The organism is Flavobacterium azooxidireducens (genome assembly GCF_023195775.1).
GTDB lineage: Bacteria > Bacteroidota > Bacteroidia > Flavobacteriales > Flavobacteriaceae > Flavobacterium > Flavobacterium azooxidireducens.
The window spans coordinates 2,133,848-2,249,190 of sequence record NZ_CP096205.1 but is presented as its reverse complement, the minus strand read 5'-3'; the positions used below and the strand labels follow the sequence as shown (position 1 = coordinate 2,249,190).

The following is a 115,343-nucleotide window of genomic DNA, read 5'->3' as shown; positions in this document are numbered from 1 at the left end:
CAATTGTTTGATTTTTACCGCATCTGGCGAATAAAAAACAACGGCAAGATCGGCAGCATCTAAAGCTCCTTCATATTCTTTTAGAAATTCAGCATTCAAACTACTATAGGTGTGCAATTCTAAACAAGCTACTAATTTTCTATCGGGATATTGATTTTTAACGGCTTTGGTAGTCGCAGAAACTTTACTGGGTGAATGAGCGAAATCTTTGTAGGCTACTTTTCCTTTCCCCTCTGCAATCTTTTCTAATCGTTTAGAGGCTCCTTTAAAACTGGCAATGGCTTCATAAAAATCGGCTTCATCGACACCCATATTTTGGCAAATCCATTTGGCTCCGGCAAGATTATTCAAATTGTGAGCTCCGAATACTTCAATTGGCATTGGTCCTTCAGGAGTATCGAGATAAGTTGTTCCATTTTCAACGGAATAATTGGGTGTTTGATAAGGCAATCTTCGGATGGTGTTGGTCGTTTCTTCGGCTACTTTTTTCACCGTTTCATCTTCTTCATTATACACCAAAATGCCACCTTTTGTAATTTGATTGACAAAAATTTCAAATTGTTCTACATAATTTTCAAAGGTTGGAAACACATTAATATGATCCCAAGCAATCCCGGAAAGTAATGCAATATTGGGTTGATACAAATGAAATTTAGGTCTTCTGTCAATTGGAGATGATAAATATTCATCACCTTCCAAAACGATAAAATCATTTTTTTCGGTTAGATGAACCATCGTGTCAAAACCTTCCAACTGTGCTCCTACCATATAATCGACTTCAATGTTATGATAATGCATCACGTGCAAAATCATTGAAGTAATTGTTGTTTTTCCGTGCGAACCACCAATTACAACACGAGTTTTATTTTTTGATTGTTCGTATAAAAATTCAGGATAGGAATAAATTTTTAAACCCAATTCTTTCGCCTTCAACAATTCTGGATTGTCTGCTTTGGCGTGCATTCCCAAGATAATTGCTTCAATATCTAATGTTATTTTTTCAGGAAACCATCCCATTTCGTCAGGCAAAAGTCCGAACTTTTCTAAACGTGATTTGGAAGGTTCAAAAATAGCATCGTCACTTCCTGTAACGTGATATCCTTTGTGGTGTAAAGCAAGTGCTAAATTGTGCATGGCGGCTCCGCCGATGGCGATAAAGTGGGTTCTCATTTTCTGTTTTCGGTTGTCGGTTTTCAGTTGTCGGTTGTCGGTTGTCGGTTTTTTGTTTAACTGATCACGGACAACGGACAACAGTCAATTATTTTTCAAATTTCTTTTTTAATTCTTCTGCTTTTTTGGGTTGTTTTAATTTGTTTTGATACAAATCGTATAATTTTTGAAATGTTTTTTGGGAATTTCCGATTTCATGGGCTTTTTTTAAATTTGCTTCAGCTTTAGCATATCTTTTGAAATATACATCAATGTAGCCTTTTGCTAAAAATCCATCAACTTTTGACAAACTCATTAATTCATCGGAATATTTCTGTGCTTTTGTCTCGCTTCCGCCTACAATTGCAGGCAATTCAACATATAAAATAACCAAAGCCCATCTCGACTCAATATGTTTTGAATCTAAACTTGCAGCAGTTAAAAAGCATTGTTCAACTTCATCAATCATTCCTAAAGCGATGAATTTGTTTGAATCTTTGGCTTTCATTCCCATTGCACCACCATATTTATAGTGGTAATCTGCATTTTTTGGAAATTGAATTTTTATTTTTTTATAATAAGCAATTGCTTCATCCCAATTTTTTTCTTTACCGGCTATGTCGCCTAAATATTCTAAAGTTTTGGTATGATTTGGATTTGATTTTAAGTGACTTTCAAACAAAACTTTAGCTTCGGCAAATTTTTCCTTTTGGAACAATTGCTCAGCTTTTTCAAAATCTGAATTGGCCATCAGTTGAAATGAAACTAGAAAGAATACCAGTTTTAGAATTGACATAGTTTTTATTTGTATTCAAAAGTAAGGAAATGAAATTAGTTAATTAATAATTTTAGAAATGTTTACCATAAAAAAATCTGCTCCATTACTGAAGCAGATTTTTTAATTGAATTAATAATAAACCTTATTTAACGATAGTTAACTCGTCAATAATGTGTTTAGCACCGGCATATTTTTCGATAATGAATAATACGAATCGGATATCTACATTAATTGTTCTTTGTAATTTGTCATCAAAAATAACGTCTCCAGCCATCGCTTCAATGTTTCCGTCAAACGCTAATCCGATTAATTCTCCTTTTCCATTCAATACCGGAGAACCTGAGTTACCTCCTGTAATATCATTGTCCGAAAGGAAATTTACCGGCATATATCCAGCTTTATCAGCATATTGACCGAAATCTTTTTTGTTATACAAATCAATCAAAGGTTGTGATAAATCAAACTCAGGATCACCTGCTTTATGCTTTTTCACCATTCCTTCTAACGTTGTATAATTGTTGATTTTTGCATCATTTCTTTTGTCAGCAGGTAATGAACGAACTTTTCCGTAAGACAAACGCAATGTTGAATTAGCATCCGGATATAAAATCGGACTTAATTTTGACTCTTGTAAACCAGCCACTAATTTTCTAAAACCTGATTGGTATTTTTCTTCAGCAGCTTTTAACTCGTCCGATTTTTTGTTGTAATGGTCTAATAAATCTGAAGACAATTTGTACAATGGATCGTTATTGATTAATTCTACATTCGGAATTTCTAAAAAGGCTAATAAACGTTCTTTTGAAGTAAATAAACTTAAATCAATTGCGTTTGAAGCATAGCTTGCTAAATCAGTTTTGTTTGCTACTAATTCAGCAACGCTTGGAGCCAATTTATATCCTTTTCCTTTATCAGCATAAAGTGCTAATTGACCAGCCATTACGTCTTTTTCAACAGGCAAATAAACGGTTTCAAATGTTCCTTCAATCATTTCTACTAAACGAGGTTTCATTTGTGTTCTTTGAGCAGCATCTGCTTTAGCATAATTGGTAAGTTGCGTTCCTAAACGACCAGGTAAAACTCCAAAAGCCGAACCACGTAAAAAAGTCATCAAATAATTATCATGTTTAGCTTTTTCATTCGTTAGAGCGTAATAAGCGTTGATGTCTTTTATAACTGTTCCGTATTTTTCTTTATTTGCTTTGCTATTTGCCCATTTATCAAATTTCTTTTCAACTTTTCTTTTAGAATCAGCTGTTTTAAATTGAGAAAGAGCATCAATCATTCCTTGTCGATTCTTCCAATAATTAGCAATTTGAGCATATTTTGAAGCATATTGTAAACGAACTGCATCGTCTTTATCCATGTGCGTTTTCATTTTGTCCATCGACATTTTTGACCCTTCAACCCAAGCAGGATAAGCATATTTTACGTTTTGCTCAATTCCTTCAGCCGGCATCCAACGGTTTGTTCGACCAGGATAACCTAAAATCATTGCAAAATCATTTTCTTGCACACCTTTTAAACTGATTGGTAAATGGTGTTTTGGTTTTAATGGAACATTGTTTTCAGAAAAAGTAGCAGGATTTCCGTTTGTATCTGCATATACTCTGAACAAAGCGAAATCTCCTGTGTGACGAGGCCACTCCCAGTTGTCTGTATCACCCCCAAATTTTCCGATACTTTCAGTTGGAGTACCAACTAAACGAACATCGGTAAAATCTTCATACACAAAATAATAATATTCATTTCCTTGGAAAAACGGACGAACAGAAACAGTATATTTTCCGCCACCGTCATTTTCTTTTTGAATTTTTGCTGTTTCTTGATTGATAGCAGCTTCACGTTCTGCTTCGGTCATTTTATCATTTACAACACCTAAAATTCTTTTCGTTACATCGTCCATACGAACAAAGAAACGCACGAATAAACTTTTTGGCTTTAATTCGGCTTTGCGATTTTGAGCCCAAAATCCGTCACGTAAATAGTTACTTTCAGGCGAAGATAATTCAGCAATTGCATCATATCCACAGTGGTGATTAGTTAAAACCAAACCGTCTTTGGAAATCATTTCTGCCGTACATCCGCCATTAAATTGAACGATTGCATCTTTTAAACTGGAATTGTTTACGCTGTAAATTTCTTCTGCGGTTAATTGCAATCCCATTTTTTGCATATCACGTTGGTTTAGACGTTGAATATGCATTAAAAACCACATTCCTTCGTTAGCAAAAACGGTTGCCGGAGCAAAAGCAATTAATGCCACAAAACTTAAAATAATTTTTTTCATTTTTTGATTCATTTTTAATATTTGCGAATATACTTTAATTTGTATTCAGTAGTTCTTTTTTGTTTCAAAATTCAATTACGTTTTTCTATTTTTTAACTTATTTTTTAGAATTCCATAAAAAAAGCACCTCATTTAGGATGCTTTTGTAAGAAATATATAATTTTTTAATCATTCTTCGTTCAACATTTTCCACAACATATCTTTTAATTCTTGTAAACCTTGTTGTGCAACAGAAGATATAAAATGGTATTTCACTCCCTTGAACTCTTTTTTCATTTGTTTTTCAAGTTCTGCTTTGAGTTCATCATCCAACATATCACATTTGGAAACAACTAAAATTCGATCTTTATCCAACATTTCCGGGTTGTATCGTCGGAGTTCATCTAATAAAATTTCGTACTCTTTTTTGATGTCTGCAGCATCGGCAGGAACTAAAAACAGCAAAATTGAATTTCGTTCGATATGTCGTAAAAAGTAATGCCCGAGTCCTTTTCCTTCGGCAGCACCTTCGATGATACCGGGAATGTCAGCCATTACGAAAGACTGAAAATCTCTGTATGACACAATTCCTAAATTTGGTTTTAACGTTGTAAAAGCATAATCAGCAATTTTTGGTTTAGCTGAAGTCATCACCGAAAGTAACGTTGATTTTCCTGCATTTGGGAAACCTACCAAACCAACATCGGCCAATACTTTCAATTCTAAAGTTACATCGACTTCTTCCACAGGCATTCCGGGTTGAGCATAACGCGGTGTTTGATTGGTTGACGAACGGAAATTCCAGTTTCCTAATCCGCCTTTTCCACCTTTTGCGATGATTTTTACTTCATCGTGCTCAGTAATTTCAAATAAAATTTCGCCTGTTTCCTGATCGCGAACTACTGTTCCCAGCGGGACTTCAACAAATTTATCCTCGCCATCGTGTCCAGTACTTCTTGAGCTTCCACCATCACCACCGTGTCCGGCACGAATGTGTTTAACAAATTTCAAATGAAATAATGTCCAAAGACTTTTGTTTCCTTTTAAATAAACGTGACCACCTCGACCACCGTCTCCACCATCGGGACCACCTTTTTCAATGAATTTTTCACGGTGAAGATGCGAAGAACCCTTCCCTCCTTTTCCCGATGAAACATATATTTTTACGTAGTCTACAAAATTTCCTTCAGTCATTTTTTTTGTTTTCTGTGGTCGGTTGTCTTTTATCTGTTGTCTGAAACAAACTGATTACTAAAACTGCTTACTGACCACTAATTCATTATTCTTTTAAGTTGTTGATAAGAATTTTATCAATTTTAACGCCATCCATATCAATTACTTCAAATTCTAGTTTGTTCCAAATTAATTTTTGTCCTTGTTTTGGAATATTTCCTAATTCGGTGATGATAAATCCGCTTACAGTCGTTACATCATAATCGTTAATGTGCTCATCCATATCAAAATAAGTCAAAAAGTCGTGCAGAGAATAATGTCCGTCAACTAACCAACTTCCATCTTCACGAGAGACCAATTTAAATTCCTCTTCATAAAAATCGGATGCATCTCCAACCAACGCTTCTAAAATATCATTCAACGTGATTATTCCTTGAAAAACTCCGTGTTCATCAACAATTAACGCATAGTGAACTCTGGATTTTTTAAAAATTTCAAGAGCTTTGTAAGCTGAAGTATGTTCAATTAAATAAACAGGTTCTTTTATTATTGCTTTTAAATCAAATTCACCCTTTTCAAAAATTGTAAATAAATCTTTCAATAAAACGATACCTTCTAAATCGTCCAAATTCTCTTTACAAACAGGATAAAATGAATGTAAATCTTCTAACACTTTTGCTTTTAATTCACTCATCGAATCATTCAACGAAAGATAATCAACCGAAGAACGATGGGTCATCAGCGAGTTAACTTTTCGATCACCAATATGAAAAACACGTTCCACAATGTCTTGCTCAATCTCTTGAACTTCACCCACTTCTGTACCTTCTTTTATAATGGCTTTGATTTCTTCTTCCGTCACTTTTCCATCAGCAGTTGGTTTAATTCTGAATAAATCTAAAATGAATTCTGTTGAAATAGTCAAAAGCCAAATGAACGGAGCTGTAATTTTTGAAACAATTTTCATCGGAACAGCCACTGCCTTTGCAATTGCTTCCGGATAATTTAAACCGATTCTTTTTGGAACCAATTCACCCAAAACGAGTGAAAAGAAGGTCAAAACAACAACAACAATTCCAACCGCCAGCGAATCTGCATAAGGTTTTAAAATTTCAAAACCGGCTACAAACGTTTTTACATCGGTCGTAATTTTATCTCCCGAATAAATACCGGTTAAAATCCCGATTAACGTGATTCCGATTTGAACGGTTGACAAAAATTTGTTGGGAGAATTCGCCAAATCCAATGCTACTTTCGCAGCAGGATTTCCTTTTTTAGCAGCAGTTTCTAAACGACTTTTTCGAGCTGAAATTAGTGCGATTTCGGACATCGAAAAAACACCATTCAATAAAATTAAAAATAAAATTATTAAAATTTCCATATGTATTTTTTAGCAAAAAAAGAGCAACATTTCCGATGAACCGGATGAAGCTCCTTTTAATTTTGCAAATATCTAAAAAAAACAGCACTAATTTGCCAATTTTTAGATAAATAAGTATTTATTTTAAGTTATCGAATACAAAATTCAACCGTTCGTTTACTTCTGTAATTGAACCTATTCCGTCTACCGAATGAAATTTACCTTGTTGGTTGTAATATTCCATTAACGGAGCTGTTTTTTCATTGTATTCTTGGTAACGATTTCTAATTTTTTCTTCGTCTTGATCGTCTGCTCTTCCCGAAGTTATTCCTCTTTTCAATAAGCGTTGAACTAAAATTTCATCATCCGCTTCTAAAGCAACTGTAGCTGTAATTTCTTGATTTTTAGAATCTAAAAAAGCATCCAACGCTTCGGCTTGAGCAATTGTTCTCGGGAAACCATCAAATAAAAATCCGGCAGAATTAGGATTATTATCTACTTCGCTTTGCAACATTTGAATGGTCACTTCATCCGGAACTAAATCGCCTTTGTCCATAAATGTTTTGGCTAATTTTCCTAAATCGGTGTCATTTTTTATATTGAATCGAAAAATATCTCCGGTAGACAAGTGAGTTAAATTGTATTTTTCTTTTAAAAATTCAGCTTGTGTACCTTTTCCCGCACCCGGTTTTCCGAAAAGAACGATGTTAATCATTTTAAAATGGATTGTTGGATTGTTAGATTATTAGATTTTTGGATAGTTATATTTATTCTGCAAGTTGATAAACGTCTGGTAAATTTCTACCCAAACCATCATAATCAAGACCGTAGCCTACGATGAATTTGTTTGGAATTCGAATTCCGACATAATCAATTTTGATGTTTTTTTTGTATGCATCGGGTTTCAAAAACAAAGTGGCAATTTTAAGATGTTTTACATTTTGATCTTTAAAAATTGCTTTTAATTCTTCAATTGTATTTCCGGTATCGATGATATCTTCAACAATGACTACCGTTCTTCCTTCTAAATTTTGGTTTAAACCGATTAATTGTTTTACGTCATTGGTGGTTTGGGTTCCTTCATAAGAAGTCATTTTTACAAAACTCACTTCACACATTCCGCGATATTCTTTCATTAAATCCGACAAAACCATAAAAGCTCCATTTAAAACACCAACAAAAACGGGCACTTCATCAAAAAAATCGTCGTCCATTTGTTTGGCTAAATTTTTAATTGCAAAATTCAATTCTTCCGAAGAAATAAACGGTACAAATGTTTTGTCGTGAAGGTGTATCATATTTGTGGTTTTTAATAAAGTGCAAATTTAAGGAAGTCTTCAGTATTACGAAGTAAGAATTTCGACTTTTTTGTAAAATTGGTATATTTACCGAATGAACTCGATAATGTATCAAAAAGTTGAAGGAAGCACCCCTCACGTAAAAAGTAGAGTTATGGTAAGTAATTTTGCTATGAAGAGTGAAGAAAATTTGAAAGAATTGATTTCGATTGCTTTTGATATTACACACGAATTGCACGTCAAAGCCTTTTGGAGTTTGGATTTAGTAGGTGAAAAAAAGTTAAAATTACTTGTCCCTTATATTGATGAATTTTGCGAAGTTTTACCAAAAATTAAAAATGATTCTTCGTTGCGACCTGCGACTCGAATTGCGATGTTTTTAGCGAAAAGCAATCATCGAAAAAACGGAATTAATTTATCAAAAGAGCAAGAACATATTCTTATTGAAGCGTTGATTGACCGATTAATTCAAGACGAAAAAGTAGCTTCTAAAGCCTACGCAATGAAAGCTTTATTTGTCTTAGGAAAAAATACGATTGGATATATGAGGAGTTAAAACCAATATTAAGTCAGGATTATTCGAATCATTCTGCGGGTTATAAAGCGGCGGCGAGGAATATTTTGAAACGATTGAAATAAGTTTTATATTTGATGTAGAAATAATTTTGAAATGAACATTCAAGAAAAAAAGCGAGCCATTATTGATAAAATCAATCAATCTAATTCTGATGATTTTATTTCAAGAATTTATTATGATATTATTCGTGATAAAACGTGGGATGAAACTGAGGAAGGCAAAGATTTAATCCTAAAATTATTAGACAAATCGTCAAAAGAAATAAGAGAGGATAAAAAGGAATCTTTTTTTGATGTTGTAAATGAAGCTAAAGAAAAGTACGGTTTGAAATGATTAAAGTTGAAATTTCAAGCTTAGGAAAATCTTCATTTGCAGATGTTTCTGAATTTATTTTATTTTTATGGGATAGCAAAACGCTTAATCAATTTATTAATTTAACTGAGAAAAGTGTCGTTCAACTTCAAAAAAATCCCGAATCAGGAAAACCTTTTACAAAAAATATTCGAAAAATTGTGCTTCATAAAAACGCTTCAATGTTTTATGAATATGATGAAACTGAACAAATAATCAGCATCTTGCTATTCATTGACAACCGTCAAAACCCAAAAGATTATTTAAAATTGTTGTGATTTTGAAAGTGTAAAAATTGTTCGAAATAATAATTTTACGTACATTTGTAAAAATTACACGTATGAATACCAAGCTCACATTATCACTAAACAAAGAAATCATTGAGAAAGCTAAAATCTATGCCAAAGGCACAGGAAGAAGCTTATCTGAAATGGTGGAGAATTATTTTAAAAATTTGGTTTCAAAAGCAGAAAAAAATACTGATGACAGTAATGATATTGACGAACGATTAAAAAGAATTACTGGAATTGTTACTTTGCCAGATGATTTTGACATTGAAAAAGCCAAAGAAGAATACCATAAAGAAAAATATGGTTTATGAAAAATATTTTTCTCGACACCAATGTTTTGATGGATATTTTAGCTAATCGACAACCTTTTTACAAATCATCCTCTGAAATTTACAAACTTGGATTAAGAAAAAAAGTTGTTCTTTTTACTTCATCAAACACTATTTCTACGTTGCATTATTTATTAAAAAAATTTACAACTGAAGAAAACATTAGAAAATCGTTGGATGAAGTTACTACTGTTCTTTCGATAATTTCTGTAGATATAAATATCATCAAAAAAAGCCTAAAATCCAATCACAAAGATTTTGAAGATGCCATTCAAATTGTTTCCGCACAATCAATAAATAATATGGATTGTATTGTCACTAGAGATTTAAAAGATTATAAATTTGCAGAAATAAGCGTTTTAACGCCTGATGATTTTTTGAGCACCATTGAATAAAAATTATGTATGGACAAGTCGCGACTTGTCCCTACAAGAAATAACAAACAACAACACAATGAATTATTTTTCATCCGATTTTAAATTAGGAATTTTGGGAGGAGGTCAATTAGGCAAAATGCTTTTGGCTGAAACCCGAAAATTTGACATACAAACTTTTGTTTTAGATCCAAGCCCGGAAGCTCCTGCACAATTTGGTTGCAACCAATTCTTTGAAGGAAGTTTGATGCATTTTGAAACCGTTTATCGTTTCGGTAAAATGGTTGATTTACTAACTATCGAAATCGAAAATGTAAATTTGGAAGCTCTTCTTAAATTAGAAGAAGAAGGCTTGCCGATTTTTCCTTCTCCAAAAACATTACATCAAATTCAAAATAAAGGAAGACAAAAGGATCATTATGCGGATAATGACATTCCAACTTCAAATTTCAAACGATTTGTGAGTTTAAAATCATTATTGGAATCCATTAAAAAAGATGAACTGGAATTTCCTTTTGTATGGAAATGTGCTCAATTTGGTTACGACGGAACCGGTGTTAAAATTTGTCGTTCTGCTTTAGATTTAGTCAAACTTCCTGATGTAGAATGCATTGCAGAAGATATGGTTCCGTTTAAAAATGAATTAGCGGTCATTGTGGCTCGTTCTGTTTCCGGTGAAGTAAAAACCTATCCTGTGGTGGAAATGGAGTTTCACCCTGAAGCCAATCAAGTAGAATATGTGATTTGTCCGGCTAGAATTGACGAAAAAGTGGCTCTAAAAGCTCAAGAAATTGCATTAAAAGTTTCAGAATCATTTAATCACGTTGGTTTATTGGCGGTTGAACTATTTCAAACCGAAAACGATAAAATTTTGGTTAACGAAGTAGCTCCACGACCACACAATTCAGGACATTACAGCATTGAAGCCAGTTATACTTCTCAATTTGAAAATCATCTACGTGCCATTTTAGATTTACCTTTGGGAAATACCGCTAGTAAAGTTGCCGGAATAATGGTAAATTTGGTGGGTGAAGAAGGCTTCTCCGGTCAAGTGATTTATGAAAACATCGAAAAAATCATGGCTATTGATGGAGTAACTCCTCATATTTATGGAAAAAGAGAAACTCGACCTTTCCGAAAAATGGGTCACGTAACGATTGTGAATGAAGATATGGTGGTAGCGAGAAGAATTGCAGAGGAAGTGAAGAATAGTATTAGAGTAATCAGTGGTCAGTCGCAGTAATCAGTCGCAGTTCGCAGCATAAAACTAATTAACTTGAAACATAAAACTTGAAACATTAAACTTGAAACATTAAACTTGAAACAAAAAATAATGAGCAAAGTAGCCATAATAATGGGAAGTATATCCGATATGCCGGTTATGCAGGAAGCCATCGACATCTTAAAAGGATTTGATATCGAAACTGAAGTAGATATTGTTTCGGCACACCGAACACCGGAAAAATTGTTTGATTTTAGTAAAAATGCTCACACGCGTGGCATTTCGGTAATTATTGCCGGAGCCGGTGGTGCAGCACATTTGCCGGGAATGGTTGCTTCGATGTCGCCATTGCCAGTGATTGGCGTTCCCGTGAAATCAAGTAATTCTATTGATGGTTGGGATTCGGTTTTGTCGATTTTACAAATGCCGAGCGGTGTTCCGGTAGCGACAGTTGCGTTGAACGGAGCCAAAAATGCCGGAATTTTAGCCGCACAAATTATCGGAAGTTACGATAAATGTGTGTTGGATAAAATTATTTTTTATAAAGAAAGTTTGAAAGAAGCGGTTCTGAAAGCTTCGGAAGGATTGAAAAAGTAGGGACAAGTCGCGACTTGTCCGTACAGATTTCAATAAATTATTTATTCTTCATCCATTTCTTCTTCAAAAACGATATCCGCCTGGTATTCTCCTTTATCAAAGTCAGATTTAGAAAGCCAATATTCTGAAGTGATTAATTTGTATTGGTTTGAACCTAAAGATTCCAATTCCCACACAATATCATTTGCTTCCGGAAATGGTTTGCTTCCTGAAAGTTGTTCGGGAAATAACCGTTTCAATAAAGCACTTTCACCTAAGCCTTGAGCTAGAATTTTCAGGATTTGTTCTTTTCCTAATTCGCTTTTATCATCTTCATTATCAGCGATAATCTCACAGTTTAAAATTGTAGCGGTTGCATTCGGAAATTTTCCGTTGTAAGCTAGATACAATAATTGGTTGATGTGAAATAAAGGTTCGTGCAAATCAATTTCAGGATATTCTTCGCAAACTTTATCCAAAAGCATATCGTTTGAAATTTGTGAAATCTGACCTTCGTTTAATTCCTCGCTTAATTTATAAGTCAATAGAATAACAGCAGCATCGGTTGGTTCTTCATCGGTGATGGCCATTTTCAGATATTCCAAAAGGTTTTCTTTTGCAATCGTTTCAGGGTCTGGAAAATTAAATAATTCCAATAATTTTAAATAATCTTGTTCGTTCCAGTATTCCGGAATTTCATTTACATTCAAAATGCTATTAATCGTGACGTTGTATTTCATTTTTTAAATTCAATTAATTGAAAAGGTAGTGAAATTTAATGAGGAAAGATAATTATTCTAAAATAAACCCTAATTCTTCGATTGATAAAACGTATCGAAATCCGTACTTTTGAAAAATAAAAAATTGAATTTATGTTAACCGAAGTATTTCAAACCAAACACAACACAGCACCTTTTTCGCAAATAAAATTAGAAAATTATAAACCGGCTTTTGAAGAAACGATTGCAAAAGCAAAGGCAGAAGTTGATGAAATCGTCAATAATACTGAAGCTCCTACTTTTGAAAATACGATTGAAAGATTAGATTTTTCAGGTGAAGCGTTGGATCGATTATCGTCACTATTTTTTAATTTAAATTCGGCTGAAACGTGTGATGAAATGCAGAAAATCGCTCAAGAGGTTTCGCCTTTGTTGACCGCTTTCAGCAATGATATTTCGTTGAATGAAAAGTTATTTAAACGTGTGAAAGCCGTTTATGACCAAAAAGATAAATTGACTTTAACGACCGAACAAGCAACTTTATTAGATAAAAAATTCAAAGGTTTTTCTCGAAATGGAGCGTTACTTTCGGAAGAAGATAAATTGAAATTACGAGAAATTGACACTGAATTAGCCAAATTAAAATTGACGTATGGCGAAAATGTTTTAGCCGAAACTAACAATTATCAATTACACATTACCAACGAAGCTGATTTAAAAGGTTTGCCTGATGGAACCAAAGAAATGGCGGCAAGTTTAGCCAAATCGAAAGGATTGGATGGTTGGGTTTTTACGCTGGATTTCCCAAGTTATTTGCCATTTGTGACTTATGTTGAAAACCGTGAATTACGAAAAGAAATCGCTATAGCAGCCGGAAAAAAAGCTTTTCAAAATAATGAATTTGACAATAAAGAGAATGTCAAACGCATTGTAGAATTGCGTCATAAAAGAGCGAATTTATTGGGTTATGAATCGCATTCGCATTTTGTTTTGGAAGAACGAATGGCTCAAAATCCGGAAAAAGTGAAATCGTTTCTGAACGATTTGTTGGAAAAAGCAAAACCCGCTGCTCAAAAAGAATTTGCTGAATTGACAGCTTTTGCGAAGGAAATTGATGGAATCGATCAGTTAGAAAAATGGGACGGCCCTTTTTATTCGGAAAAACTGAAGCAAAAATTATTTAGTTTGGATGATGAATTGTTGAAACCCTATTTCAAATTGGAAAATGTGTTGAATGGAGCTTTTACGATTGCTGAGAAATTGTTCGGAATTACATTTAAAGAAGTTTTTGACATTGATAAATACCATAATGATGTGCAGACTTTTGAAGTTTTAGACTTCGAAGGAGAATTAGTTGCGATTTTTTACGCTGATTTTTTTCCAAGAAAAGGAAAACGAAATGGTGCTTGGATGACATCTTTTAAACCGCAATATAGTAGAAATGGTGTGAACGAAAGACCACACGTTTCGATTGTGTGCAATTTTACGCCACCGTCAGAAACGAAACCTTCCCTCCTAACGTTTAACGAAGTGACGACTTTGTTTCACGAATTCGGTCACGCGTTGCACGGTATGTTGGCAAATACTACGTATCCGAGTTTGTCAGGAACATCAGTCTATTGGGATTTTGTGGAATTGCCAAGTCAAGTGATGGAAAACTGGTGCTACGAACCCGAAGCGTTGGCTTTGTTTGCAAAGCATTATTTAACCGGCGAAGTGATTCCGCAACAGTATGTGGAAAAAATCAAGGAAAGTGCGAGTTTCTTGGAAGGAATGGCGACGATGCGTCAGTTGAGTTTTGGGTTGTTGGACATTGCCTATCACGCCAAAGTACAAACGATTGATGATGTAAAAGCATTTGAAAAAGCTGCTTTTGAAGGGACTTCTTTGTATCCTGATGTGGAAGAAAATTGTATGAGTACGTCTTTTTCGCATATTTTTCAAGGTGGCTATTCGTCGGGTTATTACAGTTATAAATGGGCGGAAGTTTTGGATGCCGATGCGTTTGCTTATTTTCAGGAAAAAGGAATTTTTAATCCAGAAGTGGCGACCAAATTTAAAGATAACGTTCTCTCAAAAGGTGGAACGGAATTACCTATGGAATTGTATAAAAAATTTAGAGGTCAGGAACCGAAAGTTGAGGCGTTGTTGAAGAGAGCGGGGTTGGTCTAGATTTTCAGATTGTTAGATTATTAGATTGTTAGATTGTTAGATTGTTAGATTTTAGAAACCGAAGTTAGTGCTTCGGTTTTTTTAATAATGTTTTGATTAAACAATTTGAATAGCAATTTGAGGATAACTAACATACTTCTCAAAACTATTCCCCTCTTAGCACTTCTTCGCGTTAAGGATTGAAGTGGAAAGCCCGGAGCAAAAAAATGCCAATTTTCTTAAGCCAAAAAAGCGACCAGAGGAAGCTCTTTTTGGGTTAAAGAAAATGGCATTTTTTGCGAGGACTTGTAACGAAAAGCCTGACCCGTAGCTTGCGGAGGGTAACGCCCAAATTAAAATTAGTTTCGGTTTATTGTATAAAAAAAGCCACCTCGCGGTGGCTTTTGTATGCATTGAAATGTGGAATTAGTTTTTCACAATTTTGATTGTTTTTACAGCTCCTTCAACGGTTACTTTTACGAAGTAATTTCCGGTTGGAAGCGATGTCATATCAATTTGGGTTGTGTTTGCATTCACATTTTTTGTCATAAGCGTTTGACCTAACATATTGATTAAGGCAACATTTGTGATGTCGTTGTTGTATGAAACAGTTACGAAATCGCTTGTTGGGTTTGGATATGCTTTTAAGGAAACTAGGTTGAAATCGCCTGTGCTTAACGTTACTTCTACAGTAATTGCAAGAGCTTCGCTAGTACATTCGCCCACGGTTTGCGTTACAAAATACGTTGTATTATCTTCTGCAACTGTGGTTGATGGGATTTGTTCTTGTAGATTATCGTCTGAATACCAGATTAAGTTTTCACCATTTACAACTAAATCAGCAAGGGTTTGACCTTCTGAAAGTGTTTGAAATGCATTTCCGGTTGGAGCTGCTACTGTGTTAACTGTAACTTCAACTATTTCTTCTGTAAAACATCCGGTTGTTGTATTGGTTGCTCTAACGGTATAAGTTGTTGTTTGAGTTGGTGTAACATCGATTGAACTTGTTGCTAAGTTACCCGGTGTCCATAACCATTCTATGGCAGAAGCATCTCCTGTAACATCAAAAACAACGTTTAATCTTTGTAATGAAGTGGATGGTGTTACAGATGCAGTAGCTACTAAATCTTGCAATGTTGTTACTGCAGAATCTGTAGATGTTATTGCCGAAATTGTCATTGGTTGTGCTGTAGCGGTGTAATAGGTAATTGCGTTATTTGTTGAGTCAGCTCCATCTTGTCTAACATCGATAATTATGTTTGAAACTCCGTCCCAAACATAAGGTGTATCAAACGTGATGGTGTTTAAGCCAATCGCATGTTCATACGTTGCAGGACCATAAACAGTTGTAAAACCTGAAGTTGCAAAAGATGACACAGTTGTTTCGGTTGTGGTTCCAATTCTTATTGAAAAGTTTGTAACATTTGTTCCTGAACCAATTGTTGTAATTTCATAGGTTATTGCATTAATTGATCCGGCTGAAAACCCAGCTGCTTGAAGCTCTGCAGCAGTGTAAATGGTTTGATTCCAATATTGATCCCAACGATTACAAAATGCTGTTGGTTGAGTTGTTGCAGAAGTTAATGTTGTATCTGTTCCCAAAACAACCGTTTCTAATAAAGTTGCAGATAATGTTGATGATTCTCCTGCACAAATACTGGTATCATCACTAACAGTAATAACCGGTTCCGGATTAACAGTTACTGTTAATTCTGTAGTTGTTTCACACAATGCTCCTGCAGATTGAGAAGCAGTTAATGTATAGATTGTTGTTTCAGAAGGATTAAATACCCATCCGTTTTCAGCATCACCAGTTACATTTGTAGATGGGGACCAAACATATGTATCATAGTCTTCATCTCCTATTTCGATGATTAAAGCTTCAGAAGTTTCTCCCGGACAAATTGCTAAATTGTCTGAACTTAATGAAAAATCAGGAGCGGCTGTAACTGTTGCAATAACTTCTGTTCTTTCAGAAGCACAACCTGTAGAATATTTTACATCATAAAAGTAGTAATACGTTCCGGTAGTAGTTCCGCCCCATTCTGAAGAGGTAACACTAACAACACCATCAGATCCTACATAAGGGAATGCTAAGGTTGATGAATCTCTAATTAAATTAACACCAGAGAATGCTTTAACTAAAATTCTATACCCTGTTCCAGCAGGTACTGTAAAACTAAGAGGTACTATATTTGGAGTTGTTGTACCTCCAGCAGCAATATTAATATTTCCTGTTGAGTATAATTCTACTAAATTTGAATCCGTTACTTTAATGTCGATTGTACCGGTTGTAGTTGAATAAACTGAAACTGACTGTAAGTCAACTGAATCTGTTGCATTGAAAACAATTCCCCAATTTGCTATAGAAGATCCTGTAGCTGATGCCGGTGGAGCCGGTTTTCCAGCAGATTCAGTTGAACCTGTTGCACTTTCTACCCAAAAAGAAGTAGTTTCAGTTAAAACTGGTGTTGTGAATGTTTCACCGGTTGCTAATAATTCGCCTCCTGTTTCTGCAATATACCATTTAATTGTGCCTGCACTTGCCGTTGCAGACAAATCTACTGTTCCTTGACCACAAACTGAACCTGGAGTAGTTTCAGTAATTACAGGTGGATTACATTCTGTTTTAAAACTTACAGAATCGGATGTCCAATCGCTAAAGGTATCAGAACCACAGTTCGATCTAACCCAAACAAAATAAGTTGTACTAGACTCTAACTCATCAATTTCAGCAGTTAAGATTCCGGCACCAACTTCTCCGGAAGGAGTTGTTCCAGCTAAAGGAGCTGTGTTTTCTGTTGAATAATAGTATTGGTAACCTTCACTTGGTTCTGTGATGGAAGCTGCCCAATTTATAGTTGCAGTAAATGGCGAATTTGCCTCTGCTGTAACATTAGACGGTGGTAAACAACTTGGTGTTTCAATTACGGTTAGTTTATAATCTTCTGCTTCAGTTCTTGTATTTGCGTTCGCACATGCATCTGGAGCGATTGCATTAAAATCAATTCTAACTCGCATTCTGTAATCGCCTAATTGCGTTCCTGCAGGAATTTCAAAGCTTCCTGATTGATTTCCACCAAAAGCTGTTGTTACAAAAACTCGTTCTGTTGCGTTATCAAAAACTAAATCATTGTTCCAATCTACCCAAATACTAGTTCCTACTGTTCCACCAACAATTGCTGTAGAAAAGTTAACTATTCCGGTTTCATATTGACTAACAGTTGCTGTGTCATAATTATCTTGATAACCTCCGGTTGTATATCCAGAACCTAGATTAGAGATATTTGTTGATCCTCCTGTTGTTGAAAAATTATCAATATAGGATAAAGGAGATGTAGATGAAGGAACACAATATCCTGTTAAGAATGAAATTGAAATCCAATTACTGAATTCGCCATCACAATTTGATCTTAAATAAAAAGTATAGTTTGTATTTGGTGTCAATGTTTGAAAATCAGTAAAAAGAGTACCGTCGGGTAAATTTCCATTTGATTCAAGTCCGGCCGCACCGCTTTCTGGCTCTCCGCTAGTTCTCAATTCATATTCAAATCCAATTGATTCTGAAACAGGTTCATTCCACTCTAAATTTACTGAATTAAATGTAAGAGAATTAAATGACAGATTCAAAGGCACTGTACAAGTTGGCACTACTGCCGAAAGAGATATATTATCTACCGCTGCTGGTGGATTTGCACCTCCTGAACCATCGTTTTTCCAAACAAAAACTAAGCGTTTAGTTGAACCAGCAACATAAGCAATTTGTGCAGCACTAAAAGTATAATTTACATTTGTTGTTTCAGTTGGCTCAGATGTACCATTGCGTTGTAATAAAAAATAACCTGTTGTTCCATTTGTATAACCTGGCCATCCTGTAGTGGCTGTATTGGTTGTTGTTGGCCCTACATTAGAAGGAACAATTTCTGTGTCCATTACATAAACTAACATATTATCCCAGTTACCATCATTTCCATTGGCTCTCCAATCGAAATTTAATGTAATTGTTTCAGCACCCGCAGGAAAAGCAACATCTCTGTAAAATGAAGCACGACTGATGGCGTTATTTGTATAAGCCCATGAAGTCCCTGTATCATTGGAAACATAAGCTCCCGCAGATCCGGTAAACCAACCAGGAGCTGAACCAACAGTCCACGTATTTGTAACATCTCCAACTGGAGTCCATCCATTGGCTTCAAAAGTTGAACCATTTTCAAATCCTCCTTCTGCAGAAGGATTAATCAAAACAGTTTGACCAATTGCATTTTGTCCAAATAAAAAGACAAATAGGCATAGAACATAAAAAATGTTGTTCATCGTTACTGTTTTAACAGCTCGAAAACAACTTAAAATTGTAATAATTTTCATTAATAAATATTTTGGTTAATAAATATAAAACTATATGTTTTAAACACAACTTGAACTACATTTTCAATGTTTAACCTTTTCAAAACACTATTTTTTGTGTAAAAGTTAAATTATATTCATTATTAATTCATAAAAGATTAATAGAATGAATATTTTACATTTTTTTTAGATTTATAAAAATGCAAAAAAAATAAACTTTCATTTTTTTTTGAAAGTTTAAAAACTTTTATATATATTTGCTTCATGGAATTCAAAGAAGCAAAAAATAAATTCGTTCAAACCTGGGGAGCTTTAGGTTCGCAATGGGGAATTAACAAAACCATGGCTCAGATTCATGCGTTGTTGATGGTTTCGCACGAACCGATTTCGATGGAAGACATTATGGATGAATTGCAAATTTCTCGTGGAAATGCTTCAATGAATTTAAGAGCTTTGATGGATTGGGGAATTGTTTATAAAGAATACAAAGCCGGTGAACGAAAAGAATTTTTTACTGCCGAAAAAGATTTAGACGAATTGGCCGTAAAAATTTCGAGAGAACGCAGCAAACGTGAAATTAAACCCGCTTTGAAAGTGTTGAAAGAAGTTTCCGCATTAAAATCTGATGGAACAGCTGCCGAAAAACATTTTGTTGATCAAACCACTAAATTGTATGATTTTGTGTTGAAAGCTGATAATGTTTTGGATAAAATCACTGAATACAAAGACAATTGGTTGGCGAAATTGGTTGTGAAAATAATGAAGTAAATTTTTTTAATAATAACTTTCATTTTTTTCTGAAAGTTTAAAACAATAAATAAGATGAGAAAATTAGTCATAGCAGCAGGAACAGGATTTTTAGGAAATGTTTTGATAAATCATTTCAAAAACAAATTTGAAGAAATTGTAATTCTGACCCGAGGAGAATCTAAAAATTTCAACACAATCAAATATGTGACTTGGAATGCTAAAACATTTTCAGGTTGGGAAAAAGAGTTAGAAAACACTGATGTTTTAATCAATCTTACAGGAAAATCTGTTGATTGTCGATATACTGAATCTAATAAAAATGAAATTTTAAACTCTAGAATCGATAGTACAAAAATTCTAAATCAAGCGGTTTTGGAATGTAAAAACCCTCCTTTACATTGGTTAAATTCGTCAACTTCTACAATTTACAGACATTCAACTGACAAAGAAATGGATGAATTTGAAGGAGAAATTGGAAATGATTTTTCGATGAATGTAGCCAAATCATGGGAAGAGTCATTCTTCGAAATTGAAACACCTAAAACCATAAAAACAGCACTCAGAACATCAATAGTTTTAGGAAAAAAAGGCGGAGCATTTCTTCCTTTAAAAAATTTGACAAAATTTGGTTTTGGTGGTAAACAAGGTAATGGAAATCAATTCGTAAGCTGGATTCATGAAAAAGATTTTGCAAGAGCAATCGAATTTATTATTAATAAAAAAATTATTGGAGTCATAAATATTGTTTCTCCAAAACCTATCAAGAATAACGATTTTATGAAAACACTCCGAAAAAGTCTAAATGTTGCAATCGGCATTCCTGTTGATGAGATACTTTTAAAAATAGGAGCAAAATTAATTGGCACAGAATCCGAATTGGTTTTGAAAAGCAGAAATGTTATTCCAAAAAGACTGAAGGAAAACGGCTTTAATTTTGAATATGACAATTTAAAAAAAGCATTTGACAATTTAATAAAACAACCATGAACCTCAACATTCTCTCCTACTCCATTTACCTTTCCATAACAGCCATTATAATTTTTGTGGTAGGACAAATTTTGTACAGAAACGGAAATATTTTTGTGTCACAATTGGTTCCCAATCACGAAGAATTATGTAAAAAAGTGAATAAAAATTTATTGCTGGGTTATTATTTACTGAATCTTGGTTATTGTGCGATTACGATTTTGAGTTGGGAGAAAATCGAAACAGTAAATCAATTGGTTGGAATTATCGCTTACAAAACATCAATTATCCTTTTTATCATCGGAATTCTGCATTACCTCAACATTTTTATGATTACAAATTACATTAAAAAATTAATCAATTAATCTTTATATTATGGAAACCACAAAAACACTTCTCGCCTACGCAATCTATCTTCCGGTTGCAATTGCATTAACTATTTATGTTTCAAAAACGTTGTTTAAAAACAGTTTGATTTATATGACCGACATATTTAAAGGTCGCGAAGAAATCGCCAAAGCCACCAACAAATTATTTGAAACCGGTTTTTATTTACTCAACATCGGATTTGCTTTAAAAATTATGGAAATGAATTTATACAACAATTCATATCAAGTTATGATTGAAGAATTGACCAGCAAAATTGGTGGTTTTTCTATTTATTTAGGAATTATGCTTTTCATCAATTTGTATTTATTTTTCAGAGGAAAAAGAAAAGCGAGTCAGCCACAAGTAGAAGAACGAATTGTATTTAGAGGATAATCTAAGGCACCTGACAGGTTTCAAAAACCTGTCAGGTCTAAAAAGATCAAAAAAATGACAACAACAATTGTTACCACCAAAATAAAAGCACCAATTGAAACTGTTTTTGATATAGCTAGAAACATTGATATTCATCAACTTTCTGCGGCAAAATCAAATGAAAAAGCGATTGATGGAAAAACGACTGGCTTAATTGAATTTGATGAAACCGTTACCTGGAGTGGCAAACATTTTGGCTTGCAACTTTTGCATAAAAGCAGAATTACAAAATTCCATTTTCCAACTTATTTTGTAGATGAAATGGAAGAAGGTCATTTTAAATCATTCAAACACGAACATTTTTTCCAAACGGAAAGTGATTACACTATTATGATTGATCGATTAGAATATGAAACTCCTTTTAGAATCTTGGGAGTCATTTTTGATAGAATTGTTTTGAAAAAGTATTTGACAAATTTCATCAAAACAAGAAATAAAATTTTAAAAAACATAGCTGAAAATCCACAATAAGTATAACTATCCCATTACACCTGACAGGTTTTTGAAACTTGTCAGGTCTAAAACAACAAAACCAACCAAATTATCGGCACACTTTCCACCCAAAATGAAGTGTAATACTTATCTCTTTTAAAAGTAGTAAATCCAATAAAAAGTGCAGTTATAATGGCAACTGCAAAATTTGAAATTTCAATCTTATCTTTAAAAAATTCTAAAAAAACAAAAGAAACTAACAAACTAATTCCGAACAGCTTGGCTTTAAAAACTCCAAATCGTTGCGGTATTGTTTTGAGGGTTTTATCATCTGTTTCACTGTCTAAAATTTCAAAAGGAATCATTAAAGAAATGACAATCAAAAATCGTTGAAACAAAATAATTTTTTCATCATCAGAGAATGCGTTGTGCTGAATAATTGGTGCATAAACCGTAATTGCTGTCACACAAAAACTGACCAAAAACAATTTCCAAAAACCAAATTTTCGCAAAAATGGGTAAAGTACAACCAATAATCCTATTTTGATGAAATAAATTTGAAGAGAATTATTCAATTGTAAAAAATAAAAAAGTGTGGCAATTGCAGAAAGAAATGTCAATCCAACTAAATAGCGATTTTTATTTAAATCGAAATTTCCTTTTTGAAAAGCTTCAAAATATTTTAAAAAATTATAACCTACAATTGTTCCGAAAAAGATGGTCAATTCTAAAGTTGTATCGTTTGAAAGCTGAAGCGAAATTTCAGTTATTCGAACCAAAGAAAAAATCGCAACCGCAATATGCAACGAAGATTGAATGTAAAAATCGAGTATGTTTTTGAAAATTTTCAAATTAGGAAGATCAATTTTTCTGCAAGAAACAGCTTTTTACTGAAAATGCCATAAAAAAAAGGAGCTTGAATGAACAAACTCCTTTTGAATTTATATTTTTAAAAATCTATTTTTTAATAATTTTGAAATTTTGAATTTTACCTTCCGTTTCTAATTGTAATAAGTAAGTTCCGTTTGGCAATTCAGGCATCACTAATTCAGATGAATCTAAAATTCCATTTCGTATTAATTTTCCATCTAAAGAATATAAAGTATAATTTACTCTTCCAAAAGAGTGAATTACATTGATACTACTCTCAAACGGGTTTGGATAGAGTACAAAACCTGATTTTAAAGCATCATCGATTGATAAGGGCTCAATCACTTCAATCGACAACATAAAATTCGTGCTTCCACCAGAATTGGTTGCGGTTACGGTGTAATTTGTTGCTGAAGAAAGTTCAGTCGGAGTTCCTGAAATTATTCCGGTTGATTCATCAAAACTTAATCCGTTTGGTAAACTTGGTTCGATGGAATAATTTAAAACTGCTCCGCCTGAAATCGTTGGAACTAAATTTGAAATCGCTTCATTAATTGTATAAACATTTGGTGTAGAATAGGTTAATGAAGAAGGAGCCACATCAATCACTTCAATTGACAAAATAAAACTTGTGCTTCCGCCAGAATTTGTCGCGGTAACTGTATAATCAGTTGCTGAAGAAAGTTCAGTCGGTGTTCCGGAAATAATTCCAGTTGTTTCATCAAAACTTAATCCGTTTGGTAAAGTTGGTTCGATGGAATAGTCCAAAACTGCTCCACCGGAAATTGTTGGAACTAAATTCGTAATTGTTTCATTTATCGTATAAACATTTGGTGTGGAATACGTTAATGAAGAAGGTGCAACATCAATCACTTCAATCGATAAAACAAAACTTGTGCTTCCGCCAGAATTTGTTGCGGTAACTGTATAATCTGTTGCGGATGAAAGTTCGGTCGGTGTTCCGGAAATAATTCCAGTTGTTTCATCAAAACTTAATCCGTTTGGTAAAGTTGGTTCGATGGAATAGTCCAAAACTGCTCCACCGGAAATTGTTGGAACTAAATTCGTAATTGTTTCATTTATCGTATAAACATTTGGTGTGGAATACGCTAATGAAGAAGGTGCTACATCAATCACTTCAATCGATAAAACAAAACTTGTGCTTCCGCCAGAATTGATTGCAGTTACGGTGTAATTGGTTGCGGATGAAAGTTCAGTTGGTGTTCCTGAAATTATTCCGGTTGATTCATCAAAACTTAATCCGTTTGGTAAAGTTGGTTCGATGGAATAGTCCAAAACTGCTCCACCGGAAATTGTTGGAACTAAATTCGTAATTGTTTCATTTATCGTATAAACATTTGGTGTGGAATACGCTAATGAAGAAGGTGCTACATCAATCACTTCAATCGATAAAACAAAACTTGTGCTTCCGCCAGAATTGATTGCAGTTACGGTGTAATTGGTTGCGGATGAAAGTTCAGTTGGTGTTCCTGAAATTATTCCGGTTGATTCATCAAAACTTAATCCGTTTGGTAAACTTGGTTCGATGGAATAATTTAAAACTGCTCCGCCTGAAATCGTTGGAACTAAATTTGAAATCGCTTCATTAATTGTATAAACATTTGGTGTAGAATAGGTTAATGAAGATGGTGCGACATCAATCACTTCAATCGACAAAACAAAACTCGTACTTCCGCCAGAATTGGTTGCGGTTACTGTATAATCAGTCACTGCTGAAAGTTCGGTCGGAGTTCCAGAAATAATTCCGATTGATTCATCAAAACTTAATCCGTTTTGTAAACTTGGTTCAATGGAATAATTCAAAACCGCTCCACCTGAAATCGTTGGAACTAAATTTGAAATCGCTTCATTAATTATATAAACATTTGGTGTAGAATAGGTTAATGAAGATGGTGCAACATCAATCACTTCAATCGACAATACAAAACTTGTGCTTCCGCCTGAATTGGTTGCGGTAACTGTATAATTGATTGCAGATGAAAGTTCGATCGGAGTCCCAGAAATAATTCCGGTTGTTTCATCAAAACTTAATCCGTTTGGTAAAGTTGGTTCGATGGAATAACTATCAGCTACTGCTGTAACCGTCGGAATCAATGGCGAAATTTCTACACCAACCGTAAAAACATTTGGTGTAGGATATTGCAACGGCAACTGGACTCCTTTCACAGAAAAATTATTAAAAGTAACTCGGTCACCATTGTCAATTGTCATATTTTGACCGGTAAATCGCAATCTGACTTTAAAATTAGGATTGTTTACCGAGCCTGAAACAGCTGAAAAATCAACTTCAAATAATTCAAAATCGGATGAAAGAGGCAAAGAGGTTTCGGTTAAATCGGTGGTTATCCAAACAGGATCGCCTTCTGAAATTGAATAATCAACAACAATTGCATCTGCTGCATTTTCATCTTTGGCAGCAAAACTAAAAATAATATCTTTATATCCTTCTGTAGAAAAATTAAACAGCATTGCATTTTCTAAACCTTCAAATTGAAAAGGTTGCTTGATTTGTAACCCACGCATATTTGAAGCTCCAAAAGCTAAATTATTATTGGCTTCCGGAATATAATTTATCGCTGTCGGACTATTTCGTCGTTCCATCGATGCTTTTCTCCAATTGGGATGAGCATTGGTAAACGGATAGCCTTCCAAACACGATTGAAAATCTAAAACACCTTCAGTTAAAACTTCAAAAGTTGAATTAATCGAAACAATTGGAGCATCATTTGGCAAGGCTGAATTCATCATCCAAAAATAAATTGGCTCACTTTCTTCAATCGAGAATCCTTCCGGAATAAATACGGCAGTTACTGAAAAACTGTCGGCTGAATCAATTATAATTTCCTCTTCTGTACTGGTTGAAGCTCCTTCCCAATGACTAAAAACATACCCCGTTTTAGCAATTGCTTTTAATTTTACGGGAATATTAGAATAATAAATTCCTGTCCAAGGATATGGATTAGCAGTAATTCCGGGAATTGTTGGCACAATTTCAATCGTATTCACCTTAATAAAACCATGCTCATCATTGGAAACATCAACAGTAACATCAATATCATTTGCGATTTCAAATTTATCGCGAATGTGTCCACGTTGAATTTCTGGTCTTTCGTTTGAAAAAAGAATTAATTTATTCAAAAAATAATTCCAACTGTAATCACTTGATGGTGCTTTCCATCGAACATATTGTCGTGGCATTTCCGGTGCGATAACCGTTTTCATTTCTTCAATTCTGGTGAGAATTCTATCAGTATGAAAATAGGTGTTCATTACATCGGCAAAACGAGTGATAAACTCATATTTAAACTCATCATTTTCTAATAGTTTTCTGAGTAACAACGTTGACCAATCTGGATTTGGCCAGCTTGTACCACCTACTGCAGTTGCGTTTGCAAGCGAATTGATAGCAATACTTCCACCACTTAATCCGAAAGTTGAATCCATATCGTGAATAGCCCAACGCCATCTTCCATCGGAACCATACGGTGCAGTTGGTTCAAATTGTGCTGTTCTTTTTCGCCAATAAACAATGTTATTTCCCGGCCAATCTACATTTTGAAAGAAAATATTGGATATAAAATAATCTTGAAAATTATCGGTGTCCATTTGTGTTTGGATGTAATCATAATTTTCTTCGTTTGCTAATGAATTGTTTTGAACATAATTAATCATTTGAAGATAATGTACGTTATCACCTTCTTCTTCAATGGCATTATTTTCTAAAACATCAATTTCGTCTTCATCAATATTATACACTCGTTTAAAAAACTTGTCATCATATTTTTCACGGAAACTTAAAATACCATAAAACTCTCCGTTTATAAATGTAATAGTCGGTTGATAAGCTTCTGTTTGAACTCGTAAACCTTTAATTAATTCGTGATTTAACGGGTCTCTAAAATTGGTATGATAAAAATCGCCACTTGAATTTTTTAAAGAAAGTCTTGTATAACTTTCATCCGTTCTGTCTGAAAAAAAGGCATAATCCATATCATTATCCCCATATTCCGATTTGGCATAAAAGTTAAACGATTTGCTTGGGTAAACTCTCGAATAATTTCCGCGAATTCGAATGCCAATATTCTGATTAATTACTTCATTACCATCAACAAAATAGCTAAAATTTGCTTCTCTTTCTGATGTAACTCCTTTTCTGGCAAAATTTCCAATTTCCCAATCGGGAACTTGATTTGGATTATTGGTTCGCCACGTATCAAAATCTTTTCCGGCTACATAAATTCCATCGTTGTATTCAAACAATTTATCTTCATCAATACTCAACGAAACAACAGGCAACGAAAATTGATTGTTACCTTGAGGCGTAATAAAATAATTTCTGGTTACAACATCACTTGCCATTGCTCCGGGCTTAATCACCTTTGCACGCACAACGGTGCTTTTAAAAATTGGCACATCCGGAAGATAAGGAGCCACAAAATCATACGTGGAAGAAATCATTGAAATCTTATTTGGTAAAGGAGAACGATCTATGATACTGATTGGTTCTGTATAAGTTAAGGTTTCAAACGTATTACTTAAAAATGGACCAAATTCTTGACCAGGTAATCGTGGGTACTGATTTTTATAGCTGTAAGTTGTACCTGCCAAATTATTTTCATCCGGTTCAGAACCATCAATGGTATATAAAATAGTTACATCTTCATCTTCAGACGAAATGGTTAAATCGAATCCGGTTGTAAAAAAACCTGAATTTTGAGAAAATTGAGGAGGATTTAGTGTTCCTGTATAGCCAGCTCCTATATTTTCTGCTGCTGGAGTTGGAGTTTGAAAAAACACAAAACTTCCAGTTCCATTTGGAGAACGACCAAAAGAAATATTAGCTAACATGGGAGTTGGAGGAGCAAAATCAATTACAATTCCGTCTGGATTGGTTAATGAAATTGTTTCGCCATCTGCACTTATAGCAAAATTAGTATGCAAAGGTTGTCCGGGAATGGTTCTGTTTTTATTAGAACACCAGATTATCAAATAACTACCCGGATTTATAGTTACAGAAGGAAAAACCCATTTAAACAATATATTTGGGTTATCGCTCAAGCCATAACCGGCTAAATTAATCGGGTTTGGTGTGTTATTAAACAATTCTACCCAATCTTGATAACTATCGTCTTCATCTATGTTTACAGCAGAATTACTAGCTAAGACTTCATTAACTACTAAACTTTGAGCAGCTGTTGGTTGATAAAAAGCAATAAGAATTGAGGCAACAAAAAGTCGCATAAAATTTTTCATGTGCATAAAATTAATGGGTGGAAATATTTTCAAATTTAACTTTAATTTAATGTTTAACAATTGTTTTATCGACCATTTACACAATTAATCGATAAAAAGAAAAAGGAGGGATAAACTCCCTCCTTTCAATTAATTATGTAAATAAAAGTTTATTTTTTTACAATCTTTTTGGTTTCCGATTTTCCATCAGAACTTAATTGTAACAAATAAATTCCGCTTTGTAAATCGCTAATGTTGATTTGTTGATTTTCTAAGTTTCCGGCTTTAATTATTTTTCCATCGATGGTAAATAAATTAAATGTAACATCGCTGTAAGAATGATTGATATTCAAAACTTCAGACGCAGGGTTTGGATAAACTTTGAAAATTAAACTTGTATTTTCAGGAATACTCAAAGGCATTTCAACACCTTTGGCACTGAAGTTATTAAAGGTTACTCTATCGCCATTATCGGCAGTTAAATTATCTCCCGAAAAACGAACTCTTACTTTAAAGTTAGCGTTATTGTTCGCTGTAGCGATAGCCGAAAAATCAGTTTCAAATAATTGATAAGTTGCTGTTAATGGCATGTTTGAATTGGCTAATCCGGCATTGGTGAAAGTTGAACCATCTACTGAATAATCCATCACAATTCCATCGGCAGCATTTTCATCTTTGGCAGCAAAACCAAACACAATATCTTCATAACCTAAAGTTGAAAAACTGAAAATCATTGCATTTTCAAAACCTTCATTTTGGAAAGGTTGTTTGATTTGTAAACCTCTCATATTAGAAGTAGCAAACGGTAAATTATTATTAGCTTCCGGCATATAATTAATGTCGGTTGGGCTATTTCTTCTTTCCATCGAAGCTTTTCTCCAATTTGGATGTGTATTATCAAATGGATAACCTACCAAACAAGATTGATAGTTTAAAACACCTTCTGTTCCTACTTCAAAAGATGAATTTAAAGCGGTTAGTGGTGTGTCGTTTGTTACACTTCCATCCATCATCCAAAAATAAATTGGTTCTTCGGTTGCAGGAACTTCAGCAGGAATAAAATTCGCAGTAACTGAGAAATTTCCGGTTGGAGTATAGGTAATTTCAGCATCAGTACTATCCACATCGCCACTCCAATGACTGAAAGTAAAACCTTCTAACGGAATGGCAGTTAACGTTACAGGAATGTTGTGAAAGTAAATTCCTGTCCAAGGATAAGGATTTGCTGAAACGCCCGGAGTATCTGATGTAATATTAATAGTATTGATTTTCACATACCCATTTGTATCATCATTTACATCTAAAGTTGCATTAATATCGTTTGAAATTCCAAACTTCGCACGAATGTGTTCTCTTTGGTAATCCGGTCTTTCTATGGCAAATGTTTCCACCACATTTTGACTTTCTAACCACCAAGCAAAACTGTATGGAGCAGCCCAACGATTGTACTGTTCCGCAATTTCAGGTTCAATTACCGCTGCAAATTGATTGGATAAATCAACCACTCTTTCCGGTAAAAAGAACGTGTTCATCATATCAGCAAAACGATTGATAAAACTTAATTCAAACGCTTCGTTTTCTAATAATCGTCGTAAAATTAACGTTGACCATTCCGGATTTGGCCAAATTGGACCTCCTAACGCAGTTGCAAATTCTAAAGTGTTGTGGTCGTTTATATCCAACATCAGACTAAAACCTGCATCAGTATCTTTGATGGCTGTTCTCCATCTACCATCGTTTCCATAAGGAGCATCAGGTTCAAAAGCGGCTGTTTTCTTTCTCCAAAACAACGTATTCCAACCCGGCCAATCGGTGTTTTGAATAAAGATATTAGTAATAAAATAATCTCTAAAATTATCAACATCCATTTGGGTATTGATATAAGATAAATTAGCATCATCAACTAAAGAATTATTTTGAAAATACGAATACATAGCTTGAAAATGAGCATCGCTACCCTCATCAATTACATAACCATCGGCTAAAATTTCAATATCAGCTTCAACAATTCCATATTTTCTCTCAAAATAATGTCTGTCTAAACGTTCTCTGATATTTAGCATTCCCCAATATTCTCCGTTTAAAAAAACAACAGAAGGTTGATACGCTTGATTATCCAAACCTGTTTTTTCAATTAATTCGTGTGTAAATGCATCTTTATAATAAGTGTTAAAAAAGTCATTTCCTGAATTTCTCAAAACCAATCTTTTGTAACTATCAAAATCCTCATTTGGAAAAATTGGATAATCAAAAGTGCTTGCTCCTAACTCTGATCGTGCATATAATCGTAACGATTTGTTTTGATAAGTTCTGGTTCCTCCTCCGTTAATACGAATTCCAACCCGTTGACTTAACACTTCTCCTCCATTAACAAAATAATTGAAATGACCAATTTGTTCGGTTGTATCACCGGAACGATCATAATTTCCTTCTCCATTAAATAAAGTTGGTGTATTAGGATTTTCTAAACGCCAATTATCAAAATCTTCACCAGCAACGTAAATTCCATCATTATAATCAAAAAATTTATTTTCATCCACACTTAATGAGATAACCGGAATCGAGAAACGGTCTGTTCCTTCAGGAGAAACAAAATAACTTTCGGTAACAATATCACTCGTTAATGCTCCCGCTTTATAAGCTCTGGCACGAACAACTGTTCCTTTGAAAATATTAAAATCAGGAATATAATAAGATGGATCAGCATCATAGGTAGATGAAATCGTTGAAATATCATTCGGTTCGCTTGTTCTATCCACAATGGTTAGCGGAGCAGAATATTGCATCGATTGAAAACTTTTCGTCAAAAATGTTTCCGATGGCAATTGCCCCACTTCATAAGGATATTCATTTTTGTATTGATAAGTGGTTCCTGCCAAATTATCAATGTTGGGATCAGAACCATCTGTGGTATAAACAATCGTTACTTCAGGATCAGGATGACTAATTGTTAATCCAAAACTTGTTGTATAAAAACCTCCATTTGCAGAAAAACTTGGCGGATCTAAAACATCTGTATAACCAGTTGATGTATTGTTGGTTTCACCGGGAGTTGGCACAGGAAAATATACAAAAATAGCAGAACCATCTGTTTGCCTTCCGTAAGTGAAATTTTGTGGCACCAAAACAGCCGGATAACTATCTTCAACATCACCGTTTGGTTTTGTTAGCGTAATTACCTCGCCACCCGAACTAATTTTAAAATTAGTATGTAATGGAAAATTAATATCAGTTCTATTTTTATCTGAACACCAAACAAGTAAATGTTCGCCCGGTTCGATCCAATACGCTGGAAAAACCCATTGATATGGATTTGTAGATAAATCTGTTAACCCGTAGCCTTCTAAATTAATGGCTTCTGTTCCGGTGTTGTATAATTCCACCCAATCTTCATAACTCCCGTCATCATCAGTTATTACTGTTGAGTTTGATGTAATAATTTCGTTAATCACAACATTTTGAGCACTTAACTGAAAAAAAGTTAAAAGTAAAAATGTTAGAAAAGTAATTTTTTTCATAATTTGATATCATTAAATTTTATCGAAATTAAACAAGAAATTAACATTATGGCAACATACTCGTTGTAATACATTCAATTCTCGTTAAACTACCAAAATTCAATTTTTAGCAAACCCAAATCTTCCAAATCATAAAAATTTGTTGATAAACTGCTTTTTTGGTTGAAAAATTCTAAAAATATTAGCCGTTGTTTAACTAATAATTAGAAGACTAATAATTACTTTTGTGTGCTTAAAACTGAACCCGTTTCGGTTTCATTAACAACACACATTTACCCTTAAGAAAATACATGAAAACAGATGCATTTGCTTTACGCCATTTAGGTCCACGTGAGAGCGACTTAAATCACATGTTTAAAACAATTGGAGTTGAAAGTTTTGATCAACTTATCTACGAAACTATTCCAGACGACATTCGTCTTAAAAAAGATTTAGAATTAGATCCTGCCATGACCGAATATGAATATTTGAATCATATTCAAGAACTTGGCAAAAAGAATAAAGTTTTCAAATCATACATTGGTTTGGGCTACCATCCTACCATTATTCCGGCAGTAATTCAACGGAATATTTTTGAAAATCCGGGTTGGTACACTGCCTACACGCCTTATCAAGCAGAAATTGCTCAAGGCCGTTTAGAAGCGATTCTGAATTTTCAAACCACCGTTATCGAATTAAGCGGAATGGAAATTGCCAACGCTTCCTTGTTAGACGAAGGAACCTCAGCCGCAGAAGCCATGGCTCTTTTGTTTGACGTTCGTTCTCGCGACCAAAAGAAAAACAACGTAAATAAATTCTTTGTTTCCGAAGAAATTTTACCTCAAACATTATCGGTTCTTCAAACGCGTTCTACACCAATTGGCGTAGAATTAGTAGTTGGAAATCATGAAAATTTTGACTTTTCTTCAGACTATTTTGGAGCGATTTTACAATATCCCGGGAAATTTGGTCAAGTTAACGACTATGCCGGTTTTATTGCAAAAGCAAAAGCAAATGAAATAAAAGTAGCTGTGGCTGCCGATATTTTATCGTTAGTAAAATTAACTCCTCCGGGAGAAATGGGTGCCGATGTAGTGGTGGGAACAACACAACGTTTCGGAATACCGATGGGATACGGCGGACCTCATGCCGCTTTTTTTGCCACCAAAGAAGAATATAAACGCTCCATGCCCGGAAGAATTATTGGTGTAACGATTGACACCAACGGAAATCGTGCGTTACGAATGGCTCTTCAAACCCGCGAACAACACATTAAACGTGAAAAGGCAACTTCCAACATTTGTACTGCTCAAGTTTTATTGGCAGTGATGGCCGGAATGTATGCTGTTTTTCATGGCCCAAAAGGTTTACAATATATTGCTGATAAAGTACACGCTTCGGCAGTTACATTAGCAGAAGCTCTTAACAAATTAGGTGTTTATCAAACCAACACCGCTTTCTTTGACACCATTTCAGTAAAAGCCGATGCTTCTAAAGTAAAAGCAATTGCCGAAAAACACGAAGTGAATTTCTTTTATGTGGATGTCGAAACTATTTCCATTTCAATAAACGAGACCACTTCTATCAAAGATATTAATCAAATTATTTCCATTTTTGCTGAAGCAGTTGGCAAAGATAATGAGGCAATTAATCAATTAGCTAATGAGTCAATGGTTCCTGAAAACTTAGTAAGAAAGTCTGCTTTCTTACAACACGAAGTTTTCAACAACCATCATTCTGAATCGCAATTAATGCGATATATCAAAAAATTAGAACGCAAAGATTTATCGTTAAATCATTCGATGATTTCGTTAGGATCTTGTACGATGAAATTAAACGCTGCTGCCGAAATGTTGCCTTTATCAATGGCAAACTGGAACAGCATTCACCCTTTTGCCCCAATTGAACAAGCAGGAGGTTATCAAATCATGCTTAAAAAATTAGAGCATCAATTAAACGTAGTAACCGGTTTTCAAGGAACAACCTTGCAACCTAACTCCGGTGCTCAAGGCGAATATGCCGGCTTGATGGCTATTAGAGCTTATCATTTATCAAGAGGCGACAACCACAGAAATGTGTGTTTAATACCGGCTTCGGCACACGGAACAAATCCGGCTTCGGCTGCAATGGCAGGAATGGAAATCATCGTAACCAAAACCATGGAAAACGGAAATATCGACGTAGAAGATGTTCGTGCAAAAGCTATTGAACACGCTGCCAATCTTTCCTGTTTAATGGTTACTTATCCATCTACGCACGGCGTTTTTGAAAGTGCAATCTGCGAAATCACAAAAATAATTCATGAAAATGGTGGTTTGGTTTATATGGATGGTGCTAACATGAATGCACAAGTAGGTTTAACCAATCCGGCTACCATTGGTGCAGATGTTTGTCACTTAAACCTACACAAAACATTCGCTATTCCGCATGGAGGTGGTGGTCCGGGTGTTGGTCCAATTTGTGTGAACGAAAAATTAGTACCGTTTTTGCCGACTAACCCAATCATTCCAACAGGAGGAAGTCAGGCCATCACAGCTATTTCTGCTGCTCCTTATGGTTCTGCGTTGGTGTGTTTAATTTCGTATGGCTACATCACGATGTTGGGTGCAGAAGGTTTAAAAAGTGCAACTCAATTTGCTATTTTAAATGCAAACTATATGAAAACCCGTTTAGAAGCACATTATCCAATTTTATATTCCGGAGAAATGGGCAGAGCGGCACACGAAATGATTTTAGATTGCAGAGGTTTTGAAGAAAAAGGCATCAAAGTTACCGACATAGCCAAACGTTTAATGGATTATGGCTTCCATGCTCCAACCGTTTCGTTTCCGGTAGCAGGAACGTTGATGATTGAACCAACAGAATCAGAAGATTTAGCTGAATTAGACCGTTTTTCTGACGCCATGATTTCCATTCGAAAAGAAATTGAAACAGCAACCAAAGAAGAGGCAAATAATGTGTTACGAAATGCTCCGCACACGTTGGCAATGGTTACAAATGACAGTTGGGTTTTTCCGTACACAAGAGAACAAGCCGCTTTTCCATTGGATTATATTGCAGAAAACAAATTCTGGCCAACCGTTCGTCGTGTAGATGAAGCGTATGGCGATAGAAATTTGGTTTGTAGCTGTGCTCCGATTGAAGCATATATGTAATAAATTTGTTTCAAGTTTCAGGTTTCAAGTTTTCGCAACTTGAAACTTGAAACCTGAAACTAAACTACCTTATGAACGACATCCAAACCCAACAAGACCTCTACCATTTGGTAGACGAATTCTACAAAAAACTCTTAGCCGATGAACGAATCAGCTATATTTTTACTGATGTTGTGAAAATAAAAATAGAAGAGCATCTTCCTATTTTGGTCACATTTTGGTCGCAAGGCATTTTAGGCACGGGTGGTTATACAAAAAACCTGACGCAAATACATTTAGACATTAACGAAAAAGAATATTTATCGCCTGAGTTATTTAAAATTTGGCTCACTCATTTTAATAACTCCGTAGATGAAAATTTCAAAGGTGAAAACGCAGAGAAAATCAAAACCCAAGCACTCAGTATCGCTACCGTTATGCAGATAAAGATATCGCAAAATAAAAGCTAAAAATTAAGAGTTGTATAATTTTTAATCTATAAATCTGTATAATTCACAATAATCATCACAAGAATAGTTTTATCCTATATTTTTACGTTTATTATTGATAATTTCGCTCTCTATACCACAATAAAGTATGAATATCAAAATAACTGGGTCAGGAAGCTATATTCCAACAGAAACGGTAACTAATTTAGACTTTGCTCAACACCAATTTCTTAACAGCGACGGTACACCGTTTTCGCAACCCAACGAAGTTGTCGCAGAAAAATTCTTAGAAATCACCGGAATACAAGAAAGACGATATGTTACCGATGATTTATTAACGTCAGACATCGCATTCATAGCCGCTAAAAAAGCAATTGAAGATGCTAAAATTGACCCGGAAACCTTAGATTACATCATTTTTGCCCATAACTTTGGTGATGTAAAAAAAGGAGCTATTCAAGCCGATTTGTTACCTAGTTTAGCTTCACGCGTAAAGCACAGTTTGCGAATTAAAAACCCAAAATGCGTGGCCTACGACGTGCTTTTTGGTTGCCCGGGTTGGATAGAAGGAATCATTCAAGCACAAGCATTCATCAAAGCCGGAATGGCAAAAAAATGCCTTGTGATTGGTGCCGAAACCCTTTCGCGTGTTGTCGACAGACACGACCGCGACAGCATGATCTATTCCGATGGTGCAGGAGCAACCATCTTGGAAACCACCAATGAAGAAGGTGGAATTCTAACTCACACTACCGCAACGTTCACCTACGACGAAGCCTATTACCTCTTTTTTGGTGATTCGTTCAACAAAACCCACGATCCGGATGTCCGATACATCAAAATGCACGGTCGAAAAATATATGAATTTGCATTAAGTCAAGTACCAAAAGCCATGAAAGAATGCTTAGACGAAAGTGGAATTTCGATACACGACGTTAAAAAAATCCTCATTCATCAAGCCAACGAAAAAATGGACGAAGCCATTATCGAACGCTTTTTTAAACTCTATAACTTGCCCACTCCGGAAAACATAATGCCGATGAGCATCCATCATTTGGGCAATTCCAGTGTGGCAACCATCCCAACTTTGTATGATTTACTCATGAAAGGTCAACTCGAAAACCAATCGGTAAACAAAGGCGACATCGTCATTTTTGCCTCGGTAGGTTCCGGAATGAACATCAATGCATTTGTTTATAGAATGTAATTTCTCAGGAGCTAATCCTGCTTTCCGTTACAAGCTTGTTTGCAAAAACTGTTTTTTCTAAGCCGCCCCAAGAGCTCCCAAGGTCGCTTTGGGTCAGCAAGAAAAAATCAGTTTTTGCTTCACAAGGCTTTTCACTTCAATCAGGGCTACATCGTGCCAACATCAAATTATTTAGTACATTTGTGTCACGAAAAACAAACCATGTACGAAAAAACATTTCCCAACAAACGATTCAAAATTACCCTTGAATTTCTGGAAAAACACCTTTCTAAATCAGAAACCATTCTCGATTTAGGAGTAGAAAATCCGTTTTCAACCATCATGAAAGAAAATGGTTTTTCTGTTAAAAACACCATCGGCGAAGATTTAGACAACGACCAATCTACCTTGCAAAACGAGAATTATTCTACCGTAACCGCTTTTGAAATTTTCGAACATTTACTCAATCCATACACCGTTTTACAAAATGTAAAATGCGACAAACTATTCATCTCCATTCCGCTACGACTATGGTTTTCATCGGCCTACCGCAGCAAAACAGATCAATGGGATCGCCATTACCACGAATTTGAAGACTGGCAACTCGATTGGCTTTTAGAAAAAAACGGGTTTAAAATTGTGGATAGTGTGAGGTTTACGCATCCCACTAATAAAATTGGGTTTCGTCCTATATTAAGGTATTTTACGAATCGGTATTATTTGGTTTACGCAGTTCGTCAATAACAATATCAATTTCAAAATTCAATTTCAAAAATTGTAGTTTTCAAAATGAAATATTATATCATCATACCAACTTTTAACGAAGAAAAATTTATTTCACTCACTTTACAGTCGCTAGTGGAACAAACGGTTTTGCCTTCCAAAGTGGTGGTGGTGAATGATGGTTCAACAGATAAAACCGAAGAAATCATAAAATCCTTTGTTGAAAAACATGCTTTTATTTCTTTGGTAAACAAAAATTCCGAAGCCATTCATCTTCCGGGAAGTAAAGTCATTCATGCCTTCAATAAAGGATTAGAAACAGTAGATGACAACTATGATTTTATCGTAAAAGCCGATGCCGATTTAATTTTTCCTCCCAATTATTTCGAAACAATTATCAACCATTTTCAATCCGATTCATCAATTGGAATGGTCGGTGGATTTGCTTACATCGAAAAAAATGGCGAATGGATTTTAGAAAATCTAACCGACAAAGACCACATACGCGGAGCATTCAAAGCCTACCGAAAAGCCTGTTTTGAAGAAATTGGCGGATTAAAACCGGCAATGGGTTGGGATACCGTAGACGAATTGCTTTGTAAATTCTACAATTGGAAATTCGTAACCGATTCATCCTTACAAGTCAAACACCTCAAACCTACCGGAGCCAATTACAACCAAGCCGCACGATTTAAACAAGGTGAAGCGTTTTATAGTTTGGGATATGGTTTTTGGATCACGGCTATTGCTTCTTTAAAATTGGCTCTGCTCAAGAAAAAACCTTTCTTATTTTTCGATTACCTTCAAGGTTTTTGGAAAGCAAAATCAGCAAAAAAGCCGCTTTTAGTCACATCTGAACAAGCAAAATTTATAAAAAAATATCGCATACATAAGATTAAAGAAAAAATTCGAATATTTTAATAAAAAAAATCTTATTTATTTGAAAAAAAATTATATTTGCCAACAATAAAAGACAAAACATGAAAAAATTAATTTTATTATTAGTTGCTTGCGTTTCATTAACGTCAATTACATCTTGTTCTAACGACGATGACAACTCATCTGCATCATTAGAAGGAAAATGGGAATTTTCAAAATATGGATATTCATTTGCTGGACAAGAATTCCTTTTTGATTACGAACACACCTCTGGTTGCACAAAAGATTACATTGTATTTACAAGTAACACAACCACAAACCACACGTTCTCAAGTAATGGTTCTGGTGGCTGTATTGAAGAAATTGATAATGCTACTTACACGAGAAATGGAAATGTATTGACATCAAATAGTGATGAAACAATTGAAATCGTTTCAATTTCCGATACTACTTTGAAATTCAGGCTCTTATATGAAGGAGAAAATGAGGAGATTCCAGATGGAGCTGCTGCTCTTATCGTTTTAAAAAGAATTAACTAATTTCATTTTTAAGAAAGATCAACCCGCTTTTTAACTAAGGCGGTTTTTTTTGTTTTAAAAAGCACCGTTCAAATCCCAAAACCGAAACTTTTTCCTATTTTTGCTTTATGCTAAAAATGCTTACACACATAGGGAAATATTTCCTGATGCTGAAAGAAGTCTTCAACAAACCACTCAAATGGAGTGCGATGAGGACGTTAATCTTTAAAGAAATCGATGATTTAATTATTGGTTCTTTAGGAATTGTTGCTTTCATCTCCTTCTTTGTTGGCGGAGTTGTAGCCATTCAAACGGCATTGAACCTTACCAATCCATTAATACCAAAATACCTCATTGGTTTTGCCACAAGACAATCGGTTATTCTGGAATTTGCTCCAACGTTTATTTCCATCATCATGGCCGGAAAAATGGGTTCGTTTATCACTTCAAGTATTGGAACGATGCGAGTTACCGAGCAAATCGACGCATTGGAAGTAATGGGAGTCAATTCATTAAACTATTTGGTTTTCCCAAAAATAATTGCCCTTCTACTCTATCCTTTTGTGATTGGTATTAGTATGTTCTTAGGGATTTTAGGCGGCTGGATGGCCGGAGTTTACGGTGGTTTCACTTCCAGTGACGAATTTATTATGGGATTACAAACAGAATTTATTCCGTTTCATATTGCGTATGCATTTATTAAAACGATGATTTTTGCCATTATTTTGGCGACCATTCCATCTTATCACGGCTATTATATGAAAGGTGGAGCTTTAGAAGTTGGTAAAGCGAGTACCGTATCCTTTGTTTGGTCTTCGGTGGCAATTATATTGGCCAATTATATTTTAACCCAATTATTGTTGAGCAAATGATAGAAATTAAAAACATAGAAAAGTCATTTGGCGAACATAAAGTTTTAAAAGGAATTTCCTCTGTTTTTGAAACGGGGAAAACCAACTTAATTATTGGTCAAAGTGGTTCAGGAAAAACTGTTTTACTTAAAACATTATTAGGAATTCATTCGCCAGACTCAGGAACAATTTCGTTTGACGGAAGAATTTATTCTGAATTATCTGCCGATGAAAAAAGAGCTTTACGCACAGAAATTGGAATGGTTTTTCAAGGAAGTGCTTTGTTTGACAGCATGACCGTGGAAGAAAATGTTGGTTTTCCGTTGAAAATGTTTACCAAACAAACGCCAAAAGAAATTCAAGAACGCGTTGATTTTGTTTTAAAAAGAGTAAATTTAGTGGATGCTCATAAAAAGAAACCTTCTGAAATTTCGGGTGGTATGCAAAAAAGGGTTGCGATTGCCAGAGCAATTGTGAACAAGCCTAAATATCTTTTTTGTGACGAACCCAACTCCGGATTAGACCCTAAAACAGCGATAGTAATTGATAATTTGATTAAAGAAATTACAGAAGAATACGACATTACAACCGTTATCAATACCCACGACATGAACTCTGTGATGGAAATTGGCGAAAAAATCATCTTCCTTAAAGAAGGAATTCTTGCTTGGGAAGGCACGAAAAAAGACATCTTCAAAACAGACAACGAAGCCATTGTTGATTTTGTCTATTCCTCTAATTTATTCAAAAAAATCAGAAAAGCTCAGAACAAAGGAGAATAAACTATTCGGTTGTTGTTAAATAAACCCAGCCCGTTCTTCCTTCTCCATTATCAAATTCAACATAATAATAGTAGGTTGCACTTGGCAATAGATTTCCTCTTTTGTCTTGTCCTCGCCATTGATTTACATAACCATCAAGTTCATAAACCACCATACCATATCGATTATAAATTTTCACTTTTAGGTTTTCGCCTAAATCAGTTAAATCAAATGTATCGTTAAGACCATCACCATTTGGTGATAATCCTTTAGGAATAGTACAAATTGTTTTCGTGATATCAATAAACTCTTCTGCAGAGCAACCAAATTCATTGGTTATAGTTAATGTATAAATTCCTTTTGTAAGCCCAGTTATATCTATCGGATTTTGAGAACTTGTAAATCCGTTTGGTCCAGTCCATGAAAAAATTAGATTTGGATTATCAAGTGTTTGGCCTGAATGTGAAGCCGTAACCATCATTCTGTCGTTAATACAGAGATTTTCCAAACTAAATTCAGGCACTTCACTAACAAGAACCTCAACTGATGATGGAGTGGATGGGCAGCCATTTGTTTCAATTGAAACCGTATATGTTCCATTATTTACTGAAGAAATTGAATCAATGATTGGATTTTGTTCATTGGATGAAAATCCGTTTGGCCCAACCCATTGATAAACTGCATCTGGAATTGTTGTAGCATAAAGTTGAACAGAATTACTTTCACAAATTAGCGAATCAACTGAAGCAATTGGGCTTTCAGGCGTTTCTAAAATGGTAATATTCACAAATGATTCGTCAAAAGAATCACAATTTCCTTCTACTCTATATGTAAATTGATATTCTCCAGGACTTAAATTACTGGTATCCCAATTGTTTTGATTAAGAGTGCCGCTTGTTGTAATTTCTGTCCAAACTCCTGCGGTTGAATATGTTCCGGATAAAAATGTAAACAAATCTAAAGTAGCCTGCGGTCCACAAAAAGTTTCATTAGATCCTTCTCCTGCTTCGGGCAATATGTCGGTTGAATTAATTTCAAATTCTAATTCTAAGTTAATACAACTACTTGGATTGTTTGGATTGGTTATAAGTACATGATATACTCCATTATGAAGTGCGGGTGAATAATTTGGGATTACCAACGAATTTGAAGTACTAATAATAACCGAAGAATTATCATTCAGCCACCACTGATAAGTTAAAAAAGAGAAATTGGGTGTTAATAAAGTTACTGTTTCACCTATACAAATGGATGAGGGCACTATTTCAAACAAAACAGATTCAGAAATTTCAAATTCACTATTTCTTAAATTTCCACAACTATCTTCGATTTGAAAAGTATAAATTCCGATTTCTAATGAAAGAAAAGTGGTTGAATTTGCGTTTTCAATTAAAAAAGGATTACCGTTTTTTTCAATAATTCTATATAACAAAGGTGGAACTCCCGATGCATCTACAATAACATCTCGTAAATTGTTGCCACAAGAGAAGCTGTAAATATTGTTTATTCTTGGTAAACCTGTGAATTCAAATTCATAAAGAAACTCATTACAATATTGAGCAATATTTCCGTTACTAACAACTTGATATCGTTTCATAATTCTAAATTGCCCAAAATAGGGTAAATTATAATTAATGGTATTGTTCATCAAATTTATAGAGTTTGTTGCCGTTAGTTGAGTTCCATCTACATAAACAACTCCAGTAAGTGGATGTCCCCAATTTCCTGATACCGGATCATATTTTTGCAACCAAAATGATGGAGCTGCAAAATTATTACTGGTATGATACAACCCTAAATCAAAGGAACCACAATTTTCAAAAACTTCTACATTGGTGGAGAAAGAATACCCTTGAATTGTAACATTACTGGAGGATTGAGCACCACAAACATCAATCCATTCGAAAACATAATCCCCAGCCGGTAATCCTGTGAGAATTAAATCACCATTTATATTAATATTGGAACTAACATTGTACGGAAGAGGAAAGGGAAAACTTTGCGGAGCAGTAATTAAAACAACCGATTGAAATGTATTGATTCCATTTAAATTTAACGAACCAAAGCCTACTTCGCAACCCTCAATTACAAAAACTATTGGGGCTACAGCATTTGGATTGCTAACAATAATTGCAATTTCAAATTCATTATCGCAACTATCTAAGACTAAAAGAGTATAAGTTCCGGGTGATAAATATCCTGTTATTGGAAAACCATTTTCGCCAATTGGCAAAATATACGGGATAGTATTTGTTGTGTATGTATCTGGGGCACTTATTATAGTAGCACTTACTGCTTTATCTATAAAGTAAGATTTTCCTTGACAAGCAGAATCAATTTCAATGGCAGTTGGTGGTTCTGGTTCAGGAATTTGAACTTGAATAGACAACTGAAAATCATTTCCGCATATATCTACACCAGTTATAACATAGTTGCCCTCAACTAAAAAACCGGTTACCGGAAACCCATTGCCTCCAATTGGCATAGTGTATGGGATTGCATTTGTCAGATAGGTAGCTGGAGCACTAATTATGGTTGCACTTTGTGCATGATTAATATAATATGAAATTTCTTCACAATTTTTTTCAAGTTCTAAAGCTGCAGGGGATGGATTAGAATGTGTTAATGAACCATCTCCTGTAACTTCATTTCCGCAAGCGTCAGTGATAGTGTATGAGTAACTATATGTTTCGCCGTCAAAAATTTGATAGCCTTGAACAATAATATATTCTTCTCCTAATGAATTAATTGTTTGATTTATAATAATCTGATTAGCATTTGGAGGATTAATAGTGAACTGAATCGTAAGTGGATAAACAATCATTCCATTACCAGGCAAAACAGAAAGTGCCACTGTTGAAGTAGTACAGTTCAACCATTCTGCTCCAGATTCTACTTCTACAGTTAAGCTTGTTTGTGAAGAAAACAAGATGAATGTTTGCACAGAGGCATCTCCACAAACATCAAAAACTCGAACTACGTATGTTCCTCCTGTTAATCCTGTAAAGACATTAGTTGTTTGCAATGGAACAGTTACAGGTCCAGAAATAATTTCATACGATTGTGCTGTTCCGGTGAGCACATTAACACTAATCACTCCATCAGACCCACATAATTCATTTTGTCCTATCAATTGATAGGTTAACACAACTGTTAAATCCTGAATATCAACTGTTTGCACCTGCGAATTACTTAACGCCCCGAATGTCTGAGTTGCTATTACTGTATAAGTTCCTGAGGTTAAGCCATTTAACGTAGATGTATTTAAAACAGCTACAGGCGTTATTAAATCAGGTAATTTATAGACAGAATAAGTAACACTTGCCCCGGCAGTAATTCCTGAAACAGTAAAAGTTAGCGTTCCATTTGCAGTACACGTTTCATTTGTTGATGCGACTTGTAGAGTAAAGTCACTGAGTTGAGCAAACGAAAAATTAAAGAAAAAAAGATGAAAAAAAAGTAAAAACAAAAATTTTCGGTTTATTAATGCCAATTTGCTCATCTTAAAATATTTAATTAGGAATGAAAAGTAAGAAAAAGAATTGTAAAAATAACTAAACAATTCATCTTTTAACACTTCTATTTCTTCTTAAACAATTTTCCTATCATTTTTGCAACGTCATCAAGTCTTTCTAAATTCTCTGTAAATGTATCTAATGCTCCGGGATTTTTTAAATCTATTTTGGAGTTTCCATCTATCCCTAATTGTAGCGGATAAATCAAAACCACATTATTTTTATCAAAATATTTGTTCATGTAAGTCGGAATATGACTCATAATGGCATTGTAAGACAAATTTGGTTTTCGACTCATCACAACGACCAATGCATCATCTTTGATAATGCTTCTTGACAGAATTAAAAAGTCATCCCAATCAGAAAACACATTAAATGCGGCATCTACTGGGTGTTTTGAATGAATGTCTTTAATGAAATTGATGGTGGTTTCACTTCCATAAAAAACAATTTTTGAACCGGTATTTTTTCCTAAATTCCATATTTTTAATAACCAAAATGGGAAACCGATTTCACGCTCAGCACGTTCCGGAATCACTACCACATATCTTTTTATGGTTGAAATGGGTTGAACCGATTTATAAATAAAAGTTGTTGCATTACATTTGTTTAAAACACCATCAGTTAGCGGACCATACATACTGTCACTAGAACCTAAACTTTCGGTTTGACCTAAAATGATATCGGATATTTTTTGTTCTCTAACCACACTTGTAATGCCGTTTAAAATATTCAAATCATATCGCATCAACATATTTAGCCTATTGTCTGTCGCCGAAGCAACGACAGCCGCTTTATCAACGATTTTTTTAGCTTTCGATTCTTTAGATAAGGACGAAGAATTATTATTAATAACGTTTAAAGCGAAAAGTCCGGTTTTGTTTTTCTTTGATTTTATGGTAACGGCAAATTGAATAAGTTCTTCAACCGTGTCGATATTTTTCATCGGAATAAGGATCCTTTCGTCACCATCGGTCGGTTTTCCTTCCTCTTGTTCATCAGAATCATCTTCCATCAAAGCGATATTGTAAGCTCCTTTTTGAGCCACAAACGAAGCAATAGTGCACGTGATTAAAATCATCAAAATGGTTCCGTTAAGCACACTTTCATTCAGTAATCGGTTTGGCATTTTTATATCTGCTAAGCGACCTTGTGTAAAAACCATTTCTGTTTTATCTATCAATTTATATACACCATTTGCAGGAACACCGCCAATTATAGCCATATTTCCCAATTTAGGAAATTCACCATTTTCTAATCCAAAAATTAATTCAGAATGATTTTCGGTTGTTAGCTTATTATTTTTAAGATGAATCTCATTATATTCTGTCACACTTTTATAATCGACAATTATATTAAATCCGACCAAAACAGCGGCTAAGGTTGCAGCGGCCTGAGCATTACTTAATCCGAAAATTAATCTTCGTTCATCGACAGAAAAACCATAAATTTTTTGAGTAATTAAGGCTGGAAGGTATTTTCCAACAATCGCACAAACCGTCATAATTCCGGCAACTTCTAATGTATTCCAATCTTTAATAAAAGCTTTGTAATCAATCAACATTCCAACTCCGATAAGAAAGAACGGAATGAAAAGTGCGTTACCAACAAATTCAATTCGATTCATTAACGGAGAAGTGTGTGGAATCAATCGATTTAGGGATAATCCGGCTAAGAAAGCTCCGATAATGGCTTCAATTCCTGCTAATTCCGCCAAAGTACATCCCAAAAAAACCATTGCTAAAACAAAAATATATTGGGAAATATTATCATCAAATCGTTTGAAAAACCATCTTCCAATTATGGGAAAAACCAACATTACAACCAAACCGAAAGCAATCACAGAAATAATCAAACGAATCCAGAACTCCTGATTAATCTCACCTGCTTGCATACCTGCGATGACAGCTAAAACCAAAAGAGCCAATGTATCAGTAATCATTGTTCCGCCAACGGTTATATTGACTGCTTTATTTTTTGCAACTCCTAATTTACTAACGATGGGATAAGCGATTAACGTATGGGAAGCAAACATACTAGCCAATAAAACTGAAGTTGGCATAGAAAATTCTAAAACATAAAAACCTACCAAAGTTCCAATTGTCATTGGAATTGAAAATGTGAGAAGTCCAAATACTAAACTTTTTGAACTGTTTTTCTTGAATTCAGCTAAATCAATTTCTAAACCTGCCAAGAACATAATGTATTGTAAACCAACCGTTCCAAACAAAATAATACTCATATCACGAGCAATTAAATTGAAACCATTTGGTCCGATGATGGCTCCGGCAATAATTAATCCGATAAGGTGTGGGATTCGTAATTTATTTAATATAATTGGGGCAAATAGAATGATGAACAGTATTAATGAGAACAATAATACCGGATTCTTGAGTGGTAAAGAAAAATCAATTCCTATTAAAAAAATCATATTCGCTAATTTAGTCGCTCAACTTGTAATTTTTCAGTTTGAAGCTTTAACCTTAACCATTTCTCAATTTTTGCTTCATCTACTTTTCTATTTCTTTCACTTGCAGACTTGCTCCATTTTAAATAAATGATTGGTAGTGTATCCATCTTTTTAAAATTCGTCTTAATCAATTTAGAAAAAGCAATCTCTTCCACATTAGTGTAATTTATTTTAATTTCATTCGCAATTTGATCGAAAGGAACTTTACTTTTTTCACTCAAATATAATTGCTTTTGCAAAAGTAAAAGTTCTTTTTCTTGCCGAACAATTATTTCTTCTTTATTATTTAGATTTTGTTGCGAAGTATAATAAGTGGATTCCAACTTTTCCAACATCGTTTGCGTTTCCAAATTTTCTACACTTTGAGCGATTTCAAATTCAACTCCGCCATACCCTTGTTTATCTAATTTATCTTTCCATTTGTTTACTAATGAAATGGTGACAGATTTTCCAACTGTAGCAAAAGCAACTGTTTTATCGTTGTAACTAATTTGTTGATTCAAGAGAATTACGTCATTATTTTCTTTAAATTCATTTAAAATCAAATTCACTTTTCGTTCAAAATCTGACTTTTTATACAGTCCATAGAACATATAAATACTTGGTGCTAAAATCAAAAAAGCTATAAAATAAAGAACTTGAGAAATTCGTTTCCGTTTAGACGAATTCAAATATTCTTTCATTGGGAATTTCAACGACTTTACAATTATAAAAGTCGCTAATGCAATGAAAATTGTGTTAATCGTAAATAGAAATAAAGCTCCTAAAAAAAACGGCCATTTTCCCGTTGCCAAACCATAACCTGCTGTACAAAGTGGAGGCATTAAGGCAGTTGCAATTGCTACACCTGCAATGGTATTGATCTGCTTATTTCTTCTACTTAATGCAACGATTAGTGCAAATCCACCCGCAAAAGCAATGATTACATCACGAACATCGGGATATGTTCTGGCAATTAATTCGGGAGTTTCATCTTGGAAAATGGGAATACTAAAAAACAAAAAGGAAGTGAATAATGCTAAAACAACCATTATTCCGAAGTTTTTGATGGCTTTTCGCATTAAATCAACATCATTAATTCCTAAAGACAAACCAATTCCAACAATTGGACCCATCAATGGCGAAATTAACATCGCACCAATTACAACTGCTGGTGAACTTGTGTTTAGTCCCGCAGATGCAATTAAAATAGAGAAAATTAATACCCAAGCACCTTGACCTTTGATAGAAATTCCGGCTTTTACTTCTTCAATCGTTGAATCGTGATTGGTATCTTCCCGAATATCTAAGGTAGACTTTAATAAAAGCTTTAAATTTAACCATAAACTTTTAATCGGTCTGTTTGGCGTACTATTTTCCATAATCTAGGTTTTTATTTTGGTAACGAACTCACTATTTTCTTGATATCTTGCTCTTTCTCTTTTGGATAAATCAATAAAACATCACCTTGTTCTACAATAATATAGTCATTTAAACCATCGATGATAACTAGTTTTTTATTTTCAGTTCGAATAATATTATTGGTTGCATTTTCTGAAATCAAAGTTGAATTGACAACCGCATTATTTTGAAGATCTTTCTCTAATTTTTCGTGTAAAGAACCCCAAGTGCCTAAATCATTCCAATCGAAAGTGGCGGGTAGAACATATACATTTTTGGCTTTTTCTAAGATGGCATAATCAATTGAAATATCTTCCGCTAAAGCATACTTTTGATTGATAAACTCCTTTTCATTTGATGTATTGTATGTTTCAATACCTTCCAAAAACAATTGATTCATCTGAGGTTGAAAAGCAGAAAATGCTTCCGTTATTGATTTGACAGACCAGATGAAAATTCCGCCATTCCAAAGGAAATTACCACTTTCAAGAAAAGATTTTGCTGTTTCGTAATTTGGCTTTTCCCGAAATTGATTTACTTTTTTGATGAGATTTGCATCTGTTTTATCAAATTCGATATAACCAAAACCAGTATTTGGAAAAGTAGGTTGAATTCCTAACGTCATCAAAGCATTGTTGTGTTGACAATAATCAAAACATTGTTGCAAATTAGTGATAAAAGCGGTTTCATCTTCAATCCAATGATCGCTAGGAGCTACAACCATCACTGCATCTGGATTCATTTTTTGAATTTTTAGCGAAGCATACAAAATACAAGGAGCTGTGTTTCGCATTGCCGGTTCCAACAAAACTTGCTCTTGTTTTACCATTGGCAATTGAGTAAGAACCAAATCATTGTATTTTTCATTGGTTAAAATCAATATATTTTCGGTTGGAATTAATTTTGATAAACGGCTGAACGTTTTTTGAATCAACGTCTCCCCCGACCCCAACATATCATGAAATTGTTTAGGAAATTCGGTTGTAGAAACCGGCCAAAAACGTGAGCCGACTCCACCGGCCATTAGTATTGCGTAGTAATTTTTGTTCATAGTCATTGCGAGGCACGAAGCAATCTCATTTTTATAATTACAAATATAGTAAAGTTGAAGCGTTACTGAGTTGTTGTGTATAGGAGTTTTTTTAGGATTGAAATAAAGACATTTAGAAAAAAAATCAATTGAAAGAAAGCAAAAAACAATAATGAAACTATAATTCTAAAATTATAATCAATTGAATCAAAAAGCTGAAAATCTTCTACCGAATTAACCAAATGCAAATAGTAAAAAAATAATCCTATGAAAATCAACGAACCAAAAATATGACATAACGAAAGAATTGAAATTAATTGAATTTTAAAAAAACTAAAAATTAAATAAATCAATCTCGTACTAAAAAATATCAAACACAATAAAATATAAGCATGTTGAAATGTAATTACATAATAAGTATCATGAACATTTATATCTAACGTTTCATTTTTATCACCTATATAAGACAATACCAAAAACAAGATTGAAGCTAAAAGCAAAAAGAAATAAGATTTGTTTTTGAGTAATTCTAAAATCATAAATCGTTATTAATTAATTATCCCGGAATAATCTCCACCTCAGCATTCGCATTAAACAAATATAACTTTCCGGTTTTTACTTCTAAACATTCATAGCGTTTGACCCGAAGTCCTTTTTTTTGGAAAACTTTCCCGTTTTTAATTCTGAAAAAACTTCCGGAAGGCACTTCGTGGATAAAATGAATATCCGGTTTTCGTTCGTCAAATTGCTTTAAAGCAAAAGCCAATCGTGCATCGGTGTCGCTGCTGGCGGTTGGATTTCGAAAATGATTAGCAATCAAAGGCAAAACCGAATTTGGAAAAATCTCCGGTCGAATAAACGGAATCATCAACCGTTGAAAGGTAATTTTCCACTCACTTCCGTGTGGTTTGATGTTTCTTCCATATTTTTCAAAAGCAGCTAAATGAGCAATTTCGTGAACCAATGTAATCAAAAAACGGTATTTATTCAAATTGGCATTTACTGTGATTTGATGCTTCCCGGAAGGATGTCTTCTATAATCGCCGTGACGAGTTACCCGTTCGTTTACAATTTTTAAATGAACTGAATTGGTTTTGATTAACTCAAAAACCGATTCAACTGCGTGTTCGGGAAGATATTTTAAGAGGACTTCGCTCATTTAGTTGTTGTCAATTTCTTTTTTTTGATTGAGTAACGTTTTTGCATTTAATTCGGTTACTACTTTTTTACCCGTTTTGGCTTCTAGTTCTTTTCTGGCAACATTGGCAACATTTCCGCCTTGTTTGGCAACTTCTTTACTGTCTTCAAACGTTTCAGGATTTACTGCTTTGGAAATATCTTTTGTAGAAGCTTCTGCCAACATATTCAAAATCAATTCTGTATTGGTCATATTGTCACGAAGATTCTCCTTTTTTAATCCTTTCAATAATTTATATTCTTTGGTTGTTTTACCCGACCAAGATTTTGAAATTATATCGGTTAATGTGGCAAATTGCTGACCTTCTTTAATTCCTCTGCTTTTCCATTCATCTGTTAATTCTTTTCTGATTTCAATGCTTTTTAAGCGTTGATTAATCCAGTTTTCAGAATATCCCAATTGTAAATATTGCTCTAATGCTCTGTCAATTGTTATTTCCGGATCTTGCATTTCATCCAATCGTTCCGATGCAATTTGGGCTAACCACAACTTAAACGGCTCTGCTTTTGGAGATGGAATGGATTGAATTAAACGAAAAATTTGTTCAGTATCAGCAACATCAGTTTTATAAAATTTACCATCTGAAGATTGCATTTTCAGTTGACTACAATTTGTAGCCAACTCACTTCCTTCTTTTTTGAGCCTAACTTTTAAAACACTCCAATACTTTCGAGCGTTTGGACTTTCTGTTAAAATTCCTATAACATCAATAATAGAAAAGAACCACTTCTCCTTTTGTGCATCCCAAAGTGTTCTTACTTTTTTGTTTTCAAATAGCTGGATGGCGTTTTCTTGTTTCATATCTATATAATTTTAAAAAATTTGAATTACGGTGTTGATGAACTTACTTGCAGAACTTTCCCATTATAATACTTATTTCCGTTTAACGAAAAATCATAAATATAATCGGCCATTTCTTTGGCAGAAAGTGGTGCTATATATCCCGGAAAAGCTTCGTGCAACATTTCGGTTTGAACTGCTCCTAAAGCCAAAACATTAAACGAAATTCCTTCTTCTTTATATTCTTCTGCCAACAATTCCGACAAAGTAATGACTGCTCCTTTGCTGGAAGAATAAGCGGCTAAACCGGCAAATTTTGAACTTCCTTGTATGCCACCCATCGAACTAATCGACACGACGTGACTTCCTCTTTTCAAAAACGGTAAACAAATGCGAGTTAAATTGGCAACGCCAAAAACATTTACTTTGTAAACCATTTCAAAATCGGCTTGTGTTAATTGTAAAAATGGTTTTAGCACCAAACAACCAGCATTATGAATTAAAACATCAACATTTTTCCACGTTTGAGCGATGAATTCAGTTACTAAATTCAATCCGCTTTCTTCCGATAAATCAACTACCAGACAAGTTATGTTACGATGTTCGATTAATTCTTTTACTGTTTTTCGGGAAATAGCCAAAACTTGGTGACCTTCATTGGCAAATTGCAAAGCAAGTTCATAACCAATTCCGCGAGATGTTCCGGTGATGATGATATTTTTCAATTTCTTTATTTTTTTAAAACAATTTCTTTTTCTGAAGCATTGACCATTTTAGTCACAATCGGCAACATTTCCTGAATATAATCGGTCATAAATTCAGTATTCATTTGGCTAAAATCATCTGAAACATGATGATAATATTCATAATTTTCAAAGTCAAAAGTACTAACCGTTTGAGCCGGAACATTAAACTCTAAGAAAAACGGAAAATTATCGGAAGCCATAAATAATCTGTAATGTAATTCCGCTTGTAAAAATCCAACTGTCTTTTTTCCGGCATATTCATTCAATTTTTCTACCATATTTGATTTATTATAACCAGTGATGTAGGTTAAAAAATCACGTTTCATTGGCACTCCAATCATTTCAAAATTCAGCATACTATACAAATTAAAATTTTCACTTTTTAACTTTGCTGCCAAATGTCTTGAACCTAACAATCCTTTTTCTTCACCCGAAAAAAAGACAAATAGAATACTTCGTTTATTGTTTTTTTGGGATGAAAAATAGCGAGCAATTTCTGCCACTGCCAAACATCCTGTAGCATTATCATTAGCTCCGTTTGCAATGGAATCCTTTTCAACTTTTTTATCAATTATACCGATATGATCATAATGAGCACTAAAAATGATGAATTCGTCTTTTAATTTTGGATCTGTTCCTTCCAAAAACCCAACAATGTTGTAAGCTGATTTTTCAAAATTAGAAAGTTTGTCACGATACGATTCAAAATAGGGTGAAATCGACAAACTCTTAAAATAATTTTCTAAATGAACAGCCGCTAATTCTCCTCCTTTGGTTCCGGTATCTCTTCCTTCCAACAAATCGGAGGTAAGGTATTCTAATCGTGTTGAAACAGAATCTTTACTCACACTATAAACCATTTTTTCTGAAACCGCCACAGAAGCAGATTGCGAAAAAATGGGAAAAACAAAAAGCATTGAAAATAATCCCGAAATTGAAATGTATTTAATATAATTCATAGAATTGGTTTTGCGATAAAAATACAAAAAACCCTTTAAGAAAGCACTTAAAGGGTTTTAAATATATTGATTTGTGATTTATTTTTAAACCAATCCTCTCGAAATCACAATACGTTGAATCTCTGAAGTTCCCTCGTAAATTTGTGTAATTTTAGAATCACGCATCATTCTTTCTACGTGATATTCGGCTACATAGCCGTTTCCTCCGTGAATTTGAACCGCTTCATTGGCTACTTCCAACGCAATTTCGGAAGCGTATAATTTTGCCATTGCACCCGAATGAGCAATGTCTTTTCCTTCGTCTTTTTCGCAAGCTGCTTTCATTACTAATAATTTTGCTGCTGTCACTTTCACATACATATCAGCTAATTTAAAAGCGATGGCTTGGTGTTTAAAGATTTCTTTTCCGAATGCTTTTCGTTCGTGCGAATATTTCAAAGCCAATTCATAAGCTCCGGTTGCAATTCCTAATGCTTGCGATGCAATTCCGATTCTTCCTCCGTTTAACACGTTCATTGCAAAACTAAATCCGAAACCATCGGCACCAATTCTATTTTCTTTTGGCACTTTCACATCATTAAACATTAACGAATGTGTATCGCTTCCGCGGATGCCCATTTTCTTTTCTTTTGGACCAATTTCAAATCCGGCCCAACCTTTTTCAACTATAAAAGCATTGATTCCTTTGTGACCTTTTTCAACATCGGTTTGAGCAATTACTAAATAAGTTGAAGCTGTTGCTCCATTGGTTATCCAGTTTTTTGTTCCGTTTAACAAATAATAATCACCTTTGTCAATAGCCGTTGTTTTTTGAGAAGTGGCATCACTTCCTGCTTCCGGTTCTGATAAACAAAAGGCTCCAATCACTTCGCCTTGAGCTAACGGAACCAAGTATTTCATTTTTTGTTCTTCACTACAATATTTTTCCATTCCGGCACAAACTAATGAGTTGTTTACCGACATAATAACCGCTGCCGAAGCATCAACTTTTGCAATTTCTGTCATTGCCAACACGTAGGAAACGCTGTCTAAACCGGCACCGCCGTATTTTGGATCAACCATCATTCCCATAAAGCCTAATTCAGCCATCATTTTCACTTGCTCGGTCGGAAATCTTGAATGTTCATCTCTTTCAATAACTCCCGGTAATAATTCTTGTTGAGCAAAATCACGAGCCGCTTGCTGAATCATTAAATGCTCTTCGGTTAGATTAAAATCCATAACTATAAAAAAATTGATTGATTGTTTCTTAAATTTGAACGCAAAAATAGAACAATAAAGTCAAAATCTCAAACGATTTCGTAATTTTAGCCTATGTTTAAAGAATCCTATCAAGTTGTTGGTGTGATGAGCGGAACTTCGCTCGACGGAATCGATTTGGCTAATCTTCATTTTTCTGAAAAAGACGGAAAATGGTCGTATGAAATTCTAGAATCTGTAACCATTTCATATCCAAATCATTGGCTAAACAAATTGAAAGTTGCCGTACATTTTTCTGAAAATGAATTGATTCAATTAAATGAAGAATACACTGATTTTTTGGGAAATTCTATTAAAAATTTTCTAAACGATTATAAAATTGAATCCATCGATGCGGTTTGTAGTCACGGTCATACGATTTTGCATCAACCACAAAACGGGTTTACTTTACAAATTGGAAACTTACCTCAACTTGCCAAAATTATTGGTAAAAAAGTGGTTTGTGATTTTCGCGTTCAAGATGTTGAATTGGGCGGACAAGGTGCTCCGCTAGTTCCGATTGGCGATCGATTATTATTTTCTGAATATGATTTTTGTCTGAATTTAGGCGGATTTTCGAATATTTCATTTGAAGAAAATGAAGAGCGAATTGCGTTTGACATATCTCCCGTAAACACCGTTTTGAATTTTTATGCCAATCAATTAGGTTTTGATTATGATGATAAAGGCGAAATTGCTCGTTCAGGAAAAGTAAATCCTGATTTATTAACTGAATTAAACAACCTTGATTTTTATCAAAAAAAATACCCAAAATCACTCGGAATGGAGTTTGTGAATGCTACAATTCTGCCGTTAATTGAAAATTATTCCATTTCAATTGAAGATAAATTGCATACTTTTGTGGAACATATTGCTATGCAAATTGCTTTGGCCTTACCTAAAAAAGAAGGCAAAATATTGATTACTGGCGGTGGTGCTTATCATCTTTTTTTGTTAGAAAGAATGCAAAATTATTTATCAAAAATGAATCTTATTGTTCCGAATACCAAAACATTAGAATTCAAAGAAGCCTTAATTTTTGGCTTACTTGGCGTGTTGAAATTACGTAATGAAATCAATGTGCTTTGCAGTGTAACCGGAGCGAAAAATGATCATTCGTCGGGGAAAATTTTCAATTAAAAAATCCTTATTTTTTCTCCAATTTATTTTTTGTAAATTGAACCCTTGAATTTTTCCGTTCAAAAAAATAGCAATGAAGAAGATTTTATTAGTAGAAGACGAAGTTCACGTTGTATCGTTTATCAATAAAGGATTAACCGAAGAAGGTTATGAAGTTTCTGTGGCATTGGACGGAAAAACCGGACTTTCTTTACAACAAAACAATCAATTTGATTTTATCATTTTAGACATTATGTTGCCTGAAATGAATGGATTGGAAGTTTGTCGGGAAATCAGAAAAACCAATACACAAATTCTCATTTTGTTTTTAACGGCATTGGGAACTTCTGAAAATATTGTTTTAGGTTTAGAATCCGGTGCCGATGATTATTTGGTTAAACCTTTTAAATTTATTGAACTCTTAGCTAGAATTAAAACCTTACTTCGTAGAACCGAAAGTTTTAGTCCATCAATTCCTGAAATTCAAGAAGATTACATTTACAAAATTGACGATTTAATTTTAAATGATTTTAGCAAAACCGTTACCAGAAATGGTGAAACGATTTCGCTCACAACAACTGAATTTAAACTATTGCTCAACTTTTTGCAAAATATAAACAAAGTCCTTTCAAGAGGAGAAATTTTAGATACCGTTTGGGGTGTCAATTTCGATATGGGAACCAATGTGGTCGATGTTTATGTGAATTATCTCAGAAAAAAAATCGATTCTAATTCATCCAACAAACTGATTCATACCGTCATCGGAATGGGTTATGTAATGAAAGAAAATTAATGAAGACGCAAACCAAAATAACGTTACTTTTCTTAATTCCTTTTCTAATCGTATTATCACTTTTTAGCGGATTTGTGTATTATTCGTTTTTGAATTATTCGCACAACGACTTCTTTCGCTTACTTGAAATTCGTGCGATTACAGCCGGAAAAATTGAATTAGACAACAATCCAACAGCAAACATCAAAGAAATTAAAGAACTGCGTGATCAATTTTTTGAAAAATTACCTCAAGAAAAAGATTATTTTTTTCCGTTAGATAAAATAGAAACTTATCAAGACGAAAGTGAATTGTTGAATTTACCCATGATTTTTTTTGATGATGTCATTAAAAACGGAAAATCACAATATCAAAAAAACAACACCTTTTATAAAGGTATACTTTATAATAGTAAAAAAGGTAGATATATTGTTGTTGCTTCGGCAGAAAATTATTACGAATTACATCATTCAGCCTATTTAAAAAGAACATTGTTTTTATCTATTTTGGCTGCTTTTGTAATTTCTGCAATTACGTCACTTTATTTTTCAAAATATATTTTTAAACCTTTACGGAAAATTACTGAAAAAGTAAATCAGATTAGTTCTGAAAACTTGCATTTGCGTTTAGACGAAACCAATAAAAATGATGAATTGAACGAGTTAGCAAAAACGTTCAACACGATGCTTGATCGAATTGAAACTTCTTTTGAAACGCAAAACAACTTTATTAGCAATGCTTCGCACGAACTTAGAACTCCGCTTACTGCCATTATTGGTGAAGCCGATGTAATTTTATCGAAAGAAAGAACGCAAGAAGATTACCAAGAAGCCATCAAAATTATGTTGGTGGAGGCTGAAAAACTAGAAGGCAAAACTAGAGCTTTACTGTTTTTGGCTCAAACTGGATTTAACGGGAAAACGCAAAAATTTGATAAAATAAGAATTGATCAGTTGTTGATGGACGTTAAAGAAACATTAGAACGAATCAATCAAAAAAACAAAATTCATCTTGATATGAGTTTACTTCCTGAAAATTCAGATATGATAAAAGTAAACGGAAACGAGCAATTATTACATTTGGCTTTTAGCAACATCATCAATAATGGCTGTAAATATTCTGACAATCAAACCGTTAATGTTGCACTTGGAGCATCAAACAACAGTGTTTTTGTGGTTATCAAAGATGTTGGTATCGGAATTCCCGAATCGGAGCTAAAATTTATTTATGATCCATTCTTTAGAGCATCCAACACAAAAAATTACGAAGGTTACGGAATTGGTTTGCCGCTAACGCGAAATATCATCAGAATGCACCGTGGTGAAATTGATGTAAAATCGATTCAGAACCAAGGAACGACCGTTCAAATTAACATTCCGATGTACAAAATTTAACGTTTTTAAAACTTCTTTAAGATTCTCTAATCTTATTTTAATTTCGTCATTCAATTTTAATCAAATTCTAATTTTAGATTAATTTCTTTCTAATTTGATGCCCATAAATTTGTCACTATAAATCTAAAAAATAATAGTGTCATGAAAAAAACCATTCTTATCCCAACTGATTTCTCAATCGAATCATTAGCTGTTTTAAAAAATGTTTTGAGCCAATCTTCATCAAATGAAAAATTTGATGTCATTCTTTTGCACGGAGTTCATTTAACAGATTCAATCACTGATTTGCTTTTCTTATCAAAGAAAAAAATTGTAAATCAATTTATTACAAATGAATTTACTGAAGCGTGTTCGGTTTTACAAAACAAATATGCTTCAAAAATAAATTCTATTCGTAAAGATATTTTTACCGGTTTTACACAAGCTGCTTTTAACAATTATGTTGAAGGAAACAAAATTGATCAAGCATTTCTTCCAACAGAACATCAGTGGAAATTGGATAAAAGAAAAAGCTTTGATTTAGTTCCATTTATTCAAAAAAGTAAACTTTCTGTAGAACAAGTTGGGTGGAATGCTAATCAAAATATTCCTGAAAAGGGAAAAGTTGCCGAAATCTTCTTCAACGGAGTTCCTTCGCATTCTTAATTAGTAAATCAAAAAAACTATGAAAATTATAACCACCTACACCGTTGTATTTCTGGTTATTGTTGCAACGATCTTCACATTAATGTCCTTTTCTCAAAGTCCTGAAAAAAAAATTGTTGGACAATGGAATGAAAAATCTTGGGAATATGAACGTGTAAATAAAGTTGGCGACACTAACAGCAAAGAAATTACAGACGATGTAAAAAAAATAATCGGTCAACACCTACTCATTCATGAAGCCGAAACTTGGCAATTTTTGCCAAACGGAAAACTGCTCTTAAAAGCAGGTTCAACAGAACGATTAGTAGATTGGAAAATTAAAGGAAGAGGTCATATTCTTCAATTAAAATATGACGATAATGTTGTAGAAAACTACAACCTTACCGAACTTGACAACAACACAATGATTTTGAATTTTGATTCGGAAATTCAAGCTCGTGGAATTGCAAAATTAACATTTGAAAAATCATAAACTATGCTTAGAAAATTTAGTAATAGCAGAACATTAGAAGACAATATAAAATTAGGAGCACTTACTGCCTTTTCCGGCGGAATGGTGAATGTTGCCTCGTTACTGATTTTCTTTTCATTTTCATCAAATGTAACTGGTCATTATGCCATTTTGGCTTCAGAAATTGTAAAAGGAAATTTATATCAAACCGGAATTGTTTTTGCTTGGATATTTCTATTCTTTTTTGGTAGTTTTTTGTCCAATTTAATTGTTATTCATCTTAGTAAAATAAATACGTATTTGGCTCATTCGCTACCGCTGATTTTAGAAATTATTTGTTTAATGTCGGTGGGAATATATGGACAGTTTTTCTACATGGAAACACTATTTGAAACCGAAATCATGCTCGGAATCATGCTTTTTGCCATGGGTTTACAAAACGGATTAACTGCAAGTATTTCAAATTTTGCAGTAAAAACAACTCACTTAACAGGAACTACAACCGATTTAGGAATTCTATTTTCAATGTTTACTAAAAAAGAATACCGAGAAAATAAAGAGTTGAGAGGCAAGGCAAAACTATTAAGTACCATTGCAATTGCCTACTTAGGGGGAGCAATAATTTCCGGATTTCTTTATTTCTACACCGGATTTCAAGTGTTCTATATTGTGAGTGTATTTTTAACGATAGTAATTTCGTATGATTTATACAAAATTCGATTAGAAAGGTTCATGTCAATCAGAAACAGAAAAAATGCAATAAAGGTTTACAAAGAAACTAAAACTGTGCATCCGGCTTTCAATTTAAACTCATTTACAGAAAGAAAAGAACGAATGAAAGAAGAAACAGCATAAACATAAAATCCCCACTTTGGGGATTTTTTTTGCTCAACATTAATTTCAAAACAAAAACACTACATTTTTAATACACTTTTTCAAAATTTGGGTTTGAAATGTTTTACAGTAGCTTTCAAAAAAAATAATTTAGCAGACACTATTTCAACAAATCATGAAAAAAATTCTTCTTTCTGCTCTAATTGTTTTTAATACTTTTTTAGTTTTTAGTCAAACTAAAAATAAATTTTCAGACAAAACTCCTGTTTTAAAAACTAATGGAAAACAAATTCTTGAACCTTCAGGAAATCCAATTATTCTAAAAGGAACAAACCTCGGAAATTGGTTAGTTCCCGAAGGATATATGTTCAAATTTGAACAAGTAAATTCTCCTCGAAGAATTGATGATTTTCTGTATGAAATGATTGGTCCGGATAGTTTAGAAGTTTTTTGGGATAAATACCTTGACAATTACATCACCCATGACGACATTAAATATTTAAAACAAATTGGTTGCAATCATTTGCGTGTTCCATTTCATTATAAAATGTTTACGCAGGATTTATATATGGGAAAACGAAACTCAGGCTTTACCTATCTTGATCGAGTAATTGAATGGTGCAGACAAGAAAAACTGTATGTTTTATTGGATATGCATTGTGCTCCCGGCGGTCAAACCGGAGACAATATTGATGACAGTCATGGTTTTCCCTATTTGTTTTTTAGTCAAAAATCGCAAGATTTATTGAGCGAAATTTGGATTGATATTGCTAAAAAATATAAAAACGATCCCATTGTTATTGGGTATGATTTAATTAACGAACCGTTAGCTCATTATTTTAAAGATGAAATTAAAGATTATAATCTCCGTCTTCATTTGCTTTATAAACGATTAGTTTCCGACATTCGAAAAATTGATAAAAAACACACCATCTTTTTAAATGGTTCTATTTGGGGAGGAGATTTTGGTGTTTTTGAAGAAATTTTAGATAACAATATCGTTTATGAATTTCACAAATATTGGTTTGATGTAAATCAGGAATCCGTTCAGTTTTATGTAGATTTTAGCGAAAAACATCAAGTTCCCATCTACATTGGTGAAACGGGTGAAAACACAGATGAATGGGTAAATGATTTTCGGATTTTATTAGATAAAAATGAAGTTCATTGGTGCTTTTGGCCGTATAAAAAAATGAACAACACCAGCGGAATCATGAACTTTGATCAACCCGAAAATTTTGATCTTTTGATAAATTATGCCAAAAGCGACCGAAGTACCTATGAAAATATTCGCAAAAACAGACCTAATCGCGAATTAGTTCAAAAAGCTCTTAATCAGTATTTAGAGAATTCCCTTTTTACTAAAAAGAATTTTCCAAATGTGGGCTATATTGAAGGATTGGGGTTTAAAAATCATTCTCTAAAAAATAAGAAGTAAAATCACTACAAGTTCTATTTATAGTCTACGGGTCAATTTTTAATCAAATTGACCCGTTTTGCCATTTATTTTAAATTAAAAGCTGAAAAACGATTATTTTATTATAAAATCTTTATTAAAATAAAACTCAATTTAATATTTAAAATTAAATTTGCACCACAAACAAACTAAAAAAGAACAACTAACTAAAATGAAAGAATTACTCAAAAAATTTGAGAACAAAGAACCCGAAATAATTTTTAACTGGAAAGATGCAGAAACCGATGCAGAAGGCTGGACAGTAATCAACTCTCTTCGTGGAGGTGCTGCCGGTGGCGGAACCAGAATGCGAAAAGGATTAGACATGAACGAAGTTCTTTCTCTTGCAAAAACTATGGAAGTAAAATTCTCTGTTTCTGGCCCTGCCATTGGTGGAGCAAAATCAGGAATCAACTTTGACCCAAATGATCCTCGAAAAAAAGAAGTTTTACAACGCTGGTATAAAGCCGTTTCTCCTCTATTGAAAAGTTATTATGGAACCGGAGGCGATTTAAATGTAGATGAAATCCACGAAGTAATTCCAATTACAGAAGAATGTGGCGTTTGGCATCCGCAAGAAGGCGTTTTCAACGGTCATTTTAAACCTACAGAAGCAGACAAAATCAACAGAATTGGTCAACTTCGTCAAGGTGTCATCAAAGTAATTGAGAATCCAAAATTTTCACCAGATGTAAACCGAAAATATACTGTTGCAGATATGATTACCGGTTTTGGCGTTGCCGAAGCAGTTCGTCATTATTATGATATTTATGGCGGAAGCGTTGTTGGCAAAAAAGCCGTTGTTCAAGGCTTTGGAAATGTAGGTTCTGCCGCAGCATTTTATTTAGCCGGAATGGGAGCCAAAATCGTAGGAATTATCGACCGAGAAGGCGGAATCATTAATGAGGAAGGTTTTTCGTTTGAAGAAATTAAACGCTTGTTTTTAAACAAAGACGGAAATAAATTAGTAGCCCCAAATATGATTCCATTTGAAAAAATAAATCAGCAAATTTGGAACATTAATGCCGAAATTTTTGCTCCTTGTGCAGCTTCACGCTTGGTTCAAAAAAGTCAAATTGACCAAATGATTGCTTCTGGTTTAGAAGTAATTTCAAGTGGTGCCAATGTGCCGTTTGCCGATAAAGAAATTTTCTTCGGTTCAATCATGGAAGAAACTGATGCAAAAGTTAGCTTAATTCCTGATTTTATTGCAAATTGCGGCATGGCTCGCGTTTTTGCTTATTTTATGGAAAAGAAAGTTCAAATGACCGATGAAGCTATCTTCTTCGACACTTCCGAAACCATCAAAAAAGCAATTGAAAAAACACATGCTTTAAATTCATCCAAAACCAATATTAGTGCAACCGCTTTTGAAATTGCTCTGAAACAATTAACTTAAACTAAAAATCGATGACTCTTTTAATCATCTTATTATTTGTTATTGGATACATGTCCATCACTCTAGAACACCCACTAAAACTAGACAAAACCGTACCTGCTCTTTTAATGGCCGCGACTATGTGGGCGGTGCTATCTGTTGGTTTTAACAATGGATGGTTTTCCATAATCGACACGCATGGACATATTTTTAATATTAATTCAGGTACTGCTGCCGAAAATCACGATGGTTTTCTCGAAAACCTAATGCACCATTTCGGAAAAACATCAGAAATTCTAATTTTCTTAATTGGTGCCATGACCATCGTAGAAATTATTGATTTACACAGAGGTTTTGACGTGATAAAAAACAGAATTAAAACAACCAATAAAGTACGTTTATTATGGACGCTTGGAATTGTTGCTTTTATCCTATCTGCTATTATTGACAACCTTACAGCAACCATTGTTTTAATTACTTTACTTCGAAAATTAATCCCTAAAAGAGAGTACAGAATTTGGTATGCATCACTAATCGTAATTGCTGCCAACGCAGGTGGAGCTTGGTCTCCTATTGGAGATGTAACCACGACTATGCTTTGGATTGCCAATAAGGTTACTGCTGTCGGATTATCAGAATACGTTATTGTACCGTCTATTGTTTGTTTTGTGGTGCCATTTTTTATTGCCTCTAAGTTAAAACCTTTTCAAGGAATAACTGAGAGAAAATCATATGGAATCAACGAAGAATCTGAACGTTTATTAAGCAGTAAAAAAATGCTATATATTGGTTTAGGAGCTATTGTTTTTGTACCTATTTTCAAAATGATTACCGGACTTCCTCCCTATGTTGGAATGATGTTTAGTCTTGGTTTTGTTTGGTTAGCATCAGAATATGTTACACCGTTTGACGACTTCAATAAAAAAGACAAACACCTTTATTCAGGTCATAATGCATTAACAAAGATTGAATTTTCAAGTATTCTTTTCTTTCTAGGTATTTTAATGGGAGTGGCTGCTTTAGAAAGTATGGTATTTGGTCAAATTGATGGCAATGATACCGGAACACTTCGTTATGCAGCAGAATCGTTATCCAATGCCATTCCAAATATGGATGTGGTAGTTATTTTGTTGGGAATTTTATCATCAATCATAGACAACGTGCCATTAGTAGCCGCTTCAATGGGAATGTACACTTTTGAAGTTGATAGCTCAATTTGGCACTTTATAGCATACTCTGCCGGAACCGGAGGAAGTATGCTCATCATCGGTTCAGCCGCAGGTGTTGCCGCAATGGGAATGGAAAAAATTGATTTCATTTGGTACCTCAAAAGAATAACTTGGCTTGCCTTCGCCGGATTTATTGCAGGAGCATTAACTTTCATGTTAATTGAACATTTTATACGACCTACAATTTAAAACCGTAACTTAGCGTTATAATTCTAACCAATTAAAAAAACATTTTAAAATATGCAACCAGCAGATAGTTTAGCAACAGCACAAAATGCTTTATTAGAAGACCAACCCATAGAAAAAACATTATCCATTTGGGATTTAATTACCAGTGGCGGAATTGGTGGTCAACTCATCATGATTACATTGGCGTTATTATTATTTTTTGCCTTATATCTTTATTTCGAAAGATTAATGGCGATTAATGCCGCTTCCAAAATTGATACTAATTTTATGAACAACATTAAAATGAATATCACCAACGGAAAAATTGATGCCGCCAAAATGCTTTGTGCTCAAACCAATTCTCCTGTTGCTCGTTTAACCGAAAAAGGAATTTCCCGCATCGGAAAACCATTGGAAGACATCAACACAGCCATTGAAAATGCCGGAAAACTCGAAATTTACAAACTGGAGAAAAACGTAAGTATGCTCGCAACTATCTCCGGTGCAGGACCAATGATTGGTTTCCTTGGAACTGTAATTGGTATGATTCTTGCCTTTCACAAAATGGCAAGCGGTGGCGGACAAATTGAAGTTGGTGCTTTAGCAGAAGGTATTTATACCGCTATGACAACAACTGTTGCCGGTTTAGTAGTAGGAATTATTGCGTTTATGGGCTACAACCATTTAGTTGTAAAAACCGATAAAGTAGTACATCAAATGGAAGCCAATGCAACCGATTTCCTTGACCTTTTAAACGAACCGTCATAATATGAATATCAGAGGTAGAAATAAAGTATCGCCCGAATTCAATATGTCGTCTATGACGGATATTGTGTTTTTGTTATTGATTTTCTTTATGCTAACATCCACAATGGTTACCACCAATGCATTGGATTTAGTATTACCAAAAGCAAAAGGGAAAACCGACAGTAACAAAAATATTTCGGTGAGCATCAATAAAGATTTAGAATTTTTTATTGACAAAGACCAAGTTCAAGAAGCCGATTTAGAAGCTCGATTATTAGCCTTATTTTCCAACAAAGAAGACAAAGCCCTTATTTTAAGAGCAGAAGAAGGCGTGCCAATTGAAAAAGCAGTAAATGTGTTAGACATCGCCAACCGCAATCAAATTAAAGTGGTTTTGGCAGTTCGACCAAAATAATAAGAAGCTAATCCTGCTTTTCGCTGCAAGCTTTGGCTCAAAAACCTTTTTTTCTACGGTCTGTCAGGAGCTTCCTTTGGTCGCTCTGCCAAACCAAGAAAAAATAGGTTTTCATCACCAAAGGCTTTCCGCTACAATCAGGGCTAAAACGAGAAACGATGAAATATTTAGAAACCGAACACGAAAAAAAATCATTTGCCATTTCCACAGCGATAATGACAGTGTTGCTTTTATTAGTTATTTTTCTCGGATTATCCTATATGGATCCACCACCCGAAAACGGAATCGCCATTAACTTTGGAAACACCGATGCCGGCTCAGGAAACACCAACACAACCGAACCGGTTAAAACAGAACCAAGAGAAGTACCTGAACAACCTGTGGAAGAAGCAACATCTGAACCAACTTCACCAAGTAAAGTCTCCGAAAATGTAATCACAGCCGATAACGAAGCGGCCATTGCAATAAAAAGACAAAAAGAAGAAGCCAAAGCCAAAGCAAGTGCAGAAGCAGCCGCCAAAGTGGCCGAACAGAAAAAGAAACAAGAAGAAGCCGATAAAAAAGCAAAATTAGATGCTTTAATTGGTGGTGTAAAATCCTCTGACGGAAAAACCACCGGTGGCGACGGAACTTCAACAACTGCCGGAAACCAAGGAAAATTAGACGGAAGCATCTATTCCAATAGTTACTACGGTAGCGGAAAAGGAACAGGAACCGGAACGGGAGCTTGGGGATTAAACGGTAGACGACTTTCCAGTCCGGGAGCTGTAAAAGCAGAATGTAATGACGAAGGAACTGTGGTTGTTGAAGTAAAAGTAAATAAAAACGGAGGCGTTACTAACGCAAAATTTAGTCCGAGTGGTTCAAATACAACCAGTAAATGCTTACAGGAAGCTGCAATCAAATCGGCTTATAAATATAGATGGAACGACGATGCAAATGCACCGGATGGACAAATTGGGTTTATTGTATTTAACTTTAGAAACGGAGAATAAAAAATAAAATTTATTTATATTTAAACCTCACTTTTGTGGGGTTTATTTTTTTAAAACAATGAATTATCAAGAAACTGTAAACTGGCTGTTTAATCAGCTTCCAATGTATCAAACACAAGGAGCATCGGCATATAAACCGAACCTTGACAATACTATTTTGTTGGCAAATTACCTCAACAATCCGGAAAAAAAACTCAAAACAATTCACGTTGCGGGAACTAACGGAAAAGGCTCTACTTCTTCCCTATTGGCATCGGTTTTACAGGAAGCAGGTTACAAAGTAGGTTTATATACTTCACCTCATTTAAAGGATTACCGCGAACGCATAAAAATTAATGGAGAAGAAATCACGGAAGAATTTGTCATCGACTTTGTTTCGCAACACAAAACCTTTTTTGAAAATCAGCAATTAAGTTTCTTCGAAATGACGGTCGGTTTAGCTTTCGATTATTTTGTAAAAGAAAATGTTGACATCGCTATAATTGAAGTTGGTATGGGCGGCCGTTTGGATTCCACCAACATCATCACACCACTTATTTCCGTAATTACAAATATCGGATTAGATCACACACAATTTCTAGGAAATACATTGGAATCTATTGCTTTTGAAAAAGCCGGAATTATCAAACCAAACATTCATATTGTAATTGGAGAATATACAAATGAAACAAAACCCGTTTTTATAAAGAAAGCATCAGAAACCAATTCAGAAATCTATTTTGCGTCTGATTTAATTGAAGAAGTTTATCCCACTGCTTTATTAGGTGATTATCAAATTCAAAACAGAAAAACAGTTCAACATACTCTTCGGATTTTGCAGCAACAAAATGAATTTACTTTTTCAGAAGAAACTATAAAAAATGGCTTTTTAAACGTCATTCAAAATACCGGATTATTGGGAAGATGGCAACAATTGGGAGATAGTCCAAAAATAATTTGTGATACAGCTCATAACAAACACGGCCTTTCGATTGTGCTAAAACAAATAGAAAACCAAGAATTCGATCAGCTTCATATTGTTTTAGGCGTTGTAAATGATAAAGATTTGGGAGAGATTCTACCATTATTTCCAAAAAAAGCAAAATATTACTTCTGTAGCCCAAAAAATTTACGCGGTTTACATCCTGAAATTCTAAAGGAAAAAGCAATTGAGTTTGGACTTAACGGAAAAGTATATAATTCTGTTTCAGAAGCTTATCAGGAAGCTAAAGAAACAGCAGGTGCAAACGACTTGATTTACGTAGGCGGAAGCACATTTGTTGTGGCAGAAATTTTATAATTTTTTTCATTTTTTATTTGCAGATACCAAAAACTGTGTTATATTTGCACTCGCAATCAAGCACTAATCGGGCGATTAGCTCAGCTGGTTCAGAGCACCTCGTTTACACCGAGGGGGTCGGGGGTTCGAACCCCTCATCGCCCACGAAAAACTCCTTAAGAAATTAGGGAGTTTTTTTAGTTTTAAAGGGTCATTACCTCTCCCGATAGATTCTGTGTTGATTTCCAAAATAAAATCTAAATTTTTATTAGTTTTGTTTTTCAAGACAGTCTCTGAACTAGTCTCTATAGCGTGTTTAAACCATTTGTGTTTGCACGCTATTTTTTGTTATATATTCTTTATCGTAAACTGTTTCATTTTTGAATAAAATATAGATTAGTTCGAGTAACTTTCTTTGAACTGCTACCAAAGCTTTCATTTTAATACCGTGTTTAGACACTAATCTTGCGTAAACACTTTTAAAATTTTCATCCCATTTTACAGCACTTAATGCTGGTAAATGCAATGATTTTCTTAAAAACCTATTTCCTTTCTTGGATATTCTTGGCTTCCCCTTTACTGAGGTTCCTGATTGCTTTTCTTTTACATCCAGTCCTGCATAACTAGTTAGCTGAGATTTGTTTCTTATTAATTCAAAACCGTTTGTTTCCGCTAAAACTGTCACTGCGGTTAATTCACCAACACCAGGTATTGATGTAACTCTTTTGATGATATTGGACACTTGAAGATCAGCTTTTGTAATTTCGTTGATTTCTTTTTTTATTTCTTTTTCTTGTAAATTCAATAATACTATTCTCTTTTTCATCCTATCAAGACTTCGTTCATTTGGCATAGCTTCTACACTTTCAGCATGTATTTGGTTTTTAATATTACTCCTCTCTTGAACAATTTGCTCTCTTTCACGGGTAAGCTGTTGTAGCTCCCTGTAAATGCTTTTAGGCTTTGTCCATCGATCTAATTTTCGCTCTAATCCAAATTGTGCAATTGCTTGCGAACAACTCTTATCGGTTACTGTTTTTTGTTCTAAGGTTCGTATGTAATTACTAATCTTATTGGGTAATACAATACTTACCTCACAACCGTTATCGACTAAATGATATGCAAACTTTTGATGATAAACTCCGGTTGCTTCCATAACGTAACGTATGGGAAGCTCTTTATCTATTTGCTTATTTACCCATTCAACCAATGATTTAATTCCAGAATCACTGTTTTTAAAAACTTTGTAACTAAATAACTCAATGTTGAAATCTTCATATATACGGCCTAAAGTAATGACTAATTCCTTTTGAGCAACATCAATTCCTGCGACTTGTTTTAATAATTTTTTAATCATTTTTTTAATATTAGTAATTGATAAAGTGATGTATCTTCCTTCGTCTTTTCTCCTAGTTGGATATTCAAGATATTAAGCAATACTCAATTCTTTACATTCTGTTCAAACTCTAAAAGATAAAAAAGAAAGAGGTAATATCTATCGAACAATATACTTCAAGAGTTATTTAGCCATCGGTATACTCTCTTTCTTTTCACTTTATTTCTTCAAATTTATAATATCAACTTTATTTTGCAAACATAGGAGCTATCGGGAGGTTCAGAGTGTCACGTCGACAACGTGGAAGTCATTGGTTAGAATACAATATGACCCACTTTTTTTTAACTTACCACAAAGAAAAAAGGCACAAAATTCCTGAAATGTCATCTAGATTTGATGGTTACCTATCACTTTTGATAAGTGAATGACAAATTACTAATAAACCAAAATATAAATAGATATGAATTCCATTTTAAATAGAAATATATACTTAATTAAAGAACATATCGGAATGTTCAAAGCATCAAACAACTTTGATGTGTTTAATCCTGACAATGGTTCATTAATTATGACTTGCAGAGAACCTAATTTAGGTTTTTTTACCAAATTGTTTCGTTTTACAGATTATAAAAGAATGACACCATTTAACGTAGTGATTTCTGATACGCAAGGAAAAAAAATAATATCTGTAAAAAGGGGCACGACTATACTTCGTTCAGATGTTGAAATTTTCGATGAGTCTGATAAATTAATTGGCGTTTTTAAACAAAAGTTTTTCTCTTTTGGGGGCAAATTTGAAATTCACGATGCAAATGACAAACATTTATGCACGCTTCAAGGAAAATGGACCGGCTGGGATTTTAAATTCATTAAAGACAACAGAGAATTGGCCCACGTATCAAAAAAATGGTCTGGAATAGGAAAAGAATTTTTTACAAGTGCTGATAATTATGTATTAGAAATTTATAATCACGTGCCACAAGATGATAACTTAAGACCTTTAATTGTGGCTTCCGTTATGTGTATTGATATGGTTTTTAAAGAATAATTTCATTAAATAAAATAACCTTGAGCCGTCTTGAAAGCAATTTTGAGACGGTTTTTTCTTAACAGCACAAAACCCGCGTGAGGGATTGAAGCGAAAAGCCCACAGCACAAAACGCCAATTTTCTTGGGCTCAAAAAGCGACCAAAGGAAGCTCTTTTGGGCCCTTAGAAAATGGCGTTTTGTGCGAGGACTTGTAGCGGAAAGCCCGTACACGCCCCAAAAAAAATCCCAACCTGAAAAGATTGGGATTCTGTATTTTTAGATGATTAGCATTGCATCACCGTAGGAGTAGAATTTGTATTTTTCTTTGATTGCTTCTTCGTATGCTTTTTTCATTAAATCGTGTCCGCAGAAAGCCGAAATCATCATTAATAACGTTGATTTTGGTGTGTGGAAGTTGGTTATCATACAATTGGCGATACTGAAATCGTAAGGTGGATAGATGAATTTATTGGTCCAACCTTCGAACGGATTCATTGTTCTTGCTGAGGAAACTGATGATTCGATGGCACGCATCGAGGTTGTTCCGACGCAACAAATACGTTTTTTTTGTGTGATGGCGTTGTTCACGATATCGCACGCTTCTTGTTTGATGATTAACTCTTCGGAGTCCATTTTGTGTTTAGACAGATCTTCTACCTCAACCGGATTGAATGTTCCGAGACCTACGTGTAGGGTTACTTCGGCAAAGTCAACTCCCTTAATTTCAAGGCGTTTCATTAAATGTCTGGAGAAATGCAATCCGGCAGTTGGTGCGGCTACGGCTCCTTCTACTTTGGCGTAGATGGTTTGGTAACGCTCTTCGTCTTCGGGAGTTACTTCTCTGGTGATGTATTTTGGGATTGGAGTTTCGCCCAATTCGGTTAATTTATTTCTGAATTCGTCATACGAACCGTCGTATAAAAAACGTAATGTTCTTCCACGAGAGGTGGTGTTGTCGATTACTTCTGCTACTAATGAATCATCATCTCCGAAGTACAATTTGTTTCCGATACGGATTTTTCTGGCTGGATCAACTAATACATCCCAAAGACGTTGTTCTGCATTAAGTTCACGCAATAAAAACACTTCGATTCTTGCACCAGTTTTTTCTTTATTTCCGTAAAGACGGGCTGGGAACACTTTGGTGTTGTTCATAATCATTACATCGCCATCGTCAAAATAGTTGATGATGTCTTTGAACGTTTTATGTTCGATTGTTTTTTTTGCTCTGTCGATCACCATTAGACGCGATTCGTCACGGTTTTCTGCAGGGTATTCAGCCAATAATTCTGTTGGAAGATTGAATTGAAAATGAGATAATTTCATATAAAGTAATTAGTTATTAGTAATTAGTGAATAGTTTTCACTACTTCTAATTTTCAGATTGCAAATATACGATTGTGAGATAGGCGTTGTCAAGTGTTTTGAGGTTTATTTTTTGTGGAAAGTTGCTAAGGTGCTAAGGCACTAAGGTTCTGAGTGCTTTGGCATATAAATATTGCACTATTCCGCAATTTGAAATCCGAAGTTTTTTAAATCTTGCCAAAAAGTGGGGTATGATTTTGAGACGACTTCGGCATTTTGGATGGTGATGGGAACTTTTAGAGCTAATGGTGCGAAAGCCATAGCCATACGGTGGTCTTGGTATGTGGAAACAGAAACCTCACCCCCAACCCCTCTCCAAAGGAGAGGGGAGTGAGCGTCGAGTGTTAGTGAATCGTTTGTAACTGATATGTTTGCTCCGAATTTAGAGAGTTCTGCTTTTAAGGCTTCTAATCGATCTGTTTCTTTTATTTTCAGAGTGTGCAATCCGGTTAAGTGACAGCCGATGCCGAGTCCGAAACAGGTTACGGCGATGGTTTGGGCGATGTCGGGGGAATTATTTAGTTGCGAGTTGAAAGTTGCGGGTTGCGGGTTATCTGTTTTGCGTAAAAGGATTGTGTTATTTTGAAAATCGGTTTCTACTCCGAAATTTTTATAGATTTCGACAAGGGCGACATCACCTTGTAGGCTGTTTTTTTTGTAGCTTGAAAGGGTGATTTGTGTGCCGATTTCGGATAGGGCGATTATGGAATACCAGTAGGATGCTGAACTCCAATCTGACTCAATAGTAAGGAGTTTGGAGTTTGGAGTTTGGAGTGAATTAACTTTTATACTATTATTTTCGAAGGATGTTTCAACGCCAATTTCGTTGAGTAATGCCAATGTCATATTGATGTATGGGATAGAAGTTATTTCGCCTTCGAGGGTGAGTTCTAATCCGTTTTCGAGTTTTGGAGCGATTAGTAATAGGGCTGATATGTATTGACTGCTGACGTTTGCCGGAAGGGAAACTTTGTTTTGGTTTAACTTTTTTCCTTTGATTCTGATGGGCGGAAAGCCTTCGTTTTCTTCGTAGGTGATTTCGGCTCCTAACTGATTTAATGCTTCGACAAGAATTTTAATTGGGCGTTCTTTCATTCGAGATGAACCGGTTAAAACAACTTCTTTCCCGTCTTGAATGGAGAAATATGCAGTGAGAAAACGCATGGCTGTGCCGGCGTGGTGGATGTCTATTGCGGTTGTCTGTTGTCCGTTGTCGGTTGTCCGTTGTCCGTTGTCGGTTGTCGGTTGTCGGTTGTCCGTTGTCGGTTGTTCGTTGTCTGTTACCTGTTTTTGGATTGCTTTTAGCATTACTTCACTATCATCGGAATTGGAGGTGTTTTCTAATTTGATTGTGGGATATAATGCTTGTAACAACAATAATCGGTTGGTCTCTGATTTAGAACCGGTGATTTTTAGTTGAAGGTTGCGGGTTGCGGGTTGAGGGTTATAGGTTAATTTTAAATCCATTATTTAGTGACAACTTTTAGTCCAATGATTGAGATGATGAGAGTACTAATGAAAAATACTCTCCAGAAAGTGGCGGGTTCTTTGAATACTAAGATTCCGACGAGCACACTGCCGACGGCTCCGATTCCTGTCCAGATTGCATAAGCGGTGCCGATAGGTAATTCTTTAGTTACTTTTATCAAAAGTAACATACTGATGGTGAGGCAAATTAAAAATCCGCCATACCAAAGCCACATCGTTGTTCCTGAGGTTTCCTTGGCTTTGCCAAGACAAGCTGCAAAAGCGACTTCGAATAGGCCGGCTATAATGAGGAGAATCCAATTCATAATTTAATTCCAGTTTATAAGGTCTTACTACTTAATACTAAAATCTTGATTCTATTTTAGTTTTTCGTTATTCTGATGACGATCGTGGTCGCGATTGGTTTTTATATCTAATTTTTTATCAAAAGCGGCTTGTAAATCGATTCCGGTTTGATTGGCGAGACACAAAACTACAAAAACCACATCGGCTAATTCTTCGCCAAGGTCTTTGTTTTTATCACTTTCTTTTTCGGATTGTTCGCCGTAGCGACGAGCAATTATTCTGGCTACCTCACCTACTTCTTCGGTTAGTTGAGCCATATTGGTTAGTTCGTTGAAATAACGAACGCCGTGGTTTTTGATCCAGTTATCTACTTCGAGTTGGGAATTTTTGAGGTTCATGGCTGATTTTTTATACTATTTTTAGACTTTTTTAAGTATTATTTTCTCTGTTTGGTTTTCTACAACTCTCTTGAAAAAGTCTTTTAAATCGAGATATTTATCGGGCATAATTATCGATTCGTTGATACTGAAAGAGACACTTAACTGCACTTTATTTCCAACAGCTTGGGCATTAAACTTGTAATTTAATAAATTATCACCCGTTGAAAGCACCAGCGATTTAGGCAAATACTCTACCACATAACCTTCCGGAATGCTATATGTTAATGTATATTTATCTTCGTGAGGAAATGTAAAATCTATTGGATATTCTCTTGTATCTGCCTTGAAAGGGTTTTCACTCATTGCATAAAAAAGTAAAGGTGTAAAATAAATTTTGTCACCTATTATTTCTGTTAAACCATTGTGAGAAAACTGAAATTCTTCATTGATTGGTTTGCTTAAATCGGATTCATTTGATGCAATATGCTCTTCAATTTCTATACTTGATAATTTTTTTTCTAATGCTTCTAGATACGTTTCTTTTGTTAGGTTTAAAAAGCGACTTCTAAACCGGAAGGCATTATAGTCATAATGTTGCATTCTTATCTTTCCTTTAACGCTTCCGTCTGCTTCAATTGATAACAAACCTATAGTGTTTTCTTTGGAAATTAATTTAGGTAAAAGATTAACAAATGTAGAAGAGCCGTCTTTTCTAATCAATCGTCCATTCCAGTTTAATACTCTTGATGGCAAAACGTTTAAGTAACTGTTTTTATCTGTTGCATCCAGCAAAATGAGATTGTCAGGAATTTCTACTGCGGCAACAACATAGTTAAATGAAGTTCTTGATGGATATAAAGGAATTCCATTTGCCAACGTACTAACAAGTATTGGGTTTGCTTCTAATCCTGCATAACGCAACATCGACACAAGCATTAAATTTATTTCGGCTACATTTCCTGTTTTATTCTTATAAGCTGAACGAACTCCATCGTCACAATAGATTCCGTTAAAATCATTCCATTTCACTTGTTTTTTTACAAAATCTAACACCGCAATAATTTTTTCGTCTCTTGTGTTTTTTCCTTGTAAAACAAAATCCAATTCTTTTTCAAAATAACCTGTTTTTTTCACTTCTGCTCCAAAATTTTCGCTATCGTAAATAGTCTTACATACATCTTCCCATGATGTTGAATAACTTTTTATGGGATTGTTCGGAAAATTAGTTGATGTTAATTCATGATTAACACTTGCAGTATAATTTTTAACGTTACCAACATAATCTTCTTTTTTTAATAGTGGCACATTTTCACTAACATATGTTGTTATTGTTTCCTTGTAAGAAAACTGTTCGTTTGAATAACTTGTTTTTTGAAAATGTGAGTTCCCTACTTTTTCTTTATCTGTATAATGAAAAGTTGTACTTTTAGCAGAACTGGTCACTTTAGGCAAAATGTACCCTTTAGTTCTTGGGGTGTAATAATAATATTCAGGAATTACAGTTTCAAATTTTGAATATTTTACCGGTATGCTTTTTTGAAAATACCACTCTGGTAAATTTGAAAAAAAAGGAGATGTTAACACATATTTATATTCAATAATAGACCCCTCTCTTACGTTTGGCATAGAAATTTTTACTTTACTCCAATACTTATTCGTTTTTTCTAAAAACTCGCCATCACTTTTTAATTTAGTTTTTTCTATTTTTCCTTTTTCTAAATTATATGTATATGCTTTCGAAAAAACTACACTTTCTCTCTCAGTTCCACCAATATAAATTGGAATTTCAACATCGCCAAAAGAATAACCTTCTTTCTTATAAATTTTAACTTTCGAGGTTACCTCAGTAATCATTTGAAATCCATTATTCATGTCGTAACTAAAGTAAGTTCTTCCTACATCAAATAAAACGGCAGCCTCGGCATCTTTCTCTGTTGGATGTTCTTTTTCTTCTAACTCGGTCACAGTAACTTTACCCAATTCATACGATTGACTAAAACATGACAATGAGAAGATAATGAAAAAACAAACTGCACTGATTTTTTGAATGATTTTCATGAGTTTTTAATTTTGAATTAATACTAATTTTGCGTTATCGTTTTTTGCAATTTTTTCTATAAATTTTCTATATTCTTCGTATTCAGTTTTTGAATAAAATCCTTTGTTTATAGTCAATGAACGCTTATAAACCACTTTATTATCATTCAACTGAATTTCGGCTTTATAATGTCCGAATTTTTCATTAAATTCTACTGATTCTGGAATAGATTCTACTGAAAAATTATCTGGTAAATTAATATTTATGTCGTCATAATCATAAAAACCTCTCGAAATTTCAAAAGGTGAATTTCTAGTTCTGTATCTTTTGGGAACAGATGAATATTGATTGAATGCATTTAAAGCAAACATCAACCGCTGACCGCTTTTCGACGCATAATTTTCTGCTTCTAAATCTATATTTTCTGTAAATTCTATTGCACTTTTGTCATTTTTAAAAACAGGGTTTTTCCATTGCAAATTATTTATCGTACTGAAATAATTTTTATAATGTTTGTCTAAATCGTCTTTTGATTTTCTTTCCAATAGATATTTTCGATCGTATTGGGTTCCTAACGACTTAATTGTAACCTTTCCTAATATTGAACCATTATTGTGTAAAGAATAATTTGCTGAAGTGATTTGACTATTATTTTTTTCTGAATAAGCTTTTGTGTCTGTTATTTTACCTCCATCGGATTTTATTATTAAAGCTTTTCTATCATCTGTAAAATTGGCTTGGAAATCAAATGGAACAATTTGATCCGTACATTCCATCCATTTTAATTCGTTTTGGTAAGGAATACATAATATTGCATGATTTCCTTGCATTGAAACAAAATCGGGATTAATATCTCTTTGATACTTGTCACCATAAATAATCGTATAATATGACTCTACCCCAACTACACTTAGCAGTGCTCTTGTATAGTTTGAAAGTGCCTTACAATCTCCATACCCTAATTTATCAACATCTTTTGCTAACATGGGTTTCCATCCACCGATACCCATTTGAATACTAACATATCTGGTTTTATTTTGAACGTACTCAAAAACCTTTTGTGTAATCTTTAATTTATCGGTTTCATCGCCAACGTATGTTTTGATTTTAGACTTTGTTTCTTCAGATAGTTCATCAGTTCCGTTTAACAAATTAGCATATACCCAAGAACCAAAACCGCTCCAAGTTTCTGCCTCACCATCAACTCCTTCTAAATGAAATTTATTCAATCCAAAAAGTACAATTGGGGTGAATTTTCGCAAACTTGGAGCATATTCTTCTTGTTTAAAAGCTTGAATATTTGTAGCTTCAAAAGATAATTTTCCTGATACTTCTGTTTTTTGGATTGAAAAATCTTCAAAATTTTCTTCTTTGTATTTAAATCCTAAATCCTGAGGATAGGAAATTGTTATTTTGCTATTTTCCGTGCTTAAAAAATAATTTTCTAAAGGTGTCCAACTTGGTATAAAAGCTGTATTTGACGTTTCTACTTCACATTCAAAAACTATAGTAAAAGGATAGGATATTGGTGTATAATCGAGATATAAAACACGACTATCAGTATATACTGAAAATCCATCTGCCACACTTTGATCTCTGAAATCTTTCTTTTTAATTTTTTTAATTTCCGAACCAAGTGAATTTAATATTTTGGCCTCAATGGAAACTATATGTAAAGTCTTATCATAATTTTGATAAGCATCCATGTGGCGTAAACCATATTCGTTAAATACTGTAACAATCCGCTTGGATTTAATGGTCATTGATCTTCTGGATTTTATACTAATCTCTCTTTCCTGTAAACGAATACAAGCATTTGCATTTTCTTTTAACTCTTTTGGGATTAAAAAATCAGATAAAATTTGAGCTTTAACAGATGTTAAAAAAGCTAGATAAAGAAATAGAGTCCAACTTATTTTTTTCATAAAAATTCATAAAATTCCGAACGAAAGTATTCGGAGAGTAGTAATTAATTTGGTGTAGTTTTTGGAAACTCTATTCATCAAAAATAGGATAAAAGAAGTAGAAAACAAAGATTATTCTTTATTTTTTGTATCAATTAATATTGTTACCGGACCGTCATTTAAAAGTGTCACTTTCATATCGGCACCGAACTGACCGGTTTGTACTTTCTTTTCTAACTCTTTCTCTATTTGTTGGATGAATTTCTCATAAATCGGAATTGCAATTTCAGGTTTTGCCGCTTTAATGTAGGACGGACGATTGCCCTTTTTTGTTGATGCATGAAGTGTAAATTGACTCACGATAATCATTTCGCCATCAATATCTTTAACCGATAAATTCATGACATCATTTTGATCACCAAAAATGCGAAGATTTACAATTTTTGTAGAAAGCCATTCTATATCTTCTTTGCTATCTGACTCTTCAATTCCTACTAAGACTAACAAACCTTTTTGAATGGAAGCTACAATTTCTCCTTCGATGGTTACTGAGGATTGTGAAACTCTTTGGATAACGGCTTTCATTTTTTATGGTAATGGGTAATTGGTTAATCTAAATCCTGATTTCTTCCATCAGCATAAATATCATTTCGGTATTGTTCTTCATCGCCTTCTAAAATTTGAAGGTAACTTTTGTAGCGAGACCAAGCTATTTTATCTTCTTCTAATGCATTTTTAATCGCACAATTGGGTTCGTCTTTGTGCAAACAATTGTTGAATTTGCATTGGTCTTCCAACTCAAAAAACTCGGGAAAATAACCTTTGATTTCTGACTTTTCCATATCCACAATCCCAAATCCACGAATACCGGGTGTATCAATTATTTTAGAATTGAATGATAAATCAAACATTTCTGCAAAAGTAGTCGTATGTTGTCCTTGTTGATGAATATCGGAAATTTGTTTGGTTTTTAAATTCAAATTAGGTTCCAAAGCATTCACCAATGTAGATTTTCCAACACCGGAATGACCTGAAAACATACACACTTTTCCTTCCATCATTTGTTTCAATTCGTCTAACCCTTTTTTTGCTGTGGCAGAAACACGAAGGCATTCATAGCCAATCTGATTGTAGGTGTATTGCAAGAATAATTGTTCGTCTAAAGTTGCGTCATCATACGTATCCACTTTATTAAAAATCAATACGGCTTTGATGTGATAGGCTTCAGCAGTTACCAAAAAACGATCAATAAAACTTGTTGTTGTTATTGGATTATTGATAGTAACCAACAAAAAAACAATATCAATATTGGATGCAATGATGTGCGTTTGTTTCGATAGATTAACCGATTTTCGAACAATATAATTCTTTCTATCGTGAATGTTATGAATGCTTCCTGTAATCGCATCAGAAGTTTCATCAATTTCAAAATCAACCACATCGCCCACCGCAATTGGGTTGGTACTTTTGATTCCTTTCATGCGGAATTTCCCTTTAATCCTACAATCATAAAATTGATTGTCTTCGGCTTTAACGGTGTACCAACTTCCGGTAGATTTATAAACGATTCCTGTCATGCCACAAAGATACACGTTTTCATCAATCAAGAATTGATAATTTTTTCTTGATGATCGATACTTTCTTGGTGAATTGCTTTGAAAAGTTGCACAATAAAATCTTCACTCAACCCTTTTTGACTTCCTTCTGCAATCATTTTATCTAAAATTTCCTGCCATCTTTTGTTTTGTAAAATAGCCACATTCTTTTCTTTTTTCAATCCGCCAATTTGATCTGCAATTTTCATTCTTCCACCCAAAATCTCGAGAATTTTACTGTCAAATTCATCAATTTGAGTTCGTAATTTATTCATTCGCATTGTGTAATCATCGGCTTCATCAGTTTCTTTTCGAACGCGTAAATCGTGAAAAATTTGTTTCAAAACAGTCGGTGTAACTTGCTGAGGAGCATCACTCCAAGCATTATCCGGGTCGATATGTGTTTCTATAATTAATCCGTCATAATTCAAATCTAAGGCTTGTTGCGAAACTTCGTGAATCATATCTCGTTTTCCGGTGATGTGCGAAGGATCGCAAATTAAAGGCAAATCAGGAAATCTATTTTGCAAATCAATGGCAATTTGCCACTCCGGATTATTGCGGTATTTTGTCTTTTCGTAGGTTGAAAACCCACGGTGAATCACGCCTAACTTTTTAATATTTGCATTGTACAATCGTTCCAAACCACCAATCCATAACGATAAATCGGGGTTTACAGGATTTTTTAATAATACAATTTTATCGGTTCCTTCCAAAGCATCGGCAATTTCTTGAACAGCAAAAGGGTTCACGGTGGTTCGAGCACCAATCCATAGAACATCAATATCGTGTTCTAATGCTAATTTTACGTGAGCTGCATTGGCAACTTCAACCGCCATAAGCAAACCTGTTTCTGCTTTGGCTTTCTGCAACCAATTCAATCCAATTGCTCCTACTCCTTCAAATCCGCCGGGACGCGTTCGCGGTTTCCAAATTCCGGCACGAAAAATACTTACATCGGAGTTTTTTAATTCACGAGCAATTTTTAATACTTGTTCTTCGGTTTCTGCACTGCAAGGTCCTGCAATTACTAACGGATGTTCTAATTGAAAATCGGTTAACCAGTTTTTTAAATTTTTATCGTTTTCCATAGTTTCGGTTGTCGGTTGTCAGTTATCGGTTGTCGGTTGTCGGTTGTCGGACAACAGATAACAGACAACCCTTTATTTTAAAATTTCTTTAATTCTGTTTGTGTTTTTCATTTCGTTAAAAATGGCTTCATAGTCATCCGATTCTAAAAAGGATTTAAAGGATGATAAATTGGCAATATATTCTTCTAACGATTTGACAATTTGTTTTTTATTTTGTTTAAAAATCGGAGTCCACATTGCTGGTGAACTTTTGGCTAATCGAACGGTACTTTCAAATCCGCTTCCGGCCATATCGAAAATATCTTTTTCGTCTTTTTCTTTTTCAATGACGGTTTTTCCAAGCATAAAGGAACTAATGTGCGACAAATGTGAAACATAAGCAATGTGTTTGTCGTGTGATTTTGGTTCCATATAACGAATTCGCATTTTCAAATTTCGGAATAATTCTAAGGCTTTTTCCTGTTTTTTATAGGATGTTTTTTCAATTTCACAGATGATGTTAACTTTATCTTCGAATAAATTTTCGATGGCTGCTTTTGGTCCGGAAAACTCTGTTCCAGCAATTGGATGCGTGGCTAAAAAATTGTTTCTTCTAGGATGATTTTCAACTGCTTCGCAAATTGGTTTCTTGGTTGAACCTACATCAATTACAATGGTATTATCAGAAATAGTATCCAAAATTTTCGGCAAAAGTACTAAAGCCACATCAACCGGAACAGCCAAAATGACAAAATCTCCATCAAAATCATCTTCTAAATTTCCTTTTTGATGAATTAATCCCAATGATAATGCTTCGTTAAGATGATTTTCATTTGAATCAATTCCGATAATCACGGCGTTTTCATACAATCTTTGAATGTCCAAAGCCATTGAACCGCCAATTAATCCTAAACCAATTATATATACTTTCATACTAAAATCGTGCTAAAGCTTCTTTAATTTTTTCTTCTTCGATGCACAACGAAAACCGAATGTATCCTTCACCATTACTACCGAAAATTGTTCCGGGTGTGATGAAAATATTCTTTTCAATTAAAATTTCATCTATAAATCCTTCGGATGAAGCGATATCTTTTGGAAGTTTCGCCCAAATGAATAATCCAACACTTTTTTCATCATACGAACAACCTAATTTTTCAACTAATTTAAAAAGTAAATTTCTCCGTTTGGAATACACTTCATTTTGACTTTCAAACCAATTTTTATCTAAACTTAATGCTTCAATCGCACCTTTTTGAATTCCATAAAACATACCGCTGTCCATATTACTTTTGACTTTTAAGACGGCTTCCAGAAAAGTTTTATTTCCTAAAATCATTCCCACTCGCCATCCTGACATATTGAACGATTTGCTGAGCGAATTAAGTTCTAACGCAATTTCTTTTGCTCCTTCCACTTGAAAAATCGACATTGGATTTCTATTCAAAACAAAACTATACGGATTATCATTGACAATCAAAATGTGATGCTTTTTTCCGAAAGCAATTAATTTTTCGAAAACTTCCTTTGTGGCATTGGCTCCGGTTGGCATATGCGGATAGCAAACCCACATAATTTTGACTTTTGATAAATCTAATTTTTCAAGAGCTTCAAAATCGGGAAGCCAATTATTCTCTTCAATCAAGTCATAAAAAACGGGTTTTGCCTGAACTAATTCGGTTACGGATGCATACGTTGGATAGCCCGGATTTGGAATTAAAACCTCATCTGATTTATTCAAAAATGCCATCGAAACGTGCATAATTCCTTCTTTCGAGCCCATCAACGGTAAAACTTCTGAAGCAAAATCCATCGAAACATTAAATTGATTTTGATAGAATGTGGTCATCGCTTTTCGAAGTTCGGGTAAACCCTGATAACTTTGGTATTCGTGAGCTTTTTTATCGTTCATTGAATTCTGAATTGCATTGACCACGGAAAAATGTGGCAATAAATCCGGACTTCCGATTCCCATATTAATGATTGGTTTTCCTTCGGAAAGCATCTGATTCACTTCCCGCAACTTTTTGGAAAAATAATATTCCTGAACCGAATTTAATCGATCTGCGGTTGTTATCATAGTCTTGCATTTTTATATTCGCCTAATACTTTAAAATGTCTGGTCATCTGTTCTAAATTTCGTTTTGCTTCTTCATAATTCTTGTAATTTTCAAAAACCACATCTATAAAAAATGAATATTGAAATGGTGTTTCAATAATGGGTAATGATTGAATTTTGGTCATATTCAATTGGCAATCGCTAATCATTTTCAACACAATAGCTAAATTTCCGGGTTTATCCTCCAATTCAAATTTTAATGACGCTTTGTTGATTTCGTTTTTCGGAATTTCTTTATTGACTGATTTTACGATGACAAAACGAGTGGTATTGTTTTTTACGGTATGAATTCCTTTTGCCACAATATCCAAATCATATAAATCCGCTGCTTTTATACTCGCAATTGCCGCAACTCCAAGCAACTTTTGCTCTTGAATGCGTTTGGCTGTTTCGGCGGTATCGCTACTTTCTATTAATTTGATGTGAGGATAATTCGAAAAGAAAACCGCACATTGCAACAACGCCATCGGGTGCGATTGCACTTCTTTTATATCTTCAATTGTTTGACCTTTTAGTGCCAAAAGATTGTGATGAATGTCGAGATAATATTCGCCTATAATATGTAAATTATTATGATCGATTAAGGCGTAATTTGGAATAATCGAACCGGCGATAGAATTCTCTAAAGCCATAATTCCTTTACTTGACTTATCATTTAGCACATTTTTTACCAATTTTTCAAACGACATGCATTCTTCCAACTCAACCGATTCAGAAAAATAATTTTCTGCCACCTGATGATGAAATGAACCTTTGATGCCTTGAATTGCAATTTTTGTTATCATGAGATTGTAAAAAAAAATCCCGACTCACATGGAATCGGGATTTATATTGTTTTTGAATTAAAAAATTTACCTTACATAACTCAATACCAATCCCGATTTTTTCCAAAAGAAAAAATAAAAGAAATTAGTAAAATAATATGTGTTATGTGAAATCATCTTTTTGTTGTGATTTTGAAATGCTAATATAGTAAAATATTTAAATCAAAATACTTTTTAGAAAAAAAATGAGTTAAAAACTTTACTTTTGCTTTAAATCTTTACGTATGTCTATCGAAGTTAAAAATATTTCAAAAATGTATGGTGCTCAAAAAGCATTAGACAACATTTCATTTTCTGTAAATAAAGGAGAAATTGTTGGTTTTTTAGGTCCAAATGGTGCCGGAAAATCAACATTGATGAAAATTTTAACTACGTATATAACAGCTGATCAAGGAAGTGCTTCGGTGAATAATTTTGATGTATCGGATGCCAATCAAGAGGTTCAAAAAATTGTTGGCTATTTACCGGAACACAATCCGTTGTATTTAGATTTATATGTTCGGGAATATTTGGCTTTTAATGCGGATGTTTATAAAGTTTCTAAAAACAGAATTCAAGAAGTGATTGAATTGACTGGTTTAACGCCTGAAAGTCACAAAAAAATCGGACAATTATCAAAAGGTTATCGTCAGCGAGTTGGTTTGGCTACTGCTTTACTGCACAATCCGGAAGTTTTAATTTTGGATGAACCTACGACAGGATTAGATCCGAATCAGTTGGTAGAGATTAGAGATTTGATAAAAAACATCGGAAAAGACAAGACTGTTTTTCTTTCGACACACATTATGCAGGAAGTGGAAGCCATTTGTGATCGTGTCATTATCATCAACAACGGTAAAATTGTAACCGATAAAAAATTAGACAAACTAATGTCTGATGAACAAGAACAAGTGATTGAAGTGGAATTTGATAAATCCGTTTCAGAAGAATTGCTGACTACTTTACCTAATTTTAAATCAGCTAAAAAAATAACTGATTCAATTTGGGAAATCACTTTTTTATCGTCGGAAGATATGCGTTCAAAATTGTTTGATTTTGCGAATGAAAAAGGTTTAAAAACGCTTCAAATTCATTTGAAAAGTAAAAACTTGGAAGCTATTTTCAGAGAGAAAACCAAGAAATAATTAGTTGTAAATTACTCTTCCTTGGTAGTGTTGGGTTAAATTTACCGATGGAGGAGTGTTTAATAAAATTAAATTCCCAGTACTAAACAAATCGCCTTCCACACTTTGAATGGGTCTAATAAACATATCATTTGAGCCTCGGTGATATACTTTGGCTACATTAATATTCAAATTTTGAGCTTCAAGTCGACCATTTCCATCGTAAAAATTCAATAAAGCTTCTTGGGTATTGCCGGAGATATAAAAACGAGAAACATTATTATTAGCTATTACTAATTGTCCGTTGTTAATTTCAAAAATAAAATCTCCGGTCCCGGCACCATCTGTTAAATCCATAGAATTCAATCTAATGATTGGATAAGTCAAAACACCATCAGACCTAATTTCTTTCTCTGTTTTAGAATGGATATCAGACAAACTCGGGGCAGTAACATAAACCGTTGTTTGTCCATAATCCCGAACCCAATTGCAAGTAGTTTTATCTTTTAAAGTGAGCGTATTATTTTGAACTTTTACTTCAATATCCTCAATTAAATTTTCACCTGATTTGATTTCTACTTTATATTCCGGTCCTTGTTTGATGACTAATTCAATTCCACTATAAACAAAAACGGTTTCAAAGGGAGTTACTTCCACTTCTCTCGAAACCATTTCACCAGTTGACTTTATACAATCTCCCGGTTTTTCACAATTGTAAAAAAAAGTAGCTATTACGATTATTAAAATTAATTTTTTCATATTATTAAAATCTTACACCCATTACAAATTCCATTGATTCAGCCAAGAAAATATGGGTTTTAATTGATAATCCTGTAAATACTTTTTTCGTGATATAATATTTCATACCCACCCTATCATAAACAGGAATGTCTGATTTGTAGGGTTGATAGACATAGTAACCTACCTGAGCTTCGAGTGAAATTCTATTGATGAAAAGCTCATATCCTATAAAAACCCCAGCTCTTTTGTAATCTGTATCTGCGGTAACATTTTCTTCAGGATAAGCAATCGACTGATATTTTATAAATTCTTTATATGAATTGGTAAAAAAAACTTCTGCTCCTAATTGAAGAGCACTTTTTCTACTTATTCTTTTATCAACATAAAAAGCTGGATGAAAAAAGGGTTTTTGACCGCTTCCAATAATTGGACTTTCGCTGATTCCGGTTCTTAAAACGAAGTTATATCTTAATGGTTCTGTAATTTTAACTTTTGGTAGTGTATCAATTTGTCTTTCTAAAGGCTCTTCAAAATTATAGGTAACACCAAGATTTACACCATACGAATTCACACCGCTGTTTGGTGCTTTTATTCTTCCGTTAGAAAAATGTGTGAATAATAAACCTGCTTTTAATTCAAATCGATCAAAAAGCGGAGTGGAATAATTTACTGCAAAGTTAGTATTTGCTACAATTTTAGAACCAAAAGCATAGTTTTTACTATTGATTTCTTTATCATGTGGATCTGAGGTATAAGCCACACCTTGTGCTATTTTAAACTGAACTTTACGATTTAAAAAATAAAAATTATAATGTGCTCCTACACCGTAAACTTTACCTAAAATATCATTTTTAAAATCTTTAAAGATAAAATAACCACCATAATCCGGATAGTTAAAGACTCTTTCCCACTCTTGATGACCGTATGTTTTTTTGTATAAACTCACCAAAACACCATCGGGATGACCTTGCAGATAATAATCTAAATCATCGGTATGAGGCATAACATTACCTCTGAAATACTGAACATCTAAAGCAGTAGTTTCTGTTTTTTCCTGAGAAAAGAGTATCGTCGAAAAAAACAAAGTTAAAAAGTAAAGTTTCCTCATTCTAAAAGTAATTCCGGCAAATATAACAGAATAAAATTAGTAAGAAAATATTATGAAAGAATTGATTTTAAAATATTTCCTTCGCAATTGCTTTTATGTTTTCTGCTTTTCCCATCGAATAATAATGCAAAACCGGAATTCCGGCTGCAACTAATTCTTTACTTTGAGCGATACACCATTCGATTCCGATTTGTTTTACGGCCTCGTTATCTTTTGCTTTCACTACGGCCATAATCAAATCGTCGGGTAAATCTACCTTGAATCGATGCGGAATTAAATTCAACTGTTTTTTGGTCGCAATTGGTTTCAATCCGGGTATAATTGGCACAGTGATTCCGGCTGCTCTGCATTTTTTTTCAAATTCAAAAAAGCGTTTATTGTCAAAAAACATTTGGGTAATAATGTAATCGGCTCCGTTTTTAATTTTTTGTTTTAAAAAATGAATATCACTATCCACACTTGGAGCTTCCATATGTTTTTCGGGATAACCAGCCACGCCAATGCAAAAATTAGTACACGATGAATTTTGCAAATCTTCATCCAAATAAATTCCTTTGTTCAAATTGTGGATTTGTGTAACCAATTCAGAAGCATATTCATTTCCTTCTTTTTCGGGTCTGAAATAAATTTCGTTTTTCAAGGCATCTCCACGCAATGCCACGACATTATCAATTCCCAAAAAATCTAAATCGATTAATAAGTTTTCAGTATCTTCTTTGGTAAAACCTCCACACAAAATATGCGGAATGGCATCTACATCGTACTTGTTTTGAATTCCGGCACAAATTCCCACCGTTCCCGGACGTTTTTTTACAATTTTCTTTTGTAATAATCCGCTTGGTAATTCTTTGAATTCATATTCTTCCCGATGATAGGTGACATCAATAAAAGGCGGATTAAATTCCATCAACGGATCAATCGAATCAAAAATAGATTGAATATTTTGACCTTTTAATGGCGGTAAAATCTCAAATGAGAATAAGGGTTTGCCGTTGGCGTTTTCGATATGTTGGGTTACTTTCATAATTTCGGTTGTCGGTTGTCGGTTGTCGGTTAACTGATAACGGACAACAGACAACGGTTTTTAATCTGCTATATTCGGCGAAAGCCATTTCATCGCCATTTCTAAACTAATGTTTCGTCGTTTTGCGTAATCTTCTACTTGATCTTTTTTGATTTTTCCTAATCCGAAATATTTGCTTTCCGGATGAGCAAAATAATATCCAGAAACCGAAGATGCCGGCCACATTGCCATACTTTCAGTCAATTTTACACCTATTTTTTCTTCTACATTTAATAGTTTCCAAATTGTAGGTTTTTCCAAATGATCCGGACAAGCAGGATAACCCGGAGCGGGACGAATCCCGGTGTAATTTTCTTTGATTAAATCCTCATTAGATAATTTTTCATCGGAAGCGTAGCCCCAAATTTCTTTTCGCACTTTTAGGTGTAAATATTCTGCAAAAGCTTCCGCTAATCGATCGCCTAATGCTTTTACTAAAATGGAATTATAATCGTCCAATTGTTTTTCAAATTCTGATGCTTTTTCATCTACACCAAATCCGGTTGTGACACAAAAACAGCCGATGTAATCTTGAATTCCGCTTTCTTTTGGAGCGATAAAATCGGCTAGAGCGATGTTTGGTGCTCCGGCAGTTTTTTGGGATTGCTGACGAAGGGAAATAAAAGTTGTCGGTTGTCGGTTGTCGGTTGTTGGATAAAGGGTAATATCATCATCATTTTCAGTATTCGCTGGAAAAATTCCCATAATTCCTTTGGCGGTTAACCATTTTTCGTTTACGATTTGTTGTAGCATCTTTTGAGCATCTTCAAATAAATCAGAAGCTTGTTGACCTACAATTTCATCGGTTAAAATGGCAGGATATTTTCCGAATAATTCCCACGATTGAAAAAACGGTGTCCAATCGATGAAATCAACTAATTCGGATAATTCAACTTCTATAGTTTTTGTTCCGATAAAATTGGGTTTTGATGGATGGTAATTTTTCCAATCCAGTTGTAATTTATTTTTTCTGGCTTCGGTAATTGATAAGAAATTCTTTTCTCTACTCCTATTCAAATACCCTTCCCGAAGATGATCATAATCCTCTCGAACCGTTTTGGCGTAGGCTGTTTTTGTTTCCGCTTGCAATAAATTTGTAGCGACAGTAACCGCTCGCGAAGCATCATTTACGTGAACAACGGTTTCTTTATATTCAGGGGCTATTTTCACGGCAGTATGAGCACGAGAAGTCGTTGCACCACCAATCATAATTGGAATTTTGATGTTCAACTTATCCATTTCTTTCGCCAAATAAACCATTTCATCCAACGATGGTGTGATTAATCCGCTTAAACCAATGATGTCAACATTTTCACGAATAGCCGCTTCGATGATTTTTTCCGGCGGAACCATTACGCCTAAATCAATGATTTCAAAACTATTACAAGCTAAAACAACTGCCACAATATTTTTACCAATGTCGTGCACGTCGCCTTTTACGGTTGCCATCAACACTTTTCCAGCAGATGACGAAGCAGTTGAATCTTTCTCTTCTTCGATGAAAGGAAGTAAATAAGCCACAGCTTTTTTCATTACTCGAGCTGACTTAACTACTTGTGGTAAAAACATTTTTCCGCTACCAAATAAATCACCAACAACATTCATCCCAGCCATTAAATTAATTTCAATAACTTCGATGGCTTTTGTGGAATTTATTCTGGCTTCTTCAACATCAATTTCGATGAACTCATCAATTCCTTTGACTAATGAATGGGTTAATCGTTCTTGAACTGAGCCATTTCGCCATTCTTGAATCGCTTTTTCATTGACTTTAAAATCCCCTTTATAACTCTCGGCTAATTCCAAAAGTCGTTCAGTGGCATCTTCTCTTCTGTTTAATAAAACATCTTCAACGTGTTCTAATAATGTTGCATCAATTTCATCATAAATCTCCAGCATTTCCGGATTCACAATGCCCATCGTCATTCCGTGTTGAATGGCATGATAAAGAAAAGCCGAATGCATCGCTTCACGTACTTTGTCGTTTCCACGAAAGGAAAAGGAAACATTACTTACACCCCCGGAAATATTGGCATGCGGTAGATTTTCACGAATCCATTTGGTGGCTCTGAAAAAATCTAAAGCATTTAATTTATGCTCCTCCATTCCCGTAGCTACAGGGAAAATATTTGGGTCGAAAATGATGTCTTCTGCCGGAAAACCTACTTTATCCACTAAAATATCGTAGCTTCTTTTGCAAATTTCGATACGTCTTTCGTAATTATCGGCTTGACCTTTTTCGTCAAAAGCCATCACGATGACAGCTGCACCGTATCGTTTGATTAATTTGGCGTGATGAATAAAGGTTTCTTCTCCTTCTTTTAACGAAATGGAATTGACGACACCTTTTCCTTGAATGACTTTTAATCCGGCTTCGATGATTTCCCATTTAGAACTGTCAATCATCACCGGAACTCGAGCGATATCGGGTTCTGCGGCGATTAAGTTTAGGAATTTGGTCATCGCATATACGCCGTCCAACATTCCTTCGTCCATATTCACGTCGATGATTTGGGCTCCACCTTCCACTTGATTTCGAGCGATATCAAGAGCTTCTTCGTACTTTTCTTCTTTGATTAAACGAAGAAATTTTCGTGAACCGGTAACGTTTGTTCGTTCGCCGACGTTTACGAAATTCGTTTCAGGAGTTATGATAAGCGGTTCGAGACCGGATAATTTTAAATATTTTTTACAATCAGCTTCTGCCATTTTTTTGTTTTTCTATAATCCTGCTAGGTCTTGAAAACCTTGTAGGTTTGATAATTTTATTTAACACCTACAAGGTTATGAAAACCTTGCAGGTGATTAGGGCGTGGTTTAAATTCTTTTGCTACTTCGGCGATTAATTTGATGTGTTCCGGAGTTGTGCCACAACAACCACCAATAATATTGATTAAATTGTCTTGCAAATACTCACGGATTAACGCTTGCATTTCTTCCGGTGTTTGGTCGTATTGTCCGAATGCATTGGGTAATCCGGCATTGGGATGGGCTGAAATATTGAGTTGTGTATTATGTGCTAATCGTTTCAAATAGGGTTTTAGCTGGTCTGCTCCTAACGCACAATTGAATCCGATGCTTAACAATGGAATATGCGAAATGGAAATTAGAAAAGCTTCTACGGTTTGACCGGAAAGTGTTCGTCCGGAAGCATCTGTGATTGTTCCGGAAACCATAACCGGAATATCGAGGTTTCGTTCTTCTTTGACTTCTTCGATGGCGAAAAGAGCAGCTTTTGCGTTTAGTGTGTCGAATATGGTTTCTACTAATAAAACATCACTACCACCGTCTATCAGAGCTTCGACTTGTTGTTTGTAAGCGATGCGTAATTCGTCAAACGTAACGGCTCGAAATCCGGGGTCGTTTACGTCGGGACTCATTGATGCGGTTCGGTTGGTTGGTCCGATGGAACCGGCAACAAAACGAGGTTTATCGGTGAATTCATCGGCAACTTCGCGGGCGATTTTGGCGGATTGGTAATTGAGTTCGTACACTAAATCTTCGAGATGATAATCGGCCATTCCGATGGTGGTTCCGGAAAAAGTGTTTGTTTCTACGATATCAGCACCAGCTTGAAAATAGGCTCGGTGAACGGCTTTTACGGCTTCGGGTTGGGTAATGGAGAGTAAGTCGTTGTTGCCTTTTAATGGATGTGGGAAATTTTTGAAACGTTCTCCGCGAAAATCTTCTTCGGAGAAATTGTTTCGTTGTAACATTGTTCCCATCGCTCCATCGAGGACGAGGATTCTTTCTTGTATGGCTTTTTCTATTTTTGACATTTTAATTTTTTTAACCGCAAAGTTCGCAAAGGGTTTTCGCAAAGTTCGCCAATATTGTTTGTTGCACTGAGGCCTAGCCCCGATAGAAGTGGAAAGCCTTTTGCAGGATTGTTGCATTTTTTCTTGGCAAAAAAGAGCGACCAAAGGAAGCTCCTTTTTTGACTTAGAAAAAAGCAACAAGACAAAAAAGCTTGTAGCGAATAGCGGGATTAGCTTCTAACTAAAAAAATTATCAGGAAAATAGAGGAAATAAACGGGTTATCTTTTTCGCCGCGGCGAATAGAATGTAGCACCTTCTACAGTTGCAGGGTTGCTAAGCTTTCATAGGGTCTAGTCCCTCCGGCTTTCGTGATAACGATCAGTATGTGTATGAACGGGGCAAATATAATGAGTAATTTGGGATTATAGAATATTTTTCTGTTATTTATTGAAATTTGTTATTTGACAGAAAAATATTCAATGAATAATGAATTTGGCAATTAATTAATTGGTTAAAATTAATTAAAAACTGATTCTTTTAACTTGATTTTTTCGGCAATTTTGAGAATATCGTTTAAAACTCCTCTGGCTGTGACTTGTTTTCCGGCACCGGCACCTTGAATGACGATTGGGATTTCGCCATAGGATTTTGTGTAGATTTCGATGAGATTATCGGCCCCTTTGAGTTGTCCGAGTGCTGAATTTATTGGCGTTGAAATGAGTTTGACTTCGAGTTTTTGGCTGGTTACATCGAGTTCGCCAACGTAACGAAGCACGTGATTTTCGGATTGGGTGATTTTGGCGATTTCGTAGGGTTTATCGAGCAATTGTTTGTTAGAAGCGTATTCCGCTTTGGTATTTTCCTCGTTTAAATCGGGTAATAAAAGGGAAGAAATTTGCACGTCTGAAAACTCTTTTTGAATGCCGATTTCTCTGGCGAGGATGAGTAATTTTCGGGCGACATCGTTTCCGGAAAGATCTTCTCTGGAATCGGGTTCGGTGTAGCCGGATTTTTCGGCTTCTTTTAGAATAGATGAAAAAGCGGTGTTTTCGTTTCCAAATCGATTGAAAATATAGCTTAACGAACCGGAAAAAACGCCTCTGATTTTAGTGATTTTTTCGCCGGAAAGGTATAATTCATTGATGGTTTGAACGACGGGTAAACCGGCACCGACATTGGTTTCGTATAAAAAAGACTGGTCGAATTTTTGAAGATTTCGACGTAATTCTTTGTAGAAATCGGAATGCAAGGTATTTGCTTTTTTGTTGGCTGCTACGATGCTGAATCCATTTTGAATGAGCGGAATGTAAAATTTAATCAACTCTTCGCTGGCAGTGGCATCGACGGCGATGAGATTTTCAAGGTTATTGGTTTGAACATAATCGACGATATCTTCGATGGAATAAGGAAAAGCGGTTGATTGAAAATTGCTTTCCCATTGGTTTTTGATGCCGTCTTTTTCGAAGAATGCTACGGTTGAATTGGTTATGATGGGAAATCGCAAATCAATATTTCTTTTTTCGAGAAAAAATTGTTGGCTTTCTAAAACTTGATTGATGAGCGTGCTTCCTACGTTTCCGATTCCGAAGAGGATGACATTTATTCTAAGCGTTGACATATTTTTGAGTGTTTTGAGTGTTGAAAATGGGTGATAAAAAAGTGGCTAATTGATTGAATTCGATTAAGAAAGCATCGTGACCGTGAATGGATTGAATTTCGTGATAGAAAACATTTTCTTTTATTTTTTTTAGATTTTGATAAGTTTCACGATTTTCTTCGGCAATAAAAAAATAATCGGTATCGACAGAAACGATATGAATGTTGGCTTGAATTTGGCTTGCGACTGTTACAAAATCTTTTCTGTTTTTGGTAATATCATTCGTTTTTAGCAGATGATTCATCAGTTTATATGATGATAATCGGAAGCGGTTTTTTAGTTTGGAACCGTGATTAATTAACCAATTTTCAACTTCAAAAACGTTGTTTTGTTTGCGTTGAAAACGTTGATTAATGGATTGTGGTGTTCGGTAAAGTAACATCGCATGCAAACGAGCATCGGCAATTGGATCATCAGAATTGTTGAGAATTTTGTCTTGAATGAGCACGTTCGAAATTACCCAATCAGTTGCTTTCCAATCGGTTGCAATTGGAATTAGGTTTTTAATTTTGGTGGGATGTTGAGCGGCCATTTCCCAAGCGATTGCTCCCCCTAAACTTCCGCCGATCACGGTGAAAAGTTCATCAATATTGAGACGAAATAATCCTTCCCAAAAAATTCTTGCAATATCACGAATGGTAAAATCTTTGTAATCTGAAATTAAATTTCCGAAGACATTATCGTATCCGTTTCCGGGAATATTGAAAGCGATGACGGTGAAATGATTCGTGTTGATGGTTTTATTTTCACCGATTAAATCATTCCACCAACCGTTTTCGCCAGTGATGGTAGAGTTTCCGGTTAAGGCGTGATTAACCAAAATTACCGGAACAGAACCGACGGGTTGTCCGAACGTTTCGAAATACAACGGAATATAAGGTCTGACTTTTCCAATTTCTAAATTGAAATTAAATAAATCTATTTTTTTTAAGTTTTTCATAGTACTTCTTTTCTAGCTTTTTTTTAAAAACTGTCTTTTTTCAAACGTGGAAAAAAGACAGTTTTAAACAAACAAACAAAACCTATACAAACTATTTCAGTTGTATTATGCTGCTTCTGTGGTTGAGAATTCTTTTAATAAAGTCAGCTCAACCGGAGTTGGATTGATAAGGTTATCTTGAATGGGACAGCGATTTTCGACGGCTTCAATCCACGATTTTAATTCTTCTAAAGTGGCATCAGAAGTAGGTTTAACAACGACTTGAATTGATTTAAATCCGGCTCTTTCATAGCTAATTTTTCCCTGGTATTTGTCTAAACTTAGGGTTCCGGATACTTCAACTTGAAGTGATTTTAAATTTATTCCTTTTTCTTTTGCTACTAATTTTCCAACAGCATTAATGCATCCGGCATAACCGGCGAGCAAATATTCGAGTGGACTTGGCCCTTCTAATTCGGGAAAATTTTCATTCTTACTTATTCGCACATCAAAATTTTGTGCTTTTACAACAAATTGATTATTGGCTTTGGCATAGCCTAAAACGTTTACTATTTTCTGACTCATAATTAGGTTAATTGAGGGGTTTTTATGGTTTGAAATACGGCTTTCAAATCGGCTTTTAAATCTTCGATGTCTTCTAATCCGACTGAAAGACGAATTAAATCTTTGGTTACTCCGGTTGCTTCTTGTTCGGAATCAGACAATTGTTGATGCGTAGTACTTGCCGGATGAATGATTAAAGATTTTGTATCTCCGATATTCGCTAAAAGCGAGAACAATTTGGTTTCATCGGCTACTTTTTTGGCAGCTTCAAATCCGCCTTTGAGTCCGAATGTGACGATACCGCTTTTTCCTTCGGGTAAATATTCATCAGCTAACGCTTTGTATTTTGAAGTTTCCAAACCGGGATAATTTACCCAAGCTACTTGTTCTTGACTTTGCAACCATTGGGCTAAAGCCAATGCATTTTCGCTGTGTTTTTTAATTCGGATTTCCAAAGTTTCTAATCCTTGAATAGTTTGAAAAGCGTTAAATGGACTTAGAGCTGCACCAAAATCGCGTAAGCCTTCGATTCTAACTTTAGCAATAAAAGAAGCTGCTCCAAGAACTTCATAATATTTTAATCCGTGATAACCGGCAGAAGGTTCAGTGAATTCTGGGAATTTTCCGTTACTCCAATCAAAATTTCCTGCATCGATGATGACTCCGCCCAATGATGTACCGTTTCCTGTGATGTATTTGGTTAAGGAATGAATAACGATGTCTGCTCCGTGTTGAATTGGGTTTAATAAATAAGGAGTTGCCACGGTATTATCAACAATAAAAGGCACTTTGAAAGCTTTAGCTTCTTTTGAAATTGCTTTTAAATCGAGAACGTCTAATTTTGGATTTCCAAGACTTTCAACAAAATAAGCTCGTGTATTTTCTTGAGAAGCTTTTGTGAAGTTTTCAGGATTGGACGGATCTACAAATGTGGTGGTGATTCCTAATCTTGGTAAGGTTACACTCAACAAATTATAGGTTCCGCCATATAAACTGTTGGAAGCAACGATGTGATCACCCGCTTTTAATAACGTTAAGAAGGTTGTTGCGATGGCGGCAGTTCCTGATGCAGTGACTACGGCTCCGATTCCGCCTTCGAGCGTTGCTAAACGTTGCTCTAAAATGTCGTTAGTTGGATTGTTTAAACGTGTGTAGATAAAACCGGCTTCGGCTAAACCAAAAAGATTGGCTGCGTGTTGAGAGTTATTAAATACATACGAAGATGTTTGATAAATTGGGACGGCTCTTGTTCCTGCGTTTTTGGTTACATCGTGTCCTGCGTGTAATGCGTTTGTGGAGAATTTTTGTGTGCTCATAATTTTGGATTTTTAGATTGTTGGATTATTTGATTTTCAGATTATTCGATTTTTAGATTTTTAGATAAAAAAAAGTCCTTTTGGATGGCTTACCAAAAGGACTTTAAAACAAGTGTATAACTAGATTATGTCTTTCGCTTTTGGCAATGAAGGATTGTGATGCAACACATTTGCATCATCATACGGTCCATCATTATTTTTTTTGTAGTGTTCATTTTTTTTTTTTAGTTGCTGAGATTTTATAATAAAAAACCTCTGCTTTTGGGCAGAGGTTCGATTGTATTTATTTTAAAGAATTTAAAATTATGCAATAGGTTTCCTCTGCGGTGATTTCCACATCATACGACAACACATATTGCAAATTGTAAATTTCATTATTCAGATTTTGATTTGGCAAATGTAGAAACATTTTCTAAATATAAAAATATTTTAGATTATTTTTCTAAATTTTGTTATTTAAAAACAATTTAATAGATTTTTATTCTAAATTTTTGAAATGATACAGAAAAATAAATTAAAAAAAATCCGGAACTAAGTCCGGATTTTAAAGTTGATATTTTGTATCAATTATTTTTTGATGATTTTTGTAGAACCAGAACCGTTATCAGTTTGAACAGTTACAAAATACATTCCTGATGTTAAATCAGAAATATTAACTTCTGTTGAAGACAATGAATTAACGTAGATGTTTTTTACGGTTCTTCCGTTTAAATCAGTTACTTTAACATTTTCAAAAGTAGAAGTATTACTTACTAAGTTAAAAATATCTGCTGTTGGGTTTGGATAAATTGAAATATTACTAGCAAAGAAATCATTTAAATTCGCAGCAGCTTGTATATTTAAAGTGTAATCTTCTACCTCTCCGTAATCAACCGAAGAACAGGCATTTGTGTCCGGCTCGTCCCAAGAAATAAAAACTCTCATACGAGTTTGCCCTACTGCAGCATCTTCTGGAACAGAAATATCAAAAGTATAAGCTTGAGCTATTTCAACAGGTCCGGCTACTTGGTATGATTCATTCGCACCATCAAACAAGCCATCATTATTCCAATCAATAAAAACAAAAATATAATCATCTTCATCAGTTTCAACAGTTACAGACAATTGCACTGTTTCACCTTGTGTTACAGTTGCAACCATATCAGTATAGTCATTATAACCCGCACCACAACCAGAGGTATGATTCAAATCAGCAAAAGTTACATTAGTGATAGATTCATAAGTACAACTTCCAGCATTTGCATTACAATATAAAATAGGAAAATCTCCCTCACATTCTCCAATTAACTCATACACATAATCCCCCGTTCCAATTGCCCATGCTCCTGTTGTACTGCTATTTGCAAATGCACCTGCTAAACCAACTTCAACGGAGGAGTCTGATTCCCATCCGTCTGCATCTGAAAGAACTTCCATCCAATAACGTGAAACACCGGTTGGAGCATCAAATACAAGATTAAGCGAAGCTACATTTAGAGTAACTTGATAAAAATCAAATCCAAAATTACTACCTACTATAGTAGAACTAGTAATATCAACATTACTATATGTATCGATTATAGTTCCTGGTACTCCGGAATTGTCTGAACGAATTATAATATCAACATAGGTTGATGGCCCAATAAGGTTTAACTTGATAGTGCTAACAGTAAAAGTAGTTCCTTCAAATACCGGAATATCTACAGCCAATAATTGATTTGTATCACCTCCAAGAAAACCTCCATCTGAAATTGATCCTGAGCTAACCTGACTACAGTCTTCTTGTGCACTTGCAATAAAAGCCGACAAAACAAAGGCGGTTAAAAGTAAAATTTTTTTCATAATTTAAAGTGTTTTTATATTAAAGTTTAAAAATAGTATTTTTTTTCTTACATTATAACTATTTAACAACATACTTTCGAAATTTAACTTTTAATTATAATCCTACAAATTATTAATTATAAAAAATATAATTTTTATTTTAATAAAAACCTCCATACATTTGCATCCAATTAAAAGAGGAAAAATTTGTACTGATTGCAACCTCTATTCAAACTTGAATCTTTATCTGAGATTCTGAAACAAGTTCAGAATAAAAAAAATGCTAAAGCAGAATTCTTCTTTAGTTATTCCCTTGCAATCTACTTTTTCCGCTATTATGTATTATTAATTCTGAAGAAATTCAGTAAAAATTAAATTTTATTTATGGCTTATTTATTTACGTCTGAGTCAGTTAGCGAAGGGCATCCGGACAAAGTAGCAGATCAAATCAGTGATGCTTTAATCGATAATTTTTTGGCTTTTGACCCTGAATCTAAAGTGGCTTGTGAAACTTTGGTTACAACAGGTCAAGTAATTCTTGCTGGTGAAGTAAAATCAAATACCTATTTAGATGTTCAAACCATTGCCAGGGAAGTAATTAAAAAAATTGGTTACACCAAAAGTGAATATATGTTTGAAGCCAATTCCTGCGGTGTTTTATCAGCCATTCACGAACAATCTGCCGATATTAATCAAGGAGTAGACAGAGCCAGTAAAGAAGAACAAGGTGCGGGTGACCAAGGTATGATGTTCGGTTATGCTACTAATGAAACTGCCGAATATATGCCGTTAGCGTTGAAATTATCACACCAATTGTTGCAAGATTTGGCTGATTTACGTAGAGAAAACAACGAGATTACCTATTTGCGTCCTGATGCAAAATCGCAAGTTACTTTAGAGTATTCTGATGATAATAAACCTGTTCGAATAGATGCAATTGTAGTTTCTACTCAACACGATGACTTTGCAGATGAACCAACAATGTTGGCAAAAATCAAGAAAGATATAATTGAAATTTTGATTCCTAGAGTTATCGCTAAGAATCCTCAATATGCTCATTTATTTAATGATGATATTAAATACCACATTAATCCAACCGGAAAGTTTGTAATTGGTGGTCCTCATGGAGATACCGGTTTAACCGGAAGAAAAATTATAGTGGATACTTATGGTGGAAAAGGAGCTCACGGTGGTGGTGCTTTTTCCGGAAAAGATCCATCAAAAGTAGATAGAAGTGCAGCTTATGCAACACGTCATATTGCTAAAAATTTGGTTGCAGCGGGTGTTGCAGATGAAATTTTAGTGCAGGTTTCGTATGCTATTGGTGTGGCTCAACCAACTTCAATCAATGTAAATACGTATGGCACAGCAAAAGTGAATTTGAAAGACGGTGAAATCAGTAAAATAGTAGAAAACATTTTTGATATGCGTCCTTACTTTATTGAACAACGCTTAAAGTTAAGAAATCCAATTTACAGTGAAACTGCTGCTTATGGTCACATGGGAAGAACTCCGGAAACTGTAACCAAAACTTTTACAGCTCCCGGCGGTTTATCAAAAACCATTGAAGTAGAATTGTTTACTTGGGAAAAATTAGATTTTGTTGAGCCTGTAAAAAAAGCTTTTGGATTATAAAATACTAACTCAACCATAAAAAAACCCTGATTTTCAATTTGAAGTCAGGGTTTTTGCTTTTTATAAATTGTATTTTAAACTAAAAATAACATATCGTGGCTGAACTCGGTATTGTGAAGTACTTGTTGCAAATTGCGAAAAACTATCGCTATTTAATGAAGTTGTGTTTAAAATATTTGTGGCAGAAATTTTATATTCCCACTTACTTGATTTTGTTTTTTGATAGATTAAACTAGCCGAAAGAAAATCATATTCATTTTCAACTGTTTTATCTTTATTATAGTAGTGAAAAAACTCATATTCTGTTACAAAAGAAAAGCTATTCAAAAAGAAATAATCTAATTTAGCAAATGGTCTATCTGTGTAAAACTTATTATCATTATAATCATTCACTGTAAAACTGTAACCAATTTCCAGATTGGGAAGTGTTTTATAATTTGTAGATGCACGAACTGTATAGGTTTGGTTTATACTTTCGGTTGATTGCTGAACATTATTTTGAATATTATTAAACTTAGACCACGTTAGATTTGCTCCCAAAGAAGCTTTGTAATATTTTAAAAATGATCTTCCGTAATTGGCAAAACCGGAAACTGTTTCATCTGCAAATTCAGAATTAAACGGCGAAGAAAACTGGTTTACTCCCGTAAAAACGGCTTGTGTTTTAACAGCATCTATTGCTTTTCTATAGGTTACATTGGCAAAAATATTTTCAAAATTAAACATGTTAAATCTTCTGTAATTGAGTGTGTGTGTAATCGCTGTGGAGTTTTCTAACGTACGATTACCTCTAAAAAGACTATTATAATTTGAAAAAACAAAACCTTCTGCCAATTGATTAATATCTGTAAAATTATTAGTTAGAGCAAAATTATAAGTTAATGATTCTGATTTTTTTATTTGATACAAAGCATAAAAGTCAGGCAATAGACGAGTGAAGTTTTGCTTGAATTCTGAACCTAATTGTTCGTTATTCATTGAAAATTGATGAAGACTAACTCCCGGCGTAAAGGTGAATTTACCCGCTAAAATTTTATAATGCAATCCCACAAAAGCATCATTAAAACGATAGGTTACATCATTTGAGTTTTCTTGACTGTCTAGATCATTGCGTGTTCCATTATCCAAAATTTGAAAAATATACGAATTAAAACTTTGGTAAGAATTTGTGTTTCCTAACGTTACATTAATATTACTTTTTGGTGTAACCATGTAATAATAATCCAATTTTGTATCTACTTTATTTGTTTTTACAAAACGTTGTTGATTAATATCGTTTCGATTTTGTCCTTGAACGTAATCAGAAAAATTAAACGGTTGCAATTGCAAATTGGCATTATAAAAAGGATCTTCCTCTTGATACAAATGTTGCATTTCAAAAGCAAACACGTTTTTGTCGCTTTGCATAAAATATATTCCGAAATTTTGATTGACAGAAATTGGATCTTGTTCTTTTTGAGAAATAATATTTTCTGTTTGAGATAGGTTATTAAAAATCGATTCTCGCAACAAATCATTATTTTCATCTTGCTTTGAAGTTTTTACTAATACATCATAATCCAATTGAAATTTTTCGTTCGGATTTAACTTAGAACTCAACTTAAATAATCCGAGATTACTTTTTTGATGAATATTTTCTTCTCTATTTTCTGTTGATAAAACTTCGGATGAATTGGGTTGTAAAATATTGGTTTGCGAAACTGTTTCTAAATCAGTAATTGATGAAGAAATTATACCAAAACCGCTCAAAGACCAAGCTTTGGTTATGTTGTATGAAAAGTTGGTTGCTCCAAAACTAGTTTCAATTTCTTTTGCTCGATTGTTTCGGAGTAACGAAATTCCCAAATCGTTAGATGAAACATTAAACGAACTTCCTCCTTTTGCCATCATATTTCTAAATCCGCCTGTGAACTTAAAATAATCTTGCATCGTTAAAGGCAATTCGCCAATATTATTGAAGTTTCCCATCAAATTAATGCTGTATTTTGGACTGTAATAAAACAATTTCGGATTCACTAAATAACGTTCTTCTTCATGTGCTACACCAATTCCTGCAGTAACATCACCAAACCAAAAGTTCTTTTTCCCTTCTTTTAGTTTAATATTCATGGCAATGTTGTCTTCATTGTTTTCTACACCTTTTAAAACCGAATTTTCGTTATAATTTCTAAGAACTTGCACTTTATCAATCGCATCAGCCGGAATATTTTTTACACCTAATTTAGTATCTCCGTCAAAAAAATCTTTCCCTTCTACCATTAATTTTGACACTTTTTTCCCTTCAACTTCCACTTCGCCATCGGCATTTACTTCTACTCCGGGAAGTTTTTTCAAAATGTCTTCCAACTTTCGTTCTGTTCCAGTTGAAAAAGAATCGGCATTATAAACAATCGTATCGCCTTTAATGGAAACCGGCATTTCTTTTACAATTTCAACACCTTCAAGTTCTATTCCTCCTTCTTCAACAATCAAAACTTGCGATAAATTTTCTGAGGCTGTTTTTAGATTTACTTCCAATGGTTTATACCCAATATAGCTAACTTTAACCACATAATCAGCATTGGCTTTTAGGTTCAAAACAAATTTTCCTTTGTCGTTAGTAATAGCATAGGCATCCATTGCTTTTGTTGCCTGATTAATTGCCATAACGTTTGCCATTTCCATTGGCATGGCTTTAGAATCGGTTACAAAACCATCAAACCTAATGTTCTGAGAATAGGCTATTGAAATAAGTAAAAACAAAAGAAAAGACAGTATTTTTTTCATCATGGAAGAATTGTTTTCTTATAAAAGCAGAGAGAATTTTAGTCACACAATTTTATGACTAATCTTACTACAAATCTATATATTTCACAAATATTTATGTTTTTTAGTTTTTATCAATTTTTATTTGAATTACACCATCGCCATCTTTGTATTCAGATAATTTGTCTTCAACAATTTTATCGTATTCTTTTTCGGTGATTTTCTTTCCTTTTTTTGGTTTGTTGATACGGATTTTTTCTTTCGGATTAATAACAACTTTAGAGCAAAGAATGGTTGTGTCATCAAAACTTGCTTCTAAAATAAGTCCGGGCAAACCCCAAAACTCTCCCGGACCTTGACTTACCGGAATTTCCGGCGTGTACCAAACCGTTGTAACTCTATCTTTAGGTTCAGACATCATAAAAAAACTGGTTTTACTTTGTTCTTGTTTCTTTTTAGATTCTTCATAATCTGCCAATTCTTCTGACGTTGCTTTTTTTATAGAGACGGCTTTATAGCAAGTGTAATCTCCTATTTTTTTAGTTTCTCCTTCCAACTGCCAATTCCAATTGGGCAATGAATCAACTATTAAAAATTCTTTGCCAAAAAAATCCTTTTCAGCCATTTTTTGGTTTGTTTTTATTTCTTTATAAATCTTTTCAGTATCTGAAGAAGAAAACACCATTCCTGATTTAGACGTCGGTGCATCTAATTTTTGTTCTTCATAATAAACCGATTCATATTTATTAAAATCTAAGAAGAATGTTTTTTCATTCATCTTATTCATTCTTTGTTCAAATTTTTCTTGTTCGGCTTCAGACATTTCAACACCATTAATTTTCATTTTCATTCCTTTCATAACCGTTTTAGAAAAATAAACGGCTTGACCTGAAAATTCTTGAGCCTTTAAAGATGAAACTACAAATAAAATAGTTGCAGTTATTATCATTATGAGTAATTTTTTCATATTTATTAGATTTTAATTCCCTACAAATAAAACAACTCTAAACCTCATTTTAGGTTAATCAATGTTAACGATTGTTAATGATGATTTTTGAATTAGATTAGTCCTTACTTTTGAATTATGAACTCAAAAAAGTATTCTTATATTATTATTTTTATCTCTATCACCATTTTGGCTACAATTGGTTTACAGATCTTTTGGAATATAAAAAACTATGAAGAAAATAAAAATAGACTTGTAAACGAAGTTCAAATTGCACTAGACAACAGCATAGAATATTATTATACTGAAGATTCTAAAGAAAATTTTTTGTCGTTTATTAATGAATCTGAACAAATATCTAACGAAGATTTTATAGAAAGCATCAAACTAGACACTGTTTTTAAAAAATCAAAAAAAAAATCAAAAAAAACATCAAACATTAATATAAAAGCAACGAATAATCCTAAAAAAAATGCTCTTAATTCTGTGTTAATCGACACTGTTTCCATTCATTCAAAAAAAATAAAACATTCTGTTATTACGTCGATTTATAATGAAAAAAATGATTCTGCATCTAAAAACAACATCAAATGGAATAAATTTGAGCCTCATGAAATTAAATCTATCACCGTTTTAAAAGGCAAAAAAGCTAGCGATAGCATTATGAAATTGAAAAGTTTGGCTAACAAAATAGTTATTTCGCTTGCCAAAGATTCACTTGAATTTGATAAAATCAGCAAGGCATTAGACAACGAATTGAATAGAAAAAACATTCAAATTTCTTATGATTTAATTCATTTAAAAGCTGATACGCTCTTTGATTCATTTGAATCTTCAAACAAAGATCCGTTGACTTTGCAAACGTTTTCAAAATCAACTTATTTACCTAACAATCAAAAATTAAAACTTTCATTTTCAAACCCAACTCGTTTATTATTAAAACGAAGTTTAACCGAAATTACACTATCTCTTTTGCTTTCACTTTCTATCATTGGTTGTTTGTTATACTTGCTTAAAATCATCAATCAACAGAAAAAAATTGATGAAATTAAGAACGACTTTATTAGCAATATTACTCATGAATTTAAAACTCCAATTACAACAGTTTCTACTGCCATTGAAGGAATCAGAAATTTTAATCATACCAACGACACCGAAAAAACCAATCGTTATTTAGACATTTCCAATCAGCAATTAATAAAATTGGAAGGCATGGTTGAAAAATTGCTCGAAACAGCTTCAATTGAAACCGATAAACTTTTGTTGCAAAAAAAATCTACCGATCTTGTTGTACTAATCCATTCGTTAATAGAAAAAAATCAGTTTATTCTAGCTGATAAAAAATTAGCATTTGAAACTAATCTAGTAAATTGTTTTGCGAATGTTGATTGTTTTCATTTTGAAAATACTATTTCTAACTTAATTGACAATGCCATTAAATACGGAGGAAATCAAATTATTGTTAAGTTAGTTAAAGATAAAAACGCTATAAAAATAAGTATTGAAGACAACGGAAAAGGCATAGACAAGCAACACCGAAATAAGATTTTTGATAAGTTTTACAGAATTCCGAAAGGCAATGTTCACGATGTAAAAGGTTTTGGAATTGGTCTTTATTATGCTAAAAAAATAATCGAAAAACACGGCGGAACGTTGACATTAATTCAATCTAATCAATCCACAATTTTTCAACTTTTATTATCCGATGAAAGAAAAAATTAGAATACTTCTGGCAGAAGATGAGCCAGCATTGGCACTCATTGTTAAAGAAAGTTTAGAAACCCGAAACTTTACTGTGATTCATTGCAAAGATGGTGAAGAAGCTTTTGATGCTTTTGCAAAAGAAAAGCCAGAAATCTTGGTGCTTGATGTGATGATGCCAAAAAAAGACGGATTTACATTGGCTTCAGAAATTAGAAAAATTGACAAAAAAACGCCAATTATCTTTCTAACAGCCAAATCGCAAACACAAGATGTTGTAAACGGATTTAACAATGGTGGCAACGATTATTTAAAAAAGCCATTTAGTATGGAAGAGCTCATTGTTAGAATTCATTCGTTGTTGGGAAGAATTAATCCTCCGGAAGTTGCCGAGGAAATTAAACTTGGAGCTTTTTTATTTAATTCAATCAAACAAACGCTTACTTTTAAAAACAATATCGAAAACTTAACTCATCGTGAAACTTTACTACTTCAATTGTTGTCTGAAAACAAAAATGAAATTATTGATCGCTCCATTATTTTAAAGAAAATTTGGGGTGATGATGATTTTTTTAACGGCAGAAGCATGGATGTTTTTATTACAAAGCTTCGAAAAAAACTGCAACAAGACCCTAGTATTCAGATTATTAACATTAGAGGTCAAGGTTATAAATTTACAGTATAAATTGATTGTTTTAAACAAAAAAGCGACAATGATTCTATTTTCATTGTCGCTTTTTGTGTATTTCTGAGCAGAAATTTATCCGCCAACTCTCATTTGAAAACCACCTCGTCCACCACCCATTTCTCTCATTTCCTCCATTTTTTTCTTCACAATTTCATCAAATTCCTTTTGTGAAACAGCTTTTCCTTTGGTTGGTGCTTTGATTTCTTTTTTGTCTTTTGGATTTAAAACCACTTTTGAACATAAAATTACCGTTTTTCCTGTGTTCACTTCCATGATTAAACCCGGCAATCCCCAATAATTTTCAGGGCCTTGATTCACCGGAATTTCCGGCGTGTACCAAGCGGTAATTTCAATTTCAGTAGGCATATCTATTTGATCCATAAAATTTGTAGATTTTTCTTCTACTTTTTTGTTAGACGATTCATTTTCATTCTTTTTTTCATCATCCTTTTTCATTCGAATATTTCTAAAATCAGATTGATCTATTTTTCTCATAGCGGTTGCTTTGTAGCAAGTATAATCGCCAATTTTCTTGGTTTCGCTTCCCATTTTCCATTCTAAAACCGGAAGAGAATCTTTTACCAAAAACTCTTTACCAAAAACCTCTTTATCAACACTGTATGTTTTTTCTTTGATGTTTTTATATTGCGTTCCGCCACCACCCATCATTGAGCTCGCCATTCTAAATCCGGAATTTCCTTGACCCGGAGCATCTAATTTTTCTTCTTCTTTATAAATGGATGCATTTCTGTTAAAATGAAGAACAAACGTTTTTTCAAACATTTTTTTCATACGTTCTTCAAACATTTTCTGCATTTCTGGTGTTATATCTCTATTTCCGGCAAAACTAGATTGAAAATCTGACGTACTCGTTTTTGATTCATAGACAGCCATTCCTTGAAAATCCTGAGCAATTGCACTAATTACAGCCGCAAAAAAAGTAAGTAAAGTAACTACAATAGTTTTCATAGCAAAACGTTTAATGTTGATAGAACAAATATGACGAGATATTTAGGTTTTTGTTACCAACATTTTGTTAAAAATTAAGGTATTCTGACTAAAAAATTATCGTTTTAATTGTACTTTAGCCAATTATGAAAAAAATAATTATTTCTTTTTGGATGTTGGTTTTTGTGATTGGATTTTCGCAGGAAAAGAAAATTGTATCAACTTTACTTTCCAACTTCCCGCTTGTGGCAGATGAATTTATAAATATGGATTCATTTGGCTATTATTATTATATCAAAGGAAATGTTTTTTACAAACAAAAGGATAATGAATTATTTCAATACAAAAATCTTTCATTGGGAAAAATTAAACGGGTTGATTTGCAAAATCCGTTAAAGATTGTTCTTTTTTATGAAGGATTTAATTCGGTTATCACATTAGATAATCAATTAAATGAAACCTTATCGTTTAATTTTTCCAAAAACCAAAACAATCCAATTGTGGCTTCGGCGGTGGGATTGGCCTCTCAAAACCGACTATGGATTTTTAATTCCCTGCAAATGCAATTGGGTTTATATGATTTCAACAAGCAGGTTTTTCAACCCTTATCTCAGCCTTTTCAGAACCTGATTGAATTTTATCAAACCGATTACAATCAATTTTACTGGATAGATTCTAACGGAATTGTTTCGTTTTGCGATGTGTTTGGAAAAATTTCAACCTTAGGAAAAATTCCTGAATTTGATTCGGCTCAAATTATTTCTAATGAAGTGATGGTTTATCAAAGTGAAAATCAATTGTTCTATCACAATTTTAAAGACAATAAAAGTTCAATAATTAATTTAGATGAAAAAATCGTTGAAAAATTTCGGATTAAAGACCAATTTTTGATTATTTTTACCAACAGCGAAATTAGTACTTATCAAATTAGTTTACCATAATGCACATAGCAGTAGCAGGCAACATTGGAGCCGGAAAAACCACCTTAACTAGATTATTAGCCAAACATTTTAAATGGGAGCCACATTTTGAAGATGTGGTAGACAACCCGTATTTAGACGATTTTTACCATCAGATGGAACGTTGGTCGTTTAATTTACAGATTTACTTTTTAAATAGCAGATTCAGACAGGTTTTACAAATTCGCGAAAGCGGAAAAAAAATTATTCAGGATCGAACGATTTATGAAGATTCACACATTTTTGCTCCCAATCTCCATGCAATGGGATTAATGACCAACAGAGATTTTAATAATTACAAATCATTGTTTGAGTTGATGGAAAGTATGGTTCAAGCTCCGGATTTACTGATTTATTTGAGAAGTTCTATCCCTAATTTAGTGAGCCAAATTCACAAAAGAGGTCGTGAATACGAAAACACCATTTCAATTGATTACTTGAGTCGTTTGAACGAACGTTATGAAGCTTGGATTCAAAGTTACGACAAAGGAAAACTGCTTATTATTGATGTTGATAATATTAATTTTGTTGATAATCCGGAAGATTTAGGGATGATTATTAATCGAATTGATGCGGAAATAAATGGATTGTTTTAGTCTACTGTTTTTCTGAAATTTATACATAAAAAAATCCCGCTTCCATAACAGAAGCGGGATTTTTTGTAGATAAAATTATCTTTATTGCTTTTTGAATTCTTCAATTTTTGCATTAACTTCTTCATCGGTTCCAACAAAAGTTTGAGTAGAAGTTTTTGTTTCACCGTCAACTGTTGTGTTAATTGTAACATTTGCGGTTACAACACCATCAGCCGATTTTGTTTTATCAATTGAGATTTCTTTGCTTTCTGGACTTGTAACTTCGTCAACTACTGTCTCGATTGCTACTACTTCTTCGACAACTGTAACAACATCGTGACCTCCTAAAATTGGAGCGATTACTAAACCAATTAAACACGTTAATTTGATTAAGATGTTCATTGAAGGACCTGAAGTATCTTTAAATGGATCACCCACAGTATCTCCGGTTACAGCTGCCTTGTGAGCATCTGAACCTTTGTATGTCATTTCACCATTAATCATTACACCGGCTTCGAACGATTTTTTTGCATTATCCCAAGCACCACCGGCGTTGTTTTGGAAAACAGCCCAAAGTACACCAGAAACAGTAACTCCAGCCATATAACCACCTAACATTTCGGCGATTAATTTGTTGTCATATCCAATCAACATCGGTAAAACCGCAATTAAAATAGGGAAACCAATCGTTAAAATTCCAGGCAACATCATTTCGCGTAAAGCGGCTTTAGTAGAAATTTCAACACATTTTCCATATTCAGGTTTTCCTGTTCCTTCCATAATTCCAGGAATTTCTTTGAACTGACGACGAACTTCATATACCATATCCATCGCAGCTTTTCCAACTGAATTCATTGCCAAAGCAGAGAAAACAACCGGAATCATTCCACCTACAAATAACATCGCTAAAACCGGAGCTTTAAAGATGTTGATTCCGTCAATTCCTGTAAACGTTACATAAGCAGCAAATAATGCTAACGAAGTTAATGCAGCAGATGCAATTGCAAAACCTTTTCCGGTTGCAGCAGTTGTATTTCCAACTGAATCTAAAATATCGGTACGTGTACGAACTTCTTTTGGTAATTCACTCATTTCGGCAATACCACCGGCATTATCAGAAATTGGTCCGAATGCATCAATCGCTAATTGCATTGCAGTTGTAGCCATCATCGCAGAAGCTGCTAAAGCCACACCATAGAAACCAGCTAATGCATACGAAGCCCAAATAGCACCTGCAAAAATTAAAACCGTTGGGAAAGTTGAAATCATCCCCGTTGCTAAACCTGCAATTACGTTTGTTCCTGCTCCGGTTGATGATTTTTGTACAATTGCTAAGACTGGTTTTGTACCTAATCCTGTGTAATATTCAGTTACAGATGAAATAACACCTCCAACAAATAATCCAACAATAGTAGCATAGAATACTCTCATTGATGAAATTTCTTTTAAACCTTCACCAAAGAATTCCATATTCATTGTTTCAGGCAACATATATTTTACCAAAACAAAACATGAAATGGCTGTTAAAGCAATTGAAGCCCAGTTTCCTAAGTTTAAAGCACCTTGAACTTCTTTTTCTTTTGCATTGTTATCTTTAATTTTCACCAACATCGTTCCGATGATAGAGAATAAAATTCCAAAACCGGCAATTGCCATTGGTAATAAAATTGGACCGATTCCGCCGAATGCATCATCAATTGAACCGCCCATATCTTTAATCACATAATTTCCTAAAACCATTGCGGCTAGAACAGTTGCTACATACGAACCAAATAAATCGGCACCCATTCCGGCAACGTCACCTACGTTATCACCAACGTTATCGGCAATTGTTGCAGGATTACGAGGATCATCTTCAGGGATTCCGGCTTCTACTTTACCAACTAAATCGGCACCAACATCGGCAGCTTTAGTATAAATACCTCCACCCACACGAGCGAATAATGCAATTGATTCAGCACCAAGAGAAAAACCTGCTAATGTTTCAAGAACAATTGTCATGTCTTCAGTAGATGTCCAAGTTCCATTCATAAAGAAATGGAATAATATGATAAAAAAACCTGTTAAACCTAAAACAGCTAAACCGGCAACACCTAATCCCATTACGGTTCCGCCACCAAAAGAAACTTTTAAAGCTTGTGGCAAACTCGTGCGAGCGGCTTGAGTTGTTCTAACATTTGTTTTTGTAGCGATTTTCATTCCCATATTTCCAGCCAAAGCCGAAAAAACAGCACCGAAAATAAATGCAACTACTATTAAGATATGCGTTGTTGGAACGATATATGAAATTCCTGCTAAAGCGATACTCGCACCAATAACAAAGAAAGTTAATAATCGATATTCGGCTTTAAGAAAGGCCAAAGCACCTTCGTAGATATAATCTGAAATCTCTTTCATCTTTCCATCGCCGGCATCTTGCTTTAAAACCCAAGCTCTTTTAGCCCACATAAAAGCTAATCCTATTAATGCCATTATTATTGGCACATAAATCATAATTGAATCCATAAATATGTATTTTATAATTTTTTTAACGATTGCAAAAGTAACAAAATAGGAATAAAAAAAAGCAACATTTCTAAATTGAATGTTGCTTTTTTTATTAAAATAGTAAAATCTTTAACGAATACTAAATAAACCTGCTACTTTGTTTTCCAAATTAGCAAAACGGTCTACACATTTTTCGATGATTTCTTTGGCTTCTGTAACATCTCCCCAACCTTCTACATCTACTTTTTTCTGTTCTAAATCTTTATAAACTTGGAAAAAATGTTCAATTTCTTTTAATAAATGCGGATTTACATCGGATAAATCATTTAATTTGTTCCAAACCGGATCAGAAACCGGCACACAAATCACTTTTTCATCCGGTCCTTTTTCGTCTGCCATGTGGAAAACACCGATTGGTTTTACCTCCATTACACATCCGGGAAAAGTGGGTTCGGTCACCAAAACCAATACATCCAAAGGATCGCCGTCTAATGCTAATGTTTCAGGAATGAATCCGTAATCGGCAGGATACATCATCGAAGAGAAAATCATTCTGTCGTAACGAATTTTTTTTAATTCAAAATCGTATTCATATTTATTTCTACTTCCTTTTGGTATTTCAATCAATACATCAAAAGTGTTTTGTTTTGCTGGACTCATAATATTATAAATTTATTCCATTTTTTTGGACTGCAAAGGTAACTTGTTATATTGACAAGTGGAATTCTAACACTACTTTTTAAGAATTTAATAGCAATGAACCTAAAAATTTGATAAGAAAGGAATAAAACAAATAAATAATTTTTGTTTTAAAAATAAAACCCAAATGAACCTTTAATTGTGAAATTATTTGCATCGGGTAAATTTCTGTAATTTCCTCTCCAAGAGCAATCAATTCGGAAGACTTTGAGGATATTTCCGATTCCAACACTGTATTCCCAATACGGTTTATCGGGAGCCAAATAGGTTAATGTTGAAGCATTTAGTGCTCTATTTTCATCAGAAACTGAACCAACAACTGCTTTAAATCCTACTATTTCTCTTAGATTCATTTGTCGTAAACCTGGAATTCTTGACAAAATTCTTCCTAAAAAGTGATGTTCTAATTGCAATGTTGCGTATTCATCAGTTACAAATTCGTAGAAATTAAGGTTATTAAACGTGTTTTCGATTAAGAAATACGATTGATTTCCGGGCACTACACTCATTAATCCCAATGGAACTTCGCCGAATGTTTTACCCACTTCTGTGATAACATTTAATCTTCCAAAACCGCCAACTAAAATGGGTTGCTTGATGTATAATTGTACTTTTTGATAATCGAAATCGCTATCAAAAACACCTTTTAAACCTTGACTGTAATTGAAAAATATTCTTGTGAACGGACTATCAACAATGCTTCTTTCTACCCCATAACCCACCGTTTTTCTTCTTGGCGTATAATCAATAGAAGCATAAACTTCTGATTGAGCGACTTCACTTGCAATACCGGTTGGCGAATCGGGTGAAAAATAATCTAAACTAAATTTTTCCCAAGCCGGTTTGAGTGTTCGGTATGAAAATCCGGTTTCAAAAGTTAGGTTTTTTATGGGTTCAATATTTAATGAAACCATGCTCAAATTGATACTCGTTAAATTATCATTTGCTCCGGACATAAACAATCCGTTTGAGGCAAAGCTTCTGCCAAGCACGTTGTTTGTGGTGGTTAAACTGGCACCAATTTGTTCAATATCACGCCTATTACCACCTTCTAAAATTAGCCTATTTCGTTTGTTTAATAATACTTTTCCGGAAACGCCATATTTGAATTGGTTATCATCAAACCCGTAGGCCGTATAAAACTGCAAACGCCACGGATCATTTTGACCAAAATAGGTTCTTCCACCTGCTCGCAATCTAAAACCTTCTACTTCATTATAACCAAAGGTTGAAAAAATCGGACCGATGTCAAAATTTCCTTTTTGAATATAACCGCTTCCTAAAATGGCAACCAAATCATACATTTGCTTGAATTTTTTCACTGTTTTTAGTGTATCAAGCATTTTGTAAACCCCTAATTCATCTTTACTTAAATTTTCAAATCGGTTTTCTTGCCAATATTCATCCGAACGACTATATACCTCATTATCAATAAAATTGACTTCTTGTTTATAGAATTCTTTTGGTTTTTCTTGGTTGAATTGATGATTTTTGAATAAAGTTGTTCTTTTACCATAAACTCCTTGTGATTCTTCTTTCTTATTAAAAGCAAAATCAGACATCATATGATCTCTTTTCAGTAAGAACACCGAATCATTTACAACTTCAAAATCTTGTTCAATATAAATTTCTTTTACCCAGTTGATGTTGGCACTTTTAGTCACTGCCATGTTGATGTTTTTGATGGCAAATGTGGTATCATTTACCCAAAAATCACCTTTAAAAGTGAGTTCACCTTTTCTTCTTGGATAATAAACAATGTTATAACACCATTTATTATCGATATACATACTATCGGTTAACGCATAATTGTAGACATCAATTCCGGTTCTGGACAATGGACTTACAAAATCTTTATCAAAAAATTTCAGGTAATTATCATAAATATCATAATCGGCATACAAATCTTTTACAAAGGCAATTATTTGCTGATTATTACTGAAACCTGAATTTTTATTTGCTTTTAGAATTTCTTTTTCTCTCTTTGAAACATTGTCTCCATAAACTTCTGAAAGTGATTCATTGATAAATATAGGTAGATATGTTTTTCCTGTGATAGCAGAAGTGTCCATTTGTTCAAAAACAAATTCCATTCCTCTAAAAACACGACTTTTCATTGTGGCACTATCAATGGTATTCAGGTCAAATTCAACTTTTTCGTATTTGTCATATTGGTATTGATTGAATTGTCGCAAGCCATTTTTCCGTTTTCTTTCCCAAATTTTCCGAAGAATGTCAATCGCAGGATTATTTTTTTTTGATAATTTTCCCGATACTAAAACCACTTCACGAAGGGTTTCGCCTTCGGTTAAAGTTACTTTCATGTTATAGGTAACCGATTTCTCAAGTTTAACATCTTGAGCGGTATAGCCAATAAAAGAAACTACAAGAACTGCATGACTTTTTTGAGATTCAAGATAAAATCGACCGTTTTCGTTTGTAATTACACCTTCGGTAGAATTCTTAAAATAGACATTAGCAAAGGGAATTGGTTCATTTTTTTCATCGACAACAATCCCGCTCACTTTAGTTTGGGCAATTATTGAGGCTGAAAAAAGCAAAAATAATATAAATAGGCTTTTAATTTTCATAGCAATTCGTAAAAAAAAACTTCATCAAATAACACGTTGATGAAGTTTCAAATATAGTTTTTATTTTGATTATTTATACAAAACCTTTTTTACTGCTTTTACAACATCGGATGAATTTGGCAACCATTCTTTCAATAAAGTAGGAGAATAAGGAGCCGGTGTATCTGCTGTTGTAATACGTTGAATTGGAGCATCTAAATAATCGAAAGCTCTTTCTTGAACCATATATGTAATTTCTGAAGCTACGCTAGCAAATGGCCAAGCTTCTTCTAAAACTACTAAACGATTTGTTTTTTTGACTGATTTTAAAATGGCATCATAATCCATCGGACGAACCGTTCTTAAATCGATTATTTCACACGAAATTCCTTCTTTGGTCAATTCATCAGCAGCAGTATAAGCTTCTTTGATAATTTTTCCGAAAGAAACAATCGTCACATCAGAACCTTCTCTTTTGATATCAGCTACACCAAGCGGAATGGTATATTCTCCTTCCGGAACTTCCATTTTGTCACCATACATTTGTTCAGATTCCATAAAAATGACCGGATCATTATCACGAATAGCTGCTTTTAATAAACCTTTTGCATCATATGCATTTGATGGAACTACTACTTTTAAACCCGGTGTATTCGCAAACCAATTTTCAAAAGCTTGAGAGTGCGTTGCACCTAATTGTCCGGCAGAAGCAGTTGGACCACGAAAAACCATCGGCATAGGAAATTGTCCGGCCGACATTTGACGCATTTTTGCTGCGTTGTTTATAATTTGATCAATTCCAACCAAAGAGAAGTTAAAGGTCATAAATTCTACAATCGGACGACATCCGTTCATAGCTGAACCTACGGCAATTCCAGCAAATCCAAGTTCGGCAATTGGTGTATCGATTACACGTTTTGGTCCAAATTCATCTAACATTCCTTTTGAAGCTTTGTAGGCTCCGTTGTATTCTGCCACTTCTTCACCCATTAAATAAATGCTTTCGTCACGACGCATTTCTTCGCTCATGGCCTCACAAATTGCTTCTCTGAATTGAATTGTTCTCATATTTCTAATTTCTTAAGTCTTTTTATCGAATGGCAAAAATAAATATTTTAAATTACTTTAATGCATAATTTATCGCTAAAATAATTCGCAATAGTAACTGCTTTTCTAAATATAAATTGCAAAAAAATGTTTGAAAAAATTCTAAAATCAATAATATTACTTACGAAAACGATATAATACTGAAAAAATATTATGCACGCATACTAAAATTTGAAAAATAATTCGTAATTTCGTAACCGAAAAAATAATCTAAATCTATTATATGAAAATATTAGTCTGCATCAGTCATGTACCTGATACTACTTCAAAAATTAATTTTACGAACGGCGATTCTGAATTTGACACGAATGGTGTTCAGTTTGTTATCAATCCGAATGATGAATTTGGTTTAACCAGAGCAATTTGGTTTCAAGAGCAACAAGGAGCCAATGTTACTGTTATAAATGTAGGTGGACCTGATACGGAACCAACTTTGAGAAAAGCATTAGCAATTGGTGCAAATGAAGCCATCAGAATAAACGCCAAACCAACAGATGGATTTTTTGTAGCCAAGCAATTAGCCGAAGTAATCAAACAAGGTCAATATGATTTAGTAATTTGCGGAAAAGAATCATTGGATTATAATGGTGGAATGGTTCCGGGAATGATTGCAGGTTTATTGGGTTATAATTTTATCAACTCTTGTATTGATTTAAAAGTGGATGGTTCCTCTGCCAAAGTAATCAGAGAAATTGATGGTGGAAAAGAAACCAGTTCGGCATCTTTACCTTTGGTAATTGGTGGTCAAAAAGGATTAGTGGAAGAAAAAGATTTACGCATTCCAAATATGAGAGGGATTATGACAGCTCGTACAAAAGCATTAACAGTTTTAGAACCAATTGATGCAAATAACAACACGAAAGCCGTAAAATTTGAAAAACCGACTCCAAAATCAGCAGTGAAATTAGTAAGTGCAGATAATTTGGATGAATTGGTGAGTTTGTTACACAACGAAGCTAAGGTTATCTAATTCCATTTAAAATTTAAAATTCATCATTTAAAATATAAATTATGTCATTATTAATATATGCAGAATCGGCTGAAGGAAAATTTAAAAAAGTAGCTTTCGAATTAGCTTCCTATGCAAAAAAAGTAGCAGAATCATTAGGAACAACTGTAACAGCTGTAACAGTAAACGCTTCTGATGTTTCAGAATTATCAAAATACGGTGTAGATAAAGTATTGAAAGTAACCAACGATAAATTGGCAACTTTTAATGCAAAAGCTTTCGCAGATGTAATCAAACAAGCAGCTCAAAAAGAAGGTGCAAGAGTGATTGTGCTTTCATCAACAACGGATAGCATTTACCTTGCTCCGTTGGTGGCAGTAGGATTAGAAGCAGGTTACACATCCAATGTGGTTGGGTTACCTTTGAGCACTTCACCATTTCAAGTAAAAAGAAATGCATTTTCAAATAAAGCTTTTAATATCACAGAAATTTCAACTGATATAAAAGTGTTAGGTTTGGCTAAAAACTCGTATGGTTTGGTTGAAAGTACTTCAACTTTATCAACAGAAGATTTTTCTCCAAGTTTAAATGATGCTGATTTTAATGTAAAAGTTGAAAACGTAGAAAAAGTGACCGGAAAAGTAACAATTGCCGATGCAGAAGTTGTAGTTTCAGGTGGTCGCGGATTAAAAGGTCCTGAAAACTGGGGATTAGTAGAAGAATTAGCAACTGTTTTAGGTGCTGCTACTGCTTGTTCTAAACCGGTATCCGATTTAGGCTGGAGACCTCACAGTGAGCACGTTGGACAAACCGGAAAACCTGTTGCAACGAATTTATATATTGCGATTGGAATTTCAGGGGCAATTCAGCATATTGCCGGAATTAATTCGTCTAAAGTGAAAGTTGTTATCAATTCTGACCCCGAAGCTCCTTTCTTTAAAGTAGCCGATTATGGTGTAGTTGGTGATGCTTTTGAGATTGTTCCTAAATTGACTCAAAAATTAAAAGAATTTAAAGCTCAAAATTCATAATTTTTTATAAATTGTGCCCTCATTGGGCTATCTAAATCGAGATAGTTGTATCTTTGTTTGGATAGCCCATTTTTTTATTACTAATTAAGCATAAATGCCTTATTTTTAGAGCATTATAATATCATAATATGAGTCTTGTTAAACTAGCCATAAAAGGAATTTCTTACAGTCAAACCCAAAACGGTGCCTACGCATTGATTCTAAATGAAGTAGATGGAGAGCGAAAATTACCCATTGTAATCGGTGCATTTGAAGCTCAATCCATTGCCATTGCGTTGGAAAAAGAAATAAAACCCCCTCGCCCACTTACCCACGATTTGTTTAAAAATTTTGCCGACCGATTTGATATTGTAGTCAAACAAGTGATTATTCATAAATTAGTGGATGGTGTTTTTTATTCGAGTATCATTTGCGAACGCGACAAAATTGAAGAAATTATCGATGCCAGAACATCCGATGCTATTGCGTTGGCATTGCGTTTTAATGCTCCTATTTTTACTTACAAAAATATTTTGGACAAAGCCGGAGTTTATCTAAAAGGAAACACGATGGAACCTGAAAATGCCAACGAAGATAACGATGGTGTTTTGAGTACGCCTGAGACATTTGGTGCACAAGAAACTACACCAAAA

Annotated in this window: 95 protein-coding genes, 1 tRNA gene and 1 riboswitch (2 of these 97 running past the window's edge); of the genes, 45 read left to right on the top strand and 51 right to left on the bottom strand. The window is 34.1% G+C overall.

Features of this window, described 5'->3' with window-relative positions; genetic code table 11:
* The 7 genes from M0M57_RS09790 to hpt form a co-directional block, all read right to left on the bottom strand.
* A protein-coding gene (locus tag M0M57_RS09790) for a UDP-N-acetylmuramate--L-alanine ligase (protein ID WP_248432872.1) crosses the window boundary here: on the bottom strand, positions 1-1,170 show its 5' portion. It extends 186 nt beyond the left edge of the window; 1,170 of the gene's 1,356 nt are visible here — the first part of the coding sequence; its start codon is at positions 1,168-1,170; its stop codon lies off the left edge, out of view.
* Positions 1,171-1,258: 88 nt separating this feature from the next.
* Positions 1,259-1,945 carry a tetratricopeptide repeat protein gene (locus M0M57_RS09785; RefSeq protein WP_248432871.1) on the bottom strand — a complete coding sequence of 229 codons (687 nt, stop codon included), beginning with the start codon at positions 1,943-1,945 and terminating at the stop codon, positions 1,259-1,261.
* 124 nt (positions 1,946-2,069) lie between these two features.
* The gene (locus M0M57_RS09780; protein ID WP_248432870.1) at positions 2,070-4,217 is read right to left on the bottom strand and encodes a S46 family peptidase; all 2,148 of its coding nucleotides are present in this window, start codon (positions 4,215-4,217) and stop codon (positions 2,070-2,072) included.
* Between the two features lie 168 nt (positions 4,218-4,385).
* A complete protein-coding gene (gene obgE, locus M0M57_RS09775) occupies positions 4,386-5,390 on the bottom strand; it encodes a GTPase ObgE (RefSeq protein ID WP_248432869.1) in 1,005 nt (334 codons plus the stop codon).
* Between the two features lie 85 nt (positions 5,391-5,475).
* Positions 5,476-6,699 (bottom strand): hemolysin family protein, encoded by a 1,224-nt coding sequence (locus M0M57_RS09770; RefSeq protein ID WP_248436747.1) that lies wholly within the window; start codon positions 6,697-6,699, stop codon positions 5,476-5,478.
* 169 nt (positions 6,700-6,868) lie between these two features.
* Positions 6,869-7,444, bottom strand: a complete 576-nt coding sequence (locus M0M57_RS09765) for an adenylate kinase (protein ID WP_248432868.1) — start codon at positions 7,442-7,444, stop codon at positions 6,869-6,871.
* 52 nt (positions 7,445-7,496) lie between these two features.
* On the bottom strand, positions 7,497-8,027 hold the full coding sequence (gene hpt / locus M0M57_RS09760) for a hypoxanthine phosphoribosyltransferase (protein WP_248432867.1): 531 nt from the start codon (positions 8,025-8,027) through the stop codon (positions 7,497-7,499).
* 94 nt (positions 8,028-8,121) lie between these two features.
* Between hpt and M0M57_RS09755 the strand changes: the two genes are divergently transcribed.
* The 7 genes from M0M57_RS09755 (at position 8,122) to purE (ending at position 11,767) form a co-directional block, all read left to right on the top strand.
* The gene (locus M0M57_RS09755; protein ID WP_248432866.1) at positions 8,122-8,583 is read left to right on the top strand and encodes a hypothetical protein; all 462 of its coding nucleotides are present in this window, start codon (positions 8,122-8,124) and stop codon (positions 8,581-8,583) included.
* A 114-nt stretch (positions 8,584-8,697) separates the two neighbouring features.
* A complete protein-coding gene (locus M0M57_RS09750; RefSeq protein WP_248432865.1) occupies positions 8,698-8,937 on the top strand; it encodes a hypothetical protein in 240 nt (79 codons plus the stop codon).
* Entirely contained in the window at positions 8,934-9,233 is a 300-nt protein-coding gene (locus tag M0M57_RS09745) for a type II toxin-antitoxin system RelE/ParE family toxin (RefSeq protein ID WP_248432864.1), read from the top strand. Before M0M57_RS09750 ends, M0M57_RS09745 begins: the two co-directional genes overlap by 4 nt.
* A gap of 62 nt (positions 9,234-9,295) precedes the next feature.
* The gene (locus M0M57_RS09740) at positions 9,296-9,556 is read left to right on the top strand and encodes a DUF6364 family protein (protein ID WP_248432863.1); all 261 of its coding nucleotides are present in this window, start codon (positions 9,296-9,298) and stop codon (positions 9,554-9,556) included.
* Positions 9,553-9,969 (top strand): type II toxin-antitoxin system VapC family toxin, encoded by a 417-nt coding sequence (locus tag M0M57_RS09735; RefSeq protein ID WP_248432862.1) that lies wholly within the window; start codon positions 9,553-9,555, stop codon positions 9,967-9,969. Before M0M57_RS09740 ends, M0M57_RS09735 begins: the two co-directional genes overlap by 4 nt.
* Positions 9,970-10,027: 58 nt before the next feature.
* A complete protein-coding gene (locus tag M0M57_RS09730) occupies positions 10,028-11,191 on the top strand; it encodes a 5-(carboxyamino)imidazole ribonucleotide synthase (RefSeq protein WP_248432861.1) in 1,164 nt (387 codons plus the stop codon).
* A gap of 90 nt (positions 11,192-11,281) precedes the next feature.
* On the top strand, positions 11,282-11,767 hold the full coding sequence (gene purE, locus M0M57_RS09725; protein WP_248432860.1) for a 5-(carboxyamino)imidazole ribonucleotide mutase: 486 nt from the start codon (positions 11,282-11,284) through the stop codon (positions 11,765-11,767).
* 41 nt (positions 11,768-11,808) lie between these two features.
* Here the strand turns inward: purE and M0M57_RS09720 are convergent, their stop codons facing one another.
* Positions 11,809-12,486, bottom strand: a complete 678-nt coding sequence (locus M0M57_RS09720) for a hypothetical protein (RefSeq protein WP_248432859.1) — start codon at positions 12,484-12,486, stop codon at positions 11,809-11,811.
* A gap of 132 nt (positions 12,487-12,618) precedes the next feature.
* Here M0M57_RS09720 and M0M57_RS09715 point away from each other — a divergent pair, with 132 nt between their 5' ends.
* The gene (locus M0M57_RS09715) at positions 12,619-14,637 is read left to right on the top strand and encodes a M3 family metallopeptidase (protein ID WP_248432858.1); all 2,019 of its coding nucleotides are present in this window, start codon (positions 12,619-12,621) and stop codon (positions 14,635-14,637) included.
* 405 nt (positions 14,638-15,042) lie between these two features.
* On the opposite strand, the gene M0M57_RS09710 is transcribed toward M0M57_RS09715, so the two are convergent.
* Positions 15,043-18,930 carry a GEVED domain-containing protein gene (locus M0M57_RS09710; protein WP_248432857.1) on the bottom strand — a complete coding sequence of 1,296 codons (3,888 nt, stop codon included), beginning with the start codon at positions 18,928-18,930 and terminating at the stop codon, positions 15,043-15,045.
* A gap of 294 nt (positions 18,931-19,224) precedes the next feature.
* Here M0M57_RS09710 and M0M57_RS09705 point away from each other — a divergent pair, with 294 nt between their 5' ends.
* The 5 genes from M0M57_RS09705 to M0M57_RS09685 are packed head-to-tail and all read left to right on the top strand — an operon-like array spanning position 19,225 to position 21,948.
* Positions 19,225-19,728 carry a GbsR/MarR family transcriptional regulator gene (locus M0M57_RS09705; RefSeq protein ID WP_248432856.1) on the top strand — a complete coding sequence of 168 codons (504 nt, stop codon included), beginning with the start codon at positions 19,225-19,227 and terminating at the stop codon, positions 19,726-19,728.
* A gap of 54 nt (positions 19,729-19,782) precedes the next feature.
* A complete protein-coding gene (locus M0M57_RS09700; protein WP_248432855.1) occupies positions 19,783-20,697 on the top strand; it encodes a TIGR01777 family oxidoreductase in 915 nt (304 codons plus the stop codon).
* Complete coding sequence (locus tag M0M57_RS09695) at positions 20,694-21,041, top strand: hypothetical protein (protein ID WP_248432854.1); 348 nt, start codon at positions 20,694-20,696, stop codon at positions 21,039-21,041. The genes M0M57_RS09700 and M0M57_RS09695 overlap by 4 nt, the downstream gene beginning before the upstream one ends.
* Before the next feature lie 10 nt (positions 21,042-21,051).
* Positions 21,052-21,438 carry a hypothetical protein gene (locus tag M0M57_RS09690; protein ID WP_248432853.1) on the top strand — a complete coding sequence of 129 codons (387 nt, stop codon included), beginning with the start codon at positions 21,052-21,054 and terminating at the stop codon, positions 21,436-21,438.
* 54 nt (positions 21,439-21,492) lie between these two features.
* A complete protein-coding gene (locus tag M0M57_RS09685) occupies positions 21,493-21,948 on the top strand; it encodes an SRPBCC family protein (RefSeq protein ID WP_248432852.1) in 456 nt (151 codons plus the stop codon).
* 47 nt (positions 21,949-21,995) lie between these two features.
* Here the strand turns inward: M0M57_RS09685 and M0M57_RS09680 are convergent, their stop codons facing one another.
* The 3 genes from M0M57_RS09680 to M0M57_RS09670 all read right to left on the bottom strand — a co-directional run bounded on the left by M0M57_RS09680 (position 21,996) and on the right by M0M57_RS09670 (position 31,550).
* On the bottom strand, positions 21,996-22,760 hold the full coding sequence (locus M0M57_RS09680; protein WP_248432851.1) for a hypothetical protein: 765 nt from the start codon (positions 22,758-22,760) through the stop codon (positions 21,996-21,998).
* Between the two features lie 106 nt (positions 22,761-22,866).
* Positions 22,867-28,053: a putative Ig domain-containing protein gene (locus M0M57_RS09675; RefSeq protein WP_248432850.1), complete on the bottom strand. Its 5,187-nt coding sequence runs from the start codon at positions 28,051-28,053 to the stop codon at positions 22,867-22,869.
* 149 nt (positions 28,054-28,202) lie between these two features.
* The gene (locus tag M0M57_RS09670; protein WP_248432849.1) at positions 28,203-31,550 is read right to left on the bottom strand and encodes a CotH kinase family protein; all 3,348 of its coding nucleotides are present in this window, start codon (positions 31,548-31,550) and stop codon (positions 28,203-28,205) included.
* A 290-nt stretch (positions 31,551-31,840) separates the two neighbouring features.
* Between M0M57_RS09670 and gcvP the strand changes: the two genes are divergently transcribed.
* From gcvP to M0M57_RS09630, 8 genes are all read left to right on the top strand, one after another.
* Entirely contained in the window at positions 31,841-34,684 is a 2,844-nt protein-coding gene (gene gcvP / locus M0M57_RS09665; RefSeq protein WP_248432848.1) for an aminomethyl-transferring glycine dehydrogenase, read from the top strand.
* 71 nt (positions 34,685-34,755) lie between these two features.
* A complete protein-coding gene (locus M0M57_RS09660) occupies positions 34,756-35,133 on the top strand; it encodes a group III truncated hemoglobin (protein WP_248432847.1) in 378 nt (125 codons plus the stop codon).
* A gap of 127 nt (positions 35,134-35,260) precedes the next feature.
* Positions 35,261-36,319 carry a 3-oxoacyl-ACP synthase III family protein gene (locus M0M57_RS09655; protein ID WP_248432846.1) on the top strand — a complete coding sequence of 353 codons (1,059 nt, stop codon included), beginning with the start codon at positions 35,261-35,263 and terminating at the stop codon, positions 36,317-36,319.
* A 201-nt stretch (positions 36,320-36,520) separates the two neighbouring features.
* Positions 36,521-37,042 carry a class I SAM-dependent methyltransferase gene (locus tag M0M57_RS09650; RefSeq protein ID WP_248432845.1) on the top strand — a complete coding sequence of 174 codons (522 nt, stop codon included), beginning with the start codon at positions 36,521-36,523 and terminating at the stop codon, positions 37,040-37,042.
* A gap of 45 nt (positions 37,043-37,087) precedes the next feature.
* Positions 37,088-37,942, top strand: a complete 855-nt coding sequence (locus tag M0M57_RS09645) for a glycosyltransferase family 2 protein (protein WP_248432844.1) — start codon at positions 37,088-37,090, stop codon at positions 37,940-37,942.
* Positions 37,943-38,001: 59 nt separating this feature from the next.
* Positions 38,002-38,439 carry a lipocalin-like domain-containing protein gene (locus M0M57_RS09640; protein WP_248432843.1) on the top strand — a complete coding sequence of 146 codons (438 nt, stop codon included), beginning with the start codon at positions 38,002-38,004 and terminating at the stop codon, positions 38,437-38,439.
* A gap of 107 nt (positions 38,440-38,546) precedes the next feature.
* Complete coding sequence (locus M0M57_RS09635; protein ID WP_248432842.1) at positions 38,547-39,290, top strand: MlaE family ABC transporter permease; 744 nt, start codon at positions 38,547-38,549, stop codon at positions 39,288-39,290.
* Complete coding sequence (locus M0M57_RS09630) at positions 39,287-40,051, top strand: ABC transporter ATP-binding protein (RefSeq protein ID WP_248432841.1); 765 nt, start codon at positions 39,287-39,289, stop codon at positions 40,049-40,051. The genes M0M57_RS09635 and M0M57_RS09630 overlap by 4 nt, the downstream gene beginning before the upstream one ends.
* Position 40,052: 1 nt before the next feature.
* On the opposite strand, the gene M0M57_RS09625 is transcribed toward M0M57_RS09630, so the two are convergent.
* From M0M57_RS09625 to M0M57_RS09585, 9 genes are all read right to left on the bottom strand, one after another.
* Positions 40,053-43,532 (bottom strand): T9SS type B sorting domain-containing protein, encoded by a 3,480-nt coding sequence (locus M0M57_RS09625; RefSeq protein ID WP_248432840.1) that lies wholly within the window; start codon positions 43,530-43,532, stop codon positions 40,053-40,055.
* 77 nt (positions 43,533-43,609) lie between these two features.
* Positions 43,610-45,976 (bottom strand): cation:proton antiporter, encoded by a 2,367-nt coding sequence (locus M0M57_RS09620; RefSeq protein WP_248432839.1) that lies wholly within the window; start codon positions 45,974-45,976, stop codon positions 43,610-43,612.
* A 5-nt stretch (positions 45,977-45,981) separates the two neighbouring features.
* Complete coding sequence (locus tag M0M57_RS09615; RefSeq protein ID WP_248432838.1) at positions 45,982-47,376, bottom strand: DUF389 domain-containing protein; 1,395 nt, start codon at positions 47,374-47,376, stop codon at positions 45,982-45,984.
* 11 nt (positions 47,377-47,387) lie between these two features.
* On the bottom strand, positions 47,388-48,446 hold the full coding sequence (locus M0M57_RS09610; RefSeq protein WP_248432837.1) for a mannose-1-phosphate guanylyltransferase: 1,059 nt from the start codon (positions 48,444-48,446) through the stop codon (positions 47,388-47,390).
* Between the two features lie 535 nt (positions 48,447-48,981).
* Positions 48,982-49,584 (bottom strand): SprT-like domain-containing protein, encoded by a 603-nt coding sequence (locus M0M57_RS09605; RefSeq protein ID WP_248432836.1) that lies wholly within the window; start codon positions 49,582-49,584, stop codon positions 48,982-48,984.
* Positions 49,585-50,424, bottom strand: coding sequence for a BRO-N domain-containing protein (locus M0M57_RS09600; RefSeq protein WP_248432835.1), 840 nt, complete (start codon positions 50,422-50,424; stop codon positions 49,585-49,587). It lies immediately after the preceding gene.
* Between the two features lie 26 nt (positions 50,425-50,450).
* Positions 50,451-51,128: an SDR family NAD(P)-dependent oxidoreductase gene (locus M0M57_RS09595; protein ID WP_248432834.1), complete on the bottom strand. Its 678-nt coding sequence runs from the start codon at positions 51,126-51,128 to the stop codon at positions 50,451-50,453.
* A gap of 5 nt (positions 51,129-51,133) precedes the next feature.
* Positions 51,134-52,108: a M20/M25/M40 family metallo-hydrolase gene (locus M0M57_RS09590; protein ID WP_248432833.1), complete on the bottom strand. Its 975-nt coding sequence runs from the start codon at positions 52,106-52,108 to the stop codon at positions 51,134-51,136.
* 84 nt (positions 52,109-52,192) lie between these two features.
* The gene (locus M0M57_RS09585; RefSeq protein ID WP_248432832.1) at positions 52,193-53,329 is read right to left on the bottom strand and encodes an acyl-CoA dehydrogenase family protein; all 1,137 of its coding nucleotides are present in this window, start codon (positions 53,327-53,329) and stop codon (positions 52,193-52,195) included.
* Between the two features lie 93 nt (positions 53,330-53,422).
* Between M0M57_RS09585 and M0M57_RS09580 the strand changes: the two genes are divergently transcribed.
* From M0M57_RS09580 to M0M57_RS09515, 14 genes are all read left to right on the top strand, one after another.
* Positions 53,423-54,487 (top strand): anhydro-N-acetylmuramic acid kinase, encoded by a 1,065-nt coding sequence (locus tag M0M57_RS09580; protein ID WP_248432831.1) that lies wholly within the window; start codon positions 53,423-53,425, stop codon positions 54,485-54,487.
* Between the two features lie 73 nt (positions 54,488-54,560).
* The gene (locus tag M0M57_RS09575) at positions 54,561-55,259 is read left to right on the top strand and encodes a response regulator transcription factor (protein WP_248432830.1); all 699 of its coding nucleotides are present in this window, start codon (positions 54,561-54,563) and stop codon (positions 55,257-55,259) included.
* Entirely contained in the window at positions 55,259-56,632 is a 1,374-nt protein-coding gene (locus tag M0M57_RS09570) for an ATP-binding protein (RefSeq protein WP_248432829.1), read from the top strand. Before M0M57_RS09575 ends, M0M57_RS09570 begins: the two co-directional genes overlap by 1 nt.
* Before the next feature lie 141 nt (positions 56,633-56,773).
* Positions 56,774-57,277: a hypothetical protein gene (locus M0M57_RS09565; protein WP_248432828.1), complete on the top strand. Its 504-nt coding sequence runs from the start codon at positions 56,774-56,776 to the stop codon at positions 57,275-57,277.
* A gap of 19 nt (positions 57,278-57,296) precedes the next feature.
* Positions 57,297-57,749, top strand: a complete 453-nt coding sequence (locus tag M0M57_RS09560; RefSeq protein WP_248432827.1) for a hypothetical protein — start codon at positions 57,297-57,299, stop codon at positions 57,747-57,749.
* A 3-nt stretch (positions 57,750-57,752) separates the two neighbouring features.
* Positions 57,753-58,583: a YoaK family protein gene (locus tag M0M57_RS09555; RefSeq protein ID WP_248432826.1), complete on the top strand. Its 831-nt coding sequence runs from the start codon at positions 57,753-57,755 to the stop codon at positions 58,581-58,583.
* 154 nt (positions 58,584-58,737) lie between these two features.
* Positions 58,738-60,000 (top strand): glycoside hydrolase family 5 protein, encoded by a 1,263-nt coding sequence (locus M0M57_RS09550; RefSeq protein WP_248432825.1) that lies wholly within the window; start codon positions 58,738-58,740, stop codon positions 59,998-60,000.
* Positions 60,001-60,190: 190 nt separating this feature from the next.
* Complete coding sequence (locus tag M0M57_RS09545; protein ID WP_248432824.1) at positions 60,191-61,417, top strand: Glu/Leu/Phe/Val dehydrogenase dimerization domain-containing protein; 1,227 nt, start codon at positions 60,191-60,193, stop codon at positions 61,415-61,417.
* A gap of 11 nt (positions 61,418-61,428) precedes the next feature.
* Entirely contained in the window at positions 61,429-62,814 is a 1,386-nt protein-coding gene (gene nhaD, locus M0M57_RS09540) for a sodium:proton antiporter NhaD (protein WP_248432823.1), read from the top strand.
* A 51-nt stretch (positions 62,815-62,865) separates the two neighbouring features.
* Positions 62,866-63,561 carry a MotA/TolQ/ExbB proton channel family protein gene (locus M0M57_RS09535; RefSeq protein ID WP_248432822.1) on the top strand — a complete coding sequence of 232 codons (696 nt, stop codon included), beginning with the start codon at positions 62,866-62,868 and terminating at the stop codon, positions 63,559-63,561.
* Between the two features lies 1 nt (position 63,562).
* Positions 63,563-63,955, top strand: coding sequence for an ExbD/TolR family protein (locus M0M57_RS09530; protein ID WP_248432821.1), 393 nt, complete (start codon positions 63,563-63,565; stop codon positions 63,953-63,955).
* A gap of 158 nt (positions 63,956-64,113) precedes the next feature.
* On the top strand, positions 64,114-64,950 hold the full coding sequence (locus M0M57_RS09525) for an energy transducer TonB (protein WP_248432820.1): 837 nt from the start codon (positions 64,114-64,116) through the stop codon (positions 64,948-64,950).
* A gap of 58 nt (positions 64,951-65,008) precedes the next feature.
* Complete coding sequence (locus tag M0M57_RS09520) at positions 65,009-66,229, top strand: bifunctional folylpolyglutamate synthase/dihydrofolate synthase (RefSeq protein WP_248432819.1); 1,221 nt, start codon at positions 65,009-65,011, stop codon at positions 66,227-66,229.
* Between the two features lie 69 nt (positions 66,230-66,298).
* Positions 66,299-66,373: transfer RNA gene (locus M0M57_RS09515), tRNA-Val, on the top strand.
* A gap of 151 nt (positions 66,374-66,524) precedes the next feature.
* On the opposite strand, the gene M0M57_RS09510 is transcribed toward M0M57_RS09515, so the two are convergent.
* The gene (locus M0M57_RS09510) at positions 66,525-67,565 is read right to left on the bottom strand and encodes an IS110 family RNA-guided transposase (RefSeq protein WP_248432818.1); all 1,041 of its coding nucleotides are present in this window, start codon (positions 67,563-67,565) and stop codon (positions 66,525-66,527) included.
* Positions 67,566-68,004: 439 nt separating this feature from the next.
* On the opposite strand from M0M57_RS09510, the gene M0M57_RS09505 reads away from it, so the two are divergent.
* A complete protein-coding gene (locus M0M57_RS09505; protein ID WP_248432817.1) occupies positions 68,005-68,592 on the top strand; it encodes an LURP-one-related/scramblase family protein in 588 nt (195 codons plus the stop codon).
* A 257-nt stretch (positions 68,593-68,849) separates the two neighbouring features.
* Here the strand turns inward: M0M57_RS09505 and queA are convergent, their stop codons facing one another.
* From queA to M0M57_RS09445, 12 genes are all read right to left on the bottom strand, one after another.
* Positions 68,850-69,899, bottom strand: coding sequence for a tRNA preQ1(34) S-adenosylmethionine ribosyltransferase-isomerase QueA (queA, locus tag M0M57_RS09500; RefSeq protein ID WP_248432816.1), 1,050 nt, complete (start codon positions 69,897-69,899; stop codon positions 68,850-68,852).
* A 177-nt stretch (positions 69,900-70,076) separates the two neighbouring features.
* A complete protein-coding gene (gene aroA, locus M0M57_RS09495; RefSeq protein WP_248432815.1) occupies positions 70,077-71,405 on the bottom strand; it encodes a 3-phosphoshikimate 1-carboxyvinyltransferase in 1,329 nt (442 codons plus the stop codon).
* Positions 71,405-71,731, bottom strand: coding sequence for a DMT family transporter (locus M0M57_RS09490; RefSeq protein ID WP_248432814.1), 327 nt, complete (start codon positions 71,729-71,731; stop codon positions 71,405-71,407). The genes aroA and M0M57_RS09490 overlap by 1 nt, the downstream gene beginning before the upstream one ends.
* Positions 71,732-71,782: 51 nt before the next feature.
* Positions 71,783-72,109 carry a nucleotide pyrophosphohydrolase gene (locus tag M0M57_RS09485; RefSeq protein WP_248432813.1) on the bottom strand — a complete coding sequence of 109 codons (327 nt, stop codon included), beginning with the start codon at positions 72,107-72,109 and terminating at the stop codon, positions 71,783-71,785.
* Between the two features lie 21 nt (positions 72,110-72,130).
* Positions 72,131-74,149, bottom strand: coding sequence for a DUF3857 domain-containing protein (locus M0M57_RS09480; RefSeq protein ID WP_248432812.1), 2,019 nt, complete (start codon positions 74,147-74,149; stop codon positions 72,131-72,133).
* Between the two features lie 6 nt (positions 74,150-74,155).
* The gene (locus M0M57_RS09475; protein WP_248432811.1) at positions 74,156-76,054 is read right to left on the bottom strand and encodes a DUF3857 domain-containing protein; all 1,899 of its coding nucleotides are present in this window, start codon (positions 76,052-76,054) and stop codon (positions 74,156-74,158) included.
* 111 nt (positions 76,055-76,165) lie between these two features.
* Entirely contained in the window at positions 76,166-76,618 is a 453-nt protein-coding gene (gene dtd, locus M0M57_RS09470) for a D-aminoacyl-tRNA deacylase (RefSeq protein ID WP_248432810.1), read from the bottom strand.
* A 23-nt stretch (positions 76,619-76,641) separates the two neighbouring features.
* Positions 76,642-77,610, bottom strand: a complete 969-nt coding sequence (rsgA, locus tag M0M57_RS09465) for a ribosome small subunit-dependent GTPase A (RefSeq protein ID WP_248432809.1) — start codon at positions 77,608-77,610, stop codon at positions 76,642-76,644.
* A gap of 26 nt (positions 77,611-77,636) precedes the next feature.
* Complete coding sequence (locus M0M57_RS09460; RefSeq protein ID WP_248432808.1) at positions 77,637-78,719, bottom strand: bifunctional 3-deoxy-7-phosphoheptulonate synthase/chorismate mutase type II; 1,083 nt, start codon at positions 78,717-78,719, stop codon at positions 77,637-77,639.
* A 72-nt stretch (positions 78,720-78,791) separates the two neighbouring features.
* Positions 78,792-79,631 carry a prephenate dehydrogenase gene (locus tag M0M57_RS09455; protein ID WP_248432807.1) on the bottom strand — a complete coding sequence of 280 codons (840 nt, stop codon included), beginning with the start codon at positions 79,629-79,631 and terminating at the stop codon, positions 78,792-78,794.
* A 1-nt stretch (position 79,632) separates the two neighbouring features.
* Positions 79,633-80,778 (bottom strand): pyridoxal phosphate-dependent aminotransferase, encoded by a 1,146-nt coding sequence (locus tag M0M57_RS09450; RefSeq protein WP_248432806.1) that lies wholly within the window; start codon positions 80,776-80,778, stop codon positions 79,633-79,635.
* The gene (locus M0M57_RS09445; protein WP_248432805.1) at positions 80,775-81,602 is read right to left on the bottom strand and encodes a prephenate dehydratase; all 828 of its coding nucleotides are present in this window, start codon (positions 81,600-81,602) and stop codon (positions 80,775-80,777) included. Before M0M57_RS09445 ends, M0M57_RS09450 begins: the two co-directional genes overlap by 4 nt.
* A 263-nt stretch (positions 81,603-81,865) precedes the next feature.
* Here M0M57_RS09445 and gldA point away from each other — a divergent pair, with 263 nt between their 5' ends.
* Positions 81,866-82,765 (top strand): gliding motility-associated ABC transporter ATP-binding subunit GldA, encoded by a 900-nt coding sequence (gene gldA, locus M0M57_RS09440; RefSeq protein WP_248432804.1) that lies wholly within the window; start codon positions 81,866-81,868, stop codon positions 82,763-82,765.
* Here gldA and M0M57_RS09435 read toward each other — a convergent pair whose 3' ends face one another.
* From M0M57_RS09435 to M0M57_RS09390, 10 genes are all read right to left on the bottom strand, one after another.
* Positions 82,766-83,503, bottom strand: a complete 738-nt coding sequence (locus M0M57_RS09435) for a head GIN domain-containing protein (protein WP_248432803.1) — start codon at positions 83,501-83,503, stop codon at positions 82,766-82,768.
* Between the two features lie 4 nt (positions 83,504-83,507).
* The gene (locus M0M57_RS09430; RefSeq protein ID WP_248432802.1) at positions 83,508-84,593 is read right to left on the bottom strand and encodes an acyloxyacyl hydrolase; all 1,086 of its coding nucleotides are present in this window, start codon (positions 84,591-84,593) and stop codon (positions 83,508-83,510) included.
* Between the two features lie 67 nt (positions 84,594-84,660).
* Positions 84,661-85,617, bottom strand: a complete 957-nt coding sequence (gene metF / locus M0M57_RS09425) for a methylenetetrahydrofolate reductase [NAD(P)H] (RefSeq protein ID WP_248432801.1) — start codon at positions 85,615-85,617, stop codon at positions 84,661-84,663.
* A 60-nt stretch (positions 85,618-85,677) separates the two neighbouring features.
* The gene (metH, locus tag M0M57_RS09420; protein WP_248432800.1) at positions 85,678-88,365 is read right to left on the bottom strand and encodes a methionine synthase; all 2,688 of its coding nucleotides are present in this window, start codon (positions 88,363-88,365) and stop codon (positions 85,678-85,680) included.
* 56 nt (positions 88,366-88,421) lie between these two features.
* Complete coding sequence (locus M0M57_RS09415) at positions 88,422-89,435, bottom strand: homocysteine S-methyltransferase family protein (RefSeq protein ID WP_248432799.1); 1,014 nt, start codon at positions 89,433-89,435, stop codon at positions 88,422-88,424.
* Between the two features lie 255 nt (positions 89,436-89,690).
* Positions 89,691-89,793, bottom strand: a riboswitch (SAM riboswitch).
* Between the two features lie 139 nt (positions 89,794-89,932).
* Positions 89,933-91,033: a homoserine dehydrogenase family protein gene (locus tag M0M57_RS09410; RefSeq protein WP_248432798.1), complete on the bottom strand. Its 1,101-nt coding sequence runs from the start codon at positions 91,031-91,033 to the stop codon at positions 89,933-89,935.
* Complete coding sequence (locus M0M57_RS09405) at positions 91,020-92,012, bottom strand: alpha/beta fold hydrolase (protein ID WP_248432797.1); 993 nt, start codon at positions 92,010-92,012, stop codon at positions 91,020-91,022. Before M0M57_RS09405 ends, M0M57_RS09410 begins: the two co-directional genes overlap by 14 nt.
* 105 nt (positions 92,013-92,117) lie before the next feature.
* Positions 92,118-92,576: an OsmC family protein gene (locus M0M57_RS09400; RefSeq protein ID WP_248432796.1), complete on the bottom strand. Its 459-nt coding sequence runs from the start codon at positions 92,574-92,576 to the stop codon at positions 92,118-92,120.
* A gap of 2 nt (positions 92,577-92,578) precedes the next feature.
* Positions 92,579-93,871 carry an O-acetylhomoserine aminocarboxypropyltransferase/cysteine synthase family protein gene (locus M0M57_RS09395; RefSeq protein ID WP_248432795.1) on the bottom strand — a complete coding sequence of 431 codons (1,293 nt, stop codon included), beginning with the start codon at positions 93,869-93,871 and terminating at the stop codon, positions 92,579-92,581.
* A 567-nt stretch (positions 93,872-94,438) separates the two neighbouring features.
* Positions 94,439-95,692: a GEVED domain-containing protein gene (locus M0M57_RS09390; RefSeq protein WP_248432794.1), complete on the bottom strand. Its 1,254-nt coding sequence runs from the start codon at positions 95,690-95,692 to the stop codon at positions 94,439-94,441.
* Between the two features lie 363 nt (positions 95,693-96,055).
* On the opposite strand from M0M57_RS09390, the gene metK reads away from it, so the two are divergent.
* A complete protein-coding gene (gene metK / locus M0M57_RS09385) occupies positions 96,056-97,306 on the top strand; it encodes a methionine adenosyltransferase (RefSeq protein WP_248432793.1) in 1,251 nt (416 codons plus the stop codon).
* Positions 97,307-97,366: 60 nt separating this feature from the next.
* On the opposite strand, the gene M0M57_RS09380 is transcribed toward metK, so the two are convergent.
* Together M0M57_RS09380 and M0M57_RS09375 are read right to left on the bottom strand one after the other, a co-directional pair.
* On the bottom strand, positions 97,367-100,072 hold the full coding sequence (locus tag M0M57_RS09380) for a carboxypeptidase regulatory-like domain-containing protein (RefSeq protein WP_407647485.1): 2,706 nt from the start codon (positions 100,070-100,072) through the stop codon (positions 97,367-97,369).
* A 103-nt stretch (positions 100,073-100,175) separates the two neighbouring features.
* Complete coding sequence (locus M0M57_RS09375; RefSeq protein ID WP_248432791.1) at positions 100,176-101,018, bottom strand: GLPGLI family protein; 843 nt, start codon at positions 101,016-101,018, stop codon at positions 100,176-100,178.
* Positions 101,019-101,135: 117 nt separating this feature from the next.
* On the opposite strand from M0M57_RS09375, the gene M0M57_RS09370 reads away from it, so the two are divergent.
* Positions 101,136-102,719, top strand: a complete 1,584-nt coding sequence (locus tag M0M57_RS09370; protein ID WP_248432790.1) for a sensor histidine kinase — start codon at positions 101,136-101,138, stop codon at positions 102,717-102,719.
* The gene (locus tag M0M57_RS09365; protein WP_248432789.1) at positions 102,703-103,383 is read left to right on the top strand and encodes a response regulator transcription factor; all 681 of its coding nucleotides are present in this window, start codon (positions 102,703-102,705) and stop codon (positions 103,381-103,383) included. The genes M0M57_RS09370 and M0M57_RS09365 overlap by 17 nt, the downstream gene beginning before the upstream one ends.
* Positions 103,384-103,458: 75 nt before the next feature.
* On the opposite strand, the gene M0M57_RS09360 is transcribed toward M0M57_RS09365, so the two are convergent.
* Positions 103,459-104,355: a GLPGLI family protein gene (locus M0M57_RS09360; RefSeq protein WP_248432788.1), complete on the bottom strand. Its 897-nt coding sequence runs from the start codon at positions 104,353-104,355 to the stop codon at positions 103,459-103,461.
* Between the two features lie 125 nt (positions 104,356-104,480).
* On the opposite strand from M0M57_RS09360, the gene M0M57_RS09355 reads away from it, so the two are divergent.
* Complete coding sequence (locus tag M0M57_RS09355; RefSeq protein ID WP_248432787.1) at positions 104,481-105,275, top strand: hypothetical protein; 795 nt, start codon at positions 104,481-104,483, stop codon at positions 105,273-105,275.
* On the top strand, positions 105,275-105,889 hold the full coding sequence (locus M0M57_RS09350; RefSeq protein ID WP_248432786.1) for a deoxynucleoside kinase: 615 nt from the start codon (positions 105,275-105,277) through the stop codon (positions 105,887-105,889). The genes M0M57_RS09355 and M0M57_RS09350 overlap by 1 nt, the downstream gene beginning before the upstream one ends.
* 81 nt (positions 105,890-105,970) lie before the next feature.
* On the opposite strand, the gene M0M57_RS09345 is transcribed toward M0M57_RS09350, so the two are convergent.
* The 4 genes from M0M57_RS09345 to M0M57_RS09330 form a co-directional block, all read right to left on the bottom strand.
* A complete protein-coding gene (locus M0M57_RS09345; protein ID WP_248432785.1) occupies positions 105,971-108,373 on the bottom strand; it encodes a sodium-translocating pyrophosphatase in 2,403 nt (800 codons plus the stop codon).
* Between the two features lie 111 nt (positions 108,374-108,484).
* Positions 108,485-109,015: an inorganic diphosphatase gene (locus tag M0M57_RS09340; RefSeq protein ID WP_248432784.1), complete on the bottom strand. Its 531-nt coding sequence runs from the start codon at positions 109,013-109,015 to the stop codon at positions 108,485-108,487.
* A 149-nt stretch (positions 109,016-109,164) separates the two neighbouring features.
* Positions 109,165-111,645, bottom strand: a complete 2,481-nt coding sequence (locus M0M57_RS09335; RefSeq protein WP_248432783.1) for a DUF5686 family protein — start codon at positions 111,643-111,645, stop codon at positions 109,165-109,167.
* Positions 111,646-111,714: 69 nt separating this feature from the next.
* Positions 111,715-112,692, bottom strand: coding sequence for a pyruvate dehydrogenase complex E1 component subunit beta (locus tag M0M57_RS09330; RefSeq protein WP_248432782.1), 978 nt, complete (start codon positions 112,690-112,692; stop codon positions 111,715-111,717).
* A gap of 262 nt (positions 112,693-112,954) precedes the next feature.
* Here M0M57_RS09330 and M0M57_RS09325 point away from each other — a divergent pair, with 262 nt between their 5' ends.
* The 3 genes from M0M57_RS09325 to M0M57_RS09315 all read left to right on the top strand — a co-directional run.
* Positions 112,955-113,701 carry an electron transfer flavoprotein subunit beta/FixA family protein gene (locus M0M57_RS09325; RefSeq protein ID WP_248432781.1) on the top strand — a complete coding sequence of 249 codons (747 nt, stop codon included), beginning with the start codon at positions 112,955-112,957 and terminating at the stop codon, positions 113,699-113,701.
* Between the two features lie 41 nt (positions 113,702-113,742).
* The gene (locus M0M57_RS09320) at positions 113,743-114,711 is read left to right on the top strand and encodes an electron transfer flavoprotein subunit alpha/FixB family protein (protein WP_248432780.1); all 969 of its coding nucleotides are present in this window, start codon (positions 113,743-113,745) and stop codon (positions 114,709-114,711) included.
* A 128-nt stretch (positions 114,712-114,839) separates the two neighbouring features.
* On the top strand, positions 114,840-115,343 hold the 5' portion of the coding sequence (locus M0M57_RS09315; protein ID WP_248432779.1) for a bifunctional nuclease family protein. Its footprint extends 120 nt past the window's final position; 504 of the gene's 624 nt are visible here — the first part of the coding sequence; its start codon is at positions 114,840-114,842; its stop codon lies beyond the right edge, outside the window.

Bases quoted from the DNA above. Each gene is read 5' to 3' on its own strand.
- M0M57_RS09700 (WP_248432855.1), top strand. From the start codon at position 19,783: ATGAGAAAATTAGTCATAGCAGCAGGAACAGGATTTTTAGGAAATGTT.
- M0M57_RS09355 (WP_248432787.1), top strand. From the start codon at position 104,481: ATGAAAAAAATAATTATTTCTTTTTGGATGTTGGTTTTTGTGATTGGA.
- M0M57_RS09415 (WP_248432799.1), bottom strand. From the start codon at position 89,435: ATGTCAAAAATAGAAAAAGCCATACAAGAAAGAATCCTCGTCCTCGAT.
- M0M57_RS09505 (WP_248432817.1), top strand. From the start codon at position 68,005: ATGAATTCCATTTTAAATAGAAATATATACTTAATTAAAGAACATATC.
- M0M57_RS09475 (WP_248432811.1), bottom strand. From the start codon at position 76,054: ATGAAAAAAATAAGTTGGACTCTATTTCTTTATCTAGCTTTTTTAACA.
- M0M57_RS09380 (WP_407647485.1), bottom strand. From the start codon at position 100,072: ATGAAAAAAATACTGTCTTTTCTTTTGTTTTTACTTATTTCAATAGCC.
- M0M57_RS09450 (WP_248432806.1), bottom strand. From the start codon at position 80,778: ATGATAACAACCGCAGATCGATTAAATTCGGTTCAGGAATATTATTTT.
- M0M57_RS09690 (WP_248432853.1), top strand. From the start codon at position 21,052: ATGGAAACCACAAAAACACTTCTCGCCTACGCAATCTATCTTCCGGTT.
- M0M57_RS09325 (WP_248432781.1), top strand. From the start codon at position 112,955: ATGAAAATATTAGTCTGCATCAGTCATGTACCTGATACTACTTCAAAA.
- M0M57_RS09535 (WP_248432822.1), top strand. From the start codon at position 62,866: ATGCAACCAGCAGATAGTTTAGCAACAGCACAAAATGCTTTATTAGAA.
- M0M57_RS09340 (WP_248432784.1), bottom strand. From the start codon at position 109,015: ATGAGTCCAGCAAAACAAAACACTTTTGATGTATTGATTGAAATACCA.
- M0M57_RS09765 (WP_248432868.1), bottom strand. From the start codon at position 7,444: ATGATTAACATCGTTCTTTTCGGAAAACCGGGTGCGGGAAAAGGTACA.
- M0M57_RS09685 (WP_248432852.1), top strand. From the start codon at position 21,493: ATGACAACAACAATTGTTACCACCAAAATAAAAGCACCAATTGAAACT.
- M0M57_RS09350 (WP_248432786.1), top strand. From the start codon at position 105,275: ATGCACATAGCAGTAGCAGGCAACATTGGAGCCGGAAAAACCACCTTA.
- M0M57_RS09545 (WP_248432824.1), top strand. From the start codon at position 60,191: ATGAAAGAATTACTCAAAAAATTTGAGAACAAAGAACCCGAAATAATT.
- hpt (WP_248432867.1), bottom strand. From the start codon at position 8,027: ATGATACACCTTCACGACAAAACATTTGTACCGTTTATTTCTTCGGAA.
- M0M57_RS09710 (WP_248432857.1), bottom strand. From the start codon at position 18,930: ATGAACAACATTTTTTATGTTCTATGCCTATTTGTCTTTTTATTTGGA.
- M0M57_RS09770 (WP_248436747.1), bottom strand. From the start codon at position 6,699: ATGTCCGAAATCGCACTAATTTCAGCTCGAAAAAGTCGTTTAGAAACT.
- M0M57_RS09555 (WP_248432826.1), top strand. From the start codon at position 57,753: ATGCTTAGAAAATTTAGTAATAGCAGAACATTAGAAGACAATATAAAA.
- M0M57_RS09635 (WP_248432842.1), top strand. From the start codon at position 38,547: ATGCTAAAAATGCTTACACACATAGGGAAATATTTCCTGATGCTGAAA.
- M0M57_RS09460 (WP_248432808.1), bottom strand. From the start codon at position 78,719: ATGGAAAACGATAAAAATTTAAAAAACTGGTTAACCGATTTTCAATTA.
- M0M57_RS09485 (WP_248432813.1), bottom strand. From the start codon at position 72,109: ATGAACCTCAAAAATTCCCAACTCGAAGTAGATAACTGGATCAAAAAC.
- M0M57_RS09365 (WP_248432789.1), top strand. From the start codon at position 102,703: ATGAAAGAAAAAATTAGAATACTTCTGGCAGAAGATGAGCCAGCATTG.
- M0M57_RS09720 (WP_248432859.1), bottom strand. From the start codon at position 12,486: ATGAAATACAACGTCACGATTAATAGCATTTTGAATGTAAATGAAATT.
- metK (WP_248432793.1), top strand. From the start codon at position 96,056: ATGGCTTATTTATTTACGTCTGAGTCAGTTAGCGAAGGGCATCCGGAC.
- aroA (WP_248432815.1), bottom strand. From the start codon at position 71,405: ATGGATTTAAAATTAACCTATAACCCTCAACCCGCAACCCGCAACCTT.
- M0M57_RS09755 (WP_248432866.1), top strand. From the start codon at position 8,122: ATGAACTCGATAATGTATCAAAAAGTTGAAGGAAGCACCCCTCACGTA.
- M0M57_RS09610 (WP_248432837.1), bottom strand. From the start codon at position 48,446: ATGAACAAAAATTACTACGCAATACTAATGGCCGGTGGAGTCGGCTCA.
- rsgA (WP_248432809.1), bottom strand. From the start codon at position 77,610: ATGACAGGAATCGTTTATAAATCTACCGGAAGTTGGTACACCGTTAAA.
- M0M57_RS09445 (WP_248432805.1), bottom strand. From the start codon at position 81,602: ATGATAACAAAAATTGCAATTCAAGGCATCAAAGGTTCATTTCATCAT.
- gcvP (WP_248432848.1), top strand. From the start codon at position 31,841: ATGAAAACAGATGCATTTGCTTTACGCCATTTAGGTCCACGTGAGAGC.
- M0M57_RS09785 (WP_248432871.1), bottom strand. From the start codon at position 1,945: ATGTCAATTCTAAAACTGGTATTCTTTCTAGTTTCATTTCAACTGATG.
- M0M57_RS09705 (WP_248432856.1), top strand. From the start codon at position 19,225: ATGGAATTCAAAGAAGCAAAAAATAAATTCGTTCAAACCTGGGGAGCT.
- M0M57_RS09480 (WP_248432812.1), bottom strand. From the start codon at position 74,149: ATGAAAATCATTCAAAAAATCAGTGCAGTTTGTTTTTTCATTATCTTC.
- M0M57_RS09510 (WP_248432818.1), bottom strand. From the start codon at position 67,565: ATGATTAAAAAATTATTAAAACAAGTCGCAGGAATTGATGTTGCTCAA.
- M0M57_RS09650 (WP_248432845.1), top strand. From the start codon at position 36,521: ATGTACGAAAAAACATTTCCCAACAAACGATTCAAAATTACCCTTGAA.
- M0M57_RS09370 (WP_248432790.1), top strand. From the start codon at position 101,136: ATGAACTCAAAAAAGTATTCTTATATTATTATTTTTATCTCTATCACC.
- M0M57_RS09740 (WP_248432863.1), top strand. From the start codon at position 9,296: ATGAATACCAAGCTCACATTATCACTAAACAAAGAAATCATTGAGAAA.
- M0M57_RS09570 (WP_248432829.1), top strand. From the start codon at position 55,259: ATGAAGACGCAAACCAAAATAACGTTACTTTTCTTAATTCCTTTTCTA.
- M0M57_RS09550 (WP_248432825.1), top strand. From the start codon at position 58,738: ATGAAAAAAATTCTTCTTTCTGCTCTAATTGTTTTTAATACTTTTTTA.
- nhaD (WP_248432823.1), top strand. From the start codon at position 61,429: ATGACTCTTTTAATCATCTTATTATTTGTTATTGGATACATGTCCATC.
- M0M57_RS09430 (WP_248432802.1), bottom strand. From the start codon at position 84,593: ATGAGGAAACTTTACTTTTTAACTTTGTTTTTTTCGACGATACTCTTT.
- M0M57_RS09560 (WP_248432827.1), top strand. From the start codon at position 57,297: ATGAAAATTATAACCACCTACACCGTTGTATTTCTGGTTATTGTTGCA.
- M0M57_RS09600 (WP_248432835.1), bottom strand. From the start codon at position 50,424: ATGAAACAAGAAAACGCCATCCAGCTATTTGAAAACAAAAAAGTAAGA.
- gldA (WP_248432804.1), top strand. From the start codon at position 81,866: ATGTCTATCGAAGTTAAAAATATTTCAAAAATGTATGGTGCTCAAAAA.
- M0M57_RS09625 (WP_248432840.1), bottom strand. From the start codon at position 43,532: ATGAGCAAATTGGCATTAATAAACCGAAAATTTTTGTTTTTACTTTTT.
- M0M57_RS09660 (WP_248432847.1), top strand. From the start codon at position 34,756: ATGAACGACATCCAAACCCAACAAGACCTCTACCATTTGGTAGACGAA.
- M0M57_RS09405 (WP_248432797.1), bottom strand. From the start codon at position 92,012: ATGAAAAACTTAAAAAAAATAGATTTATTTAATTTCAATTTAGAAATT.
- M0M57_RS09435 (WP_248432803.1), bottom strand. From the start codon at position 83,503: ATGAAAAAATTAATTTTAATAATCGTAATAGCTACTTTTTTTTACAAT.
- M0M57_RS09640 (WP_248432843.1), top strand. From the start codon at position 38,002: ATGAAAAAATTAATTTTATTATTAGTTGCTTGCGTTTCATTAACGTCA.
- M0M57_RS09730 (WP_248432861.1), top strand. From the start codon at position 10,028: ATGAATTATTTTTCATCCGATTTTAAATTAGGAATTTTGGGAGGAGGT.
- metF (WP_248432801.1), bottom strand. From the start codon at position 85,617: ATGAAAGTAACCCAACATATCGAAAACGCCAACGGCAAACCCTTATTC.
- M0M57_RS09715 (WP_248432858.1), top strand. From the start codon at position 12,619: ATGTTAACCGAAGTATTTCAAACCAAACACAACACAGCACCTTTTTCG.
- M0M57_RS09655 (WP_248432846.1), top strand. From the start codon at position 35,261: ATGAATATCAAAATAACTGGGTCAGGAAGCTATATTCCAACAGAAACG.
- M0M57_RS09390 (WP_248432794.1), bottom strand. From the start codon at position 95,692: ATGAAAAAAATTTTACTTTTAACCGCCTTTGTTTTGTCGGCTTTTATT.
- M0M57_RS09630 (WP_248432841.1), top strand. From the start codon at position 39,287: ATGATAGAAATTAAAAACATAGAAAAGTCATTTGGCGAACATAAAGTT.
- M0M57_RS09530 (WP_248432821.1), top strand. From the start codon at position 63,563: ATGAATATCAGAGGTAGAAATAAAGTATCGCCCGAATTCAATATGTCG.
- M0M57_RS09410 (WP_248432798.1), bottom strand. From the start codon at position 91,033: ATGTCAACGCTTAGAATAAATGTCATCCTCTTCGGAATCGGAAACGTA.
- M0M57_RS09395 (WP_248432795.1), bottom strand. From the start codon at position 93,871: ATGAGCACACAAAAATTCTCCACAAACGCATTACACGCAGGACACGAT.
- M0M57_RS09735 (WP_248432862.1), top strand. From the start codon at position 9,553: ATGAAAAATATTTTTCTCGACACCAATGTTTTGATGGATATTTTAGCT.
- M0M57_RS09455 (WP_248432807.1), bottom strand. From the start codon at position 79,631: ATGAAAGTATATATAATTGGTTTAGGATTAATTGGCGGTTCAATGGCT.
- M0M57_RS09670 (WP_248432849.1), bottom strand. From the start codon at position 31,550: ATGAAAAAAATTACTTTTCTAACATTTTTACTTTTAACTTTTTTTCAG.
- queA (WP_248432816.1), bottom strand. From the start codon at position 69,899: ATGAAATTATCTCATTTTCAATTCAATCTTCCAACAGAATTATTGGCT.
- purE (WP_248432860.1), top strand. From the start codon at position 11,282: ATGAGCAAAGTAGCCATAATAATGGGAAGTATATCCGATATGCCGGTT.
- M0M57_RS09620 (WP_248432839.1), bottom strand. From the start codon at position 45,976: ATGATTTTTTTAATAGGAATTGATTTTTCTTTACCACTCAAGAATCCG.
- M0M57_RS09525 (WP_248432820.1), top strand. From the start codon at position 64,114: ATGAAATATTTAGAAACCGAACACGAAAAAAAATCATTTGCCATTTCC.
- M0M57_RS09675 (WP_248432850.1), bottom strand. From the start codon at position 28,053: ATGAAAAATTTTATGCGACTTTTTGTTGCCTCAATTCTTATTGCTTTT.
- M0M57_RS09565 (WP_248432828.1), top strand. From the start codon at position 56,774: ATGAAAAAAACCATTCTTATCCCAACTGATTTCTCAATCGAATCATTA.
- M0M57_RS09605 (WP_248432836.1), bottom strand. From the start codon at position 49,584: ATGAGCGAAGTCCTCTTAAAATATCTTCCCGAACACGCAGTTGAATCG.
- M0M57_RS09375 (WP_248432791.1), bottom strand. From the start codon at position 101,018: ATGAAAAAATTACTCATAATGATAATAACTGCAACTATTTTATTTGTA.
- M0M57_RS09330 (WP_248432782.1), bottom strand. From the start codon at position 112,692: ATGAGAACAATTCAATTCAGAGAAGCAATTTGTGAGGCCATGAGCGAA.
- M0M57_RS09320 (WP_248432780.1), top strand. From the start codon at position 113,743: ATGTCATTATTAATATATGCAGAATCGGCTGAAGGAAAATTTAAAAAA.
- M0M57_RS09590 (WP_248432833.1), bottom strand. From the start codon at position 52,108: ATGAATTATATTAAATACATTTCAATTTCGGGATTATTTTCAATGCTT.
- M0M57_RS09360 (WP_248432788.1), bottom strand. From the start codon at position 104,355: ATGAAAACTATTGTAGTTACTTTACTTACTTTTTTTGCGGCTGTAATT.
- M0M57_RS09575 (WP_248432830.1), top strand. From the start codon at position 54,561: ATGAAGAAGATTTTATTAGTAGAAGACGAAGTTCACGTTGTATCGTTT.
- M0M57_RS09615 (WP_248432838.1), bottom strand. From the start codon at position 47,376: ATGGAAAATAGTACGCCAAACAGACCGATTAAAAGTTTATGGTTAAAT.
- M0M57_RS09585 (WP_248432832.1), bottom strand. From the start codon at position 53,329: ATGGATTTTAATCTAACCGAAGAGCATTTAATGATTCAGCAAGCGGCT.
- M0M57_RS09520 (WP_248432819.1), top strand. From the start codon at position 65,009: ATGAATTATCAAGAAACTGTAAACTGGCTGTTTAATCAGCTTCCAATG.
- M0M57_RS09580 (WP_248432831.1), top strand. From the start codon at position 53,423: ATGTTTAAAGAATCCTATCAAGTTGTTGGTGTGATGAGCGGAACTTCG.
- dtd (WP_248432810.1), bottom strand. From the start codon at position 76,618: ATGAAAGCCGTTATCCAAAGAGTTTCACAATCCTCAGTAACCATCGAA.
- M0M57_RS09645 (WP_248432844.1), top strand. From the start codon at position 37,088: ATGAAATATTATATCATCATACCAACTTTTAACGAAGAAAAATTTATT.
- obgE (WP_248432869.1), bottom strand. From the start codon at position 5,390: ATGACTGAAGGAAATTTTGTAGACTACGTAAAAATATATGTTTCATCG.
- M0M57_RS09750 (WP_248432865.1), top strand. From the start codon at position 8,698: ATGAACATTCAAGAAAAAAAGCGAGCCATTATTGATAAAATCAATCAA.
- M0M57_RS09745 (WP_248432864.1), top strand. From the start codon at position 8,934: ATGATTAAAGTTGAAATTTCAAGCTTAGGAAAATCTTCATTTGCAGAT.
- M0M57_RS09345 (WP_248432785.1), bottom strand. From the start codon at position 108,373: ATGGATTCAATTATGATTTATGTGCCAATAATAATGGCATTAATAGGA.
- M0M57_RS09780 (WP_248432870.1), bottom strand. From the start codon at position 4,217: ATGAAAAAAATTATTTTAAGTTTTGTGGCATTAATTGCTTTTGCTCCG.
- M0M57_RS09695 (WP_248432854.1), top strand. From the start codon at position 20,694: ATGAACCTCAACATTCTCTCCTACTCCATTTACCTTTCCATAACAGCC.
- M0M57_RS09335 (WP_248432783.1), bottom strand. From the start codon at position 111,645: ATGAAAATTAAAAGCCTATTTATATTATTTTTGCTTTTTTCAGCCTCA.
- M0M57_RS09490 (WP_248432814.1), bottom strand. From the start codon at position 71,731: ATGAATTGGATTCTCCTCATTATAGCCGGCCTATTCGAAGTCGCTTTT.
- M0M57_RS09400 (WP_248432796.1), bottom strand. From the start codon at position 92,576: ATGAGTCAGAAAATAGTAAACGTTTTAGGCTATGCCAAAGCCAATAAT.
- metH (WP_248432800.1), bottom strand. From the start codon at position 88,365: ATGGCAGAAGCTGATTGTAAAAAATATTTAAAATTATCCGGTCTCGAA.